Annotated in this window: 94 protein-coding genes and 1 tRNA gene (2 of these 95 running past the window's edge); 44 read left to right on the top strand and 51 right to left on the bottom strand. The window is 42.0% G+C overall.

Going from position 1 to position 115,343, the window contains the following annotated elements; translation table 11 throughout:
• Positions 1–267: the final stretch of a serine hydrolase gene (locus BLR84_RS24230; protein WP_090472840.1), read on the top strand. The gene continues 1,134 nt to the left of window position 1, outside the view; only the last 267 of its 1,401 coding nucleotides appear in the window; its start codon lies beyond the left edge, outside the window; its stop codon occupies positions 265–267.
• Here BLR84_RS24230 and BLR84_RS24225 read toward each other — a convergent pair.
• Together BLR84_RS24225 and BLR84_RS24220 are read right to left on the bottom strand one after the other, a co-directional pair.
• Complete coding sequence (locus BLR84_RS24225) at positions 256–945, bottom strand: ArsR/SmtB family transcription factor (RefSeq protein WP_090472839.1); 690 nt, start codon at positions 943–945, stop codon at positions 256–258. The genes BLR84_RS24230 and BLR84_RS24225 overlap by 12 nt on opposite strands.
• A 10-nt stretch (positions 946–955) precedes the next feature.
• On the bottom strand, positions 956–1,426 hold the full coding sequence (locus BLR84_RS24220) for a DinB family protein (RefSeq protein ID WP_090472838.1): 471 nt from the start codon (positions 1,424–1,426) through the stop codon (positions 956–958).
• A 328-nt stretch (positions 1,427–1,754) separates the two neighbouring features.
• Between BLR84_RS24220 and BLR84_RS24215 the strand changes: the two genes are divergently transcribed.
• A complete protein-coding gene (locus BLR84_RS24215; protein WP_090472837.1) occupies positions 1,755–2,648 on the top strand; it encodes a helix-turn-helix domain-containing protein in 894 nt (297 codons plus the stop codon).
• A 67-nt stretch (positions 2,649–2,715) separates the two neighbouring features.
• The gene (locus tag BLR84_RS24210; RefSeq protein WP_090472836.1) at positions 2,716–3,126 is read left to right on the top strand and encodes an ester cyclase; all 411 of its coding nucleotides are present in this window, start codon (positions 2,716–2,718) and stop codon (positions 3,124–3,126) included.
• Here the strand turns inward: BLR84_RS24210 and BLR84_RS24205 are convergent.
• From BLR84_RS24205 to treF, 10 genes are all read right to left on the bottom strand, one after another.
• Positions 3,123–3,608 carry a peptide deformylase gene (locus BLR84_RS24205; RefSeq protein WP_090472835.1) on the bottom strand — a complete coding sequence of 162 codons (486 nt, stop codon included), beginning with the start codon at positions 3,606–3,608 and terminating at the stop codon, positions 3,123–3,125. The genes BLR84_RS24210 and BLR84_RS24205 overlap by 4 nt on opposite strands.
• Before the next feature lies 1 nt (position 3,609).
• Entirely contained in the window at positions 3,610–4,782 is a 1,173-nt protein-coding gene (locus tag BLR84_RS24200; protein WP_090472834.1) for a glycoside hydrolase family 130 protein, read from the bottom strand.
• A gap of 176 nt (positions 4,783–4,958) precedes the next feature.
• Positions 4,959–6,344: a vanadium-dependent haloperoxidase gene (locus BLR84_RS24195; protein ID WP_143013987.1), complete on the bottom strand. Its 1,386-nt coding sequence runs from the start codon at positions 6,342–6,344 to the stop codon at positions 4,959–4,961.
• Positions 6,345–6,442: 98 nt separating this feature from the next.
• Positions 6,443–8,476: a glycosyl hydrolase family 95 catalytic domain-containing protein gene (locus tag BLR84_RS24190; RefSeq protein ID WP_176852145.1), complete on the bottom strand. Its 2,034-nt coding sequence runs from the start codon at positions 8,474–8,476 to the stop codon at positions 6,443–6,445.
• Position 8,477: 1 nt separating this feature from the next.
• On the bottom strand, positions 8,478–11,765 hold the full coding sequence (locus BLR84_RS24185; protein ID WP_090472833.1) for a VCBS repeat-containing protein: 3,288 nt from the start codon (positions 11,763–11,765) through the stop codon (positions 8,478–8,480).
• Positions 11,766–11,778: 13 nt separating this feature from the next.
• On the bottom strand, positions 11,779–12,708 hold the full coding sequence (locus BLR84_RS24180; RefSeq protein WP_090472832.1) for a GyrI-like domain-containing protein: 930 nt from the start codon (positions 12,706–12,708) through the stop codon (positions 11,779–11,781).
• Between the two features lie 131 nt (positions 12,709–12,839).
• A complete protein-coding gene (locus BLR84_RS24175) occupies positions 12,840–14,363 on the bottom strand; it encodes a RagB/SusD family nutrient uptake outer membrane protein (protein ID WP_090472831.1) in 1,524 nt (507 codons plus the stop codon).
• 29 nt (positions 14,364–14,392) lie between these two features.
• Complete coding sequence (locus tag BLR84_RS24170; RefSeq protein ID WP_090472830.1) at positions 14,393–17,362, bottom strand: SusC/RagA family TonB-linked outer membrane protein; 2,970 nt, start codon at positions 17,360–17,362, stop codon at positions 14,393–14,395.
• A gap of 601 nt (positions 17,363–17,963) precedes the next feature.
• Positions 17,964–19,589 carry a DUF6377 domain-containing protein gene (locus BLR84_RS24165; RefSeq protein WP_090472829.1) on the bottom strand — a complete coding sequence of 542 codons (1,626 nt, stop codon included), beginning with the start codon at positions 19,587–19,589 and terminating at the stop codon, positions 17,964–17,966.
• A 112-nt stretch (positions 19,590–19,701) separates the two neighbouring features.
• Positions 19,702–21,267 carry an alpha,alpha-trehalase TreF gene (gene treF / locus BLR84_RS24160; protein WP_090472828.1) on the bottom strand — a complete coding sequence of 522 codons (1,566 nt, stop codon included), beginning with the start codon at positions 21,265–21,267 and terminating at the stop codon, positions 19,702–19,704.
• A gap of 263 nt (positions 21,268–21,530) precedes the next feature.
• Between treF and BLR84_RS24155 the strand changes: the two genes are divergently transcribed.
• Complete coding sequence (locus BLR84_RS24155; RefSeq protein ID WP_218128474.1) at positions 21,531–22,007, top strand: YybH family protein; 477 nt, start codon at positions 21,531–21,533, stop codon at positions 22,005–22,007.
• 228 nt (positions 22,008–22,235) lie between these two features.
• Here BLR84_RS24155 and BLR84_RS24150 read toward each other — a convergent pair whose 3' ends face one another.
• The 5 genes from BLR84_RS24150 to BLR84_RS24130 form a co-directional block, all read right to left on the bottom strand.
• Positions 22,236–22,706 carry a carboxymuconolactone decarboxylase family protein gene (locus BLR84_RS24150; protein ID WP_090472827.1) on the bottom strand — a complete coding sequence of 157 codons (471 nt, stop codon included), beginning with the start codon at positions 22,704–22,706 and terminating at the stop codon, positions 22,236–22,238.
• Between the two features lie 107 nt (positions 22,707–22,813).
• On the bottom strand, positions 22,814–24,844 hold the full coding sequence (locus BLR84_RS24145; RefSeq protein WP_090472826.1) for a PAS domain S-box protein: 2,031 nt from the start codon (positions 24,842–24,844) through the stop codon (positions 22,814–22,816).
• A gap of 249 nt (positions 24,845–25,093) precedes the next feature.
• Complete coding sequence (locus BLR84_RS24140; protein ID WP_090472825.1) at positions 25,094–26,614, bottom strand: RagB/SusD family nutrient uptake outer membrane protein; 1,521 nt, start codon at positions 26,612–26,614, stop codon at positions 25,094–25,096.
• 10 nt (positions 26,615–26,624) lie between these two features.
• A complete protein-coding gene (locus BLR84_RS24135) occupies positions 26,625–29,972 on the bottom strand; it encodes a TonB-dependent receptor (protein ID WP_090472878.1) in 3,348 nt (1,115 codons plus the stop codon).
• A 205-nt stretch (positions 29,973–30,177) separates the two neighbouring features.
• Positions 30,178–31,341, bottom strand: coding sequence for a FecR family protein (locus tag BLR84_RS24130; RefSeq protein ID WP_090472824.1), 1,164 nt, complete (start codon positions 31,339–31,341; stop codon positions 30,178–30,180).
• 138 nt (positions 31,342–31,479) lie between these two features.
• Here BLR84_RS24130 and BLR84_RS24125 point away from each other — a divergent pair, with 138 nt between their 5' ends.
• From BLR84_RS24125 to BLR84_RS24095, 7 genes are all read left to right on the top strand, one after another.
• Positions 31,480–32,064, top strand: coding sequence for an RNA polymerase sigma factor (locus tag BLR84_RS24125; RefSeq protein WP_090472823.1), 585 nt, complete (start codon positions 31,480–31,482; stop codon positions 32,062–32,064).
• A gap of 668 nt (positions 32,065–32,732) precedes the next feature.
• Positions 32,733–33,737: a YncE family protein gene (locus tag BLR84_RS24120; RefSeq protein ID WP_090472822.1), complete on the top strand. Its 1,005-nt coding sequence runs from the start codon at positions 32,733–32,735 to the stop codon at positions 33,735–33,737.
• 127 nt (positions 33,738–33,864) lie between these two features.
• Positions 33,865–34,542 carry a response regulator transcription factor gene (locus tag BLR84_RS24115; RefSeq protein ID WP_090472821.1) on the top strand — a complete coding sequence of 226 codons (678 nt, stop codon included), beginning with the start codon at positions 33,865–33,867 and terminating at the stop codon, positions 34,540–34,542.
• Complete coding sequence (locus BLR84_RS24110) at positions 34,539–35,798, top strand: sensor histidine kinase (RefSeq protein ID WP_090472820.1); 1,260 nt, start codon at positions 34,539–34,541, stop codon at positions 35,796–35,798. Before BLR84_RS24115 ends, BLR84_RS24110 begins: the two co-directional genes overlap by 4 nt.
• 180 nt (positions 35,799–35,978) lie before the next feature.
• Positions 35,979–37,178 carry a TolC family protein gene (locus BLR84_RS24105; RefSeq protein WP_176852144.1) on the top strand — a complete coding sequence of 400 codons (1,200 nt, stop codon included), beginning with the start codon at positions 35,979–35,981 and terminating at the stop codon, positions 37,176–37,178.
• A gap of 1 nt (position 37,179) precedes the next feature.
• On the top strand, positions 37,180–38,127 hold the full coding sequence (locus tag BLR84_RS24100; protein WP_090472818.1) for an efflux RND transporter periplasmic adaptor subunit: 948 nt from the start codon (positions 37,180–37,182) through the stop codon (positions 38,125–38,127).
• The gene (locus tag BLR84_RS24095) at positions 38,124–41,180 is read left to right on the top strand and encodes an efflux RND transporter permease subunit (protein ID WP_176852143.1); all 3,057 of its coding nucleotides are present in this window, start codon (positions 38,124–38,126) and stop codon (positions 41,178–41,180) included. Before BLR84_RS24100 ends, BLR84_RS24095 begins: the two co-directional genes overlap by 4 nt.
• A 421-nt stretch (positions 41,181–41,601) precedes the next feature.
• On the opposite strand, the gene BLR84_RS24090 is transcribed toward BLR84_RS24095, so the two are convergent.
• Both BLR84_RS24090 and BLR84_RS24085 read right to left on the bottom strand, forming a co-directional pair.
• Complete coding sequence (locus BLR84_RS24090) at positions 41,602–42,906, bottom strand: HlyD family secretion protein (protein WP_090472817.1); 1,305 nt, start codon at positions 42,904–42,906, stop codon at positions 41,602–41,604.
• Positions 42,907–42,976: 70 nt separating this feature from the next.
• Positions 42,977–45,154, bottom strand: a complete 2,178-nt coding sequence (locus BLR84_RS24085) for a peptidase domain-containing ABC transporter (RefSeq protein ID WP_090472816.1) — start codon at positions 45,152–45,154, stop codon at positions 42,977–42,979.
• Positions 45,155–45,304: 150 nt separating this feature from the next.
• Here BLR84_RS24085 and BLR84_RS24080 point away from each other — a divergent pair, with 150 nt between their 5' ends.
• Both BLR84_RS24080 and BLR84_RS24075 read left to right on the top strand, forming a co-directional pair.
• Entirely contained in the window at positions 45,305–45,502 is a 198-nt protein-coding gene (locus BLR84_RS24080) for a hypothetical protein (RefSeq protein WP_090472815.1), read from the top strand.
• A 166-nt stretch (positions 45,503–45,668) separates the two neighbouring features.
• The gene (locus BLR84_RS24075) at positions 45,669–45,881 is read left to right on the top strand and encodes a hypothetical protein (protein ID WP_090472814.1); all 213 of its coding nucleotides are present in this window, start codon (positions 45,669–45,671) and stop codon (positions 45,879–45,881) included.
• Between the two features lie 27 nt (positions 45,882–45,908).
• Here the strand turns inward: BLR84_RS24075 and BLR84_RS24070 are convergent, their stop codons facing one another.
• The 9 genes from BLR84_RS24070 to gwsG (BLR84_RS24030) form a co-directional block, all read right to left on the bottom strand.
• Positions 45,909–46,922, bottom strand: a complete 1,014-nt coding sequence (locus BLR84_RS24070) for an FHA domain-containing protein (RefSeq protein ID WP_090472813.1) — start codon at positions 46,920–46,922, stop codon at positions 45,909–45,911.
• Between the two features lie 138 nt (positions 46,923–47,060).
• Positions 47,061–48,032 (bottom strand): grasp-with-spasm system ATP-grasp peptide maturase, encoded by a 972-nt coding sequence (gwsG, locus tag BLR84_RS24065; RefSeq protein WP_090472812.1) that lies wholly within the window; start codon positions 48,030–48,032, stop codon positions 47,061–47,063.
• 3 nt (positions 48,033–48,035) lie between these two features.
• Entirely contained in the window at positions 48,036–48,944 is a 909-nt protein-coding gene (locus tag BLR84_RS24060; RefSeq protein ID WP_143013985.1) for a DUF6624 domain-containing protein, read from the bottom strand.
• 86 nt (positions 48,945–49,030) lie between these two features.
• Positions 49,031–50,590 carry a vitamin K epoxide reductase family protein gene (locus BLR84_RS24055; RefSeq protein ID WP_090472810.1) on the bottom strand — a complete coding sequence of 520 codons (1,560 nt, stop codon included), beginning with the start codon at positions 50,588–50,590 and terminating at the stop codon, positions 49,031–49,033.
• A 27-nt stretch (positions 50,591–50,617) separates the two neighbouring features.
• The gene (locus BLR84_RS24050; RefSeq protein ID WP_090472809.1) at positions 50,618–51,376 is read right to left on the bottom strand and encodes a hypothetical protein; all 759 of its coding nucleotides are present in this window, start codon (positions 51,374–51,376) and stop codon (positions 50,618–50,620) included.
• A gap of 415 nt (positions 51,377–51,791) precedes the next feature.
• Complete coding sequence (gwsS, locus tag BLR84_RS24045) at positions 51,792–52,838, bottom strand: grasp-with-spasm system SPASM domain peptide maturase (RefSeq protein ID WP_090472808.1); 1,047 nt, start codon at positions 52,836–52,838, stop codon at positions 51,792–51,794.
• The gene (locus tag BLR84_RS30140) at positions 52,839–53,045 is read right to left on the bottom strand and encodes a hypothetical protein (protein ID WP_090472807.1); all 207 of its coding nucleotides are present in this window, start codon (positions 53,043–53,045) and stop codon (positions 52,839–52,841) included.
• A gap of 1 nt (position 53,046) precedes the next feature.
• The gene (locus tag BLR84_RS24035; RefSeq protein ID WP_090472806.1) at positions 53,047–53,238 is read right to left on the bottom strand and encodes a hypothetical protein; all 192 of its coding nucleotides are present in this window, start codon (positions 53,236–53,238) and stop codon (positions 53,047–53,049) included.
• A 53-nt stretch (positions 53,239–53,291) separates the two neighbouring features.
• A complete protein-coding gene (gene gwsG, locus BLR84_RS24030; RefSeq protein ID WP_090472805.1) occupies positions 53,292–54,290 on the bottom strand; it encodes a grasp-with-spasm system ATP-grasp peptide maturase in 999 nt (332 codons plus the stop codon).
• 220 nt (positions 54,291–54,510) lie between these two features.
• On the opposite strand from gwsG (BLR84_RS24030), the gene BLR84_RS24025 reads away from it, so the two are divergent.
• On the top strand, positions 54,511–55,449 hold the full coding sequence (locus tag BLR84_RS24025; protein ID WP_090472804.1) for a DUF6624 domain-containing protein: 939 nt from the start codon (positions 54,511–54,513) through the stop codon (positions 55,447–55,449).
• A gap of 854 nt (positions 55,450–56,303) precedes the next feature.
• Here BLR84_RS24025 and BLR84_RS24015 read toward each other — a convergent pair.
• The 5 genes from BLR84_RS24015 to BLR84_RS23995 all read right to left on the bottom strand — a co-directional run bounded on the left by BLR84_RS24015 (position 56,304) and on the right by BLR84_RS23995 (position 63,927).
• Positions 56,304–56,377: transfer RNA gene (locus BLR84_RS24015), tRNA-Asp, on the bottom strand.
• 209 nt (positions 56,378–56,586) lie between these two features.
• The gene (locus tag BLR84_RS24010; RefSeq protein WP_090472802.1) at positions 56,587–58,977 is read right to left on the bottom strand and encodes an FMP46 family protein; all 2,391 of its coding nucleotides are present in this window, start codon (positions 58,975–58,977) and stop codon (positions 56,587–56,589) included.
• A 50-nt stretch (positions 58,978–59,027) separates the two neighbouring features.
• Positions 59,028–60,197: a DUF4249 domain-containing protein gene (locus tag BLR84_RS24005; protein WP_176852142.1), complete on the bottom strand. Its 1,170-nt coding sequence runs from the start codon at positions 60,195–60,197 to the stop codon at positions 59,028–59,030.
• Positions 60,198–60,293: 96 nt separating this feature from the next.
• Complete coding sequence (locus BLR84_RS24000) at positions 60,294–63,089, bottom strand: TonB-dependent receptor (RefSeq protein WP_090472800.1); 2,796 nt, start codon at positions 63,087–63,089, stop codon at positions 60,294–60,296.
• 91 nt (positions 63,090–63,180) lie between these two features.
• Positions 63,181–63,927, bottom strand: coding sequence for a hypothetical protein (locus BLR84_RS23995; protein WP_090472799.1), 747 nt, complete (start codon positions 63,925–63,927; stop codon positions 63,181–63,183).
• A 313-nt stretch (positions 63,928–64,240) separates the two neighbouring features.
• Here BLR84_RS23995 and BLR84_RS30135 point away from each other — a divergent pair, with 313 nt between their 5' ends.
• Positions 64,241–64,378: a hypothetical protein gene (locus BLR84_RS30135; RefSeq protein WP_176852141.1), complete on the top strand. Its 138-nt coding sequence runs from the start codon at positions 64,241–64,243 to the stop codon at positions 64,376–64,378.
• Between the two features lie 56 nt (positions 64,379–64,434).
• On the opposite strand, the gene infB is transcribed toward BLR84_RS30135, so the two are convergent.
• The 5 genes from infB to BLR84_RS23970 form a co-directional block, all read right to left on the bottom strand.
• Complete coding sequence (gene infB / locus BLR84_RS23990) at positions 64,435–67,449, bottom strand: translation initiation factor IF-2 (RefSeq protein WP_090472798.1); 3,015 nt, start codon at positions 67,447–67,449, stop codon at positions 64,435–64,437.
• Between the two features lie 59 nt (positions 67,450–67,508).
• Entirely contained in the window at positions 67,509–68,744 is a 1,236-nt protein-coding gene (gene nusA / locus BLR84_RS23985; RefSeq protein WP_090472797.1) for a transcription termination factor NusA, read from the bottom strand.
• Positions 68,745–68,747: 3 nt separating this feature from the next.
• A complete protein-coding gene (rimP, locus tag BLR84_RS23980; RefSeq protein WP_090472796.1) occupies positions 68,748–69,212 on the bottom strand; it encodes a ribosome assembly cofactor RimP in 465 nt (154 codons plus the stop codon).
• A 133-nt stretch (positions 69,213–69,345) separates the two neighbouring features.
• On the bottom strand, positions 69,346–69,801 hold the full coding sequence (locus BLR84_RS23975) for a hypothetical protein (protein ID WP_090472795.1): 456 nt from the start codon (positions 69,799–69,801) through the stop codon (positions 69,346–69,348).
• Between the two features lie 92 nt (positions 69,802–69,893).
• A complete protein-coding gene (locus tag BLR84_RS23970) occupies positions 69,894–72,257 on the bottom strand; it encodes a S9 family peptidase (RefSeq protein WP_090472794.1) in 2,364 nt (787 codons plus the stop codon).
• 88 nt (positions 72,258–72,345) lie between these two features.
• On the opposite strand from BLR84_RS23970, the gene BLR84_RS23965 reads away from it, so the two are divergent.
• Positions 72,346–72,864 (top strand): GNAT family N-acetyltransferase, encoded by a 519-nt coding sequence (locus BLR84_RS23965; RefSeq protein WP_090472793.1) that lies wholly within the window; start codon positions 72,346–72,348, stop codon positions 72,862–72,864.
• A 352-nt stretch (positions 72,865–73,216) separates the two neighbouring features.
• Here BLR84_RS23965 and BLR84_RS23960 read toward each other — a convergent pair whose 3' ends face one another.
• On the bottom strand, positions 73,217–75,043 hold the full coding sequence (locus BLR84_RS23960) for an FAD-dependent oxidoreductase (protein ID WP_090472792.1): 1,827 nt from the start codon (positions 75,041–75,043) through the stop codon (positions 73,217–73,219).
• An 89-nt stretch (positions 75,044–75,132) separates the two neighbouring features.
• On the opposite strand from BLR84_RS23960, the gene BLR84_RS23955 reads away from it, so the two are divergent.
• The gene (locus tag BLR84_RS23955; RefSeq protein WP_090472791.1) at positions 75,133–75,678 is read left to right on the top strand and encodes a YfiT family bacillithiol transferase; all 546 of its coding nucleotides are present in this window, start codon (positions 75,133–75,135) and stop codon (positions 75,676–75,678) included.
• Between the two features lie 148 nt (positions 75,679–75,826).
• On the opposite strand, the gene BLR84_RS23950 is transcribed toward BLR84_RS23955, so the two are convergent.
• From BLR84_RS23950 to BLR84_RS23935, 4 genes are all read right to left on the bottom strand, one after another.
• Positions 75,827–79,558: an ATP-binding protein gene (locus BLR84_RS23950; protein WP_090472790.1), complete on the bottom strand. Its 3,732-nt coding sequence runs from the start codon at positions 79,556–79,558 to the stop codon at positions 75,827–75,829.
• Between the two features lie 120 nt (positions 79,559–79,678).
• Entirely contained in the window at positions 79,679–80,563 is an 885-nt protein-coding gene (gene fabD, locus BLR84_RS23945; RefSeq protein ID WP_090472789.1) for an ACP S-malonyltransferase, read from the bottom strand.
• 113 nt (positions 80,564–80,676) lie between these two features.
• The gene (folE, locus tag BLR84_RS23940; RefSeq protein WP_090472788.1) at positions 80,677–81,324 is read right to left on the bottom strand and encodes a GTP cyclohydrolase I FolE; all 648 of its coding nucleotides are present in this window, start codon (positions 81,322–81,324) and stop codon (positions 80,677–80,679) included.
• Between the two features lie 9 nt (positions 81,325–81,333).
• On the bottom strand, positions 81,334–81,750 hold the full coding sequence (locus tag BLR84_RS23935; RefSeq protein WP_076373999.1) for a 6-pyruvoyl trahydropterin synthase family protein: 417 nt from the start codon (positions 81,748–81,750) through the stop codon (positions 81,334–81,336).
• 75 nt (positions 81,751–81,825) lie between these two features.
• Here BLR84_RS23935 and mqnB point away from each other — a divergent pair, with 75 nt between their 5' ends.
• The 6 genes from mqnB to BLR84_RS23905 all read left to right on the top strand — a co-directional run bounded on the left by mqnB (position 81,826) and on the right by BLR84_RS23905 (position 86,898).
• Complete coding sequence (mqnB, locus tag BLR84_RS23930; protein WP_090472787.1) at positions 81,826–82,446, top strand: futalosine hydrolase; 621 nt, start codon at positions 81,826–81,828, stop codon at positions 82,444–82,446.
• A 101-nt stretch (positions 82,447–82,547) separates the two neighbouring features.
• Complete coding sequence (locus tag BLR84_RS23925; RefSeq protein WP_090472786.1) at positions 82,548–83,408, top strand: menaquinone biosynthesis family protein; 861 nt, start codon at positions 82,548–82,550, stop codon at positions 83,406–83,408.
• A 256-nt stretch (positions 83,409–83,664) separates the two neighbouring features.
• Positions 83,665–84,009 carry an ArsR/SmtB family transcription factor gene (locus tag BLR84_RS23920; RefSeq protein WP_090472785.1) on the top strand — a complete coding sequence of 115 codons (345 nt, stop codon included), beginning with the start codon at positions 83,665–83,667 and terminating at the stop codon, positions 84,007–84,009.
• Positions 84,010–84,035: 26 nt separating this feature from the next.
• Positions 84,036–84,530 carry an SRPBCC family protein gene (locus tag BLR84_RS23915; protein ID WP_090472784.1) on the top strand — a complete coding sequence of 165 codons (495 nt, stop codon included), beginning with the start codon at positions 84,036–84,038 and terminating at the stop codon, positions 84,528–84,530.
• Positions 84,531–84,733: 203 nt separating this feature from the next.
• Entirely contained in the window at positions 84,734–85,627 is an 894-nt protein-coding gene (locus BLR84_RS23910; protein WP_090472783.1) for an alpha/beta fold hydrolase, read from the top strand.
• An 83-nt stretch (positions 85,628–85,710) separates the two neighbouring features.
• Positions 85,711–86,898, top strand: coding sequence for a hypothetical protein (locus BLR84_RS23905; protein ID WP_090472782.1), 1,188 nt, complete (start codon positions 85,711–85,713; stop codon positions 86,896–86,898).
• Positions 86,899–87,061: 163 nt separating this feature from the next.
• Here the strand turns inward: BLR84_RS23905 and BLR84_RS23900 are convergent, their stop codons facing one another.
• Positions 87,062–87,607: a hypothetical protein gene (locus tag BLR84_RS23900; RefSeq protein WP_090472781.1), complete on the bottom strand. Its 546-nt coding sequence runs from the start codon at positions 87,605–87,607 to the stop codon at positions 87,062–87,064.
• Positions 87,608–87,639: 32 nt separating this feature from the next.
• Positions 87,640–88,824: a GTPase HflX gene (gene hflX / locus BLR84_RS23895; RefSeq protein WP_090472780.1), complete on the bottom strand. Its 1,185-nt coding sequence runs from the start codon at positions 88,822–88,824 to the stop codon at positions 87,640–87,642.
• 212 nt (positions 88,825–89,036) lie between these two features.
• On the opposite strand from hflX, the gene aat reads away from it, so the two are divergent.
• Together aat and ruvC are read left to right on the top strand one after the other, a co-directional pair.
• A complete protein-coding gene (gene aat, locus BLR84_RS23890) occupies positions 89,037–89,666 on the top strand; it encodes a leucyl/phenylalanyl-tRNA--protein transferase (RefSeq protein ID WP_090472779.1) in 630 nt (209 codons plus the stop codon).
• A gap of 55 nt (positions 89,667–89,721) precedes the next feature.
• Positions 89,722–90,300, top strand: a complete 579-nt coding sequence (gene ruvC / locus BLR84_RS23885; RefSeq protein WP_090472778.1) for a crossover junction endodeoxyribonuclease RuvC — start codon at positions 89,722–89,724, stop codon at positions 90,298–90,300.
• Positions 90,301–90,517: 217 nt separating this feature from the next.
• Here the strand turns inward: ruvC and BLR84_RS23880 are convergent, their stop codons facing one another.
• The 3 genes from BLR84_RS23880 to BLR84_RS23870 form a co-directional block, all read right to left on the bottom strand.
• Positions 90,518–90,916 carry an HIT family protein gene (locus tag BLR84_RS23880; protein WP_090472777.1) on the bottom strand — a complete coding sequence of 133 codons (399 nt, stop codon included), beginning with the start codon at positions 90,914–90,916 and terminating at the stop codon, positions 90,518–90,520.
• A 144-nt stretch (positions 90,917–91,060) separates the two neighbouring features.
• On the bottom strand, positions 91,061–91,534 hold the full coding sequence (greA, locus tag BLR84_RS23875; protein ID WP_090472776.1) for a transcription elongation factor GreA: 474 nt from the start codon (positions 91,532–91,534) through the stop codon (positions 91,061–91,063).
• 265 nt (positions 91,535–91,799) lie between these two features.
• Positions 91,800–92,726 (bottom strand): NAD(P)-dependent oxidoreductase, encoded by a 927-nt coding sequence (locus BLR84_RS23870; protein WP_090472775.1) that lies wholly within the window; start codon positions 92,724–92,726, stop codon positions 91,800–91,802.
• 401 nt (positions 92,727–93,127) lie between these two features.
• On the opposite strand from BLR84_RS23870, the gene BLR84_RS23865 reads away from it, so the two are divergent.
• On the top strand, positions 93,128–93,841 hold the full coding sequence (locus tag BLR84_RS23865; RefSeq protein WP_090472774.1) for a hypothetical protein: 714 nt from the start codon (positions 93,128–93,130) through the stop codon (positions 93,839–93,841).
• A 138-nt stretch (positions 93,842–93,979) separates the two neighbouring features.
• The gene (locus tag BLR84_RS23860; RefSeq protein WP_090472773.1) at positions 93,980–94,543 is read left to right on the top strand and encodes a hypothetical protein; all 564 of its coding nucleotides are present in this window, start codon (positions 93,980–93,982) and stop codon (positions 94,541–94,543) included.
• Between the two features lie 170 nt (positions 94,544–94,713).
• Here BLR84_RS23860 and BLR84_RS23855 read toward each other — a convergent pair whose 3' ends face one another.
• Positions 94,714–96,021: an alkaline phosphatase family protein gene (locus tag BLR84_RS23855; RefSeq protein ID WP_090472772.1), complete on the bottom strand. Its 1,308-nt coding sequence runs from the start codon at positions 96,019–96,021 to the stop codon at positions 94,714–94,716.
• A 469-nt stretch (positions 96,022–96,490) separates the two neighbouring features.
• Positions 96,491–97,279, bottom strand: coding sequence for a 16S rRNA (adenine(1518)-N(6)/adenine(1519)-N(6))-dimethyltransferase RsmA (gene rsmA, locus BLR84_RS23850; RefSeq protein ID WP_090472771.1), 789 nt, complete (start codon positions 97,277–97,279; stop codon positions 96,491–96,493).
• A 231-nt stretch (positions 97,280–97,510) separates the two neighbouring features.
• Between rsmA and pdxA the strand changes: the two genes are divergently transcribed.
• The 16 genes from pdxA (at position 97,511) to BLR84_RS23770 (ending at position 113,199) form a co-directional block, all read left to right on the top strand.
• Complete coding sequence (gene pdxA, locus BLR84_RS23845) at positions 97,511–98,566, top strand: 4-hydroxythreonine-4-phosphate dehydrogenase PdxA (protein ID WP_090472770.1); 1,056 nt, start codon at positions 97,511–97,513, stop codon at positions 98,564–98,566.
• Between the two features lie 144 nt (positions 98,567–98,710).
• On the top strand, positions 98,711–99,832 hold the full coding sequence (locus BLR84_RS23840) for a DUF5009 domain-containing protein (protein ID WP_369829203.1): 1,122 nt from the start codon (positions 98,711–98,713) through the stop codon (positions 99,830–99,832).
• 235 nt (positions 99,833–100,067) lie between these two features.
• The gene (locus BLR84_RS23835; RefSeq protein WP_090472768.1) at positions 100,068–100,592 is read left to right on the top strand and encodes a YceD family protein; all 525 of its coding nucleotides are present in this window, start codon (positions 100,068–100,070) and stop codon (positions 100,590–100,592) included.
• 14 nt (positions 100,593–100,606) lie between these two features.
• Positions 100,607–100,798, top strand: coding sequence for a 50S ribosomal protein L32 (rpmF, locus tag BLR84_RS23830; RefSeq protein WP_090472767.1), 192 nt, complete (start codon positions 100,607–100,609; stop codon positions 100,796–100,798).
• Between the two features lie 16 nt (positions 100,799–100,814).
• The gene (plsX, locus tag BLR84_RS23825; RefSeq protein ID WP_090472766.1) at positions 100,815–101,753 is read left to right on the top strand and encodes a phosphate acyltransferase PlsX; all 939 of its coding nucleotides are present in this window, start codon (positions 100,815–100,817) and stop codon (positions 101,751–101,753) included.
• Between the two features lie 11 nt (positions 101,754–101,764).
• A complete protein-coding gene (locus BLR84_RS23820) occupies positions 101,765–102,754 on the top strand; it encodes a beta-ketoacyl-ACP synthase III (protein WP_090472765.1) in 990 nt (329 codons plus the stop codon).
• Between the two features lie 173 nt (positions 102,755–102,927).
• Positions 102,928–103,401, top strand: coding sequence for an acetyl-CoA carboxylase biotin carboxyl carrier protein (gene accB, locus BLR84_RS23815; RefSeq protein ID WP_090472764.1), 474 nt, complete (start codon positions 102,928–102,930; stop codon positions 103,399–103,401).
• Between the two features lie 138 nt (positions 103,402–103,539).
• Positions 103,540–104,874 (top strand): acetyl-CoA carboxylase biotin carboxylase subunit, encoded by a 1,335-nt coding sequence (gene accC, locus BLR84_RS23810; protein ID WP_090472763.1) that lies wholly within the window; start codon positions 103,540–103,542, stop codon positions 104,872–104,874.
• Positions 104,875–104,946: 72 nt separating this feature from the next.
• The gene (tatC, locus tag BLR84_RS23805) at positions 104,947–105,810 is read left to right on the top strand and encodes a twin-arginine translocase subunit TatC (protein ID WP_090472762.1); all 864 of its coding nucleotides are present in this window, start codon (positions 104,947–104,949) and stop codon (positions 105,808–105,810) included.
• Positions 105,811–106,143: 333 nt separating this feature from the next.
• Complete coding sequence (rpiB, locus tag BLR84_RS23800) at positions 106,144–106,578, top strand: ribose 5-phosphate isomerase B (protein ID WP_090472761.1); 435 nt, start codon at positions 106,144–106,146, stop codon at positions 106,576–106,578.
• Between the two features lie 60 nt (positions 106,579–106,638).
• Positions 106,639–108,210, top strand: coding sequence for a M28 family peptidase (locus BLR84_RS23795; RefSeq protein WP_090472760.1), 1,572 nt, complete (start codon positions 106,639–106,641; stop codon positions 108,208–108,210).
• A 246-nt stretch (positions 108,211–108,456) separates the two neighbouring features.
• Positions 108,457–108,888 carry a DUF1801 domain-containing protein gene (locus BLR84_RS23790; protein ID WP_090472759.1) on the top strand — a complete coding sequence of 144 codons (432 nt, stop codon included), beginning with the start codon at positions 108,457–108,459 and terminating at the stop codon, positions 108,886–108,888.
• Between the two features lie 62 nt (positions 108,889–108,950).
• Positions 108,951–110,342 (top strand): LutB/LldF family L-lactate oxidation iron-sulfur protein, encoded by a 1,392-nt coding sequence (locus tag BLR84_RS23785; RefSeq protein ID WP_090472758.1) that lies wholly within the window; start codon positions 108,951–108,953, stop codon positions 110,340–110,342.
• 24 nt (positions 110,343–110,366) lie between these two features.
• Entirely contained in the window at positions 110,367–110,912 is a 546-nt protein-coding gene (locus tag BLR84_RS23780) for a dihydrofolate reductase family protein (RefSeq protein WP_090472757.1), read from the top strand.
• Between the two features lie 221 nt (positions 110,913–111,133).
• On the top strand, positions 111,134–112,117 hold the full coding sequence (locus BLR84_RS23775; protein ID WP_090472756.1) for a pyruvate dehydrogenase complex E1 component subunit beta: 984 nt from the start codon (positions 111,134–111,136) through the stop codon (positions 112,115–112,117).
• A 578-nt stretch (positions 112,118–112,695) separates the two neighbouring features.
• Complete coding sequence (locus tag BLR84_RS23770; RefSeq protein WP_090472755.1) at positions 112,696–113,199, top strand: hypothetical protein; 504 nt, start codon at positions 112,696–112,698, stop codon at positions 113,197–113,199.
• A gap of 104 nt (positions 113,200–113,303) precedes the next feature.
• Here BLR84_RS23770 and BLR84_RS23765 read toward each other — a convergent pair whose 3' ends face one another.
• Positions 113,304–113,957, bottom strand: coding sequence for a metal-dependent transcriptional regulator (locus tag BLR84_RS23765; protein ID WP_090472754.1), 654 nt, complete (start codon positions 113,955–113,957; stop codon positions 113,304–113,306).
• Positions 113,958–114,080: 123 nt separating this feature from the next.
• Between BLR84_RS23765 and BLR84_RS23760 the strand changes: the two genes are divergently transcribed.
• Positions 114,081–115,343 carry the 5' portion of a TonB-dependent receptor gene (locus tag BLR84_RS23760; RefSeq protein ID WP_090472753.1) on the top strand. 1,203 nt of this gene lie beyond the right edge of the window, so only the first 1,263 of its 2,466 coding nucleotides appear in the window; the start codon lies at positions 114,081–114,083; its stop codon lies beyond the right edge, outside the window.

The raw sequence follows: 115,343 nt of genomic DNA, 5'->3' as shown, positions 1-115,343 counted from the left end.
GCCTATAAGCTGCCCGAGGATGATTTAAATAGCCTGGGATATATGCTGATGTCCGATAACAAAAAAAAGGAAGCAGCAGAAGTGTTTAAACTAAATGTTAACTTATATCCAAACAGCGCCAATACTTACGACAGCCTGGCCGAAGCGTACGAGGCTTTAGACGAAAGAGAACTTGCCATTAAAAATTATAAACACTCACTGGAGCTAAACCCTAAAAATAACAATGCCGCGGAGCATATCAAAAAACTGGAACTACTACCCCTTTAAATCTATGTTCAATCGTTGCTTAAGTTCAAACTCGCCTTTGGAGGTGATCAGCAGGTTTCTTTTCTGATAAATTTTTCTGAACCAGCCTTCCTTCAGGAAATATTGCAGCATGGCCGCGCCAAGTCCTCCCGCCAGGTGCGGGGTTTTCTCGGTCCAGTCAATACATTTTAAGGCAAGCGGTCTTTTGGCAACAATTAACTGTGGAACTTCTATTTCCAATTCTTTAAACCAGCTGAGGCCCTGTGGGGTAACGCTAAACTCCTTGAGATGATCGGGATGATCGGTAATAAATCCCTTCTTCAACAACGCTTCGGTTACCAGCACCCCGGCCAGTCCCGCCAGGTGGTCATAACAACTACGCGCCGCCCGCACATCCCGCTGAGCAGAGTTAAGTTCTTTAGGGGCCGAAAAAATATTGGAAAGTGTTTCAACTGCTACCGCTATCTCAGGGTTGGCATATACAAAGTATTTATGTTTGCCTTGTTTCTGCATCTTCAATATCCCAGATTCTACCAGCTTTTTGAGATGGCTACTCGCCGACTGCGGTGTGATATTTGCAGCGATGGCTAAATCACCGGCAGATACAGGTTTGCCATCAAACAGCTCCCAGATCATGGCGGCGCGAGCCGGTTCGCCAAACAAAGCCGCCGCTTGTTTAAAACTACTCAGGTTGGTCATATCTTATCGGTTAATCCCAAATTTGGGGACGGTCAACATTCATTGTTCTTAAGTACGATAGCAGTTGGCCGGTGTGGATAGCTTCGTGATAGGCTATCCTTTGTAAATAATCGCCTAATTTCCGTTTCAGGTTTGCTTTGGGTCTTACGATCTCAATTTCCTCCAGCTGCGTTTCTGAAAAATGGCTAATCACTTCCATAAAAGCCGCATGATGCGGTGATGCAAATGCTATTTCGTCCTCAATGCTCATATATGGTTTATCCTGCCATGGCGTGATCAATTCTCCCAGGTCTCCCCGGTTAATAACGATCTGCTGATAAATATACTGGCTTTCGATGATATGACGGATAATTTCTATACAGGTCATTGCACCGGCATCGGGTTTCCAATCATATTTATCCTGGGGTATGCCGAGCCATACTTTGATACTCCGGCGTCTTATTTCATTAAAATTTAAACAGATAATTTCCTGGCTATTCATATGTGTATTATTATTTAATGCAATGTTACGATTGCTAAATAGCTTACACTTCGGGCTGGCTTTAACTGTACATAAAAAAGCAAGAGCCCAACCTTTTTAGGGGCCCGGCTACCTGCTCACACACAAATTAAAAAATTAAACCTTTTTATATACAACACGTGCAAGTGCTTTTACCCTTACTGTAGGGTGAAAATTATTGGGTGATAAAAGAACCGGATGTCATGCTGAGCGCCGTCGAAGCATGGTGGGCAGGCCTTTGCGCGCACCCATCGACGAGCTCAGGGTGACAGCCCTTTTTATGTTTCCTAAGTATTCTTTAATTTGCACTATGGCTTTATCTGCAAAAGATCATATCATACCTCAATACTCCTTTCAGGAAATGTTTCCCACGGGCAATGGCATGTTTGAGCTGGTTGAAGCCAAGGGCCAGTTTAACAAGCATAAAACGATGTTCCTGGCACCACACCGGCGCGATTATTACCAATTGGGACTGGTTGATGAAGGCGATGGACGGCATTGGGTCGATTCTACCCTGTACCAGCTTGATCCCAATTGTTTCTACTTTTCTACCCCGCAGCAGGTTCATATCAAGGAGCAGGCCAAACCTTTTATGGGTGTAAACATTTGTTTTACCCGCGAATTTATTGAGCTGGAAAATAATCGCCTGTTCAGGAACCTGCCCATTATTGCAAATCCACAAAACGTGCATGAGCTGAAACTTCAAGCCGCCGACCGTGATTTCATACGCCATATTATCAGCCTGATGCTGGACGAACAACATCGGCATCAAAGCTGGAAAAACGCTGCCTTGCAAGCTTACCTGCATACTCTGCTTATCTATCTTAGTCGCCTTTATGAGCAACAGTTTACCGCCACAGAACAAAATACTGACAGGCAACTGCTCCGTCAATTTACCACCTTAATAACGGAACATTACCTGCAACTGCATGAAGTAGCCGCCTATGCCCAATTGCTGCATATTTCCACAGGTCACTTAACAGCCATTGTGAAGGCCCAAAGCGGCAAAACGCCTATTCAGCATATCCATGAGCGCCTTGTTGTTGAAGCCAAGCGCCTGCTTTTTCATACCGGGCATTCTGTAAAAGAAATTGCCTTTGAGCTGGGCTTTGAAGATGATGCTTACTTTAACCGTTTCTTTAAGCGTTTTGAAAATTTAACTCCAATTGAGTATCGCAGAAGCATCCTCGAAATTTACCGTTAATGCATCGTTTTGTACCATACCCCCTAAGCTTTGCGGGATAATTTTGCCGCTACTTAAAAGATAAAACATGACAGAACAAGAATTAAACAAAGCGATAGTAACCCGTTTTAACCTCGAGGTTTTAGAGCAAGGAGATTTTAACGCTTACCAGGAAATTGTAAGTCCGGATTTTATAAACCACACCGCTCCTGCTGGCACCGACAATGGTTTCCAGGCTACTTTTGATTTTGTAGATAAGGTGGTTAGAAAAGCATTCCCGGATCTTCGGATGGAGATCAAAAACATGGTAGCCGAGGGCAATAAAGTATTTACCCATAAACTATTGCACGGCACACATATTGGCGAATTTATGGGGATAAAAGGCAGCGGCAAACAAGTGGTGATACCTACTATGGATATTATTTATTTAAAAGATGGTCTCTACACCGATCATTGGGCCATTAGGGATATACAGGATGTGCTGAAAAAGGCTAATTAAAGCCGCCATTTGAATGCCCGGGGATCAACGGCCCGGCTGATGCACAAGATACCTTCCAGATGATCATACTCATGCTGCAGCAGTTCGGCCAGGGCATCTTCCATGTGCCATTCCTGTGGTTGCCAGTTTTCATCAAGATAGTTGATGGTGAGTTTTTTGTGGCGCGCTACTTTTACCAGTAGATTAGGAAAACTCATGCAATCGTCCCAGAGCTCAAATTTTTCGTCGCTTAACCAGGTAAACTCAGGGTTAATGAAAACGGTTTGCTGATCAATATTCATATAGATCAGCCTTTTCATGATCCCTAATTGCGGAGCAGCTATCGCCCGTCCGAAATTATATTTAGCACGGATCTCCCGCATCACATTATCCATATCGGCTACCCAGTTGGTTACTAAAGATAGTTCGGTTTTCAAAACGGGTTTGCACTTTTCATATAACCTGGGGTCGCCCAGGAGTAAGAGGTCTGCTAATGTTTTCATACTATTTAACGGGGCTCACGGCCGCGGCTATTTTGGAATCGGCGGTGCCATAATACAGGTACCAATGATTGTCAAATATAGCCAAACCCTCCACAAAACAAACCTGGTTCACCTGCCCTGAGCGTTCGTATGGTTTTTCGGGTTTCATAAAATAACGATCCAGGCGTTTGATCAATTTGGTAGGATCGTTCTTGTCAAACAAAGCCTGCGATGCGGTATAAGTACCCTCGGCCAGTGTCTTATCGCCAAAGGATGGCACATTGCGGCTGTTGTAGATCAGCACAATACCTCTATCGGTCAGGATGGCCGGTGGACCAGATTCCACCAGGTCGCTGTCAAATTTACCTTCTCGTGTGGGCAGAGCTATCTTGAGTTCGGGCATATTAAGTGCTTGTGAGCGTAATTTTACCGGTGGCTTTTCGCCAGCCTGCATTTTTACAGGCGTCCAGTTGATCAGGTCGGTTGAAGTGGCTGCCCAGATCTGGGTATCGCCCCAATACATCCAGTACTTGCCATTAATTTTGGTGGCGATCACTTTACCACTTTTCTTATAGGTAGATACGATAGAACCAGATTTGCTCCATTTATCGGCATATTTACCACTATCTGCTTTGGCAAACACGCTGCCATGTTTTTTCCAGTTGATGAGATCGGTTGAAGTGGCTATGAGCAGGCGGGCGGTGGTGCCGTCAAAAGCGGTATAGGTCATGTAGTAAGTCCCGCGACCATCTTCTACAACCCGCGGATCTTCACAGCCGCCTTGCCATTCCAGTTTTTGATAATCGTCTTTATCAGGATACAATACCGGTGTTGGCTTGCGTACAAAATGCGTGGCATCGGTACTTACGGCCAAACCTATCCGCGAGGTACCCGCCGGCTTGCCAGTGCTATCCTGCGCCCGGTAAAGCATCCAGATCTTGCCGCCACGATTCACAATGGCCGGGTTAAACACATCCTTGACTTCCCACAAAACTTTAGTTTTTAATATCGGGTCGATAAAGTTGCCCCTGCCCGGACCTAAAACCGGATTAACACTATCCAGCTTGGTGAAGGGTAAAATAGCCCAGTTATCGGTAGTATCAACCTTAACCGCAACTTTCTTTTGGTTACTCTGACAGCCGCCTATTATTAAAGAAACAGCAATGGCAAAGGGAATAATAACGTTGAATTTCATAGATGATGTGCTCTTTATGCAGTCGCTCGGCTCCAGCCGAGTGACCGTTATTACCCGGCCTCCGGCCGATGCTAAAATATATAAAACCTGCCTCGCAGGCCAGAGGCCTGCGGATAATCGTCACTCGGCTGGAGCCGAGCGACTGCGCGAGTCAAGATAACAAACAAAAAGTCTAATCATAAAGTTCTTGATTTGATTAGTCTTTTTGTTATTAAAATTATTTGTCTTGATTCCTGACTCTCCTTTTTCATCACCAGTTTTATCGCCACAGAATCACCTACTATTTTACCATATTGGTTAGATACGATGCAGGAATTATGAAAATGGATGCCCCCATAAAACCGGGCCCAAACGTTTTCATTAGCCGCATCGCGGAATGATTTGTACGAGCGGCTTTTGATGCCGAACTCCAGTTCGGAGGTATCGGTATAAGCTACATTATCGCCCAGGGCGCTGGTCAATGCCTCGGCAGCGGCAGCGGATATGGTGCAATGCCCGCAGGTATATTCCGGAAAGGGCGGTGTTTGCAGGTGTGGCCGCCATTCATGATCAATGTATTTGTTGATCACCGTTTCGGGGCGTGCCGTGGCGTAGGTGTATTTGGCCGTCCATGATTCAATAAAGGCATCAAACAGGGCAATGGCGGTTTTAGCATAGGCATACACGGTTGTATTGAAATCGGCTTTTACCTGTTTGGCGCCGATGCCCACAATGCTGAGCCAATGCCCCGGCGGCGAAAATTTCTTGGTCACAAACATCACATGCCCGGTTACATTGAGCTTACCGGGATTGTCATCCCAAAAATCGGCCATATGCGCCTGGTCATGAGTTAAACTGTCGACCGCGTTTTTAATGTACATTACTTCGTGATAGTATTTGCTGCTTTTATCCGTTACGTCAAATGGAGGAGGTTGCGGTACACTGTATTCTTTGGCGTTGTGCATCACCATGGTACGGATCTCACCCCAATGCGGTTCAACGGCTTCGCCATATAGTGGTGGCGTAGGTGTCCACCTGCCGGGCACATTGTTAATGGCAAACTTGGGTGCGCTGCGGGTTTTCAGGTAATTATCCTTCTTGCTCCAGGGCATGATAGAGCCCACCACCGCTTTTGCAAAAGCCTCAGAATTGCTAACCATCTCTTGTGGCATACCATGCTGAACCGCCATGTTGTGCAGGCTATCGGTATAATATTTTAAACTCCCCTCGGGGAAAGTGACAGCCTCGCCTACTTTACAAAAGGCCAGCAGGGCGGCGTATTCATAATCAATAGTTTGGTTGGCGGGTGCTTTGGCTACGGTTTGCAGGCCATTCAACTGCCCAGCCAGCGAGCGATATTGCTGCGGACTGCCTGCGGCGATCACCTCATAGGCCGCCACCGTGGCATAGGCATAATTACGCGAAGCTACCACCGGCGTAAAGTTATTTCCCATCACCACCCGGTTCAGTTCATGCACCGTTCGACTAAACAATGCCGGATCATGCAAAACAGTTTTATAATCTGATTTTTTGCAGGAGGTAAATAATACGATGGCAGTTATAAAAATCAGTAGTAATTTCATAGAATATCTTTTAAAAGGCTGTCATGCTGAGCCTGTTGAAGCATGGTGTGCAGGCCTCTACGCTCACCCTTCGACGGGGCTCAGGATGACACCCATTTTTACTTTACAACATACGTTTTTTTATCAACACCTACACCAGTTATGGTTAACGATTTCCAGTTTTTGGGTAGTTTACTTTTGAGTTGCACAATACCTTCAGGGGTAATATCCAGTCCGCCAAACCCCATCAATAAACTTTGAATAATACCTCCTGCTCCAGTAGCGAAATAAGGATTGGTACCGCCTTTGGTTTCGGCAATAACCCGGAATGGCGGCAACAGGTTGGGCTCATAAGCATCTTTGAAAAAATGATACGCTTTATCACCGTTACCTAAACGGGCATACAGCAAAGTAAATATGCCTTGTGTCATGGCGGGCGTACCCTCGTTTGGCACACGGGTTTCGTAATACTCCAGGTCTTTTTTGATCTGCGCCGGATCGGTTATGGTTTTTAGCGGATAAGCCAGCAGGTTTACATCAGCCTGTTTAATGCCTTCGCCTTTATAGCTGGCAAACTCTTTGGTAACGCCATCCGGGAATTTCAGGATCGGGATATTTTGTTCTACCTGTTGCCAATCAGGGTCGGCTGTGATACCCAGTATTTTGGCAGCGGCTGTAGCAGCTTGCAGGTTGGCTTTGGCGACGGCATTGGTATAAGCGTTATTGTCTACATTTTCGGCCCATTCATCGGCAGCCACTACATCTTTAATATCATAATGGCCATCGCCGTTACGCTCTACCCGGCTCGCCCAGAAATCGGCGGTTGCTGATAATATTGGCCAGCCTTTTTCCTGCAACCATTGCTTATCCTGGGTAACACAATAGTAGTTCCAGGCAGCCAGGGCCACATCGGCGGTAATGTGGTGCTCAAACGGACCACTCAGCGCCCAAACCGGGGTTTCCTCTACGCCGCTGTCAGCACTTTCCCATGGGAACATCGCGCCTTTATATCCATGCGAAAAGGCATTTTGCTTTGCGGCAGCTAATCGCTGAAAACGATATTCGACTAATGATTTCGCGATATCCGGGTGCATCACCAACAAAGCGGGGTACATCCACAGATCAGCATCCCAAAAAACGTGACCATTATAGCCTAAACCCGATAAGCCCATGGGCGATGGCGAGTAGGCAGTCCCTGCCCGTGAAAAGGAATACAGATGATACAACATACTGTGCACATCCTGCTGGGCCTGCGCGTCGCCTTCAATTTTGATATCGCTTTTCCAGAGGTCATCCCAGGCTTGTTCATGGTATTTGACCAGTCTTTCCCGGCCTTCCAGTTTGGCAAACATGGTGAGGCGCTCGGCCTGGTTCAGCGGGTCGGCGTCATGTGCAGAGGTGATCGACGAGCCAGCCAAAGCGTACTGATACGTTTGCCCCGCTGCAATGGATTTGCTAAATTTCATCAGGTGCATATTGTTATCCCACATCTCGTGGATCACCCTTGGTTCCTGACCATGCTGCTCGTTAAATAAAAAGGTATTGGAAGCACAAAGCTGTAGTTTACCCGTTGGGCTTTTAGCGGTTGATGTGAGTAGACTAATGGTTACGTGTGGTCTGTCTATCTCGTTATAATAGTTCTGCACCTCTTTTAAAGCGTCAGGAGCTTCCATCACGCTGGCAGCAGTAACTTTGATGGCTTTTTTAGCCGTGATGCCGATATCCATCAACACGGTAAAAGGCAGCTGCCTTAAGGAGTAATAGGTGTATTTAACGGAGGCTGCATCGCCATAATCAAAGGTGGTGGTGAAGGCGGCATGCTGCATATCCAGCTCCTGTTTAAAGTTACTGATGTTTTTGGCATCGATGCGTTTGCCATCTACTTCCAGGTACATGCTGAGCAGGTTAAAACTGTTCAGGAAGTTACTCACCCTACCTCGGCCATACAGATCATAAGCGCCGGCAAGCACCACATTTTTCACCTTAAACGGCTCGGGCGACGACACAATACCGATCATCCCGTTAGCTACTGTTATGCCATAGTAGTTAGCGGGATCTATCTTATCGGCTTTTATTTTCCAGGCATCCTGGGCTTTTAATATCGATATACTAAAACAAAAAAGACCGATCAATAAAATATATATTTTGTTCATATCAATTATTCCATTTAAAAAACCGGAGTGGTTTATTGTTAATCGCAAAGGCATAAATTACACCCTTTGCCGTTTTTATAGCTTTAATATCACGTACCTCGCCCCGGAGCAATAGCCCGGATGATGCGGTAGAGTTCTTGATTAAATCCCGCTTATTATTCAGCAGCATCACATCGCCATAGTCGGCATCGTATTTACCTTCGTAAGGTAATACACCGCTAAAATTACCACCGGCCAGTACCCCTTTATTGTTTCCTGCCGAAAATACGGTAAGGCCAAAAAGCGGCGCTACTTGTGCCGATGCAGGGAAAGCTTTAAACTCAAAATGCCCTTCTCCCTTGTTATAAAAAACGCCTGATCGAAAAGAAGCGGTTTTTAATGGCTTGTTGTCATTAAGCGAATCGCCAAACAACTGTTCTACCGTTTTACCGGCAAAATTGTGGAAGTATAAAAACTTCTTTTTGATGAGCGGTACCTGTTTTTCAATATCGCCCTTGCCCAAAAAAGTATAGTATTTTTGATCGATACCGTAAGCTACAATAGGATCGACAGTACCGTTCTTGTCCAGGTCTGACAGATAGAGTTTCAGCGGATTATCAAGCGTAGGTTTCAGTTTGGAATTGCAGCCATAATTACCGGCGAGGATATCTATTTTCCCGTCGCCATCCACATCGGCCAGTACTACTTTTTGCCACCAGCCCGATAGTTGATCTGTTTCAGTTTGATGCTGTTGTACCAGTTTACCTTTTTTGTTGAGGTATATTTTTACAGGCATCCATTCACCGGCCACCACAAGGTCGGACCAGCCATCGTTATCCAGATCGGCAAAAGCCGCAGAGCGTAACATTCCGGCATATTTTAATTCGTCAGGAATAATTATCTGGTGATATACGCCATGTCCATCGTTCATTAACAGGTACGATTCCGGGATCTTGCCAAAGCCAAAACTATCTGGCGCGCCGCCCACAAAAATATCGGGATAGCCGTCATGGTTCACATCGGCTACGGCTACAGCTGCTTTATTTACTTTGACGGATGAAATATTGGCCGAGCGTGTAAAACTCCCCTTACCATCATTCATGTACAGCCTGTCGGCCAACTCCGGCGAGCCGGTTCGCAGTTCATTGCCGCCGCTGGCCACATACAGATCGGGGAAGCCATCGTCATTGGCATCCAGGAAAACAGCGTCCACATCCTCGCTTGCTGAATCCGTTACAAAAGCGGGTTGCGCTGAGGGTTTAAAATCACCTGTTGTGGTTTGGATAAATAAAGCGCCGGACTGGTTACCGGCCCCGCAAACATAAAAATCGTCCAGGCCATCATGGTTTACATCGGCAACCGCTATTCGCGGTCCTTCGGCCGAAAGCATATGTGGAATGAGTGGCTGCTGGTTAAAATCAACAAAATCATCTTCCCGGTGTTTCCAGTTGGTGTGAATGGTATTCGTAATTTCCTGCAACAATGGTTTTGGTAATGGAAAAAACTGTTTATAATCAAACTGGCCTGTCACGTTACGTTGGTCGATCGTTAATTGTTGATTAGCTTTTACATTTTTGAATAACTGGGTTGCCTGATTGGGCCAAACAATCAGCACACTATCCACAGTTTTGCTTTTACCTAAACCAAAGTGCAGTCTCGGTTCTACCGATGACTCAAAGCCCCGGGTAAGCATCAACTGCTCATATTGCATTTGTCCGCCACAAAAAACGTAGGCTTTTACACCGATACCGAAATCGTTATCGTACCTGCCAATGAATTTGAGACTGAGATAAGCTATTTGCGGTGAGTTATTTTTATAGATACCAGCCTCATGGTTTACGTTATTGGTCACCAGATCAAGCTTGCCATCGTTATCCAGATCGGCATATACCGCGCCATTGGCCAAACCGGGGTTTCCCATTCCCCAGTCGATGCTTTTATCGGTAAACTTTTCGTTGGTATTCCCTTTAAATAAATAACTGTGTACGGCACCTAATGGCATTTTATCCAGCACCGTACTATCAAAACCCCGGCCGCTGTTCAGCATACCCTGTACCTGGTCATTCGAAACATAGGTAACATAATCCATGTCCAGTGCGCGGCGTTTGATGCCGTTAGCGATAAATAAATCCTTGATCCCGTCGTTATCAAAATCGGCCAATAGTGGGCTCCAACTCCAGTCGGTAGCGTAAACACCATCCATCAGAGCCACGTCGCTAAAAGCTTCGCCATTGCCCATGTTTTTTTGCAGCGCGTTGCGTGAGTACTGATCCTGGAAACCATTGCGGGTGATCTTGAATTTATACTGATCATAGGATTCATCGCCGCCATAACTTTTCAGCACGGTTTCTTCGGATGGAAGCATATCGGCTGTGATAATATCCAGCTGACCATCATTATTAAAATCGGCCATATCATTACCCATACTGAAGCGGCTGTAATGATTAAAATGTTTGGCGCCCGATTCTGTAAAAGTTCCATTGTGGTTGTTGATGTAGTAATAATCATTCTCGTGAAAATCATTACCCACATAAATATCTTCCCAGCCATCATTGTTCAGATCACCAACCGCTACACCCAGGCCATAACCCAGCGCGCTGCTGTAAATGCCCGCCTTTTTGGTTACATCCGTAAAATGCTCGCCGGTGTTGAGATATAATTTGCTGCCCGCCAGTTTATTCTCCGTTTTGCGCGCGGCAGTATCTCCATAAACGGCTACGGAGTGGTCCGACTGGTTGAGCAGGTAGCAATCCAATTTGCCATCGTGGTTATAATCAAAAAATACAGCCTGTGTGGAGAAGCCCGAAAAATCAAGTCCATACTCCGCAGAGCGCTCTGTAAACGTACCGTTGTGGTTATTGATGTAGAGCAGGTTATGCCCTTTTAAACCCAGCTTCCCGGCTACCGCGCACACGTAAATATCCAGGTAGCCATCGTTATTAACATCGGCCATAGTAACACCAGTGCTCCAATCTGCAGAGCCTAAAATACCGGCTTTTTGGGTAATATCTTCAAACTTGAAATTACCTTTGTTCAGATATAGTTTATTGCCTCCTTTTTGATTGGCCGTAAAAAACAGATCGGGCAAGCCATCATTATTAATGTCGCCAACAGCGACACCCCCGCCGTTATAGTAATACAGGTAGTCCAGGATACCTGGCCGTTCATTATCGCTGATGCGGTTTACAAAATGGATATTAGTTTGAGCGGAGGATAACTGCTCAAGGAGTGGGGGTGCAACAGGTTTTTGTTTGCACGAAATCACTCCCAAAAGCAATAACGCTAAAAAATAAAGTGATCTGTACTGCATGGTATAAATTATGTTAAAGCACCGGGTAATTAACCTGCATGTTTATGATATCATCGTCGCTGGCAGGGGGTTTATTATCAAGATATCTTTCAAATGGCGCTATTTGTTTTAATAAAGCATGATCCTGCATATATTTTTCCATAGCATTATATAACTGTTGCCTGCCGCTGTATTTGCCTTTATAATCGCCCACTAACCATTTACCTCCAGGCATGTGCATAAAGGTAATGCCGCCGGTTGAATTTACCTGTTTATTTACAGGTATCCCGATCAATATCTGCAACGAATCTGTTTTTTTAGGGTAATAAGCTCCTGCTAAAGATTGCCGGACCTGTAAATTATTCTGCGCAATAAAATCACGTACATCTTTTGCTGCACGGGCTATTTCAGCGTATTTATTCCTGGTAAGTATCGTTTCCTTTTTAATAACCAGATAAGTTTCATCAACATTTTTTTCGTTGATATTAAACCCGTAATACTGTTTGGCATTTTCCATAAATCCCTTCAACGATCTAAGATCATCAAGTATGTTTCCGGACGAATCAAGCTTCGAAAGCAACCATTTACCTACATTATTTTTAACATCAACAGCTATAGTCGCATGGTTATTTGCCACATCCGGCATCACCGTATACTGATATAGGTGCTCCATATGATTTTGTGTTCTGGTAACATTAAAAGTATTAGCGCTCATGCTTTCCACTTTAAAAGACTGCCCCGGTATACTGATCAAAAATGCACTAGCATCTGCACTTAACTTATCCTGTTTAGCATTGGTCAACTCATTCCTGATATCGGGCTGCCAGCGTTTCCAGTTATCGGCCGATATCAATTGCTGGCTTACCTCAAAATAATTTGCCCTGATATTAATACTGGCATGTTGATGAAAAGGTATAAAGGCCGCAATGATGAGTAAAACGAGTACAGCAAATGTTATTTTCATGTTTTAGGAACCACACTGAAATTACAATATTATTTGGATCGGTCTGCAATCTTATTCAGCGCTTTTTATAAAAACAATGGAACAGTTTTAAGCTGTTCCATTGTTCTATTAGCATAAATCAAATGTATTAATTAATAACCCGGATTTTGTTTTAGCAATGGGTTAGTATTAATTTGTGGTTGAGGTATTGGATAAAGGAAGGTATGATTATCGGCTGCGTCCTGAACTTTACCTGGTACACGTGCGCCCGTAAAGTATTTTTTGCCAGTTGCCACCTCAAACCTGATCAGGTCATTCCTGCGCCAGCCTTCCCATGCAAACTCACGGCCACGTTCGGCCAGGAGATCATCAGCAGTTAAAGACGTTAAATTTGGCACGCCCGCTCTTTGTCTGATCTTGTTTACGTTAATCAACGCACCAGCCACATTACCCTGATTCAATTGAGCTTCGGCCACCATCATATAGGCGTCGGCCAACCGGAACCTAACCCCATCATTACTGGTGCCATCACTACCGGTGCCGGGTTGCGGCTGATATTTCACACTACGGGCTCCTGCGTATTTAAAGCTATCGGCAGGGTTGCTTAACTCATTAACATAAATACTTATCACCGTGCCGTTAATAGGAGCCCCGGCGGCGGTGAATTGCTGCCCGGTAAGCCACATTTTTTTACGAACATCGGCGGCTGTAAATGTACGATAGAATGCGGTTGGCGCGCAAAACCCATTATAAGGTTGACTGGTTAAATTAAATGTTTGGTTGTTGTTATAATTCAGGGTATACATTTGAATTACGTTACCTTTAATAAGCGGGTAGTTGAAGGGTATACAAAATATATTTTCAACAGAACCGCGATTTGTATAGGTAAAATTGTCTAAAAAGTTAGGTTGCAGGCTATATTTGTTTGAATCGATAACCGTTTGAGCAGCAGTTTGAGCTTTTGCCCATTGAGGTGTGCCTGTATAAACCTGTGCGTTCAAATACAACTTACTTAACAGCATATAACCTGTCCATTTATTAACGTGACCATAGATACCAGGATTTTTGGTAGCATTATCACCAGACAATAACGGAATATTTTTAAGCAGGTCGTTTTCCAGGTAAGCATAAATATCGGCTCTTTTTACCGGGGCTAAACTAGCGCTGGTACTATAAGAGGTTACCAAGGGTATGTTACCATAAAGGTCGGTCATTAAAAACAGGTAATAATCTCGCAGTACACTGATCTCTGCAATAAGAGCCGGAGCATTTGCCGGTTTAGCAGCTAAACCATTAATAATGCTGATAACAAAGTTACATTTAGTTATACCGGCACTTAAGTCTGCCCAACCACCATTAACGTTTGCGTTATCAACAGCAAAATTATGAGTCCACAGTTGTGTATGCACACCACCATCATACCAGTCATTACCACGGGTTGGGATAATCATTTCATCTGTCGATGCTTCATTAAGCTGAAACACATTTTCTGTTTGCAACGGTGTTAAAGCTGTATAGGCCGGAGCCAAACCGGCAGCTATTTGAGCCGGTGTTTGATAAAAATTATCAATAGGTATAACCGTATATGTTTGTTTGTCGAGCTTTTTACATGACTGCATAATTAAACTGCCTGCCGCCATCAATGCCACCAATTGTAATATTTTATTATTTTTCATCTTTTTAAATTTTGATTTACAAACAGTTATTATCTAAATGATACACTTGTACCGAATGTAAAAGTTCTTACTTTAGGGTAATAGGCATAACCGCCGTAATCAGCATCGATATAGGATTGATTGCCACTACCAGCAGTAGCGCCTGCTGTTGAAACCTCCGGATCAAGACCTCTATATTTAGTTATAACAAACAGGTTGTTAGCTGCTACATATACTCTTAATGAATTTAAGCCTTTAATTTGTTTAAAGGTATAACCTAATGAGGCGTTATCCAATCGTAAATATGATGCACCTTCCAGCCACCTGTCTGATTGTGTTGGATTGCTTGTTATACCATTGGTTAATGCAGCCTTTGTAGTATTGGTAGTTGGCAAGCGGGTTACGGTTTCATAATCTAACAGCGTATTGTTAAATATTTTCTGACCATAAACACCACGTATAAAGAAGCTAACGCTCCAATTTTTGTAATTAAAGCTGTTATTGAGGCCGTAGTTGAATTTAGGACTTGGATCAATGTAATGCTTTGGTGGGTTTTGACCTGGATATTCCGCAAGAGTTTTACCATCAAACAATTCTACCCCCTGGGCATTCACTCCTGTGCTATGCGGCAAGTAAAATACATAGGGCGCATAACCTGGTACAAACCGTGTAATAGCCGTTGAACTTAAACCCTGACCTTGTGCATAACCAACTTCAAAAAAACTGGTGTTTACCTTTGTACCATCAGCCAGTGTGCCTGATAAATTGGCTATCCTGGTTTTAACAAAGTTTATATTACCCGATGCTGTCCAGTTAAGGCCATCACCTTTTAAAATCTGACCGGTAAGCGCTATCTCCAAACCTTTATTGGTTAATGCACCTACGTTTGAAAATGTAGTAGGTACAAGATTTGGAGGAGTTGGTACCGTATTAGCAAAAAGCAGATCCTTGGTTTTATCATTATAGTAGTTAATATCTCCTGATAAACGATCATTGAACAAAGAGAAATCAAGCCCGATGTTGCGGCCTATCCTGGTTTCCCATTTCAGATACGGATTAGCGTTTTGGTTAGGGGCATAACTTGATGGGTAATACCCGGTTGTTCCATCATAAAATTTATTACCCGGCGCTACCAATGCCAAACTGCTGTAAGGGCCAATGCCATTAGCATTACCTACCTGACCATATCCGGCACGTATTTTCAAATCATTAATCCAGTCCACATTATTAACCAGATCGCGTTTTAAACGATATGCCAGGTCAAACGAAGGGAAATAACCTACTTGATAATTACTACCAAATTTACTTGACTGGTCACGACGCACAGAAGCTGTTACGTAAAAACGACTGTCATAATTATAGTTTACGCGGGCAAGTAATGATTTTAGCTCGTTATCATCTTTGTAAGAACCCGGAGGGGGGAATATTAAACCCGTACCTAAAGCATTATCCAAACTTGCTTCAGAAATTAACTGTTGTGACCCTGCAAAAAAGTAGTTTGTAGGGAAGGTGCTTTTTTCAGCTACAGCAGTTGCAGAAATATTATGTTTACCAAAGCTCTTATCATAGTTAAGGTGAATGTCACCTTTATAAGAATTAGTATTCAGGTTACTGTCAACAGCCATGCTGTTACTGTTTTGGGCAACAAAACGGGGCACAAAATAGTGCGTTTGCACATTGTTACGAGTAGTTGAACCTGTAACACCTATTTTAAGGCCAGGCGCCAATGTATAATTAATATTTACATTGATGTTGGTTAAATACTCGTTATGCTTGTTATAAGTTTTGGTTAAATACAATACCGGGTTGTATGCGTTATAGCCAGCCCCATAATCATTAAATGATCCATCGGCATTTCTGATAGGTATAGTTGGGAGTGCATTAAATACATAACCTATAGCGCTATAATTGGTTAGGCTACGGTTGGTATTAACGTTTGAAATACCTAATTGAATATCTAATTTATCATTTAATGCCTTTTGTTCTGCGTAAAAACGCAAACCAAGCTGTTCCTTATTACTATTAATAATAACACCTTGCTGGTTCTGATAGTTTAAAGAGGCACGGTAACTAAACCCGTTTGCACCTCCAGATATAGCAACGTTATTGCTATGCGTTAATGCTGTACGTGTAATAGCACGCTGCCAATCGGTATTAACATCATCAGATTCACCCTGCCCTTTTTGGGGATTGGCTTTTGCTTCTGGTGTGGCCAGGTATTCGGCGGTGTTTAACAAATCCCAGTACTTACTCTGTTTTGAAAAGCCCACGTAGCCGTTATAATCAACCTGGGTTTTGCCTGCAGTACCTCTTTTGGTGTTAACAATAATAACACCGTTTGCACCACGTGAACCATAAATAGCCGTAGCTGACGCGTCTTTCAGCACATCATAAGAAGCAATGTCGGCAGGTGCAATGTTTTGAAACTGGGTAGGATCATCAAGCGGGATACCATCAACCACAAATAATGGCGATTGGTTACCGGAGATTGATGTTTGCCCTCTTAAACGGATAGAGGCCGACTGGTTAGGGTCACCACCACCCTGGGTAATTACCAAACCAGCCACTTTACCCTGAACCTGATCTAGCGGATTGATAATGGCACCCTGGTTAAAATCTTTCGCCGAAATGTTTGATACGGCTCCGGTGAGGTCTTTTTTACGCGTTGAACCATAACCTACACTGATTACCTGAACCTCGCTTAACGCGGTAGCGCTACCCACCAGTTCAACAGTTATTGTTGTTTTGCCGGTTATATCAACTTCCTGTTTGGCATAACCGATAAATGATACCACAAGTGTATTATTTGAGGCCGGTAATGAGAGTTTAAAATCGCCATTGGGCCCTGTATTGGTACCAATGGTTGAGCCTTTGGCTACGATGGATACACCAGGCATCGGCGAACCATCGTGAGAGTCTGTAACCTTGCCGGTTATTACTTTGTTTTGCGCCATTACCGGCACAGCAAAGAAGCAAAAAATGGCAAGACAGCTTACTTTAAGTAAATTTTTTAGCTGCATAAATTTAGATTTAGTGTTTAATTGGTTTGTTATAAATGTAAACTATTAATTTATCAAATAAAATAATCATAAATGTTATTTTGTTATAATAAATATTAAGTAACTGGTGATTAATTTATTACGATCGTTACTGTTTCATAATTACGGAGGACTACAGGCATTAGTAAGCTTTATATTCATATTCAGGTTGGTTTTAAATCAAAAATTACGTCAAAGCCCAATGCCCAACAATCGGCAAAAGCATTTAACCCGTTTATTGCAAAAGATCAATATCCTTTGCTACGTTGGTAGCTTAAAAGCTACTCACATGAAAATTTAATTTATTATGGTTTATATTTTATTATCCAGGAAAGGATGATTTATCATGAAAATATTTAAATTATTTTACAGGATATTAAATCACCTCATACAAAGTAATATGCGACTGGGGGCATTACCTATTTTTTTTGTTAAAATATAAGAATATATGGCTTTTTTATAATTCAATAAATTGATAATGAGTCATTTAAAAAAACACAACCTTCAAAAAATATAAATAAAATTTAAGCGTTTTTAAGGTGATTTTATACCACATGTTATACTTAAATCAACCACTTATGGGTTAGGTTTTACTTAACACCTCTACTGCTTTAATTTCCATTATTTTTTGATCAAACTGATCGCCGGAAATTATTGCTTTTGCTTTGATACGCATTTTATATACGTATATGGTGTTTACAGAGTACTCCAAAATATTAGCAATAGTTTCATTATCGCTTATCCCCATCCGTATCAGCGCGAATATCCGGAGGTCGGTATTCAGCACTTCATGATCGCGGGGCCATATCTGGTCTTCCTGTTTAAATAATGAGTTAAAAACAGTAATAAAATTGGGGAATATTTTCAGAAAAATATGATCAAAAGTATAGAATAATAACTCGCGTTCTTTTTTAATATTTATTTCATTAACTGCCAGCTGTATATCATCATATTTTCTTGCCAACAGCTTTCTGTCGATGTTTCTTTTCAGTTTTTCGAGCTTGAGGATATAGCCCGATATCACATTAAAAAAATACCCGATGTACTCCTCTTTAATGTGCGTATCCTCAATCAGCTTGTCGTTGATGCTTTCCAGTTGCTGATTTTTTTCTTCGATGATCTTTTCTTTCACCTTTAAGCGCTTGAGCTGGTTAAATATGATGAAGGCCACCATGAGTACCAAAAGTGAAACAGCAGTAATAGATAAGAGGTATACCAGGAATTTATTTTTTTCCTTTTCCATTAAAACCAGCTTCTGGGCAGCTACAACAGGTAATACAGCCCCGATCTTTATTTTCCGGAGCCGGGCGCCATAGTATTCCGCATCATTCATAGCCTGATCCACAAAAGTATAGCCATCTATGATATTACCGGTCCGGTACAGTAAATTACCTAATTCAAAACTCGCCAGGGTTTCTTTTGTTGATGAGCGGATGTCGTTTATAACACCGATGATCAGCAGATTGGTGCGTTCTTCTACCTCTGAGGGAGCACGATAAAATTGCGAAAGCCCCGTAGCCATCATAGCCCGCTGATGGGTGGTTAAAGGATACTGATAAAGTAAGCGGGAGTAATATTCAGACGGCTTTTTTGTATCTCCCAGCCTTACCTGTTTATCACCCTGATGCCTTAACCACTCATATGAATTTGGCTTACAAAGTGCAATGGTGGAGTCGAGATATTTGATGGATAAGTTGTTATTATACTGACTATAAAATACATTGTCGTCATAATCGGCCAGGTCTGAGTGGGCACGGGCTTTTAGCGAATAATATTCAATCTTACTGTCATCACTTAGTAATTGAACGTTGATGCCGTTAAAGCAGTCAAACGCTTCTTTGAACATACCAGCAGAAAGCAGTATAAAACCTAACTTAATTTTACAATCATTTTGCTTGGGAGCGTCATGCAGTATATCGCTTATATCCTGCATTTTATGAATATATACGTAAGCCGAATCAAATTGATAAACTTTATACGCTTCATATATATTGCTGCATAGCCTGTATCTGGCATTCTGATCAGTTAAAGGAGTTGTTGATAATGCTGTTTTGAGTTTTTGTATATCGGCCTCTTTTTTGTCGTCGTAAATTTTTTTTCTTGTAAGTTCCCGCTTTAGCTCGGTCAAAAGGCTATCTGTTTTTGATGACGCGAAGGTGGCGGCAGATCCAAAAAGTACAAGAAATAAAATTAGTATATAAACTCTCATAGTAAATCGATTAACTGATATGGTGTACTGCAATAGCTTAAATTTGTCTTAAAAAAACTGGCGTTGTAATTTACCTACAACACCAAAAAAAATGATAATTGTTTAAAAACTGTTATAACTGATCAACCTGGTAATGATTTAACAAGTTAAGCAGCACGCCGTTAGTCCACCCAAAACCGTCCTGCAGCGGATATTCGCCACCACCGGCCTTTGATCCCGTATCCAGCACATTATACTTCTCCATCAACTTTCCCGTTGCATCAAAAACCCGCATATTGGTACGTATCCAGGCTTCGGCAATGGAGCGGGCCAGCTCGTTCTCACCATAATTCCTTAATCCATCTATAGCCATATATTGCAATGGCGCCCAGGCATTAGGGCTATCCCATTGCTGGCCCGACCGGTTAAAGGTGGTTACCAAACCGCCCGATTTAAAGAATTTTACCCGAAGCGCTTGAGCCACTATTTTTGCCTGCCGCTCGTCGGCTATCTTAAACTCAAGCGGAAATACACCAGCCAGGGTTTGATGGGGGGTGATCTTGTTCAATTGCCAGTTATAATCCATAAACCAGCCTGTGCTTTCGCTCCAGCTATATTTCTGTATCGCTTTTTTACGTTGCTGGGCCTTGGCTAAATAAATCCTGTATTGGCTGCCATTCCCTGCTAATTGATAGGATTGGGCGATGGAGAGCTCCAAATGATAAAGCAAGCAATTCAGATCAACCGGGATGATACTGGTGGTTTGAATGGTTGCCAGATTGCCTGTGGTATCAAACCACCGGGTACTGAAATCCCAGCCTGACTCGGCCGCAGCGCGGATATTACGATAAAAATCGCCTGGTTTTTGCATGGTGGTTTTGGCTGCTTCCACATCTTTTTTAAATGATTCCTCGCGCGGCTGGTCCGAATCGTCCCAGTAACGGTTCAGCAGTTCGCCACCCGGCATACGGACTACCATACGGTGAGCCTGGCCTGTTTTTAATTTTTCTCCGCCTTCCATCCAAAACGCGTATTCTTTTAAAAGTTCCGGCTGATATTTTACTAATACCTTCTCCCCCTTATCCTTTGCCAGCAAATTAAGCATCACCGAGAAAAATGGCGGTTGTGAGCGTGTTAAATAATAGGTACGGGTTCCGTTTGGAATAAAGCCATACTTATCTATCATATAAGCAAAATTGTCGATCATGTTTTCAATGATCTGTGTTTTATGGCTCTCCTGCAATCCAAGCATGGTAAAGTAGGAGTCCCAATAATAGGTTTCGCGGAAACGACCACCGGGAACTATAAAATCATGTGGCAAGGGCAGCAATGACGAATATTTAGAAACGGTATCATGCCTGCGGTACAACACCTGCCACAAAGTATCAATGTGTTTACGTATACCTGCGGTGATATCGCTTTTAAAAACATCGTTATGGGTGCCGGGGATAAAAAAATTATCGTTTACAAATTGCTTCAGATCAAAATCGGGTTTATTTTTTTGCGCCTCATAATCTTTCATGATCAGTTCGGGATTACGTTTGGGTGTGGCATCAACAAATATCTTATTATCAGGAAATATATCGGTAAGCTGTACAGCCTCAAACAAGCCCGGATATAATTGCCGGGGAGTACGACTTTGGGAATATGTTAGTAAAAAAACAAATAACAGTACTAATGTTAAAAGTGCTTTTCTCATGCTTCAGTTAATATAAATGGAAGTATGAAGGTAAATAAAAAGCTCAAAATATGTTAAAAGGCGTAAATAATTAACATTTTGGCATGTGATGGGTCAATTAACAACCTGCTTGTTTAAAAAGCGGCGGCAATTGCTGCAATTACGCTAAGGATTAAAATATTTACTCCAACCCTGCTTCTTCCGTTTTGTACAATTTATCCATGCTGGGGTACTCTATTTTTGAATCATATTATTTAACAGATCAATAAATTAATTCAAGAAAGATGAACCAGCTTTTAAGTGCGGTGCCCATATGGGCCATATTCATGATGTGTTTCAACATTCAAAGTCCAGAACTTGAAACCCAATCAAATTTAAGTGAGGCTAAAAAAGCCATCGCGGCAAGCAATCAAATTTATTTCCAGGCTTTTGTAAAAAACGATCCAATTATTTTTATTGACCGGTATGCGGATGATTGCGTGATCATGCCCCCCAACATGGAGCCGCTGCATGGAATGGCAGGTGCGCGTCAATTTTTCAAAATGGCGTATGATCAATTCGGATTACGCGATGGCCGGTTTATCACTACTGCCATTTATGGCGATGGCGGGACATTTGTTACTGAAGAGGGGATATGGCAGTCATTTGATGCGAAGCACCGGCTTTTTGATAATGGAAAATTCCTGGTACTTTGGAAAAAAACAGCAAAAGGATGGAAAATGTTCAGGGACTCATTTAGCAGCAACCGTAGGAGGAAATAAGGGGAATTACCTATAATGGAAAGTTCAAGTTTTATAAAAAGATGTCATTTCGATAGAGCAGGGGCGGGAAAAGCATAGGGGCGAAAGAGAAATCTTCTACAGCATACCACGGAAGCATATCGCAGAAGATTTCTCCTCGTACCTCGTTCGAAATGACAATGGATTTAAATATTTCCAACACCTTGTGGTCACCAACGATTACGAGTTGAAGGATAGATAGGTTTTTTCTTAAGCTTGTACCTTATAAGCTCCGGGCTGATACCCGCCAACAGGTGCCGGGAACGCGATATTAAGACGATTATAGCTATTGATGGTAATAATTGCCATAGTGAGATCAATCAGTTCCTGTTCAGAGAACTGGTTGCTTGCTTCTTTATAAATCTCGTCAGATACGGGACCTTCAGTAACTTTGGTCAAGGCTTCGGCCCAGGCCAGCGCGGCGCGTTCACGTTCGGTATAAAAAGGGGCCTCGCGCCAGGCGCTCAGCAGGTATAAACGCTGTTCGGTTTCACCTTCGGCGCGCAGGTCTTTGGAGTGCATATCCAGGCAAAAGGCGCATCCGTTAATTTGTGATACGCGGAATTCAATTAAATGTAAAAGTGATTCTTCAACCGGTGATTTTGCCAGGTAAATAGCTAAACCATATATAGCTTTCATTGCGGCCTGGCCTTTTTGATGTACATTAAGTCGTTGTTCCATTTTTTTGATCTCTAATGATTATTGAATATTTAATTTATACTCCAATGATGAATGAGATCTCAGAAACTGGACATTATTTGAAAAAAAAATTAAAATTTATTTTACCGCTATAGATTCAGTGGTATTTCGAAGAAAAATGTTGACCCTTTTTCCGGCTCGCTATCCAGCCAGAGTTTACCATGATGGCGCGTGATGATCTCTTTACTGATGTACAAGCCTATACCAAGCCCCGATATATGGGAGGCCAGTTCCTCTACGCGATAAAAACGCGAGAATATGCGCTCCTGATGTTCTTTCTGGATACCCATACCATAATCCTGTACGGCTACCTTAACTTTATCAGGCGTGGCAGAGATGGTTACATTAACCAATTTTTCCTTTGGAGAGTATTTAATAGCATTGGAAAGCAGGTTAACAATAACCTGTTCAATCCGTTGTTTGTCTGCCGAAATGATGATCTCCTGTTCCGGTTGTTGTAATATGATCTGGTGTGTTTTGGTCGAATACTGGATGAGTTCAATAGTTTCCTGTACAATTTGAGTGATGTTAAAATCACTGAACGAAAGGGGCAGCTGCCCGGTTTCTATTTTAGAAACATCCAGCAGATCGGAGATCAGTTCGGATAGCTTTTTAACCTGGAGCAGCGCTTTCTGTAAAAATGGTTTATTACGGTCTGTATCCGGAAGTGTACGATTCAATATTTGCAAATAACCACTCAAACTGGTTACCGGCGTTTTTAATTCATGACTGGCCAGGCCAATAAATTCTTCTTTTTTATCATTAAGCTTCCGTATCTCTTCATATAGCTTAGTGTTATCCAGCGCGATAGCAGCCTGTGTGGCAACCCCGAATATCAGTTGCTCATGCTCCCGGGTAAATTTACCCGGCTCGGGATGCCCATAAAACAATCCACCTATTACCGCGCCCGATTTGGAGATTACGGGTACAGCCAGGTAACTGGTTACCTGTAAATGCCCTTCGGGCATCCCAAAGAAGGGGCTATTCTTTCCGTATCTCGGATCTTTGGTTATATCGTCGGCACGTACAATGCCCTCCCCTGTAAATGTAGGATGAAAAAGGGCCGTGTTCCGGGGTATTCCAAACCGTTCAAAGGCTTCTCTTGGTGCGCCCGACAGTGCAAACAACATATAAGATTCACCGGCCTCGCTCACGTTATTATAAAAAAACGCCCCAAACGCCGCGCCGATCAACCGGGTGGTTGCATCCGTTACTTTTTGCAGAATATCGCTCACGTCCATCTTCTCTGAAATAACTTTCCCAAGCGCGTTCAATACCTCCAGGTTTTCTGCGTAGCGTAATAACCTTGCTTCTGTTTCTTTTTGATGGGCGTTATTCCGGATAATTTTGGCGGCGCCGATCACCTTGCCGGTAACATCCCTGATGGGAGAAACCGATATAGAAACGGGGATCTCTAAACCAGCCTTAGTTACCCGGAAGGTTACATAATGTTCCACCTTTTTATTACTCCGGACCCTTTCCAGGATAAGGTCCTCTTCATCTAAGCGATCCTCAGGGATAAGTATGGTAATATGTTTCCCGATAACATCTTTTTCTGTATAACCCAGTAAATGCTCTGCTGCCGGGTTCCAGCTGGTGATAATGCCATCCAGGGTTTTACCGATGATGGCGTCATCGGATGATTCTACAATGGCGGCCAGCTTGGCGCTTTTTTCTTCGGCCAGTTTGGTTTCGGTTTGGTCAACTATGGTACCTATAAAACGCTCTGGCTCCTGTAATTTATTAAAGTAAACTTTTCCCTGTGCCCTTAGCCATCTCACCTCCGGCTTATCAAAACGAATAATACGATAGGTCATATCATAGATATGGTCGCCAAGCGGGTCCATGGCCTTTTTCATGGCCTGCTCCAGTGCGTCCCTATCCGCAGGATAAATATGTTCGGTAAACAGTTCGAAATTTATTTCAGCCTCGGGTGCCAGGCCGTACAGGTGTTTGCATTCGTCAGACCAGGTAAGTTCGCCGGTTAATGGTTTATAATCCCATGTCCCTAAATTAGCAGAAGCGATGGCCATACGCAGCCGGGCTTCACTTTTTTCGAGCTCGGCCTCACGTTGTTGATATTGTGCAAGTTGCTGCTTTAAATCGGTAAGGTTTTCCATGGTATAGATACAAAACTAAGTTATTGAATTTTGATTCCTGCCAATAAAAACCATAAAAATCGATTATTTTATCATTTTTTAATAAGCTATTTACTTAATATGAAAAGGATAGGGCAAATTGTTTAATTAGTATGAAATACTCTTTGTATCGCAGCCTCCAGCAATTAACGAAATCCCCATTTCTTTATAACAAACAACCGGCAGCAAAAATTTGCTGCCGGCTTTTGTTCGTTAATAGTTAATTAGTGATTATTTATAATCCGGATTTTGGATCAACACCCCACCGCTCTTGTCAATTTCTGTTTGAGGCAGCGGCCATTTGTAAAACTTATCTTCAAAATGATAGTTGATGAGGGTGCTTTTTACCGCGTTAAGTACCGGCCCGGCAATGTGCCATCTCAGCAGATCATAATGACGCAAGCCCTCAAAAGCAAGCTCAACGCGGCGTTCATGCCTGATACGTTCGCGCATCTGATCTTTGGTGTAGCCAGCCGGGTATGGAGGCATACTCACACGTGCCCGCAGATCGGTCATCGCTTGATAAACGGTAGCGTCCGGACCAGCGATCTCATTCTGAGCTTCGGCATACATCAGCATCATTTCGCCCAAACGTAATACCACAGCATCCTGCTGACTTAGGGTCGAGAAGCCATACGGCATATTATTAGGTTCCAGGAATTTAATGGTACCATAACCGGTAGGCCGCAAGTTGGATGGGTGATACACCTTGCCCGGACCAAAGTTAACAGAATCGGCATATACGGTTTTCGCTAGCCTTGGATCGCGATTATTGAATTGGTTTTTGGTATCGGTTAATGGAGATGTGCCATAAGGCTGACCGTCGGTACATTCAAACGCATCAACCATATTTTGCAGCGGAGCACAAGCGTCCCAGTCGCCATAATACATATCCCAGGGAGTTGTATTATTAGGCGCTAGAAAGTTAATCGAGAAAATGATCTCGGTATTGTTTTTTTGCGTGGCATCCCGGAAGATATCCTCAAAATTGGTGCTCAGCTTATATTGTCCCATCAGGTCCTTGCACAGATCCCTTACCTGGGTGAGTATAGCTAGATCAGGAGTCCCGGTGTTACCGAAAGCGGCAAATAATAACACCCTTGCTTTTAAGGCTTTTGCCGAAGATGCCGCCGCGTGCCCGCCATTGGCATAGTATGCAGCAGTATTTAAATTGGCAATGCTGTAATCCAGGTCGGTGGTGATCTGGGTTAAAATTTGTGCAGCCGGCACTTTAGGTTGCTTTTGGTTGCTCAGGTTAAGCGGTTGCAACACCAGGGGCACATCACCATAAATGCTGTATAGCTGGAAGTAGAAAAAAGCACGGATGAACCTTACTTCGCCTTCGTACACTTTTCTTTGCGTATCAGAAATATCAGCCCCTTTGTAGTTAGCCAGGTTTTGCAGGAACAGATTTATACGGGTGATACCAGTATAACTGTCATTGTAAATACCAGTTTCGTAACCGCCGGTAGTAGGGTTAAAGTTACCCTGAACAAAATCCTTGGAACTGCCGGAATTAAACTGGTTGTACCCGTTATCGGTAAAGCAATCCCTGAAGCCTATACCTACGGCAAATTCCTCGGGTTGTAAAGCTGCATACACACCCGCAAGGGACTCATCAAAATCAGCTTTGGATTTATAGAAGGTAGCCGTCGCTATCTGATCCGAAGGGTTCAGATCCAACGCTTTTTTACACGCGCCTACAAACAGCGATGTAATTAATATGATGGTTATTATAATTCGATTTTTCATGTGGGGCTAATTAAAAAGTAATATTTAAACCAAAGGAGTATATTTTATTTTGCGGGTATTGTACCCCGTCGCCGCTGCCATAACGCTCAGGATCAAGACCCTTGAACTTGGTTATAGTAAATAAATTATCGCCGGCAAAATAAACCCTAACTCTGTTGATACCCACTTTTTTGGTGAGCTGTGCAGGAATGGTATACCCGAACACCAGGTTTTTAAGCCTTAAATAGGATGCATCCTGCAGGAAGAAGGTAGACCGGCGGCCGATCTTATCCGGCGCGCTCTGACCAAAATAAATGCGTGGCATGGTGGTTGACGGATGCTCAGGCGTCCAGGCATTTAACCAATCTGTAGTTGGCGCAGCACCCTGAACAAAGGGGATAGTTCCCCAGCCAGACACATATGATTTAACCCCGTAAACCCCCTGGAACATGCCCGACAGATCGAAACCTTTAAAACTTGCTCCAAGATTAAATGAATAATTCAATTTAGGAAAAACGCCGCCAATGATGGTTTTGTCATTCTGATCAATTTTACCATCGCCGTTTACGTCCTTATATTTCAGGTCGCCCGGCAGTGTTGAGTCAGAAAACTGCTTAGGAGAATTGGCCACCTCTGCCGCTGATTGGAAAATGCCGATCACCTGTAACATATAAAATGAATTTATCGGCTGCCCGGTTTGGTTAATAGTATAATCGCCGATCTCTGTTTGGCCAAATTTTACCAGCTTGTTCGTATTATGATCAACATTAACACCCACGTTATAAGCAAAGCCGCCTAAAGCGCCATCGCGTATAACATTATTGTATGATAAACCAAGCTCAATACCGCGGTTGTTCACTACACCATCATTAATAATAGGAGCGCTTAAGCCTACAACTCCGGTAACCTGGGCCTGTCTTAAAATATCAGATGTGGTTTTATTGTACCAATCGGCGGTTAAATTAAAGTTTCTCAAAAGCGTTATATCCAAACCTATATCGGTCATGGTGGTGGTTTCCCATCTGATAACCGGGTTGTTCAGGGCTTGCTGCGCTACACCTGTTGTTAGTGTTGAATTATCAAAAGAGTAGTTAAGGTTTGGATTTCCTCCCAAATTCAATAATGCCTGGAAAGGATAGTTACCAATATTTTGGTTACCTACCTTACCCCATGAGCCCCTGAGTTTAAAGTTATCCAGCCAGGTTAAATTCATGGCTTTTACAAAGGGCTCTTCAGTAGCCCGCCATCCGGCAGAAAACGAAGGAAATATCGCCCATTTATTAGCAGGCGGAAATCTTGAACTTCCGTCATCACGAATATTGCCTTCCAACAGATAACGGCCTTTATAATCATAATCCAAACGACCAAAGTATGACATTAACGCCCATTGATTAGAGGTGCCATATGCACTTTGTATATCTGCCCCTCCGGCGTTTAGTTCCTGCAGATCCAGGTCGGGAAAGTTCTTGCGATAGCCCTGCAGGTATTGATATTTACTTTGCTCAATACTGTAACCAACTTGTGCCTTAATATTATGCCCGTGAAAGTTATGCGCATAGTTTAAATAGCTATATAAATTGGTATAAACGGTTTGTTCGTCCTGGTCGGTTAAACCCTTGCCCAGGTCCAATTGAGTTTCCAGTTGATTGGTTTTGAAGTTGTATTCATCCAGGGTGGCTTTAAAATCCTTGTACTTATCCATATTAAAGTTCACCGCACCTTTGGTGTACCAGGAAAAATCCTTATTGAACTGCACTTCAACCCAACCTTGCGCGTTCACGGCGTAATCATTAGTAACCCTGGTAAAGTTTTGATCCAATACAGCTATCGGGTTCTTGTTGTTATACTCAAAGTCATAGGCTTTAAAGGTGTAATGTCCGCTGCCATCAGTCAGGTAGGGGCCATAAGTAGGCGCTTGTGACATAGCCGAAAGAAAAAGGTCCATGGAAGAACCGTCCCATTGGCTTGGTAATGAAGGATTGCCCGCCACCGCATCTCTGGTACCTGATTTTAGCAATACGTTGGTGCCGAATTTGATATGATCGTTGATCTTGGAGGCTAAATTGATACGGGCGCTGTATCGCTTATAATCAAAGCCGCGCTCAATACCATTTTGATTAATATAGCCCAGTGACACATTATAGGTAGTTTTATCATTGCCTCCGCTAAAAGTGAGGTTATGATTTTGGGTAGGCGCTGTTCTGAATATCAGGCTCAGCCAATCGGTATTAGGGTAGTGTAGCTTATCTGTACTATTACGATACAGGTCGATCTGATCCTGCGGATAAAGGGAGTTAGGGTCTGTTGTGCCGCTGTTGATACGGGCCTGGTTAAACATCTCCATGTACTGCGCCGAGTTGGTTACCAGTTTATACATGTTAGTAGGGCTGTAAAAACCCACGTTGCCATCATAACTTACCGACATTTGCCCGGCCTTACCTTGTTTGGTAGTGATCAGCACAACACCATTGGCTGCCCTTGATCCATATATAGCGGTCGAGGCAGCATCTTTTAATACAGATACGTTATCAATATCGGTTGGGTTAAGATCACTGAAATTGCCGGGTACACCGTCAATTAACACCAGAGGGTCTGTACCGGCGCCGCTAAAGGTACCAACACCACGAACCTTAATGGATACGCTTTCGTTACCTGGTTCACCAGAGCCGACATTTACCGCTACACCGGGAGCTAATCCCTGAAGCATGGAGGCAGGATTCACTACCGGGCGCTTGTTCAGCGTTTCGCCGCTAACAGACGAAACCGCCCCGGTGAGGTTCACTTTCTTTTGTGTGCCGTAACCCACCACCACAATTTCATTTAATGCCGATGGTTGCTCTTTAAGCATCACATCAATTTGGGTTTGGGTACCTACCGCGATCTCTCTTGACGCGAAACCCACAAAGCTGAAAACCAGTACAGCACTGCTATTGCTTACCGATACTTTATAACGGCCATCAATACCGGTTTGGGCGCCTACATCGGTACCTTTTACCTTAACGGTTACACCCGGTAGCGGTACGCCTTTATCGTCTGTTACCTGGCCGGTAACAACAATATCCTGGACAGCAGCGACCTCGGCTTGTTTGGGAGTAACCACAATGGTATTGTTATTCACCACGTAGCTAAATGGCTGATCCTGGAAGCATTGCTTTAAAACATCGCTCAGATCGGCATTTTGCAGGTGTACATTTACCGGCACCGCCTTTTTGAGCAGTTTGGCGTTATAAAATACACTGAAGCCGCTTTGCAGGTGAATTTCCTGCAGGGTTTCGGCCAGGGAAGCGTTATTTTTATCAAGACTGATCTTTTGTGCAAATGACGTTGCGGCGCTCACTTGCAGTATAGAAACCAGGCACAAAAAAAACGACAATTTCATAATCAGAAATAATTTAGATTTAAGGCAGGGCCATTCCCTGCATCTTATTGCAGCAGATTTTTTATACATTTGAATGTTAGGTTAAATAATTGGTTATGAGAAATATGATCATTGATTGATACCTGACAGCTATTCAAAGCTTTATACCAGGGGCGCTGCGAACGCTCCTGGTTATAAACAGGTAAATATTATGGGTAAGGAAAATTTACTTCATAATGATTACCCTCCTTCCCTCTATCTTATAGTGAATTGATCGGGTAAGCACCATCACCTCCAGCAACTCCGTTATATTTTTGTATTTGGATACAGTACCCCCAAATTCATTCTTCTTCACATCATCGTCACGGTATTCCACATCAACATCGTACCAGCGGCCCACTTGTTTCATCACCTCGGTAATATTCAGATCATGGAATATAAAGAGGCCATTTTTCCAGGCCATAGTTTGCTGTATATCGGCGGGGCTTACTTTGATGGTCGCGCCGTTAACAGCATCACCCTGCTGACCTGGCGCCAACATTACTGCCGAACTGCCGCTGCTCATGCGCACCGAGCCTTCCAGCAGCGTAGTAGTTATGTTATTGTTATCTCCATAAGCGTTTATATTAAAGTGGGTACCAAACACCTGCACTTTTGTGCCGTTTGCTTGTACAATAAAAGGTTTGGTTTTATTTTTAGCTACTTCAAAATAGGCTTCACCGGTTAACTCAACCTCGCGGGTTACGCCGATAAAGGCCTGCGGAAACCTGATGGATGAAGCCGCGTTGAGCCAAACCCTTGTACCATCTTCCAGCACAACCTGGTACTGCCCGCCCCTGGGTGTAGTAATGGTATTAAACTCGGGCGTTGTGGCAGCCGTGGTATTGTTTGAATTGGTAAAATGATATACCAGCATACCATTCCCGGTTTTACTTACAGTAACACCAGGCCTGGTTGCCAGCTTGCCGTTTTGGGCATCATCAAGCACAATGCGCGAGCCATTGGCCAAGGTTAAATATGCTTTGTTGCCGCCGGGTAATATGGGCGGCTGTACTTTATTTGTCAGCTTTACAGTACCAGTTTCTTGATTTTTTTTACGCTGCATAAAAAACAGCCCTGCAAACAACACCGCCACAAAAACCGCAGCTATTTGCAACCAACGGTATTTGGTAACCTTACGTAATGGTAGTTGAACTATTTTACGATTGTTGTTTAATCGCTGCCATATGCGGGTACGCACATCTTCTTCCTTCACCAGGTCATCATCCCAGCCCTCTTCGGCCAATATCATTTCATCGCGGTATGTATCCAGCAGCTTTTTTTCGTCGGCTGTACATTGTCCGCTCATGTACTTTTCGTACAAAGCAAGGAATTCTTCTTTGGTTATCATTAGGCTACGATAGCAGGTTTATACTTTGTTAGTGTAAATTTTATATAGACACACACATCAATTTTTAATTTTTTTTCGGTTAATCATTAATTGTAGAATTATTTGGCGGGCTTTTCCTAATTTTATCCAACCAGTTGTATGTACAATTCCCCGATTAATGACGCTGAGCTGTGGCTTGCCATCCGTAATGATGACGAACAGGCTTTTGCCGTGCTTTTTGATCGGTACTGGCTACGGCTGTATAAAACGGCTCTACGTTATTTAAAAGATCGCGAGGCCAGCGAAGAAGCTGTACATGATGTGTTCCTTAATATTTGGAACAGGAGGCAGCAACTCGAGATCGAATCATTCCCTAATTTTTTATTGACGGCTATCCGGTATCAGGTTTATAACCGGATGCGGGCGGTAAAATCGCCGGTTTTTTTAACCATTTCCGGTACGGAGATCAGCGAATTGCTGGTTCAGAATGACGGTGAAAGCCGGATCAAAGACCAGGAACTGCTGTATGAATTAGGACGGTACCTGGACCAATTACCCAAGCGCTGCCAGGAAATTTTCCAGATGAGCCGCATCGATCACCTTTCGAACCAGGAAATAGCCGGTCGCCTGGGTATCTCTAAGCGAACGGTCGAAAACCAGATCACCATGGCGCTTAAACATCTGCGGGGTTGCCTTAAACATGCCTCAGTTATTATTTCTTTGTGGTATATTCTTAAAAAATAGGATTGTCGCATAGCCGACTCACCCGACCATCGCTACGCTCGGTCACCCTCTCCCCGGCATCGCCGCAAAGAGGGTAAAGACATTTCTCCTTCCGCGCGTCATTGCGAGGCACGAAGCAATCCCCAATAGGCAAGTCCGCTCTGTATAGCATAGAGATGAGATTGCTTCGTACCTCGCAATGACGTTGTTTTTTTAAGCCCCCACTTTCCGCCGCAGGCGAAGAGAGGGGGGGGCTAGCCAAGCGCAGACGGGGTGAGTCGTCGCCTGCGTTCAGTCGGGCAAATTTCCACGCCTTCTCCACCTGGTGTTTCGATAATTTTTCGTATATTTATATACCAAACAGCCCGCTTGTCTTTTCTGAGATCAGCGGGCTGTTTGGTTAAGGAGAAAAAGGGTTAAAAACAGACCCATTTTTACTCAGATCATTGATTATCAATAAATTAATACTTTTTAAACCTTTCAAAACCCATCAAAAATTTGTTAAAAAGTGTTAAAACGGCGTTAAAACTTTGTTAAAGTGACCAAAAGACGAGCGTTTTTCCCTGTTTTTGACTAAAAAAGTGTTAAAATAATAGGTTTAAAAAGTTTTGGACAGCACATAGAACCAGCCGAGATCAGTACAAGTTTTCTACAGAATCAGAGTTGAACTTTAAATCAAAAAAGAACCCATGAAAAAATTTGTATCGGTCCTGGCTTTGATGATATCAGTTGGCCTGCTCCCTCAACTGTTGCATGCGCAAACCTATGAGCTGGATAAGTCGATCCCCCTGCCCGGCGATGGTGGTTATGATTACCTGTCGATCGATAAAGTAAATAACCGTTTATATGTATCGCACGGTACGGCTGTAAACGTGATCGATCTGAAAACAGAAAAACCTGCAGGCCTGATCGGCGATCTGAAAGGCATACATGGAATCGCTATCGACAATAAAGCTAATCGCGGCTTTATCAGCGATGGTAAAGCCAACGCCGTAGTAGCATTTGACCTGAAAACACTGAAAGTTATTGCCACCATAGCCTTAACAGACGCTAATGGCCCCGATGCTATTATGTACGATCCATATTCCGACCGCGTTTTCAGCTTTAATGGCGAAAGTAATAATTCATCGGTAATTGATCCTAATTCATTGAAACAGGTTGGCACGGTTGCATTGGGCGGCGCTCCCGAATTTGCCGTAGCCGATGGTAAAGGCAAAATTTACAACAACCTAGAAGATAAAAGCAGCCTGAACATTATAGACAGCAAAACCCTCAAGGTGATCAAAAACTATCCGCTTGCCCCATGTGGTGGCCCCACAGGCTTGGCTTTGGATGCTGTTAATCAACGGGTATTTACCGTTTGCCGCGAAAATAAAGGTGTAAGCGTGGTTAATATCAATACAGGCAAAGTAGTAACCACTTTACCTATAGGCGCAGGTGTTGATGCCGTGGTTTACGATCCCGAAACCAAGCTGATCTTTTGCTCATGCGGCGATGGCGTAACTACCATTATCAAACAACTATCGGCTGATGAGTATAAGGTGATCCAGACATTACAGACCGCTTATCGTGCTAGAACAATGGCCCTTGATCCTAAAACGCATAAAATTTATTTAAGCGTTGCTGAATTTGTAAAAGGGACACGAACTGCATTACCCAACACTTTCAAAGTACTGGTTTACAAACTAAAATAGGGCACCGGAACAGATAAACTAGCAGATCAGAGGCTCCTCCTAAGGGGGCTCAGGGGACTTAATTGATTTGCTATGTTTATTTTACAAAGTTTCTACTAAATTAAGTTCTAATTTTAAAGAAAAAAGCTTGAAGTTATTGATCATAGAAGATGAGGCGGGCCTGCGGGAAAGTATTGAAGCGTACTTTACCGAGGAGGGCAATATCTGCGAAACGGCACATGATTTTTCTTCGGCCATGTCCAAGGTTAATCTGTACCGGTATGATTGTATTGTGCTGGATATTACCCTCCCTCATGGTAATGGTCTGGATATTTTAAAACACCTGAAAGCCGGGCAACAAGCTGATGGTGTTTTGATCATTTCGGCCAAAAACTCCCTGGACGACCGCCTCACGGGGCTTGATCTTGGCGCCGATGATTACCTGACCAAGCCCTTCCATCTTTCGGAATTAAGGGCCCGGGTTGCGGCTATTGTTCGCCGCAAAGCGTTTAATGGCAACAATATCCTTACCCTGCATGAGATCTTTATCGACCTCACCGCGAAAGAGGTTAAAATCAACCAGGTCCCGGTTAAGTTTACCCGTAAAGAGTATAGCTTGCTTTTATACTTTATAGCCAATAAAGGCAAAGTGGTTTCAAAAAGTGCCATTGCAGAACATCTTTGGGGCGACAGTATCGACATTGCCGACAACTTTGATTTTATTTATTCGCACATCAAAAACATCCGCAAAAAAATGGTGGAAGCAGGTGGCAAGGATTATATCCAGGCCGCCTACGGTATGGGCTACAAGTTTACTGATGCATGAAGCTCCTTGACAAATACAACCGGATCAACATCAGCGTAACCGTAGTTATCATGCTGGTTACGGGTGTTATCTATTACTTTACTATCCATGCCATCCTTACACACCAGGTTGATAAGGCCTTACTGGTAGAGGAGCGTGAGGTATTTGATTACGTACAACTTAATCATCACCTGCCCCAGGTATTCCGCACCAATCACCAGGAAATTCTTTTTAAAGCAGTTGACGGCCCGGTTAAAAGAAAATTTATTGATACCTCCTACCGGGATACCAAGGAGCAGGACCTGGAACCTGCTCGTGCTATTATCACCTCGGTAACCGTAGGCACGCAATTGTACCAGATAACCGTTATACAATCAACCGTAGAAACAGAGGATCTTATAGGTGATGTTTTCCTGATCACCATTGTACTTATTTTTATTTTGGTAATAGCATTGTTCCTATCAAACCGACTGATATTAAGGCGCATGTGGCAGCCTTTTTACACCATATTGAATCAACTCAAAGTATTTAATCTGGCCGAAGATAAAACCGTGGCTTCCGTACCTTCAACCATTGATGAGTTTACGGAACTCGATCAGGCGGTAGGCATCATGGCCACTAAAGCTAAGGACGATTATCTTAACCTGAAAGCTTTTACAGAAAACGCTGCACATGAGCTGATGACCCCCATATCGGTCATCAATTCCAAACTGGATACACTGGTACAAACCGGGCAATTCACTGATCCGCAAAGTAAACTGCTTAATGATATTTATAACACGGTTGCCCGCTTAACCCGGCTTAACAAATCAATGCTGTTACTCACCAAAATTGAGAATGGGTTGATACATGATCAGCAAACCGTTAACCTGAAAGAATTACTCAGCACCAGTTTCTCCCAATATGAGGAACTCCTGGGCAGTTTAAACATCAAACTGATAACAGAGCTTGCCGATTGTGAAGTTATGGCCAGTTTGTTACTGATGGAGGTGCTGGTAAATAACCTGATCACCAATGCCATCAGGCACAACCGGCAGGGAGGCTCTATCAACGTTGTCCTTGATCAGCATCAACTTCGCATCAGCAATACCGGAAAAGATGGCGAAATAGATATTGAGCGGGTCTTTAAGCGCTTTCAAAAATCTTCCGCCTCTGAAGGTATCGGACTTGGCCTTACCATTTGCCGGCAGATCTGTAATAATTATGGGTTCGATCTGCAATATCAGTTTAACGAAAACATCCATCAATTCACAGTAAACTTTGACGTTCCAGAATAATTCCAGAATTGATATTTAGCTTAGTAACGTCGAAAAAATGGAATTATATTCAAACTTTTAAAGATAAATTATAAAGCTTAGCTTTAAGCTATCGGTCGCTAAGCTCAACCCCATCTGAGTAACCGGTATGGGCCATCTTAACTTATGAAACATCTGCTCGTATCACTCCTATGCTTAATAATGAGTTCTTTTTGCTTCGCGCAGCAAAAAACGCTCGACGATTACTTACAGATAGCTGTAAAGAACAGTCCGCTGCTTAAGGATCTCAACAACCAAATACTCTCGGCGCAACTGGATAGCGTTCGTATAAAAGCCGGTTTAAAGCCCCAGGTAAGCGCCGGGAGTGCTGGCTTATATGCACCCGTTATTCATGGTTATGGTTATTCGCAGGCTATTACTAATGGGCAAACGCTCGACGCTTTGCTATCGGTAAATAAATCCTTCATCAGCAACGGTTACCTGAAAGCGCAATATAACGGCATAGGCCTTCAGCGCGATTCTTTACGCAATAATATCAAACTCTCTGAGCAGGATCTGCGTCGTACTATTGCCGCGCAATACATAGCCGCTTACGGGAGCCTGCAACAAGTAAAATTTAATAGAGAAGTGGTAACCCTGCTGAGCGGCGAAGAGGACCTGCTTAAAAAACTAACCCGCAACAATGTGTACCACCAAAGCGATTATCTTACTTTCCTGGTTACCTTAAAACAGGCGCAGCTGCAACTTTCGCAAGCCACATTGCAGTATAAAACAGATTTTGCCACGTTGAATTACCTCACTGGGATTACGGATACCACAGTCATTGAGTTACAAAAACCCGAATTGCAAAGGGCCATCACTGCTGACAAAACCAACAGCATATTTTTCAGACAATATGCGCTTGACAGCCTACGCTTACTCAATACCCGCAAACTGATCGACTACAGCTACAAACCCCAGATAAAGGCCTTTGCCGATGGTGGTTATAACTCTGACCTTACCGCTCTTTACTATAAACATTTTGGCGCCAGTGTTGGCTTTAGCCTTACCGTACCTATTTACGATGGTGGGCAGCGCAAGCTATCATACAAAAAGCTTTCGCTGGAAGAAGAATCGCGCAAAAATTATAAGAGTTTTTTTGCTCAGCAGTACAGCCAACAGATCATCCAACTGAACCAGCAGATAGATGGGTATGATAACCTGATAGCTGACATTAATACCCAGTTCAAATACTCTGAAACCTTAATAAAGGTGGATACCAAGCTGCTGCAAACCGGCGATCTGCGAATGGCCGATCTGATACTGGCTATCAATAATTATCTCACTATCCGTAACCTGCTTACGCAAAACACCATTAGCAGATTGCTGCTTATTAACCAACTCAACTACTGGAACCGATAATATGAAGAATTTATCATCCCCATATTTTAAATTTTTAGCCTTCGCATGTGCCTGCCTGGTATTAACCATATCGGCATGTAATCATGATACCGCTACTACCGACGAAGACGCCGCAGTAAAGTCGCAAACGCCGGTTACGGTAACCTTCATCAGCAACGGTACAATGGCCGATTCCATTACGCTGAATGCAACTTCGTCATTTATGCAAAAGAACTATGTAAAGGCCAATGCCATAGGCTATATACAAAAGGTATACATAAAACCAGGGCAATATGTAAGTGCGGGCCAATTGCTGTTTACTATTAAAACAAAAGAGGCGCAAAGCATTGGCAATACCATCAATGTGCTGGATACCACATTTAAGTTTTCTGGTGTAAACCGGATTAAGGCTTCAAGCAGCGGTTATATTACCCAACTGCTACACCAGGTTGGCGACTATGTGCAGGATGGCGAGCAATTAGCTGCCGTAAGCGATAAGGAAAGCTTCGCCTTTGTGATGCAGCTGCCTTACGAGCTTCAAAGCACTTTACGCAATAACCAGGACATTACGCTCACCTTACCTGGTGGCCGCACACTCAGCGGTCGTGTAGCGTCGGTTTTACCTTCGGTAGATACTTTGTCGCAAACACAAGGCGTAGTGATCAGGGTAAATAGTGCCGATCCGATCCCTGAAAACCTGGTGGCCAGGGCGCATATCATTAAATCGGCAAAAAACAATGTGCCCTCATTGCCAAAATCAGCTGTATTAGCTAACGAAACACAAACTGATTTCTGGGTGATGAAACTCATTAATGATACCACAGCCATCAAAGTGACTGTGCAAAAGGGCATCGAAACCAGGAGCCAGGTAGAGATCCTTTCGCCAAAGTTCAGCCCGGCTGATAAAATTGTGGTTACCGGTAATTATGGATTGGCTGATACCGCCAAAGTGAAAATTGTGAAGCCATGAAAAACCTGAACAATTTTTTCATTACCCATAAAAAGCCCATCAGCCTGCTGTTGTTCATCATACTATTAGGCGGTGGTTTTGCCTATTCGCGTTTGCAAACCTCCTTGTTCCCAGAGATCACTTTCCCCAAGATCAAGATCATAGCCGATGCCGGTTTACAGCCGGTAAACAAAATGATGATCACGGTTACCAAACCATTGGAGAATGCCGTTAAGCAGGTACCTAACCTGCAATACGTACGCAGTACCACCAGTCGAGGAAGCTGCGAAATATCAGCCTTTATGAATTGGGACGCGGATATTGACCTGAGCCAGCAACAGATCCAATCACGTATAGACCAGATCAAAAATGATCTGCCGCCTGAGGTAAATATCAGTGTCGAAAAAATGAACCCCTCCATCCTGCCGGTAAGCGGTTACACGCTGGAGAGCCATAGCAAATCGCCCATTGAGCTAAAACAGCTGGCTACTTATACCGTAAAACCGTTCCTGTCGCAGGTTGATGGCGTATCCGAGATCAGGGTTATCGGCGGTAAAACTAAAGAGTACTGGCTGGTGTTGAACACACAAAAGATGGGCTCTCTGGGGCTTACACCAGACATCATCACCAATACCCTGGCCCAAACAGGCTTTATCAAATCAGAAGGCTATTTGTCTGATTATAAAATGCTGTATCTTACCGTTACCGATGCCTCTGTGAATACCAGCCAGCAATTGGAAAACCTGGTGATCAGCAATAACCGTAAACGGGTAATACAGCTCAAAGATATAGGCAGCATACAGATCAATCCCGGCATTGAGTATACCAAAGTAAATGCCAACGGTCACGAGGGCGTCCTGATCGCCGTGATCAAACAGCCCAACGCTAATCTGATAGATTTATCTGATGCGATGACCCAAAAGGTAGCTGATCTGCAAAAGATCCTCCCGGCTGGTGTAACCATCAAACCGTACTATGTTCAGGCCGATTTCGTAAACGCCTCTATAAAAAGCGTAGGAGACAGTTTATGGATCGGGTTGGCACTTGCTATTATTGTAGCCATTATTTTTTTATGGTCGATAAAGGCCAGCGCCACTATTCTGATCACCATTCCGGTTACGCTTTGTTTAACCCTGATTGTTCTGTACGCGTTGGGTTATACCTTTAATATCATGACGCTGGGCGCCATAGCCGCCGCCATAGGCCTCATTATTGATGATGCCATAGTTGTTGTGGAGCAAATCCACCGCACGCATGAGGAGCATCCCGAAGAACCCACCTTAACGCTGCTTCAACGGGCGGTTGATTATCTTTTCCCGGCAATGGTGGGTTCATCCATCAGCACCATTGTTATTTTTATTCCGTTTGTCATGATGACAGGTGTTGCCGGCGCCTATTTTAAGGTGATGACCAACACCATGATCATTACCCTGGTCTGCTCCTTTTTTGTAACCTGGATAGGCTTACCTGTCATATATCTGCTGCTTACCCGCAACTATCAAACCAACAGTGTGCAGGTTAAAGAAGCGCACGGTGTAAAAAGACAACGCTGGGTTTCCTTTTTCATCCTGCGCCCTTATTTGAGTATCATTATGATGCTGGCACTTGCCGCGGTAATTATTTTTATACCGGCGGGCTTAAAAACAGGCTTTTTGCCAGATATGGACGAGGGTAGCATTGTACTGGATTATACTTCGCCTCCAGGCACATCGCTCGAAGAAACGGATCGCATGCTACGCGACATCGAAAAGATCATCATCAAAGAACCTGAAGTTGCCGCCTATTCGCGCAGAACGGGTACGCAAATGGGCTTTTTTATAACCGAACCCAACACCGGCGATTACCTGATCCAGCTCAAGAAAGACCACGGTAAAACTACCGAAGAGGTGATCAGCGATCTGCGGCAGAAAATTGAATCAACCCAACCTGCCCTGCGGATAGATTTTGGACAGGTGATCGGTGATATGCTGGGCGACCTGATGACATCCACACAACCTATCGAGATCAAAGTTTTTGGCGATGACCAGGTTAAATTACAACAGCTATCCAAACAAATAGCCACCGCGGTAACCAATGTAAAAGGCACAGCCGACGTGTTTGACGGTATTGTGATTGCAGGGCCATCGGTAAATATTGTACCCGATTATACCATGCTGGCACAATACAACCTCACCCCTGCCAATCTGCAAACACAGATACAATCGGCGTTACAGGGCAATGTGATCGGTAGCTTGTTCGAGAAGGAACAGCAATCGCCTATCCGTATGGTGTATCCCGGCAACCGCTCTTTGGACGTGGCCAGTCTTAAAAAGCTAACCGTCTTTTTACCCAATGGCAAGCCCTTACCTATCAGTCAGCTGGCCAGTGTAGAATTAAGAACAGGCGACGCGGAAGTACAGCGCGAAAACCTGCAGGCTATGGGCGTTATCAGCGCCCGGTTGGATAATGTGGACCTGGGTTCTGTTATGTCGGCCATCAAGAAAAATATTAACGCCATCAATCTGCCCCCGGGCTACCACGTAGAATATGGAGGAGCTTATGCCGAGCAGCAACAATCGTTCAAGGAACTGTTGATCATCCTGATCACTTCAAGTCTGCTGGTTTTTGGTGTGATCCTTTTTCTGTTCAAACAATTCCGCATCGCGCTGCTCATCCTGGTGGTGGCCGTATTGGGCATTGGTGGCAGTTTCCTGGCCTTGTGGCTAACCAGTACCCCATTAAACGTGGGCAGCTATACTGGCTTGATCATGATTGTGGGTATCATTGGCGAAAACGCCATTTTTACCTTCTGGCAGTTTAGGGAGAGTACCAAACATAACAATATCAACGAGGCTATTATTTATTCTATCTCTACCCGTTTGCGTCCCAAATTAATGACGGCTCTTGGGGCCATTATCGCCTTGCTGCCATTGGCCCTAGGCATAGGTGCCGGCGCTCAATTGCATCAACCTTTGGCCATCGCGGTTATTGGTGGTTTTCTGGCAGCATTACCGTTATTGTTGATCGTGCTGCCCAGTATGTTATGGTTGCTCTATCGTAATCATACATTTGTTCATCCATCAACAACAAAATAACAGGGGTTACATTTTTAAAGTATGGAATGATGGTTACCCGAATAATTGATTTATCCGAGACCTTTTAAAGCATTGCTAAAATACAAAAGCCCTACTTTTCAGTAAGGCTTTTGTATTTACTTGGCGGAACGGTAGGGACCGCCGCGAACGCGACTAAATATTTACTACAGGAGCCATCAGATTTCCTATTGTGATAAGGCTTCCTCTAAAATCGAGTGCTCCAAATCCGCAACCCAAATGGGTACTTTAATTGGGCATCGTGGTTTCTGTAACAAAGCTTTCCTTGTAAGTATTACATCCCTAATTTTGCCCCTGCTTCTAAATATGAGTTCTCCTTCAATAATAAAGATACCCTATTCTATAAATCTTTATCAAAATATCGTTTGTTCTGTGTCAGAACGACAGACTGCTTCAAGATCGCTTATTTGCTGCTATTAGTCAATTTAAAAAAGCTACGGCTTATCCTTTGAATGATGGTGGCATCCTGTGTAATGATCTCCGCATCTGCCGCCATACCCTGTTTAAGGCGAATGGGCTCCTTCATATCAGATGTATTTCTTATTTTAAAATCAACTTTAGCAACAAAAATACTGTCCTTGTAAGGAACATCTGCAATATAACTGATCCTCCCCCTGATCATACCATATTCTTCAAAAGGATAACTTTTAAGCTTTAACAATACCTCCTGTCCTTCTTTAACTTTACCCATATTATCCTGAGGAATAGCCATTTGCCCAAAAAACGCATCATTTCCCGGATTTATGTAAAAAACCTCCTGACCAGAGTTGAGAACCTGATTTTCCTGAATAATACCAGCGTATGATAGTTTGCCAGATTGTGCTGCTGTTAAAATATACTTACTTTCCCAGTCTTCCCCCTGACTGATCAAACTGTTAAGCGCCTGCAGGAACTTAGCCTTTTCTTCCCTGATCTGATTATCCAGTTCCAATATATCTTTTTGTTTTGCGGTATAATTATTATTCGCAGTGATCAAGGCCGACTCCGTTTGTACCAATGGTGATTTCTGAGCAAGGTATTTACTTTCTTGCTGCCTAAGTTCCGCAGGGGTTTCCACTCTCTCTTTTTCTAGCTTTTTATGCATTTGGTAATCATCATCAGCAATTCGGAAACTGCGCCGCTGAATTTGTTTTTGCTGGTTTAACTGCTCTATTTGTTTAGTAACATCCAAAAGATCGTTTTGAAGGAATATTCGCTTTTTTAAAAAAAAACCATCATTCACGGCCGATTTATAATTTAAATACTCCTGGTAAAAAATCTGATAGGCCGACTGCAATTCTCCTAACCGAATATTGTCAGATTGCAAAAAAAGCCCTTGACTAGCCGACCTGTTTTCAACAACCTGGGATTGTAATTCCTTTAAATTCGACACCAAACTCTTGATTTTAGCATGATCGCCCGTACTTTCCATATAGGCTAAAGCCTGCCCGGCAACAACGTTGGCGTTTTCTTTTACTAATAGTCGAAGCAGTTTACCTGACACTTTGGAGACCACGGGCTTTGGGGAATTTGGCGACTCTATTTTAAGCTGTGCATTAACAATTTCCGGGTATTTTATAAAGGCTGACAAGGAAACCATCAGCAGTAAGATACCAAAAAAAAGGGTGATACCCCAACGCAATATCCAAGATGGTACAGTCGTAATAATATCCTGCATATCATCACTATGCCTGGCTTGGTCATTGTTATTTGCGTATGTGGTTGGCATATTTTTAATTTTTAGTATGGCATATTTTTAATTTACTACTCGGTTCCTTGATCAATAAACCAGGTTTTCACTAAGTCCCCAATTCCAATTGATTTTTAACTAACCTGTAATAATCTCCCCGCAAAGCTGTTAATTGATGATGAGTCCCTTGTTCAATGATACGCCCTTTATCCAAAACAATAATATTATCGGCATTACTTACGGTGCTTAACCTGTGCGCCACAATGATAACTGTACGTCCTTCAAAAAACTTATGCAGATTATCCATAATCACTCTTTCATTATTAGAATCTAATGCGTTAGTGGCTTCATCAAAAAATATATAGTGCGGATCTTTGTAAACAGCACGTGCAATCAGCATCCGTTGACGTTGTCCCTGACTAATACCGTTTCCTTCCGAACCTATTTTGGTATTCAAACCTAACGGAAGACTATCAATAAAATCCTGAATATTTGCTATTTCTATAGCATGCCTTAACTTAGCTTTATCCGGATAATCATCACCAACAGCAATATTACGTTCTATGGTATCAGAAAAAATAAAGCCGTCCTGCATAACTACACCACAACCGCTGCGCCATGTTTTAAAAGCAATATTATTTATTTGTTGCCCTCCAACTCTAATATCTCCGTTTTGAGGTTCATAAAAGCGAAGAAGCAGCTTTAGTATGGTTGTTTTTCCGCTTCCACTCATACCCACAATAGCTGTAGTTTTACCTTGAGGAATAAACATGTTTATGTTTTCTAACACAGGTTCATTTCCTGCGCCTGGATAACGGAACGTAAGATTACTGATAGATAAACTTTTGTTTTCGGGCAGGGAATGGTTCCACTCCTTGTCTATAGGTTCCTCGTCCTCCATCTGGTGAATTTCGTTCAACCGTTCCAGACTGATCTTGGCATCCTGAAAGCCCTGAATAAAACCCAACAACTGCTCAATGGGGCTACTTATCTGTCCCACAATGTATTGCACAGCAACCATAGCACCAAGGGTTAGGTTTCCATTAATTACCGCTTGAGCGCTTAAAAAAGTGATTAGTAAGTTTTTGCCTTCATTAATAAAAGTTGCCCCACCTTGCTGATATTGATTAAGCGCCAGTGTTTTTACGCTGAATTTAAATAGCCGGGCCTGGATATGCTCCCATTCCCAACGTTTCTGCTGCTCACAGTTGTTTAGTTTAATTTCCTGCATACCATTTATCAGCTGCACTATGCTGCTTTGGTTTTTGGCGGAAATTTCAAAACTTTTGTAATTAAGCGCTCTACGCCGCTTTAAAAAAATCACAATCCATGCAGTGTATATAAAGCTACTGGCAGCAAATACAAAAAATATACTTGCATTGTAATAAGCCAGTACTATCGAAAAAACAAGCAAATTAAACATGGAAAACAGCGTGCTTAAGGTAGATCCGGTTAAGAAACTTTCAATCCTTTTTTGGTCGCTCATCCGTTGCAGGATATCCCCCGTCATTTTGGTATCAAAAAAACTCATAGGTAGCTTCATGAGTTTGATCAAAAAATCGGTAAGTATAGAAACGTTAACCCGTGTACTGATATGCAGCAGTATCCAGGAACGAATAAAATCAACACTAACACGACCTATGATAAGGGCTGATTGCGCAAAAAGTATGATGTAAATAAAATTGAGGTTACGGGTGTTGATCCCTATATCAACAATAGATTGTGTTAAAAACGGAGTAACAAGCTGTAATAAACTGCCAATACCCAGGCCAAATAACAGCTGGATAACTAATTTGCGGTAAGTAATGAGATATCGCAGCAGGAATGACCACCGAACTTCACTGCCTTTTTCATCCTCCTGCTCATAAAATTGCGGTGTCGGTGCTAATAATAAAACAACACCCCTTGTTCGGTCTTCATTGTTGAGCCAATTACGGTTAAAATCAGTTTCATTAAGTATGATTAAGCCGTTTGCGGGATCGGCTATGTAATATTTATTCTTTTTTATTCTATAAAGTACCACGAAGTGATTTTGTTGCCAATGCAAAATACAGGGTAAATCAGCGCTTTTTAACTGTTCAATACTAAGCAAAACTCCGAGAGAACGAAATCCGATTTTTTCCGAAGCGTTGCTTATTCCCTGTAGGTTTACGCCATCCTTATTGATCTCACAAAGTTGCCTTAATGTTTGTATTTTATAGTTTCGACCAAAAAATTTGGCAATCATGCGTAAACAAGTTGGGCCGCAGTCCATTTGATCGGGCTGTTGATAAAAAGGGAATCTCATTTATTATTAACTTTCTGTAATAATTAATCACTTCACTGGTTAAAGGTATTGTATTAGTTTTTATTTTTTGCTTGAAAAATAAAAACTAATATACCGGCCTTAATTTAAATTATATATTGTATATATTTATCCTAAACCAAATATTATTTTATGAAAGTATTAGAACCACTTAATGACGAAAAATTTGCACAATTTGAAGAAAGCGCACTAAATGACATGAAACAGTTTACTGGAGGCTTAAAACCTGTATCAACCTATTCAACTTCTGGTTTAGGTTGTCCCTCCGATAGCCATGACCCGGCTACGGATACATCAACTTCAGTTGATTGGACAACCGGCTCTTGTTAAGTTAACATAAGTAAACGATTATAATCAGGTTAATAAGATTAAATATATTATTGCTACCTATGAATAGGTCACATTACGGGCAATCCTGAAAATAAAAAAATATTTTTGTTTTATTTTGAATTATATGCTGTATATAATATATTTACCATAAACCAAATATTATTTTATGAAAGTATTAGAATCACTGAATGACGAAAAATTTGCACAATTTGAAGAAAGTGCACTAAATGACATGAAACAGTTTGTTGGAGGCTTAAAAGCAGTAGCAACCTATGCTACTTCTGGTGCAGGATGCATTCCGTCAGGTACCGCTTCTGATAGTCATAACCCAGCTACAGATACATCAACTTCAGTTGATTGGACAAACGTGTCTTGCTAATTTATCTCCATTAAACAGGCACGATTTTTAAGATTGTGCCTGTTTACTTAAACAAATGCAACCAGATGAGTACCTGTAGTTATTGGCTGAATTTTCAAACATCGGTTCTCTCGGATCAAAACAGCAATAACGCATCTCACAATTCCTGCATCCTTCTATAAGATCTTTCCCTATCTTCCAAAAACTCATATAATCCGTTGTTGTAAACACTTCATTTAAGTCACATTGACCTAATACGCCATATGATTTTGAGTTATCAAGATTTTTTACAATATTACCGGTTGCATTTATTACTAATTTTTTATTGTAAAATAAATTAGCTTTTTGAGCTTCTAAAAAGGAGCTAATATTGACACTAAAATTTTGAAAATCTACCGTAGAAACAAGTAGCTCCTTATAGTTTAATTTACTGTAAATAACCCGGGCACCAGTAGTTTCGTGACTGAAGCTTTGATAATCCTGGGCTTCATAAACAACTAAATAATTTATCCTTTTTTGTTCGCTAAGAAAATTTTGCCAATATTCGGCAGTTACTACAGCAGCGTTTTTTGCAACTAGTTGAATTGACGTGATATGTGAGTTATTCCATATGTTTTTCAAATTATCCAGATCAGCAATTTCCAGTTCTTCAATTAATCTTACCTGCAAATTTTGACAGCCGACTTTTTCTAATTCAGACAAAATCACTTCCCAATTGGTGTTAATTCCCGCTTCAATAAGGCAATTAGATATCACCCTTGGGGTAATAAAACTACCAGACATATCTGTGAAATTATTTACTATTGCCTGGTCAACAAACATGATAATATCATGCTTTGTTAAAAACCGAAAATATTCATCAATGACATTCCATTGCGACGGGTCAAAGTCTTTTTTTACATGAGATATAGTAGATTTATTGTACTCGATTAATATATCACATAAACCGTTAGGAGCAAAGTGAATATCTCTTCTCTCCAAATCATAGATGGCGCCTCGGTGCGCCCCCTTAACAACCTTGCAGTTATTGAATAAAACAAAGGAGGGTTCTTTTTGATCCATTAACTTTCTTTTACTTTTAAAGGTGAAATGCACTTATAAAAAGGCACTACGTATTTTATACCGTTATAGTAGTTTCTCTGTTTTATAATGTTCAACGTTGTATTATTGGGCTGTACATGCAGCTCCCAGTAGATTTGATTAAACGGAAGTTTTTTTTTCATTCGTTATAATGTAATCTGCAATAACTTTTTCGATATCATAATTGGTATTTTTTGAGATTTGTCCAAATTGTCCAACAGGATTTATTTCTAAAAAAACATATCTGTTTGTTGGGGTTAAAATCATGTCAATTGAACCGCTTGTGAGTCTTAATTGCTGGTTTAACCATAACAGCTTATTTTTTATTATGTCTGGCAACTGGAATGTTGTAATCCTGTTAGGCTTTGCGTAGTTATAATTCCGATAATCTGTTGCTGTCTTTTCGTCAAGTTGAGATGCGATTGCAGCAGTATAAAACCGTTCTTTCAAAAAGAAAATCCTTAACTCCACAGCCTTCGGTTCATAACCTTGAAACAAGGTGTAAAAAAAATCCGGATCAGCAGCTGCTATTTCTTCGTCTTTAATTTTTGTAGCTAAAAAGGATGTTTGGTAATCGCCTTTATTCGAGCTGATATTATTATCAATGGATTTGGTTATCAGCTCCGCTGTTTGTTCCCGAAATAAGGTTAGTTGTAACTTATTTTCGGTTACCATGGTTTGAGGTATATCCAGCCCGGCTTCCGCTGCTTTATCCAGCACTATTAGCTTATTGATATTATTATCGTAAAAATTCCCTAAAGAGGGTATTTTGTGAACAAGATAATAATGGATGTATTCTTTAAGTTTTTGTTCTTCACTCTTGAGATAATCCATATAGTTAATATCCTTATCGAGCTGAATATTAATATCTCCCCGCCGGTACCAAAAAAAACTGACTGATCTTAAATTAAAGGTTGATTGAGTAGAATGATTATATAAAATAATATCCTGTTCATTGTTATTTATACTGAGGGATTTTATAACCAAGTGATCATTAGTATTAATTCTAAGATACTTTCTTTTATAAAATTTTAGCCAATCTATCACATGGTTGGTTGATTCATCAGCAATATCGGAACATATCAATATCATATTTTACTGTTTGAAATATTCCAGGGGAAGAACAAAACCAGCTTCAAGTGCCTTTAATGGGGGTAAATAAATTTCTCGTCGCCTCGAATCAACTTCTGAAATTTTATAAATAGGTGTAATCACCCGCTTTCCGTTAGTTGGGGTAAACTCCCAATAAGTGCCATAGGTTTGCAGTTTTGTTTTGGCAAACTGATACTTATCAATAAGTAACGCATAATAAATCGAAGAAAAATTATCTTTTAAAACTTGAGCTTTCATTAAGGGCCCGAGCAAAGCCATTTCATGATCATCATCTACCCCGTTAATTGTTAAATGTAATACGAGTAAAAAAAAATTAGCAACCCCATCAATACCAACTTCTTTATAGCCTGGCAAACCAATTCGTGAAATAATTACTTTTAACTCTGCGGCGTTCACTGAATCAACTCTGTTGATAATAGAATCAACCCGGGGCCTACTAATCGCCCCAACCAAGTCTCTGGCCACCTGGTCACGTTCAACCATTTGAGCTAACTCCAGTCTTTCATCCGGAAATAGCAAACGTGCATTATATATTCGTCTGTTTTTAACATACTTTGCCTGAAATTGGTGGCTGGCAAGATAGGCTTTAATAATGGTGTCTGCTGCCAACTGATCGCTATCTATTCCAGCTGAAATTGCCTGTTCCAGATAATTCTCTGCCATGCCAAAATCTTTGAGCTGTATGTGTATCCTGGCAAGATCTTTGGATGTATAAGCTTTTTCATTTAAAATACCCAATGCTAGTTTAAGACTGTCTTTGGCTTGCTGTAATTCGCCTTTTTTTATCAAATTATCGGCGGAGTATGTCAGCTTGTATCCCCTGTAAAAGCTTTGTCCATAGGTACAGTTGAACATCAAAACTGATAATACTAAACATAAAATATACTTCATAAAACTATTTATTACATACACAATAACAATATTTTTCTAATATCAATATTTTTAATGTGATATTTAAATCAATGCCAGGTAGCTAATTAAATAAGATATTTAGTATCCTCAAGTGAATATTCGTCTGGCAGCTTCCGGCCATTTAAAAATATAGCTGGGGTACGCTCGATGCCAGCCTCCTTAATCCACTGTTGTTGATATTTCAGTAACTCATTGATTCCATCCAACTGAGATGGTGATATTGAATCAGCTAACCTAAAATCTTTTATTTCGCCGCTTTTAAACCAAGCCAAAAGTGTTTCCAGGAAAACATCGACAGCAAGATTACGCCAAATCGCCATAAAATATTTAACAACCGGATCTTTAAGATCACCTGAAAAAATCAATGAAACTGTGGTGTCAGGATTTAATAATAGCCATTGCTTCAATTGTAAATATGATTTTTTACAGGGCTCACAATATAAATTGGTGACAATAAGCAAGTGATTTTTTGACTGTCCGTTTCCCCAATTAATACACTGGGTTACATCTGGAGTATTTACGAGCGGTTGACTTGCCATTAAAAATCCGAATACATCATGACGGTACTTCAATTTGGATAATTCAGCAATTGTTGATGATAATTTGTTGTCATTTTTCTTTTTTCGTTCTAAAAGTTCAAATAATATGATGAACATGATAACGAAAAAAAACAAAGGAAATATGTCCATAATTTGCATTCTCAATGAATAATGTCCATAACATAGTTCAATAAAAAACTCTGCCCAAAGAAGTAGTTGAATAGAAATACAAAGAATACATACTTTATTGATTATAAAAAATTGATATATAATTAAATAAAGGCTGACAGGGAGTGTTAGAATATTTAAAATTCTGATCAGATTCCATATTTCCGGATAATGAATACTGAAAAGTGTTAAGGCAATCGTAACCGCGTAATATCCCAACCCCCAGGTGGTTAATTTAATACTCAGAAATCTTGAGGCACTTGAATTTAATACGGCACTGCAATTGTCCTGATTATTTATTATACACCATTTGTTAATACGTGCAGATACGTTACGATCTGTCTGGAAAAGAGTGGTTATGAATAGCCCCACCAACTTGACAGTTAGTAGGCAGAAAAGAAAAGTCATGGTTGTTGTTGCGCCAGCGTTAATCAACATAAAAAGAATAGGGAAAAATAACGCAGCACACATAAAATAACGATCTTTGACTCCTGATATTAAATCTGCTAGTCTGAAACTTGCATCTTGTACCGAACCATCCAAGCTATGAAAGGCAATCAAAAGTCCAGTAAAATCTGCCTGTAACTCATTTAAGTCAACATTACTGAAAGAACCCAATCCGGTATAAATTTGGTAACCACCATCCGGCGATTTATCAACAATGACTATTCCTCCGGATGATTTTGCCGATAAAATTGCTGGTAAACCAACAGCTGATAAATCTTCGAAATCAATTTTATAGGAAACTGTTATTATTCCGAAGCTGCGTAAAAGGCGCTTTATCGTACTCAAGCGAAATGAAGCACCACCGCTTAAGGTAATATTTTCACGAAGTTCGTTAATTGCTAAGCTTCTCCCAACAAGTTTTCCATATTGCTGTAATAAACGCTCCAAAATTAAATCTGATGTTTCTAACATTTTTAAATTAAAAAAATGAGTACATTTTTAAGGGAATGTCGGACTTTTGGTGCGGTCATTCAACAGCAGTTCTTTATACTCTCTGTAACACTTACTTAAATAGCGGGGTAAATTGAACTCGGGCGACGAGAACTCCTCGATACCGGGTGAATAACGTAAGATAAACCCGCTAACCTCACCGCTTTTTAGAGGTAAATATTTTAATACCGTATCCCTACAAAATACTTTATCTATCTTTCTGGATACAGAATCCGTCTTCAATAATTGTTCTTTCTTTTTTCTTTTCCGCTCATCTTTTTTCCAATACCAAAATCTAAATATTACGCCTCCTTTATAATTACCTTTATCATCAAATTGCTTGGCAACTGTTTGATTGTGAAAGTCGGGGTCATAAAAATTAAAGCTACCAACAGAGCCTATACTATTAGCGTCTATTTTAACTTCTTTTAAAATGTGTTCCTGAGGCATCAAGTAAATTTCGTGGAAACTCATATCGGTTAACAAAAGAGTATCCGTTTTATATCCAAAGCCCGATATTATTAATAGATCATTGATTTTAGCTTGCATCTTAAAATTACCATTCTTATCTGTAAGTATAGTTTCAGTCGCTGTAGATACTTTTATCCTAATAGAACCCAATGAGATATGAGTGTTATTTTCATAAACCCGTCCTTTTAAGTACTGTGACAATGCTATTTCGGTATAACCACAAAAAATAAGAATTAACAATACCCTGGCTAATATTCCAGTTAATTGGAGATCGATTAAGTAGCTATAAGCTCTCACAATATTAAAATATTTTATGAGCGGTGTGTTTTGAAATATATTTTACAACGGGTTCAAGATATGATTTATTATTCTATCAGATTAGTAGATAATAAAGAATATTTCAATTTATTGTGATTTAACCTACCATAATATATTATAACCAGGCACCGGTCTTTAACAAAATAAATAAGATAAAACCAATGGTTCTATACCATTCAAGTGTTAGTAATATTAGTTGATGAGGGGGAAATTAAATAGGGAGATAAAATTGTCTGTATTATCGTAGACTTTAAATTATACCATCTTCATCTTAACCAGGGATTTATACACCGGGGTTGCTAAGTTTAAGCGCGGATGATTTAATAATTTTCCTGATTCTGTTAGTATTAGGGGCGAATCCCGCCTGTGTTTGGTCAGCTTATTAAAAATGAGATCAGGAGGAGATAAAAGGTGGAAAATTCGAAGTTTTTAACCAAGTTGAAGAATAGGGGTCATAATTACATTTAAGTGGTTTAGAATAAATGTCTGAAGGATTTTCGATAAATGCCCGGCAATCGGTACAAACAAACCTGAATTCGCAATCTTTACAGATTGATATAGATTGTTTATTGATTGTCCAATAGCGTTTAAAATCGTCCCTATCGATACAATCAATCAGCTTCGTAGTATTTATAAAACCATAGACCTCAGTGGTGCTGGGGCAGTTTTTTATTTCCCCGTTCGCAGAAATACTCACCTTCCGATTTAAACAGGTGTTGAACTTTTGACCTTCCATGAAGAGTTGCAAATTTGAAGTGAAATATGATGGATCGACAAGTCCGCAATGTTCATGATTATTTATCTTAAGAGGTGTAAAGGAGAATGCAATCAATGAATCATTAACTTCCTGGATATAATCTGAAATTTTATCCGGATTGCATGAAAAAAACTGTACAGAAGTTATTGGATACACTTTCTCGCTATTAACAAAGAAGCTTAATAACTCATCGGAAAACTCGATCACTAGTTCGATACACTCAAAGTCTCGATCGAGAGCGCTTTCTAATATGAATTGCACATTCTGAATGGTTTGTTCACTAAAAAAGCGAATCTGAACTGAGGTGCAATTAACCTCCTTTAATTCTGAAAATATTCTTTCATAATTATGCGAACTGAGCGCATCAACATCAACTATCGAATTCGAAATCAGCCCCGACCAATTGAAAATTGCTTCAAGCGGAGGAAATGAATTATTATTATTCTGTTCAGAGAAAAATCCAAATTCATTGTTCACCAGAAATTCGATATACTCAAGAATCGTTTCCTTATCGTCATCACAAAAATCTTCTAATAAGCTATTAAAAGGTTTGGATTTGAGTTCCTCAATAAAGTCCGTAAGCTCATTGGGAATTAGGTTGAATTTATTCCTCCCAAGATCGCATATTACCGAACGATTGTACCCCTTAACCGGAATACAATCAGCAAATAACTGAAAGTACAATTAGATAATTCTCGATATAGGTTTATAGAAATTTTTAACGAGCAAATTTTGGTTGTTAAGGGATGAAGATTTGCTTGATCTCAAAGTATCAAAACTATCAACCGAATAATCTCCAACAATTAGCAAATTGGGGGGAGCTTTATCAATATTTTTCTTTAATTCCTTGATAAAATCGTGCAAATCTTCATAGCCCTCTTCATTCTCCATTTTAGGTTCCTGAGCCATCGTTGTCCGTATCAACCCAACCTGAAGCTCCCGCGTGGGTTGCTGTCAAATTAGCAGCAACGTATGTAGCCTCAGCAGCATTGCCCCCCTTAAGGTTTTTCATTTTTTCCCCACTTAGTTTAATGGAATCATCGTTAAACAACGAATGATTAAGCTTTTTTAATTTTGCTTTCATAAATAATATTAGTTTAACCAAATATAAAAATTAAACTATAATAATACCTTTAACTATGAAATTAAATATTCAGCTATTTTTTTTTCTAAATAATAATTACAGGGAAATGAAACCATCCCAAACTGGCCAACGGGATTAACTTCTAAGAAAAAGAGTTCATCTTTATCTGAGCATATAAGGTCCAGAGAGCCTGTATTAAGATTCGCAATTTTCATAAATCGCTTGATTTTGTCAGTAGTTTCCGCATCGATAACATAGGGAACCATTCTGTTTGGGCGCTGGTAATTATAATGTCTAAAATCAACCACTGTTTGCGGATCATTTTGTGAAAATATAGCCATAGAAAACAATTCACCATTTAAATAAAATACTCGTATCTCATATTTCTTTTTTATTTGTTGCTGTAATAAAAAAGGAAAGAACTCTTTCTCAGCTTGCTCTATAATTTCATGATTTGCAATGCTTGTATACGTGCTAAAATATCTCCACATATCGCTTTTTCCCTTGATGCCAACGCTAAGACCGTCTCTTATTGCCTTAGTTATATTTGTGCGTCCGTGTATCCTTTCGCTTAAGTCCTGTTTATTGGCAACAATAATTGTATCAGGAATATTCAATCCGCAGAGTTTAGCCATTTCTAGGTGAATTAATTTATTATTCCTGGCATTCGAACGCCTTCCCAATGAAGTGGTCAGCTGCTCAAGCTGGAAATAAAAATACTCTTCCAACGTGGATATTTCCCCCTTCAGATGTTTATTGACAGCGCCTATAGCCCTTTCCAGTGCTAATTCATTCGACTTCAACTCATCCCATGCAAACCCTACATTTCCCCTTCTATACCAAAAACCAGTAATTTCAGACAAGCTAAACTCAACGCTGTTATGTCTAATCGTTATTTCTGTATTTCCCTTATCTATATTGATCTTCCGAACTTTAAGTACGTCTCCATGATTTACGCGAATATATGATGCACCATAATAATTCAGCCATTGCAGAACAATGTCGGTGCTTCGATCAAAATGTTGACTCATAATCAGTACTTTCTTCTTCATGTCATGAATTTTTAAACTATAAAACAGGCAGGGGATTCCAAAATCTTTATTCCTGGAGCGATAAAGTAAAAGTTTAAATATTATTATTGCTGAGTAAATAGTGCTTTCAAATATCAATATATCTTATTAAGCTGTTTTCTAAAAGAATCCATTTGCAGAATATAATATAGAAGACAATTATAATAATTATATTAGAATTGCATTATAAAATATATCTATCATGAAAAGAATGCTATTCAGTCTAATCCTTTTTGGATTTATTCAAACTGCTTTCGCTCAAAATTTCGAGTATTATAATACCCTTTCTAAAGCTGATTCGTTATATCAATCAAAAGACTACAAAGCCTCAGCCCTATGTTATTCAAGAGCGATTAATATTAATCATTCGAAAATTCCGGCCGAGGTAGGGTATAATGCGGCCTGCTCCTGGTCGTTGGCGGGCGTGGCAGACAGCGCTTTTTACTATCTGAAATTTATTGTTAGAACTAAAAAATATAGCAACTTAAAACATATTACTAATGACTCCGATTTAAATCTAATACACGATGATAAACGTTGGTTACTTTTGATTGATGAGGTTAAAACCAATTCTGCAATTGCTGATGCCAAGCTAAACAAACCTCTTGTAAATAGGTTAGATTCAATAAGAGAAAATGACCAGCGATACAGGATGAAGTATGACGAAACAGGTAAGCGTTTTGGCTTTGAATCAAAGCAATATAAAGCCTTGCTAAGCGAGACCAGCTTAGCCGACTCCATCAATCTTATCAAGGTAAAGGAAATTTTGAATAAATACGGATGGCTGGGGCCCGATATTATAGGCAATAATGGAAGTTTAACATTATTTCTTGTAATTCAGCATGCCGATCTAAAAAGTCAGATAAAATATCTTCCTATGATGGAGGCCGCAGTCAAAAATGAAAAAGCTTCGGCGGCTAATCTGGCATTACTACAGGACAGAATTCAAGTAATGCAGGGCAAAAAACAGATTTATGGTAGCCAGATTTATTCAGATCCAAAAACAGGCGAGCAAACAATTGGCCCTATTGATGATGAAGAAAATGTGGATAAGAGAAGGGCTTCTGTAGGACTACAGCCTCTGGAGCTTTATGCTAAAATTTTCGGCATTAAGTACACGCTTCCAGCCAAAAAAAAATAAACATCTGATCGATGGGCGTAGCTACCAATTTTCGGCTAAAAATTATTCCCCATAAATTTAGTGCATGCTTTGCAAGACATTATCTGACATCACTGGTTTTATTTGTGATTGTCTATGAACAAGAATGTAGTAATTGTTTTTATGTTTCATTAATTCCCCTGTGACACAAAATTCGCGACCAAGATAGTATTCCGATTTATTTTGCTGATTTATATTATTGGGTATGTTCATAAGAATCTTAACATTCTGCCCCAACGCGTCATTCTTAAGATATAGTACAGTCACCTCTGATGCAACTAATTTTACGTCATAGATTATCCCGCAAACTTTACCCGTATCGATAGAAGGTTTAGTTTGATCACAAAAATTGGTTTTGCTCAATACGCAAAACTTCAGTAAAACCAAATGACAAATCAATATTATTCTTCTTTTCATTGCGCCAATCTATACGTCGTAATTTATTTTCTAAAATAAAGAAATACTTAGGGGAAATTAATTCTATGGAAAATATTCTATATTAAATGTATACTGAGATTAATATCTGTACCATAAATTATTCCCATTTTCTGAAGGAGAAAAGCAAAGAGATTGTAGTTCTCATTACTTTTGATTAATTAAAAGTGAAACAAATTTGATTAATTAATCACATGAAATCAAGACGCACAGTTACTTAATGATCTGTTTATCAACACATTAATCTAAATTAAAGAAGTTCTAAATGCAAGTTTAAAATGACTCCCGAATTATTCGCATATCCGATGGGGAAAGCTGAATAATTTGGTATGCCCTGAAAATGAAAAACCCCTCAGATGATGTCATCTGAAGGGCCTTTACTGTTTTCATTATTGAATTAGCGGAATGGACGGGACTCGAACCCGCGACCCCATGCGTGACAGGCATGTATTCTAACCAGCTGAACTACCACTCCGTTTTTGGGTCTGCAAATATACGCAGCTTTTTGTATTACGCAAATGGTTTTTAAAAAAAACTCTCTTATTGTATTTATATTACTCCTTAAAGGAGTTATCAGGCATAATCAGCTCCTTTCTCCCACCTTTATAAACAACTCAATATCAGCCTAAACCAAGTACAATTTCTTCAATACTCCCCTTTTAATATCTTTTAAATTTTTTTTATTTATTTTACATCAAAGGTAAAATACTGACTACCGACGTCTCCATTTGGGGTCAATCCCTGTATTAATCCTATGAATTTCCCAGTTTGATCAGAGGTATAAAATGTCAATTGGCTCTTTCCTCCGGGGGTGATATTGACATTGGGTTGCCAAAATAAAAGACTCCGAAAATCAGGTATCCGGCTTTTGGCCGCCTCATCTGTATCATAAACCGGCGAATAAAACTCCCGCTGTAATTGCAGTCCTTCATAATCAAGCACCACCGCATGCGGATCCATTTCAACCCCACCCAAGTCGCCTTTATAGGTTGTATAGCTTAATATACCTTCCTGTACCGATGGGCCATAATAATATCTTTCTCTGATCACTTCTAATCGTTTCACCTTTAGCGGGTCAATAGCTATTACTTTATCGATATTAAACACCGGCACATCGTCAAGCATAACCAGGGGATCTCCATCTAAAAACCCTGTTTCACTCAATACTTTTATATGATATCTTTTATGTGACCGTACAACGTTCACCTCCCTTATATATTCGCGCAATACCTCTTCCATTGTGGTAAAACGGGTATAGTTATCTAAAAGATAAGTTTTATTTGGTTTCCCAAAAAAACCGGAACTATCAACTCCCGGGTCATAAAACTGTTTCATTTTATTGCCTGCATATATATTTTGTACCTGCATACCCAGGCTATGCTCTTCCAGGGCTCTTTGCATGGCTGGTGTTATATTGATTGAGGGCAAGCCATACTTTGTATACTGTTCAGAAAAAGGACTCAAAACATCTATACGGAAAGATGTATCCCGTTCTGAATTTGTTTGAGCGATGATCTCACCAGGGCCAAACAGTTGTTTGGTATTAAATACCAGCCGACCCAATGAATCACTTTTTGAAGCGTATAGCTGAACTCTTTTCCCTGGAACACTTAAGTATACCAATATATCCTCCGCAGGATGGCCTGTAACTGCATTAACCAACTTAGCGGTTATTAAATGATCATTATATTCGGGCAGAAAATTAAGTACCGCAGGCTTATTATTCAAAACATTGCTCCACTGAAATCTTCTCCAGCCCTGTGAAAGCATCAGGTTATCAAGGGCAGCATCCGTTTCTGCGTTAATGTTTTTAAAGTAATAACCTGGTGATTCAATATTTCCGCGCAAATCCGATTTCAGCCAAAGGTAATTCACAATATCGTCCCCATCCACATGCTGTAACGTATCGATCCGAAAAATCGATAGAGATAAATTAGCCGGCAATGGATTCCCTGCCGCGCTTTTAGCCGAAATATTGATATTAACCTTTTTGCGGATTGCATACTGTGGTTGATCGGCAGATGCTTCGATTAACAATTGTTTTTTAGGGCGTTTAAAATACAGCCGCTCGCAAACCGGTTGCTTAGCATTGTTAAATATGGTTATATGCGATATTCCTTCACCGAGTTTTGCTTTATCAATTATAAAATTGGCTATTCCGGAGTTAAGACTGGCACTTTCGGCTATTTTAACTATTTGCATGGTATGTGCAAAAAGATATACTTCTCCACTTCCTATGCTTGCGCCACTCACTGTGACCTCCAATTGCGGCCCACCACTATCCTTCAGCTGCATGGTGTAACCCTGGCTATTAATAGCTGGCAGCTCTTTAGAAATCACGCTCCCCACAGCTGTTTTAATAATAGCTTTATAAGTATTATTAACAACGGGGCTGAATATAAAACTACCTATCCCAAATTTCAATGGTTCAAACCGGGCTACTGTATCATTATGCCCATCAACAATAAAACCCTTATAGGTGTCTAATCCTGCGCCATTGGGCGTTGTTACCTTAAAAGCTATTTTACTGGTAATACCGCTGATCAGATTTCCGCCCTCAGGGAAAAACTGCACATCGTAGCCTGCCTGTGTTTGCCGGGCTACCGCATCAGGTGTTCTTAGCGGATTTACGATAAGAATGGTTTTATCAAAATAATAATCAGGACTGAAGTTTTTCATCCAGTTAGTGTAGCCTCTTAATCTGTAATTGCCGCTATTTAATGATACCGGGATATATAAAGAGCCGCTTCCTACTCCATTTTTCATGGCAATTTTTGCCTGTAATACAGCATTTTGCCCATGATCAAGTACATCAATGTACACAACTTTACTTAAACTGATAGGTTTATGAACACCGGCATCAACATTATAAATCTTAAACCAAATGATCTCACCAGGCAAATACGTGCTCTTATCGGTATGAACAAATATTTTTTCCTTTACAGACCCCTGCTCGTATTGATTAAAACTACTTTTAATTTGATCTAATACCTGTGCCGGGCAATTCGTATGCAGTTGCAATAATCCTCCAATCAATAAAGCTATAGTTTTAGCAGTTGCCTCAATTTTTTTCATAACCGGTACCTGGTATTTAGTTCTATTTTATATAGCAATATATTTATCTGTTAATTATCTATCCAAAATGCAGGCTTTTTCACCTTGCCACGTATAGTGCAGTCTGCACAGCCTTGGGATGAATAAGTGTATCCCAGGAGGCCAAAAGGACCATATATTGCATCTATCGGTATTCCCCCGCCCTGAATAATATAGTATAATACATCGTTGTATCCTGTTTTTGGATGAGAAAAGAAGGCCGAATCGGCCATACCACAGTCATAAGGATATTTTTCTATCCAATCATTAGGTAATTGTCCTTTGTTGATATATATTCTTTTTGATTGCACATTTGTAACACTCACATATCCAATAACAGGCTCTGTAAGATCACTTACATTATGGATATTTCCTTGTAGTTGAGTAGGCTGGGCATCAAATATACTTCCCAATTGTTCGGTATTTTTCTTCATGTTTTCCCAAAACTGGTAGCCATCCTTAGTTAGTGCATATTGTTTAAGTAAAATGGAATATCTCAATTCCATTTTTTCGGAATTACTGGCAATAGTATTAATCGGCGTCTGGAATATTACATCCTGAGTAAGTTTTTCTGATGAACCTAACACTATATTGCTGGATTTGTCACTCGCATAGCAATAATATATTGATTCATCTGCACGTCTGATCCTTACCGCACCGCCATCAACAATAAAACTTGATTGAAATTTAGTATGAAAGCGCCAGGTCTCCGAATAATCCCACCTATAATAACGGGTATTGTTAGTTGCGTCATGCGTATTTGCATATATCTGCAGGTAGTTACTTTTGGGGATAAAACCAATACTGTCAATAGATGGTGTTTGCTTTACTTCCACATAATCTGACACGTACTGCTTACCTTCGGGTGTTGTGATATGCAAGCGATACTTCTTTGAAGCATCAAGATGCATTGGGCCAATATCATATGTACCGTTCCCTTCCGACTGTAAGGTGTAACTATTGCCCTGTTCCGCTTCTACCACTACCGTGTAATTAGTCATTAGCTGTGTGCTCACACTTTCTGATAACTTCACCGTTCTGCTCAGGTTAATTATAGTAGAGTCATTGCCACTATTGATCACCCCTTCCACAACCAGGTAATGGTTATCGCTACTCACAATAGCTGGATTATATGGCTTCTTACAGCTTATCACCACTCCTATTACCACAAATAAGTACCATATATATTTACTTTTATTCATGTTGCTTTTCATTTTACTACCAATAGATTTTTGTTCAACTTTTGCAAAACTTTATATGCAGAATTCATATTGATATCGGAACCTTTATTCATATTGCTAAAACCTGATGTTATAATTGATAAATGGTATTGGCTTGGCAAATATGGAAAGCTTAAAACCACTAATTACCCCAGCCTGTTGGGTAAAATATGCGGAATAAGCATTTTGCCTTCCTGTAAGATTATATACCCCTAAAGTGAACGAATTATGTGTTCGCTGATGTACTTTATGATTCCCTTCGATGTTCATCGAAAAATCCGATCTGAAATAGTCTGGTATCCGGTACGTGTTCCTGTCAGAATAAAACACTCTTTCAGAACCGCCGTATTCATATTTGGCGATAGGCAGTGTAATTGGTCTGCCGGTACTATAAGTTACATTTAACGACACACTAAATCTGTGCGAAAACCGGTAATTGCCAATAAAATTAAAGTCATGCGGTTTATCAAAATTGGCCGGGTAATACGCTCCTCCGTTAATCAATTCACCTTCATTCGCGTTATCCTGTCTTAAAAACGTACGCGAATAGGTATAGCTTATCCATCCATTGGCTTTACCAGTGGTTTTTTTGATTAAAAACTCAATACCATAAGCTTTACCCTGGGTACCCAGTACATCATTTTCAATGTGATGGTTGAGCACCAGATTGGCACCGCTTCTGTAATCCAGGTAATCTCTTAATCGTTTATAATAAACCTCAACCGAGGTTTCAATGGTATTTTCTTTAAAATTACGATACAGGCCTAATGATACCTGATCGCCATATTGTGGTTTAATGTTAGGGTCGCTTAACTGCCATACATCAGTTGGGGCTATGGCTGTAGTATTTGAAAGCAGGTGTATATATTGCCTCAAAGTATTATATCCTGCTTTTACAGAAGTATTATCCCCCAAGTTATACCGGGCAGAAAGCCTAAACTCGGGCCCTGAATAGGTTTTGATCACTTTATTTTTGGAGTAGGTAGTACTATCCAAAAAGTTTGAACTTGTTTTTGGAAGATTCGGGGCATAATTATAAACTGTTTGCGGCCCAAAGTAATTGTAGAGCGAATACCTGATACCTGCGCTTAATGAGAGGTCATCTGTGATGTCATATTTATCGCCAACATAGGCAGCGCTTTCCAAAGCCTGCTGAGCCGGAGCTACATCAGGAGCCACTAATGATTTTACATCGTTAGGCTGCAGATTGCCGGGATGAAGTTTATAATAAATAGAGCTAACACCAAAGTCAACCGTATTTTTCCGATTAAGATAATAAGTAAAATCAGCTTTAAGATTGGTTTGATTGATATCAAAATTAAGCTTGTAGGCATTTACCGGGTTATCAAAACTTGCAATGTTATACTGATATCTGTCGACGCCGGTTGTTATGAGGCTAAAAAGCTTATCATTAAAGTTGTGCTTCCATTTGATGTTGATATTCCTATTGCTGTAGCTATAGGCTGTATCGCTATTGAGTTTAAATTTATCGTGGCTCAGGTAGCTTGTAAGATAAAGATTGTTTTTATCGTCTATCTGGTGGCTTATATCAAAATTAAGGTCGTAGAACGAAGCCTGGCTATGTTTATACTCCTCGGGCAATAGCTTGAGCAACCAATCTGAGTAAGTGATACGCCCACCAAATATAAATGAGGTTTTATCTTTAATAATTGGCCCCTCCACATTGAGCCTGCTGGTTATTAAGCCTATGCCGGCCGACCCGGCAAACTTCTTTTTATTGCCTTCCCGGTCGGTTATATCCAGTACCGACGACAGGCGTCCACCAAACTTTTCGGGTATACTGCTCTTATACAACTCAATATCTTTTACAATATCAGGGTTAAATGCCGAGAAGAAACCAAAAAAATGCGAGGGGTTATAAATAGTGGCATCATTAAGTAATATCAAATTCTGATCGGCAGATCCTCCCCGCACATTAAACCCTGTTGTGGCCTCACCTACCGACTGCACACCAGGTAATGTTAGCACTACCCGCAACACATCAGCTTCGCCAAATACTGTAGGTACCTGTTTGATGCTTTTAATATCGAGCCGATTTACCCCTAACTGTACATTACGAACATTGGCCACTTTTTCGGCAGATATTTTTACCTCCTTTAAGCTGGTTATCTGCTCCTGCATTTCAATGATCAGTTTACCATCAGCGTACAGCACTATCTGCCGCCGGGTATCGCGCATCCCTATACCTCTTATACTTAAAATTTGCCGTCCTTTTGGCAACACAATAGTAAAGTATCCAAACTGGTCAGTAGCTACACCTGTTTTGGTATTGGTAACATAAATGCTTGCGCCTACCACCGATTCGCCCGATTTACCGTCACGCACATACCCCGACAGGGTAGCTTTACCTGGTTGTATAGTATTTGTTCTGGTGCCTATTTCATACAATTTGTTTTCTGTTGTAGCCTCCGGCACCTTTTTTTCTTTCTCATCAGTAAAATCAGCCACCGTAGCGTTAGTTGTGACAGTTATAGGCTGATTTGTTACTGGTAGGGCAACTCCCGGTTTATTCCCAAAAAAACCCGCAGGCAATTTGGTTTGTATCTCGCGCCCGCGGGTAAGGAATATCTGGCGCTGCGCGGTGATGGCATAATGAAAATCAGTATTCTTAAAAGCTATATCCAACACAGTTTCAATCGGCTTATTATTTACCTCAACAGAAATTTTTAAACTATCAAATTGAATGGAGTTATAATAAAAATGATACCCCGTTTTTGCTTCCAGTTCTGTTACAAATTGGCCGATGGTGACCTGTTGAAAGTTTACACTTATTGGTACTGTTGTATTTTGCTGAGCAAAACCCAACTTAGCAAGTACCAAAAAACAGAAATTCAGAAAGTAAATTTTTTTCATCTGTTATTTTATTTTCTACCTGTATCGGTAAAATATTATATGACGACATTATCACCAGGATACTATTTTTGCCGGTTAAGTTTAAGGTATCCTACCTGGATAACTCATCATACCGGCCGACTATAGCAACCATAGCATCTTCCGGGGCTTTCCTATATTTGATCTTCCTGGTTTTAATGTATTGCTGCAGCTCTTTCCTTTTATCTTTTAAAATATCAAGTAGGGCCCCCTGTCCGCTAATACTGTAATAATTGTTCCCTTTCTTCAGGTAAAAACTTTTACGCTGTGAAAAATAGGTTTCGAGAGCATTTGAACCGGAGTTTGTTTGGATTGATTTTGAATACTTTGCCAGCACATCGACGTTACCATGATATAACTCATCATAAAAACCTGCATCTATTCCTGTATTCGTATGTAATGAGTCTGACATGATATTTACAAAATGATGATTGAGCAGATCAAAACGCTCAACCCGCTCATTTAGCAGGGTATACATAGAAAATTTATTATACAGGAGTACAACTACAACGTCTTTATTCAGATCATACATGATAGGCACATCCTTAAAAAATAAGCCGTCATAAGTAATTGTGCCGGAGGTAAATTTATTTATATCCTGGAAATAGGCATTTCCTTTTATGGCAGGGTTATACGGTTCGTATTCGGGTCCGTTATATAAGCGAGATTGTAGGCCAATTGCGGTATTGTAGGCATCTGAGATGCGCTCCATAGCAATGCGCTGTTCAGATGTATCTGCTGCTGAGGTTTGGCCCCGGGTTTGTTTCGTAATAAATGTGAGAAAGGCTACAATTACACCCAGCAATAGTTTTTTGATCATTTAGGCTTTTATAAAGGATGGAATTTACGTTACTTTAAGCTAAAAATCAAAGCGTTACATAAAATAGTTAAGCCCAAGCTTTCATTGTAGTAATCATGTTACAATGGCCAGGTTTATATATGTGTACAAATCACGCCTTTAATACATGGCTAAACCGTTAAAAAAGGACCCGCTGCTACATTATAAAGCTCACATAGCTGCCTGGCAAATAAATACAGTTGATCACAATGAAACGCTATTGTTACATCTGCATTGATTAAACCGGCAATCAAAACAGCTGTCTATCAGTTATAACAAACCAAATAAGAATTTTATGAAAGCTCTAAAAATATTAGCGGTTGTTTTATTTGCAACATTTGCCTACACCGCAGCCAACGCACAAACACATCACCGTGTGGTGCATCGTCATCACCATCATGTGGTACATCATCCACGTCATCACAAAATGTAAAATAAAAAAGGCCCTTTTAAGGGCCTTTTTTATTTTTGAATATAGGAAAGCTGTTATTACAACTTACGTTTCACTTCTACATTTTCATAAGCTTCAACAATGTCGCCTACTTCAATGTTATTAAAGTTCAGGATGTTCAAACCGCATTCGTAACCGGTTGATACTTCTTTAACATCATCTTTAAAGCGTTTTAATGAAGCCAATTCGCCAGTGTAAATTACCACACCATCGCGAATGATACGGATCTTGCTGTTACGGTTAATTTTACCATCCAATACCATACAGCCTGCAATAGTACCCACCTTGCTGATCTTAAAGGTTTCACGTATTTCCACATTGGCAACGATCTTCTCTTCAAACGTTGGTGCAAGCATACCTTCCATCGCGGCTTTGATCTCATTGATCGCATCGTAGATGATAGAGTATAATCTGATATCGATCTGCTCAGCCTCGGCCAGTTTACGGGCACTTCCTGACGGACGAACCTGGAAACCGATAATGATCGCGTCAGACGCGGAAGCCAGCAATACATCAGATTCAGAAATCTGACCAACTGCTTTAGATATGATATTAACCTGGATCTGTTCAGTTGATAGTTTCAGTAATGAATCGGACAATGCTTCGATAGATCCATCCACGTCACCTTTAACAATAATGTTCAGCTCCTTAAAGTTACCAACTGCCAAACGACGGCCGATCTCATCAAGGGTGATATGTTTCTGGGTACGTAAACCTTGCTCACGTTGCAATTGCAAACGCTTGTTGGCAATTTCACGGGCTTCAACTTCGCTCTCCAATACATTAAACTTATCACCTGCTGTAGGCGCGCCCTGCATACCTAGCACCTGTACCGGTGTTGATGGTCCTGCAGATTCAACCCTTTGGCCACGCTCGTTAGTTAAGGCCTTAACACGACCGCTGTAACAACCAGCCAGTATAGGATCGCCCACTTTTAAGCGACCAGCTTGTACAAGGATAGTGGTAACAATACCACGGCCTTTATCAAGAGCTGCTTCAATAACAGTACCTACGGCACGTTTATTCGGGTTGGCTTTCAATTCAAGTAATTCGGCCTCAAGCAATACTTTTTCTAAAAGCAGCTCTACATTTAAACCTGTTTTAGCTGATATTTCCTGAGTTTGGTATTTACCACCCCACTCTTCAACCAAAATGTTCATAGCCGAAAGCTGTTCACGTACCTTATCGGCATTAGCGCCCGGCTTATCAATTTTGTTGAAGGCGAAAATAATAGGTGCTCCAGCAGCCTGCGCGTGGTTTATAGCCTCGCGGGTTTGCGGCATCACGCTATCGTCTGCGGCAATTACTATAATTACTATATCCGTTACCTGTGCACCCCTTGCACGCATGGCGGTAAACGCCTCGTGACCCGGAGTATCCAGGAAGGTAATTTTGCCTTTGTCGCCTGGCAAGGTTACCTCATAAGCCCCAATGTGCTGGGTAATACCCCCGGCTTCGCCGCCTATTACGTTTGTTTTACGTATAAAGTCGAGCAGGGATGTTTTACCGTGGTCAACGTGTCCCATGATGGTCACAATCGGCGCACGTGGTATCAGATCTTCTGGTTCATCAACCTGGTCAAGGTTACCCTCTTCATCCTGCGGTTTTACAAACTCTATCTGGTAACCAAACTCGTCGGCAACAATGCTTAGGGTTTCGGCATCAAGCCTTTGGTTGATAGATACGAACAGTCCCAGGCTCATACAGGTAGATATGATCTGCGTTACAGATACATCCATCATCAAAGCCAGCTCGTTCGCGGTTACAAACTCGGTAACCTTTAATACTTTCGACTGTAACTCCTGCTCCAATGCCAGTTCTTCTGCAGTCGAGGCAACATCATCACGTTTTTGACGACGGAATTTGGCTCTTTGCGCAAATTTACCCGACTTACCAGCTCCGCTTAAACGGGCCAGTGTCGCTTTGATCTGGTCTTGTATATCTTTTTCAGATGGTTCCTCTTTAGGGGTATTGCTTTGAGGGGCATTACGATTGTTCCTGAAGTCAGGACGATTGCCGCCTCCCTGGTTAGGGCCACCTGCGTTTGGATTATTACCACGGTTCCTGAAATCAGGACGGTTTGGATTAATGGTTCCGCCTGCTGGAGGTGGGTTATTATGCCCCTGCTGCGGTTGCTGGTGATTGCCACCACCCTGCTGTCCACCGCCATGCTGCGGATTACCCTGGCTATCTTTACGTTTTCTTTTGCGTTTATGATCGGCATTGTTGGCATTTGATGATGATGCCACCGGATTACGCTTAGGCGCGTTAACCGGTAATTGTATTTTACCAATCACGTTAGGGCCTGTAAGTCTTTCGGCTTTTGCCCTGATCACATCAGGTTCCTGGTTCTCATCAGCAGCAGCCTCAACAACTGGTGCCTGCACAACCGGAGCTACTGGTGTTACCGGCGCTTTTGGTTCTTCGGCTTTTGAAGTTTCAACAACAGGTTGTTGCTTTGGCTCCTCTGCTTTTGGGGCCTCAGGGGCCTTTTCTACAGGCGCTTCGGCCTTTGGTTCCGGTTTGGGCTCAGGAGCCACAACTTCCGGCTGTTTAGCAACCTCTACAGGTTTTACAACCTCTGCCGGTTTTTCAGCCGCTGGCTGAGGTTTCGCGTTCAGATTATTAAGGTCAATTTTACCCACTACCTTAACACCCGGCAAAACGTCATTACGTTCGTCAGACTTTTCGGCAACAGGTTCAACCGGTTTTGGTTTTTCTGCCTGTGGCGAAGTATAGTTACCGGCGTTCTTGATCAGGATCTCTTCGTTCTCAAAATCCCGTGAACGGCGATTTTCAACCGGTTTTTCCGGAAACCCAGCAGGCTCTTCTTTTCTGATCTTTCCGATACTGATCTGCTTGGCTTCCTCCTTAATACTTTTGTCCACAGCAAACTCCTTCAACAATGCGGAGTACATGTCGCTATCCAGCTTTGCCATAGGTTGCTTTTCAACTTTATAGCCTTTTGTAGCCAAAAAATCGACAATGGTACTCATACCAATGTTGAGTTCTTTTACTGCTTTAATTAATTTTATTGATTTGTCTTCTGACATTTATTATAATTTCTCTGCTTATTATCGCAAAAATACGATTTTAATTTTGGTTTCTATGCTTATTCAAACTCAGCACTCAATATTGATAACACTTCTTTTACAGTTTCTTCTTCCAGATCTGTACGTTTTACCAATTCGCCTACTGTTAAAGCAAGTACCGATTTTGCGGTGTCTAAACCTATTCGTTTAAACTCATCGATGATCCAGCTATCAATTTCATCTGAAAACTCTTCGATGTCCACATCCTCGTCATGCTCATCTGCTTCGCGGTAAACATCTATCTCATAGCCGGTTAATTTACCAGCCAGTTTAATGTTATGACCGCCACGGCCAATGGCCAGTGATACCTGATCGGGCTTTAAATATACCGCCGCTGTTTTCTTATCGTCGTCCAGCTTAATAGAAGTTATTTTGGCTGGCGATAATGCACGCTGAATATATAACTGAACATTGTTGGTGAAATTAATCACATCAATATTCTCATTTTTTAATTCGCGAACGATACCGTGTATACGTGATCCTTTCATGCCCACACAGGCACCTACCGGATCAATACGATCATCATATGATTCAACAGCCACTTTAGCTCTTTCGCCTGGTTCACGTACAATCTTTTTGATCGTGATCAGTCCGTCAAAGATCTCCGGTACTTCCAGTTCAAACAAACGTTGTAAAAACTCAGGAGCGGTACGTGAAATGATGATCTTAGGATTGCTGTTCAGCATGTCTACCTTATGAACAACCGCTTTTACACTGTCGCCCTTTTTAAAGTAATCGGCCGGGATCTGCTCGGCTTTTGGCAGCAATAGTTCATTGCCTTCATCGTCAAGCACCAGGGTTTCTTTTTTCCAAACCTGGTAAACCTCGCCGGTAACAATTTCACCAACACGATCTTTATATTTTTTGAAGATCTCGTCTTTTTCCAGTTCCAAAATTTTGGAAACCAGTGTTTGGCGGGCGGCTAAAATAGCACGGCGACCAAAGCTTTCCAGCGTGATCTGCTCAATGTAATCATCCCCTACTTCCAGGTCAGCGTCAATCCGTTGTGCTTCGGCTAATTCTATTTCCAGGTCGTCATCCTCACTAAATCCATCTTCCATCACCTTACGGGTACGCCAGATCTCTAAGTCACCGTTGTCCGTGTTTACAATTACGTCGCAATTTTCATCTGTGCCATACTTTTTTCTGATCATGCTTCTGAAAACGTCTTCCAGAACGCTCATCATGGTTGGGCGGTCAATGTTCTTGAAATCTTTAAATTCCTGAAAAGAATCAATTAAATTAATATTGCTCATTTTCTACTTGAATGATATTAAAACTTTTGTCTCTGTTATTTTATCAATAGGGATAACGCTCTCAACAGTTTCGGCTTTTTTCCCTTTTTCTTTTACTTTTTCTTCAATGATAACGGCATCCTCTGTTATGGCTGTCAATTTGCCTTCCCTTTTGGTTCCGTCGGTCATTTTGATACCCAAATTACGCCCTATATTTTTGGCGTATTGCCTGGTTGACGATAGCGGGAAATCAATTCCCGGCGATGATACTTCCAGGTTGTATGCTGTTTCGATCACATTCTCCTCTTCCAGGTGGAAACCAACGTGCCTGCTTATCTGCACACAATCATCAATTCCCAGGCCGTTATCACCATCTACCAGCACAATCAGCTTTCCGTTCGAGTGCATTTTGATATCCACTATAAACAAATTCGGCTTATCGGCTATCTTCTCCTCAACCAGCTCTCTTACTCTTTTTTCAATATTCATTACCCTCCGGTATTTTGATTGATAATTTGATTGATAAAATAAAAGAGGGGACAAATCGCCCCCTCTTTTATTAATTAGGTGCAAATATACACAATATTATTTGATTTTCAAGCAATTCACGGCAGTTTATTACTTAAAATGTTAAATCAATGTAGTGTAAACTACCTGGGCGATTATGCCCCCCGACAAAATCCGTTAGTTTGTTACCGGTATCAAATTTATAATACCTGATAAAATAAGTTTGGTGACTTACGAACGGCGTATCCGGCGTAAAAATAACGGCTCCATCAGCTATATGGTATGTACCCGGTTGTACGGGCTGATAATTTTTCATCTCCGTATCAGTCGGCATTTTATACACCGGTATCAGCCCTTGCCAGTTTGCCCCCGAGGAATCGCGGGTAATGTCCTGGATAATAGCCGCATCTAAACCACTTATTTTGACAGAACGTTCCTGATCAATCTTACCGATATGAATTACGGGCGACTTAGGCGTATTGCTACAGCCTATGCAGGAAAAAACCAAAAAGCTCAAAAACACTTTTACCCCATTTTTTAATAACGGGTCATGTTGAACTTGTTTCAGCATCCCACATGTAAGGTAAACGCGTTGCCAAATGCTCACTTTGCATGTGGGATCCCGAAATAAATTCGGGATGACATTATGTTTTAGAAAACTCCTCACTTTTTCAGCGTTTGTTCAAATAATTTAAATATGCGTTTGTACTCATCCGTCCAGCTGCTGGCTTGTTCAAAGCCGTGATCTTCTACCGGGTACGATGCCAGTTCCCAGTTCTCCTTATGCAGCTCAATCAATTTTTGGGTAAGGCGGATGATATCCTGGTAATTCACATTCTGATCTATCATGCCATGCAGCATCAGCAGGTTGCCTTTTAAGCCGTTGGCAAAATAAATAGGCGAACTTTTACGGTAAGCCTGCTCATCGGTAAAGGGCTCATTTAAAATATTAGAGGTGTACCCGTGGTTGTAATGCGCCCAATCGGTTACCGATCTGATAGCCCCGCCAGCCGCAAAAACATCGGGCTCGGTAAACATACCCATCAAGGTAATAAAACCACCGTATGAACCGCCGTACAAACCCACATGCTTAGGGTTAACACCAAATTTTTCAACCAGGTATTGTACTCCATCCACCTGATCGGTCAGGTCCTTGCCACCCATGTGACGGTAGATCCCTGTACGCCAGTCGCGGCCATAGCCGGCACTGGCTATATAATCAATATCCAGCACGGTATAGCCATTATCGGCCAGCATATTATTGAACATAAACTCGCGGAAGTAGTAACTCCAGGAATAAGTAACCTCCTGTAGATAACCGGCACCGTGCACAAAAATAACCGCGGGTTTAGCCGGATCGGCCTTTTTAGGCAGGTACTGGCGTGCGTAAACATCATTGCCATACCGGTTTTTAAAGGTAATGATCTCCGGATCGCGCCATGGGTAGGAGGTATATTCCTGACTTATAGAATGTGTTACCTGCACCGCCTTCGCACCGGGTTTATTAGGTTGCAGATACAATTCCCAGGGCTTATTGGAATAAGAATAACGGATAGCCAGCCATTTTTCATCGGGCGACAGGGTTACGTCGTTACCGCCTTTCATCCCGGTAATTTTAACCGGATTGCCGCCACTTACCGGGATGCTGTAAAAATGCGTGATACCCGGGTGCTCTATATTGGCGGTAAAGTAAAATGTTTTTTTATCGTTTGATAATTGCAGGGTTTGCACCTCCCACTTACCGCTGGTGAGTTGTTTTTTTGCGCCGCTGACCACATCAACCAGGTAAATATGCGAATAGCCGCTGGCCTCGCTCTGGAAATAAAAGTGAGTATCATCTGTAAATCCAACATTACCAGCTGCACCGGTTTCAATACCCGGCCCACCGATCCAGGCTTCATCACGCTGACGGTCGAGCAGGCTTAGTTTACCTGTTACCGGGTCAAGGCGCATGATCCACCTGTCTTTATTATCCTGCGCGCTGATCACCACAACGGCGTTTTTGCCGTCCGCGCTCCAGAATGGACCTTCTATATCTACCTGTCTGTCTGCATTTGTTTTTTTACGTTCGGCAAGTTCCGCAGGATAGTCCTTCAGGTAATCGGGCAGATCTTTAATACCGGGGATATCCTGGGTAAGTACCGGGTAAAAGGACTGGCGACGGGTATCAAACACCAGCATTTTTGAGGTAGATGACGGCCTGCCGACTTTGGAGCGATTCGGGATATCCTCCGTAAAGCCCGAAGCCGTTACATAATTCGGCACAATAGCATTTTTTACGCCATCGGCAGCTTTGGTTAACCGATAGGTAACGTACTTACCATCCGGACTTATTTTTACCAAACCAACTCTATCACCAGCGGTAACCAATTCTTTTAATTGCTGGGGTTCCAGGGCTGCGGTTTGGGTGGAATCCAGTTTATCCTCTTTCGCCTCTTTTTTAATGATATCAAAAAGTTCCAGTTGTTGTTTTTTGAGCCACGATTGCTCATCGTTCAGCTTTTCGGCATCTTTTTTATCCGTTGGTGAACGCACAAAATTGGTAAGCTGTTTTAACTGCCCGCCGTTGAGTTTCAGGGCAAAAAGGTTATTGTTTTGTTTAAATATAATCTCATGTTCATCACCGCTGAAAATGGGGTCGTCCTCGCGCTGTTCGGTATTGGTTAATTGAATGACCTTGCCACTTTTAATATCAGCCAAAAACAGATCGCCGTTTTTTTCAAAAATCTTTTGCGTATGACTTTTATTCCATTCGCCATCAGCCGTTAAACCGCGCTGCTCGCCTATACTTACTTTTTGCGGACTGGTGTTACCGGTAGTGATGGCGTATAATACATCCGCGTCATCATGACCTGGGTTCCATTTAAAATAGATCTTTTTACTGTCGTCGCTCCAGCGGATATTGGATGGTGATACACCGATCCATTTGGGGTCGCGCATGATCTTTTCAATGGTCAATGTATCCAGTTTCTGAGCGAACGCGCCGGCAGTATTAGCTATAAGTAGTAGAGTAATGAGTTTCTTCATGTGATCAGTATGGCAAAATGCCTTAAAATGTCTGCAATTTAGCAGTTTCGGTTATCATTGTTATTTTTAAACATTTTATTGTTACAAAATGGAAATACAGGGTTCGGCATTTACTTTAAGGGGATGGTTTGATGGTGATGAAGCATCATTGCAAAAACATGCGGATAACCCCAATGTATCCGCTTTTTTACTGGATCGCTTTCCCTACCCTTATACCCTGAATGATGCTTTTATCTGGGTGGCCTTTATGAAGAAACAAGAGCGCCAGACTAATTTCGCGATAGCTATTGACGGCCAGGTTTGCGGCGGTATTGCCGTAGATTTAAAGGTTGATGCCAACCACAAGGAGGCCGAAATAGGTTACTGGCTTGCCGAACCTTATTGGGGCCGCGGCATCATCACAGAAGCGGTACAGTTGCTTACCAGTTATGCCTTTGAAAACCTGGGCATCATCCGTATACAGGCCGGTGTGTTCAGCAAAAATACCGCATCTATGCGGGTGCTGGAAAAGGCAGGTTATATTAAAGAGGGTATTATGCGCAACGCGCTGATCAAAAAAGGCGAAGTGATGGATAAGCACCTATACGCCATTTTGAAACCCGAATGATTTAACGCTTCCTAAAACCTTATTTAATGAAATGGAATAATTTGCCATATAGTGGGTTTACATATAAATCCACTATATGGTGATAAATAACACATAATTATTTGATTATCAATTAAATATAACAATGTCAACCATAAAATATGTAAACCATGTAAACCCACTTTTATAACAAAATGGCCTGCCTGTTCAGCGTAATAGCCCATCACTGAAAGGCTGTCATGCTGAGCTCCGTCGAAGCATGGTGGGCAGGCCTCTGCGCTCTACCCTTCGACGGAGCTCAGGGTGACAGGCCTTTTTTAACATTATAGACTACTTTCAGGAGACCCGGAGGGGACAAAAATACAATGCCATACTAATTCACCATTCGCCCGGAAAGATCAACCGTACGGGCAAAGGGGTTTAAAAACTTATTGGCCAAAACAGCAAATTCCCGACGGGTTACCGGTCGGTTCAGGTCAAAATCAGAGCTGAATTTATACTGCGTTTTCCAGGCTTTTTGCAGGCTTATCTGCAAGGTTTTAGGCTCCGTCAAAGTGATCTCGCTAATGAACGACAGCAGGTTACCCTGTGTAAACTTTTCACCTGGTTTTTCTTTATTAAACCATAAAAAAGCACGGGCATATATCTCCTTAAAAAAAGGCTCTACTTCGGCGGTGCTTACTACAGAATCGGGCATAAACAGTAGCTGCGCACTGTTGCCGTTTACCTTTTGAATCCCTTTAAGTAAACCCGTAGCTCCAATTTGCTGCATCGACCTCAAATAAGGGTCGTTTGGCTTGATATCTGAAAAAGGCAATAGCCAGGCTTTAAAATCAAGCAATTCGCCTTGTATTATCCGCACATTTAGTTTTTTGGTGGTTGTTTTAAAGAAAGCGCAAAAAGCGGCCGTTGCCCCCGCACCCTGCCCCACGGACATTTGAACAGAAGGATACATACTGCTGGCATTTACCAAATGTGATACCGACAGCGCTTTTTCTGTAACCAGTAAATTATCAAGATCTTTAAGCACGATAGAACCTAGCGGGATGCTGTAAGCCATAAATGGCGGATAGTTTGTTTTTGGTGCGGTACCCTCTCCATAATGTTGCCCCGGTGAGGCATCGCCCACTGCTATGGCGGTACGGTACAGTTTTACCGGGCGATCATAAGGTTGATAAAGGTCATCCAGTGTCATACGAACCAATCCTTTGGCGCGGCCGGCCTCCCTGATGTAGGGAAGGTAAGGCAGGTGATCGGGCGTTGGGTATTCATCATCCAGCCCAAGGTTTTTAAATCCCAGTTCTGTTTGCAGGTAATATATCAAGCCCAGCGTATGTAAACGTGCTTTAGCATAAAAAGCATCGCGGTTGGCCGGTTTCAGGTCATCGGCAGTGGTGGGGTATTGATTACCACATCCTGCCCATTTGATCATGTATTTATCGTTAGGCAATCTGGCTTCAGCCAGCATTTTGCTGATATTTTTTCCTTTTAAACAGCCGTACTCCGCAGCATCATAACCTTGTGGTTTGGCCATAGTTTTATCGGCAGTTTTCCCAAAGTCTTTCACAATGGCTATCCAGGTAATATCCTGTATACGGGGCAAAGCTGTGGCCGGGGCTAAACTTTCGCCGGTATCCTGCGAACTGTCAAAACCCGATATGAGTACCTCACCTGCTTTAGCTGCCACATCGCCAGTTTCGGTAGCATCAATCACTACTTTGGCTTTTATGGTGGTGGTTCTGTTATTTTCGGTAATGCTCATCTGCCAGCCTGTACCATCTTTTTCAATGGCGGTAAATGGGGTGTTCAATTTTACGGTGAGATTTTTAACGGTATCGGTCATTTTTTTGAGGATGGCCGCACCGGTGTAGGGTTCAAAACGCAGGGTGGCATTATAGGTGGTATCATAACCCAGTCTGCTTTTGTAAAAATCGCGCACATGCCTACGGAATTCGCCCCAGATACCTGTTGGTAAATTCCTGTTGCCTTCCACTACGCACATACCCACGGCGGTCATACTGCCACCCAGCCAGGGACCGGGCTCAACCAGTATGGTTTTCAGCTTGCTGCGCGCACCCTGTATAGCTGCCGCGGTTCCGGCAGCTCCGCCGCCTATCACCAGTATATCGGTTTTGATGGTTTGTGCATATAAAAATGAGGTATTTAAAAGCAGGACTACTAACAATATCTTTTTAACCATCGGTTTATTAAATAGGTACAAAACGCTAAATTAGGGCAAAAGCTTGCGGTAGTTTTAAATTATACCTAAATTAATTTTTTTTACAGCCCATGACAGATGAACAAATGAAATTCCCGATAGGGAAATTTACGCCGCCGGCGTCATATACCAACGAAGATATCCGCGAATGGATAGACGATATCAGGACCCTGCCCGGTAAATTAAGACATGCTATTGCCGGCCTAAACTACCAGGAACTGGATACGCCTTACCGCACTGGGGGCTGGACATTACGACAAGTGATACACCATTTGGCCGATAGCCACATGAACTCCATTACCCGCTTTAAGCTGGCTTTAACCGAACACAACCCGGTGATAAAACCATACGAAGAGGCCGACTGGGCCCTGCTGCCAGATTATCGTCTGCCGGTTGAGCCATCCTTAAAAATTCTTGAAGGTATACACCAGCATTTTGTTGCCCTGTTTGAAAGTTTTACAGAAAATGAATGGTCGCGCACCTTTGTTCACCCGGCTTCGGGCGATACCGTTTCGCTCATCAGGGGACTTGGACTTTACGCCTGGCACAGCAATCACCACCTGGCCCATGTTACCGAAACAGTGAAAAAATTCAAGAAGGAAGAGGTAAAAGGTTAAAGGCTAAATATTTTAATATCGAACACTGAATATTGAATTTAGAATGATGAAGTACTAAAATAAAGGAAGTTTAAATTCCCGAATTTCTTGCGTCACCACACTTCGATGTTCGAAATTCAACATTCAATATTCGTTATTTACTTCTCACTTAAACAGCGGCCGGAAAGCTCAAGTAAAAAGAGGTACCACTGCCGATAGTTGTTTCGAACCAGATTTTGCCATTGGCATTTTCGATGGAGTTTTTAACAAATGCCAGTCCCAAACCGGTGCCCGAGCTTTTGGTGGTAAAATTGGGCTCAAATATTTTTTCGCGCATATTCTCGGGGATCCCGTTACCATTATCCTTGATCGTGAGCAGTACGTTTTTACTGGTTATCAGATAATTGATGTCGATAACCCCCTGCCTGTCTGGCGGGGTTGCTTCAATGGCATTTTTGAGCAGGTTATTAAAACAACGCAGTAGCTGGTCACGGTCGGCATTGATCATAAATGGCGTTTCGGGCGGCTGATAGGCAATAAGGATATTATCCATCTGCTTAAAAATGGTGACGGCCTGGCCCAGCATGTCAAAAATATTGATCTGCTCAATACGGGTATCCGGCATTTTGGCAAAGGCCGAAAACTCCGACGCGATAGACGAAAGACTTTCGATCTGTTCCACAAACGACCTGCTAAAACGCTCAAACTTCTGATCAAATTTAGGATCTTTATCTTTCCATGATTTATCCAACAGCTGTAAGCCCAGTTTTAACGGGGTTAGCGGATTTTTAATTTCATGGGCTACCTGTTTGGCCATTTCGCGCCAGGCACTTTCCCGCTCGGACTGGGCCAGACGGTGCGCGCTGTTCTCCAGTGCTGATATCATTTTATTATACTCAGATATCAACGCACCGATCTCGTCATTACGCGCCCATTTAATGTGTTCATTCTTTTTACCGTATATGGTTTTACTTAAGCTTTCCTGTATAAAGTTTAGGGGCGCTGTAATTTGCCGGGCAATAATAACCGCGAACAACCCGATAGCCAAAAACACCACCGCGTACACATTGATCATCACATTTAACAGAGCGCTGATACGCTCCCGGTAATCTGCCTCGTTCGAAAAATAAGGCAGCTGGATATACGCTATCGTTTTATTTGAACTGATGATGGGTGCATAAGCTGCTTTATAACTCAATCCGCCTATTTTTTCCTCATTCACAAACTCCGATTTTTGAAGCCTGCTCAGGTAAATAAAAGCTTTGGCATTCATCCTTTTGGCTGTTAAGCCATACTCATAAATTTTGGGCTGGGTAGTTACCAGCGGTACCCCGTTGGTATCAAATAAAGTAAGGTCGGTTGAATAATTATTGGCCAGCTCGTTAAAACTCACCTGGCTTTCTTCATTAACATTGTATATATATTTATTGAACTGGCCACTTTCAAAAGCTGTAACTATACGGGTTATCTTATCGCGGATCATTTTATCCTGCTGGGTGTGGTATTGGGTGCTGATGGATACAAATGTGATAAAGCCCACCATCAGGAGGGTGATCATTACGGCAAATACCATCGAAAATTGGATACGCGTTCGATATAGTATCCTGTCGAAATTTATTTTGAAGCCCCATTTTAAATCATGATCGTTGATGCTCCATATTTTAACACGCATCCGTAACCAGCGGATGGTTAAAATAACCGAGCTAAAAATTAATAGTACCACAAAAAAGAAGGTAACCGAGGTGATCCCGTTATACAGGGGGTTCTCTTCTTTACTCACCACTATCAAATTACGGTTACTGGGCTTATATATTAAATGGCTGTAAGTAGTAAAGCTATCATACCACTCAGCGTTAGTACTACGTGTGGTTTTGATGATGTACTTTTTAATAACCCCTTGAAATTCGGTATTATTAAGGGTATAAACATAATTACCCTTTTGGCTCAGGAGTTTATTGTCGATATAAAACGCGTAGGAGTAATCTTTAAATTCATCTTCAGGCTTGATGTGCCCATCAACCAGCAGCTCCGGAAAGGTACCTGATGGTTGCAATGGCTTTGATTTTAATTCAATGACCAGGGTACCCAATTGTTTGCCGCCATGATTAACAGGTAAAATGGCAAAGTAGTTCTGAAACCCGAACGATTCATTTTCACGGTAGAAATAATCCGATACCTTAAATGAACTGTACAATACCAGATCTTTAAATACATTCAGCGTATAATTATCATCTGTTAGTGGTTGCTCCTGCTCGTTATACTCATGTACTTTAAATTCGTATTTCGACAAATAGCCATCAAAATATAATTTCTGGAAACGGGTTTTCAGGAAATCTTTATTGTGAACAGCATTCGGGGTGAAGTATCCGATAATGGCTGTATCGGCAATGATCTGCCCCTCTATTTTTTTGAAAATATAATCGGCAGTCGCATCATCCGGAACCTCCAGTTTTTGAACAAGCGCTTTACGTGTTTCCCGCTCCTTTACGTTTTCAAACTGATTAAGCTTGATGGCCGAAATAAGGGCACATATTAGTATTATGCCCAGAAGCGTTGTGCCATTAAGCCGCCCCTTATGATATAAATGCCCATAAGCCCTGATAATAACGAGGATGCACCATAAAAGATAAAACGATGTATACTCCCGGTACAGGGCAAAAACTATTGTTGTTATAACCACACCCAGCAGTAGCAGGAATAGCTGATGTGAGCGAGGCACTAATAGTCTGAGACAAATAGAAAGGATGATCTCATCAATAATATAAAATACCAGGAAGCTGAAACACAGCATGAATACGCCAAGCAAACTAAAGCCCGAAAGGCTCAATACATTATTGACATTGAAGCTTATTTTTGAATTGATGATCAAACCATAAAATAAGTTTAACAGCAGGGTTGAGCTGGCAATGAGCATCAATATACTGGCTATAACAATAAAGTAGCCAGCCGTTTTACCGGGCACAACTGTAAACAACCTGCGCCGCTGCAGATACATAAAGGTAACAAACCAGCATATGCAGAGGATATTGATACAAAAATCGCCCAGGGAGGGATATACTACGCTGGAGGCATAATATATGGGATTAAATACCGACAGTGTATAAGCAAAATCTGGCAGGTTAAAGTGCAGGTTAATATATCTGAACAATACTATAAACGCCGCTAATAGTACGATGGATAATACCGCATGGCCTTTTAAAGCAACATAACTGCATACCCTATGCATTAAAATGCACAACACCATTACAGTTAATATCCAGAAAGTCAGTTCATAATAAACAAAGGCGTAATTAATGCTGTTGGGCTTTAACTTTATGGAGAATAAATAGCTGTGATTGCTGCTGTGTACCTCATAAACGTTATTGTCTGCAAACTCGGCTATTTCAACGTTGTTATATTTAACCAGGTCCTTATCAAACGTGTTTTGCAGATACTGGTTTTCAAACGCGTAGTTGAGCTTTATCGGAATAAAAAAGATAACGGAAAAGTCGCCTTTGGTTTTTCTTATTGTTTCGTAGTAACCATTGGGTTGCCTGGTAAAAGAGTAACCTTCTTTTATAGCCCCCAAATTGTCAGGAATAACCCTTATCCCGCTCCAAAACCGTAGATTATTGTTTTGCAGCGTAATAAACAATATACGATTATTAACCGTGATGTCATTAATATCATTAAGGGCATCCTGCTCATTATCGGGCAGATATTTTAACAACCTGAAGCTTAGCTTATTGTTGATCAGCTCATTTACATAAGCCTCTTTTTTATGCAGGTTTTCTTCCAGCGTGGTACCGGCTTTTACCAGGTTATTTACAGGAGAATACGCTTTTTGAACAATAATGGCCGTAATTAATAAACTAAGGCCTATTAAGGTAAGCAACAAGCGTATTTTTCCTGCGGTAGTCAAATTTCCTGTATGTTTTAGTTAGTATCAAATAATTAGTATCAAGTATCAAGACCTCTTAAATACGGATTTAGAATTGGTAAAAAAGTCTTGATACTTGATACTAACTACTTGATACTGGATTTATTGTAAAACCGCGCTACTGGTGGGCACCGCCATATCTACCTTTTTTACCAGTCCTTGCAGCACTTTGCCCGGCCCTACTTCGGTAAATGATGTTGCTCCATCTTCCAGCATATGTTTTACAGTTTGTGTCCATCTCACCGGACCGGTAAGCTGGGCTATTAAATTTTGTTTGATAGATGCCGTATCTGTATAAGGTTTGGCATCAATATTTTGGTATACCGGGCAAACAGGTTCTTTGATCTCGGTAGCAACAATGGCTGCTTCGAGCTCAACCCTTGCCGATTCCATCAGGGGAGAATGGAACGCGCCGCCTACCTTAAGCTTCAGCGCTCTTTTAGCGCCGGCCGCCAGCAGCTTTTCGCAGGCTTCGTCAATACCTTCTATACTACCAGAAATAACCAGTTGTCCGGGACAGTTATAATTAGCAGTCACCACTACAGCGGTTGCCCGTTGGCAAACGTCCTCTACCGTAAAATCATCCAGACCTAAAATGGCCGCCATAGTTGATGGCTGTAGCTCACAGGCTTTTTGCATGGCGTTAGCACGTGCGGCTACTAAACGCAAACCATCTTCAAATGATAATGCACCTGCCGATACTAGTGCCGAAAACTCACCCAGCGAATGCCCCGCAACCATTTCCGGTTTAAAATCATCGCCCAAAACGGCAGCTAAAATAACCGAGTGTAAAAAAATGGCTGGCTGGGTAACATTGGTTTGCACCAGGTCTTCGGCTGTGCCATCAAACATTACATCGGTGATACGGAAACCCAATATCCCGTTAGCTTTTTCAAATAACTCACGGGCCTTATCTGATTGTTCATACAGATCTTTACCCATACCTGGAAACTGGGAGCCCTGCCCCGGAAAAATATATGCTTTCATTTTTTATTTCGGATGTCGGATGCTCGATTTCGGATTTATTTTACCTTATATCGATCTCCTTTTTTATCTTCTCTTGGTTCTTGATTCTTATCTCTTGCTTCTCGCCCGCGGGCTTAACCCAGTTTAGCTGATATCAAATTTAAAAATTCTGTACGGGTTTTCTCTTTTAAAAACTCGCCGGTAAATGCCGATGTGGTTGTTACCGAGTTTTGTTTTTGTACACCGCGCATGCTCATGCACAAATGACGGCATTCAATAACAACCCCTACACCAATAGGATTCAGGGTTTCCTGTATACAATCACGTATCTCATTGGTTAAACGTTCCTGTACCTGCAGGCGGCGGGCAAAAACATCAACAATACGCGGTATTTTGCTCAGGCCAACCACATAGCCGTTAGGGATGTAAGCGATATGCGCTTTGCCAAAAAACGGCAGCATATGATGCTCGCACATAGAGTATACTTCAATATCCTTTACGATCACCATCTGGCTGTATTCTTCCTTAAACATGGCCGAGTTCATGATCTCTTTAGCATCAAGATCGTATCCGTGCGTCAAATACAACATGGCTTTGGCCATACGCTCGGGGGTTTTTAGCAAGCCCTCACGCTCAGGGTTTTCGCCAATTTGTTTTAAAACATCATGGTAGTTTGCTGATAGGTTGGTGATCAGTTCGGTATTATACCTGTCAACCTTGGTGTAACCATACGCGTCATCATCGTCGTCATCGCGGACTGGTGGAATGTGGTCGTTGTTCATCTTATCAAATTATCCGCCAAAGTATTCGGCAGAGTTGTTTTCGGTTTCATACAATTTAACCGAGTGTAAAAAAACACCCTCGTAAGCTTCAATAGGCGCTTTAAGCTGGTTAAATATCTCAATGCACAATAACTCTGTCGACGCCATTTTACCTTCCATAAAAGGCACATCCTTATTGATGTTCTTATGGTCGAGCTTTTCGATCACGTAATCGTTAATGATGGTTTTGAGTTCTTTCAGATCTATCAGGTAACCTGTAGCGTGTGTAACTTCGCCTTTAACGGTTACAAACAGGTTGTAATTATGCCCATGCCAGTTGGGGTTGGCGCATTTGCCAAATACCTCAAAGTTTTTTTCAGCGCTCCATTCCTCACGGTACATCCGGTGAGCGGCATTAAAATGTTCCTTGCGCGTAATATGTATCATCATAATATTTGTGGGTGCAAATATACAAAACAAAAATAGCTGAGTTGTTTTATCTTAGCAGTCAAAAAAACCTATATGCTCATATTAATTGTAGCAGCCACATCCTTTGAGGTTGAACCTTTAGTAAACAGTTTTGGAAATAAGCTTGATGTACTGATAACCGGCGCCGGCATGGTACCCACTGCCTTTGCCCTGGGCCGTCAGTTTAATATGCACAAATACGATCTGGTGATTAACCTGGGTATTGCCGGCAGCTTTGATCGCAGCATTACCCCTGGCTATGTAGTTGAGATTACCGAGGATACCTTTGCCGAAACAGGCGCCGAAGACGACCAGGAATTTATACCTATTACCACCCTTGGTTTTGGCGAAAACACGTTTAAGCCAACTACCACACTGGAACAGGTTTGCAGTAGTCTTTACCTGGCCAAAGCAAAGGCCATTACGGTAAATACCGTGCATGGCAACGAGGAATCCATTCAAAAAATACAGCGAAGATTGAACCCGCAGATAGAGACCATGGAAGGCGCTGCCTTTTTTTATGCCTGCCGCCAGTTTAATACACCCTGCCTGCAGATCAGATCAGTGTCAAATTATGTAGAAAAACGTAACCGCGACAACTGGGATATACAGCTTGCCATTAAAAATCTGAATAACTTTGCCATTGATCTGGTTAACCAGATCATTAATAATTAAGGCTTTTGGGGAACAAGGATGAGGAGAGCAAGGAACAAGGATTAAAAAAAGATCCTTGCTCTTTGTTCCAAAAATCTTTGCTCCAATAAAAAACTACAACGATGAAACTAACACTCGGCTTTTCGCCCTGCCCTAACGATACTTTTATTTTCGATGCCCTGATTCACCATAAAATTGATACCGAAGGCCTGGAGTTTGAGGTTTTTTATGATGATGTGGAAACCTTGAACCAAAAAGCCTTTCGCGGTGAACTGGATGTGACCAAACTGAGCTACCATGCTTTTGCCTACGTGGCCGATAAATATGTATTGCTCGACTCGGGCAGTGCCTTAGGTTACGGCGTTGGGCCGATGTTAATATGCAAGGAAAATGAGGATGAATTGCACGCGCAACTCGCATCCGGCAACCCACAACTCAAAATCGGTATCCCCGGTAAATACACCACGGCCAACTTTTTGTTAGGTTACGCATTTCCCAATGCTACCAATAAGGTGGAACTGGTGTTTTCGGACATTGAAAATGCGGTGCTGGAAGGTCGTGTTGATGTGGGTTTGATCATCCATGAAAACCGCTTCACTTACCAGGATAAAGGTTTAAAAAAGATCCTGGACCTGGGCGGTTACTGGGAAAAACAAACCGGCTGCGCCATACCTTTGGGCGGCATTGTAGCCAACCGTAATTTACCTGTTGATGTACAACATAAATTAAACAGAGTATTGCGCAAATCGGTAGAGTTTGCCTTCGCCAATCCAAAATCCGGACTGGAGTTTATCCGCTCGCATGCCCAGGAAATGAGCGAAGAAGTGATGTACAAACACATTGATCTCTACGTAAACAAATACTCCATTGACCTGGGCGAAGAGGGCCGTAAAGCCATCAACCTGCTTTTTGATACCGCACTGAAAAACAATACCATTCCGGCTATAAAAGAAGAGTTATTTTTAACTTCTCTTGCCCACTAAAGGTAGCTTTAACGATATATTAAAGCCATATGTACCCACGCGTCATTGCGAGGAACGAAGCAATCCCCGATTTGCAGAGTCGCTCTGTATAGTATAGAGATTGCTTCGTTCCTCGCAATGACGCTTTTTTTATCGCTTATACCCCCTATATCCCTCCTTTCGATAGCCATTCATCTTTCACTCAAAAAAAATTTCAAAAAAATTTGCGTAAGTAAATGCTTACATATATATTTGAGTAAGCAAACGCTTACACATTATGACAAGCACCAGAAGAGACGTATTCCAGGCCATAGCCGACCCTACCCGCCGCCAGATCATTAACCTGATCGCGCAGCAGCCCCTGAACCTGAATGCCATTGCCGATAACTTTGAGGTAAGCAGGCCGGCCATATCGCAACATATCAAGATCCTGATAGAGTGCGGTTTGATAGATGTTAAAAAAAACGGGCGGGAACGCTATTGCGAAGTGAGACTTGAACCATTGAACGAGGTGGCCCAATGGATAGAGCCATACCGCAGGAGTATAGAAGAACGCTTTACTAAAATGGATGATCTGCTGGCGCGTATGCAAAAGGAAAATGGATCAAATGATAAAAAATAAAGAGGCACCAATTAAAAATTAAAAAAATGGAAAAGAATCAAACAACCATCGCCGCCGTACCCGGCAAACAGGAAATTTTCATCACCCGGGAATTTGATGCTCCACGCGAGCTCGTTTTTAAAGCATATACCGACCCTGAATTACTATTACAATGGTTGGGCGGCCAATGCGACCTCACCATGCGGATAGAAAAATTTGAAGCCAGGGCAGGCGGATCCTATCGCTATATCCATACAGACCCGGCCGGTAATGAGTATGGTTTTCATGGGGTTTGTCATGAAAGCACCGCTCCCGAACGTATCATCCAAACATTTGAATTTGAAGGCTTACCAGAAGCAGGTCATGTAGCAATGGAAACTACAAAATTTGAAGCCCTACCCAATAACAGGACAAGGGTAGTTACACAATCCGTATTTCAATCCGTTGCTGATCGCGACGGCATGTTGCAATCCGGCATGGAGCAAGGCGTTCTTGACTCGCACGCGCGACTGGAAGAATTGCTTGCAACCGTTACAGCTTAATTAATTTGATATTTCGACGGGCGCGGCCTGTCATCCTGAGCCCGTCGAAGGATCGTGCGGAGAGGCCCTACCCACTATGCTTCGACGGGCTCAGCATGACAGGCTTAATAAAAAGCATCTGTTAAATAAAGTTAAATCCTTCTTTATGATTGCTTTATCAACAAAAACAATGGTATGTTGCAGTGATTAATCTATCACTGCATATGAAGCCATTATTCTACCTGTTAGCCGGCATCGTTTTGTCGGCAACCGTGATCTCCTGCAACAACAGCTCTAAAAACTCAGGATCAAATACTATTGATAAAATAGTCGTTCATGATAATGGCGTCAATATAGCTTATACAGATACGGGTAAAAATGATACCACTTTACTTTTTGTACATGGCTGGTGCATCAACAAATCGTACTGGGCCGATCAGGTAACTTATTTTGGCAAAAAATACCGGGTGGTAGCTATTGATCTGCCCGGCTTTGGCGAGTCGGGCAAAAACCGCAATCAGTGGAACACGCTGGCATTTAGCCACGATGTTGATTCGGTGATCAAACAGTTGGATCTGAAAAAGGTGATCCTGGTAGGTCATTCCATGTCGGGCGATGTGGTATTACAGGCTGCCGTCGATAATCCCCAAAAGGTAATTGGCCTGGTGGTGGTCGATATTTTTAAAAATGTTGGAAAGAACCAGGTGCAAACCGCACAAGCAAAAAAAGAATATGCCACTGCTATAGATTCACTAAAACATCATTTCAAACAAATAGCTTTTGAATACTTCAATCAGTCTCTCTTTTATACCACAACTACCGCGGCAGTTAAAAAAAGAGTACTTAACGATGTTGCCCATGTGGATACTGCAATTGCCGCCGCCTGCATGGAAGACAATAACGACTTTAACGAGATAGCCGGGCTGAAAGCAGCGAAAACGAAGTTATACCTCATCAACAGTGATGTAGAACCTACCGACACCACTCATTTAGCCGCTAATAAGATCCCCTTTAAATTATTATACATTCACGCTACCGGGCATTTTCCGATGATTGAAAAACCACAGGAGTTTAATACTCTTTTAGATAAGGCAATTACAGATATTAAAACTCGCTAACGGTGAGCTTCTGGTTTATTTTCTATTTCTAACAGAGCAGAATAATGTATCTTGTAAGTGCATAGAAAACTCAATCAAAATAAATGAAATACCTTCTTTTCTTAATCCTGTGTTTATGGATTCATGCAGGATCTGCGCAATCAAAACTGCCGGTTATCAAAGCCACCTCAAAAAGTGCGGATATCAATGACGGAGGTTATTTAGATAAAAACGCCTGGACACTTTCGCCAAAGATCAGGCCGGATGTTTTTACCGCCGAAAGATCAAGAAAAGCCAAATGGGTTACTTTTTATACCGATATCGACTCCATCAGGGTAAAAGTAAAACCAGGGACTAAGTTTAATTTTGTTGTATTGTTAAATGGTAAAGATTCCTGCTATACGCAAATTGCAAGCGCTATACCACCCGAAGATAAATCACAAAACAATATTGCCACGCATGATACTATCCCGTTTACGTTAACTGCCAATAATGCCATCTGTGTAAAAACCATCATTAACAATACCGATACTTTAAACCTTGATTTTGATAGCGGCTCCTGGGATTTTAGGTTAACCAGGGATGCTATCCTCAAAAAAACAAAGCTACTATCCAACCAGCCCGATGCTTTGGCCGGTAAAGCAAAGCCTAATTACAATAATTTAATTAAGGTTTTTAAATTACAAATGGGGAAATCCGTTTGGACCGATCCCGAAGTAGTGGCTACAGGATTAACCGCGTACGATATGGACGGGCGTTTTGGCTGGAACCTGTTTGAGAGTAAAACTTTGGAGATCAACTATGATCAAAATTTGTTGATCATCCATTCCAAACCCTTAAAAATCCCCAAAGGTTATGTGCGATCAAAGCTGAAGATCATCCGCTCTTTTGTTACCGCCAAAGGGACTTTTGAAATAGAAAATAAAAAATATACCGGCAGTTTTTTATTTGATACAGGCTCGGAACAGGCTGTAGTTGTAGATAGTACCTGGGTAAGCCAGCAAAATTTCCCCAGGAATTTAAAGCTGCTCAAATCATCCATAATTCATGACCCAAGAGGAGTTGGATATGAAACTAAAATAGTGCTTGCTCCTGCATTAAAGATCAATGGTTTTAAACTGACCAATATCCCAACCCTTATTTTAGGCGGTAAAAACCCTGTGGGCTTTATGATCAACTATTTGGGCGATGATGTTTTGAAGAGATTTAATATGATAATGGATTTCAAAAACGATTATCTCTATCTGAAACCTAATAAATTAACAAATTTAAAATATCGGGAAAGCTCCTGATAATTTCCCTTTTATCCTATTCTCCACAGTCATCCTGAACTTGTTTCAGGATCCCACAGAAGAAGTGACAGTCATGCGTACAATCTGCTATGTGAGATACCGAAATAAATTCGGCATGACTTCAGTTTTATCCCCCTTTGGTACCTATGGACCCGTAAAGCAACTATCTTCTGAAATTGAAATTATAAGCTACTCTTAAACCAGCCACTGGCACGGTAGTACTGCCGCTTGTCCTGCTCCACTTTAAAATGCTGCCACTCAAGTTGAACTCTACATTGTTTTGGTTATCAAGCGGTACCTGGTACCCAAGAGCAAGCGTGCCGCCGCTGCTGGACCTGTCGGCATTAATAATTCCTACAATTCCAGCACTCGCAAACCATTGTTTATCAAAATAGTATTTGCCGCTAAATGCAAGGCTAACTCCCCCCAGATCGCCCCGGGTATAGGTACTATAACCCTGAGGGCCCTCATGAATAATCGCGTTGTCGCCTTTTATTTGCTTAACACCTATTGCAGGTACCAGTGCAAAGGCATCGCTAAGACGTATATTACCCTGAACATTGACATCAACTCCGGGGCTGTAACCTGATGCAAATGGGATATTGGCACCCAAACCAAGGCCTATTCCGCTGCGTGCCTGCGCATGAACAGTGGCATACATCAGCACCATTATAACCGTTAATATTGCTGATGTAAAAACTTTATTCATAGTTATCTTCTAAAATATTCGTATTTCAGGTCTCAATACAACAACTGATCATACGGATACCTTTCGGTATGTATGGCCTTTACTTCGTTGTAAAGCAGATCCCTGAATTCATCTACGTTTTCTTTTTTAGTAGCTGATATAAATATCGCAGGACTGTTATTCTTAGCCATCCAGCTATGTTTAAAATCATCCAAAGTAAGTGGCTCTGCCTGTGGTTCCAACTGGTGCTCCTCTGGTTTAAAAGCATCTATCTTGTTAAATACCGTGATCATTTTTTTATCAATGGCTCCAATGTCTTTCAGCGTTTCGTTTACCGTGCGTATCTGGTCTTCAAAATTAGGATGCGATACATCCACCACATGCACCAGGATATCGGCTTCGCGCACCTCATCAAGGGTCGATTTAAAACACTCTACCAAATGGTGAGGCAGTTTACGGATAAATCCAACCGTATCTGACAGCAGGAAGGGTACATTCTCAATTACCACTTTCCGAACGGTAGTATCCAGCGTAGCAAACAGTTTGTTCTCGGCAAACACCTCCGATTTGGATATCATGTTCATGATGGTTGATTTACCCACGTTGGTATACCCCACCAAAGCGGCACGCACCATTTGGTTACGGTTTTTGCGCTGTGTTTCGTTCTGCTTATCTATCTGCTTTAGTTTTTCTTTCAGCAGCGATATTTTATTCAGGATCAAACGCCTGTCCGTTTCAATTTGCGACTCACCCGGACCACGCATACCGATACCACCCTTCTGACGCTCCAAGTGAGTCCATAAACGGGTAAGGCGAGGTAACAGGTATTGCAGCTGGGCCAGCTCCACCTGGGTTTTGGCCTGGGCGGTTTGTGCCCGGTTAGCAAAAATATCCAGTATCAGGTTATTACGGTCAAGTATCTTTACCTGTAGTTCGTTCTCGATATTACGTAGTTGCGATGGCGACAGCTCGTCGTCAAAAACTACCATATCAATCTCTTCTTCTATTACAAAGGCTTTAATATCTTCCAGCTTACCGGAACCTACAAAAGTTGCCCTATCCGGGCGTTGTAGTTTTTGGGTAAAGCTCTTTACGGTTTCGCCACCGGCTGTGGCTACTAAAAATTCCAGCTCCTCTAAATACTCCTTCTCCTGCTCATCGGTTACGTGCGGTGTCATTACACCAACCAAAACAGCTTTTTCCTGCTTCACAGCAGTATCATAAAATTTTTGTTTCATTAATTACAGTATATCAATCCAGATGCCAGTTCAACAAATGGCATACATTTAAGCACAACCTTTATTTTGCTGATGCCAAAATTACAGTAAAGCAATATATAAATTATATTCTTATTTACTATACGCGCCAGCCTTTCAAATAATTACAGGCAAATTTCCCAAATACGGATACCAACATTAATAGAAACGATAAAAGCTTAAATTTGCGCCTGATGATATTCAGGCTCGATAAACGTTTACTATTTCCCGAGCCCGATCTGGCCGAGCCAGACGGGCTCCTGGCTGTAGGCGGCGATCTGTCGACCCTGCGGCTGCTGCTGGCCTATCAAAACGGCATCTTCCCCTGGTACAGTGATGAAACGCCTATCCTGTGGTATTCGCCGCATGAACGTTTTGTGCTTTATCCGCAGGAACTCAACATATCCGGTTCCATGCGCCGGGTACTCAACTCGGGCAGGTTTAGCGTTACTGCCGATACCTGTTTTAACGAGGTCATCACAGCCTGCTCCACCGTTCCGCGCGAAGGACAGGACGGTACCTGGATCACCGATGATATGAAAGCAGCCTATAACCAGCTGCATGCCGAAGGCCATGCCCATTCGTTTGAGGTTTGGCAAAATAACGAGCTTGTTGGCGGTATTTACGGCGTGCAGGTAGGCGATGTTTTTTGCGGCGAAAGCATGTTCAGCAAAGTAAGCAACGCCTCCAAAACAGCGCTCATCCACGTATGCCAAAGCGGTCTTTACAAGCTGATAGATTGCCAGGTACACACCGGCCACATGGAATCGATGGGTGCTCGCATGATCAGCCGGGAACAGTATATGGCGATCTTAAAAGAATAAAAGCTTTCGGCTTTCCGCCTTCCGCTTTTAGCTTCGTTATAACTACCTTTGAAACGTGCAGCAAGCAAACACTAAAGAACGCATTATTTTAGGCATCGACCCCGGCACCGCCGTGATGGGCTATGGCCTGGTTAAAGAAACCGGACCTAAAATTGAGCTCATAGCCCTGGGCGTAGTGAAGATGGACAAGATGGACGATCATATGCTCAAACTGCAGCGCATATTCGAAAAAACCGTAGCCCTTATTGATAATTACAAGCCCGATTGCCTGGCCATTGAAGCCCCTTTCTATGGCAAAAACATACAGGTAATGCTTAAGCTGGGCCGTGCGCAGGGCGTGGCTATGGCCGCAGCGTTGTCGCGCAGTATCGATATTACGGAATATGCCCCCCGTAAAATAAAACAATCCATCACGGGAAATGGTAACGCTACAAAAGAACAAGTAGCCGCCATGTTGCAAAACCTGCTCAGCTTTAAAGAAACCCCTGATTTTCTGGATGCTACCGACGGACTGGCCGTTGCCGTTTGCCATTCCTTTCAACGCATATCCACAGGCAGCAAAACCGGCAGTAAAAAATCATACTCCGGCTGGGATACTTTTGTAAAGGATAACGTGAAGAGGATAGTGAAGTAAGATGTGGGGATGATGGATGTGCAGATTTCAAATGTGCGGATGTGCAGATGAAAAACAATAAAAAACCACGTCATTGCGAGGTACGAAGCAATCTCTACACAAGCAGGTCAATCATAAAAGTTCGCTCTGCACAGCATAGAGATTGCTTCGTACCTCGCAATGACGCGCGGGTATATTATCTGCACATCCGCACATTTGAAATCCGCACATCTGCACCTCAATCCCGCAGCGCGGCCTTGATCTTTTCTTTAGTGGCGCTAAGCTCTTCCTGGGTAAAACTTAGTTTGGGACGGGCAAAGTTCATGTCGTCAACCCGGTTCATGGGTATCAGGTGAATGTGTGCATGGGGCACTTCTAAACCGATCACGGCAACGCCAACCTTTTTACAAGGAATAGCTTTTTTTAGCGCTGTTGCCACAATTTTCGCGAAAATGTGCAGCCCGGTATAGGTTTCATCATCCAGGTCAAATATATAATCAACCTCTTTTTTAGGTATCACCAGCACATGCCCTTCGGCCAACGGACTAATATCCAAAAAAGCCAAAAACTCATTACTTTCAGCTACTACATGCGCAGGGATCTCCCCTGCTATTATCTTTGAAAAAATGCTCATGATTGGTGAGTGGTTTATTAAGTTGATTCGGTGAATAGATGGAATCGTTAATTAAGCTTTAGCAGTTAAAGAAATCCTGATAATTCCCTAATCAGAAAAATCAAGGTTCAGACACACTACTCACTCAATCAACCATTCACCAAAAACTTATCTGCTAATTTCCAGTATCTCGAATTCAATAACACCGGCAGGCACGGTGATTTCGGCGGTTTCACCAACTTTTTTGCCCAGTAAGCCTTTGGCAATGGGTGATGTTACCGATATTTTACCGGCTTTCATATCAGCTTCGCTTTCTGATACCAACTGGTAGCTCATGGTAGCGCCGTTTTTAACGTTCTTGATCTTTACAACAGATAAAGCCAATACTTTTGATACATCCAGTTTGGATTCATCAAGCAAACGGGCGTTGGCCAGGGTTTCCTGCATCTGTGATATTTTAGCCTCATGCAAACCCTGCGCTTCTTTTGCCGCATCGTATTCCGCGTTCTCAGAAAGGTCACCCTTATCCCGGGCCTCAGCTATCGCTTTTGATATATCCGAGCGTCCGGTAGTTTTTAATCGCTGTAACTCTTCTTTTAATTTTTCTAAACCCTCTTTGGTAAAGTATGATACCTCTGCCATAACAATAAATTATTAAATGTTTATTCTGTTGGTCATCCAAAAAAAACCGCCCCCCTTGTTTTAAGAAGGACGCAATGACTCTAAAAACAAACAAGACTACATGGGCCTGAGCCTACATAGTCTTGCTTTTGTATTTAACGAAGATAAGTTATTTAAATTTTAATATCCAAATTTATTTGATGTGCAGGTGTGCAGATTTCAAATGTGCAGATGATTATATAATGTTATTTTTCATTTGCACATTTGCACATCTGAAATCTGCACATTATCTGATCGCCACCAGCTTCTCGGCCATTACCTCGCTTATTTTGCGGTACGAATCAAACGTCCAGCCGGCCACGTGGGGGCTCAGCAGTACCCTGCCGCTTTGGCGTAGTTCATCAAACCATACCTGCTCGGCCAGTGCGGGGAATTTTTCAACCTCCAGCACATCTAAACCGGCGCCCAGTATTTTGCCCTGTTTAGTAGCATTCAGCACAGCGCTCACTTTAGCGGTTTTACCGCGCGATGTATTGATAAAAAATATAGGCTTTTTAAAGTGGAACAGATATTCATCGTCCACCAGTCCGTTTGTTTCGGGGGTAAGCGGGATGTGCAGGCTCAGCACGTCGCTATGTTTCACAATGTCTTCCATACTCACTTCGCGGGCATAGCGGTCGCTGAAGCCGGTTTTATACTTATCATAAGCGATTACATCCACCTGGAAGCCCGACAGCTTACGAGCAAAGCTATGCCCCATGTGGCCATAACCAATAATGCCCACAGTTTTACCTTTAAGTTCAAAACCACGGTTGGCTTCGCGCTGCCAGCTGCCACCGCGTATCTCGGCATCGCCTTTATTTAAATTGTTCATTAAGGATAGCAGCAGACCTATGGCATGTTCACCAACGGCATCAGAATTACCTTCGGGTGCGTTGATGAGGCTGATACCCTTTTCCGCGGCATAGGCCTCGTCAATATTATCCATACCGGCGCCTGCACGAGCCACAAAGTGCAGGTTAGCTCCGGCATCTATCACCTGTTTATCAACCCTGAATTTGGAGCGGATCACCAGGCCGGCATAGTCGCCAATGATCTGCAGGGCCTCATCGGCTTTGATCAGTGGTTTGTAGTCGCATTGGTAACCTTTGGCGACGGCCATCTCCATAAATATGGGATGCACATCGTCGACAATAAGAATGTTATTTTTCAATTTCAAAATATTAGGAAAGGGCAAATCTACAAAACCTCATGTGATTAGCCATCAGCTATTTATTGTATCCCTGATTTTTACAGTTTGAATATAATTGTGATTTAACGTGGATAAATAAAAATCATGTCATTGCGAGGAGGTACGACGAAGACAACCGACCAAAGGGAGCTCATTAATACCATTAAAAACAAACACCACATTAATAATCTCGTAGCTATACATGTTCGCGTGCGAGGAGATTGCCACGCTGCGCTCGCAATGACATGATGAGATAGGCATACGCGCATTCCCTCCAACCCTCTTTCCGCCGCAGGCGAAGAGAGGGTGCTCGAGCAAAGCGCAGATCGGGGGAGTCGTTTCACTCCCATTTAAATATATTTGTTCAGCAACAAATCTCAATTATGGAAAACTTACAGAAACAGGTTAAGGCATTAAAAATATACGCCGGCGTTTTAACCGTGGTGCTACTGGTGTTTATGGTTATCGTACTTAAACAGGTAAACGCTGCCGGTCATTTTAAACAGATCACAGCCGAACGTATTGACATTGTGGATGCCAACGGCCAGATCCGCATGGCTATCAGTAACCGCGAGCGCCAGCACCCGGGAACCATCGGCGGAAAAGAATTGCCTAAACGCGACCGCCCTGCAGGTATGATATTTTTTAATGATGATGGCGACGAATGCGGCGGACTGGTTTACGACGGCAATAAAAAGAGCGCCAGCATGACCTACTCTATCGATCAGTATCAGAACGACCAGATTATGCAGATCCAATACAGCCAGGACAAAGATGAAGGCAGCCTACAGCGTAGTTATGGGTTAAAACTATGGGACAAGTACGACAGTTTTCCTACGGTAAAAGTGGTAGCCTATGTCGACTCACTGAAGAACCTGAAGGATAGCGCAGCCTACAATGCCGGCATCAAAAAACTACAGCAACCGGGCGTAATAACCGCCGAGCGGCTTTTTGTAGGCAAGAACAACAAAGGCGAAGTGGGTTTATTTTTGCGGGACGATAAAGGCAAACCGCGCTTAAAAATTTATATCAACTCCCAAAATCAGCCGGTTATTGAAACTCTTGATGACAAAGGCGAGGTACTCGCATCCAAATAATTGACTGCCATTTTGCTGGCCTTTATAAATTGGCACGGGAATAGCTCTATAAGTCTGGAGTTCTGAGTATTAGGTCCGGAGTCTTTTTTACTTACCACTTAGAACTCAAGACTCACAAATAGAACTAATTACAGATACATGAAATTTATCAAAATAAAAAAACTGGGCACTGATATTAAACACCAGGCTGGTAAATTAGCCGATAGTGGTTTCAGGCAAATATTTGTCCATATAGACCAACTCAAGATCAAAAAAGGGGTGGATACCATGGGGCTGGATAAGTTTATAAACCAATGCGCGCTCATGGCAGCCGGTTCGGGAGTTATATCGGGCAGCGGTGGTATGGTCACGCTGATAGCAGGCATGCCTCTTGATTTTGCCAACCTCATTACCCAGCAATTCCGGGTAACTATGGCCGTTATGTACTATAACAAGGGCAGTTACCAAATTGAATTTAATGACTTTATGGGTCTGGTAGCCACTTCGCTAAGGGTGGAAGCTGGTGTGGCTATATCCAAAACCATGATGGAGGGTATTGCCGAAAAACTACTGATGGTACTGGGCACCCGCACCGCCGAAAGAATGGTACCCATAGTAGGCGCCGTGATTGGCGGTACTGCCAACTACCTGTTCATTAAACGCATGGGCGAAATGGTAAAAAAAATGCAGGACACGCCGGTAGTGATCCCGATAGCCCCCTAACCCCCTGAAGGGAAATAGCCTATGAAAAGAATAATGTGAAGCGGGGTGTCACCCTGAGCTCCGTCGAAGGGTAGAGCGCAGAGGCCTACCCACCATGCTTCGACAGAGCTCAGCATGACACCCTTTTTTAGAAATGTCTACTCATGGGCTTACTATAAACAGATAGCCAATTATTCCAATAACCCCGCCGGTATTTTTCCATCCACTTTTGAAAATGGAATGCCAAGCAGTTTTACCATAATGGGCGTCATATCGCGCAGGTTCATTTCTTCGATTATTGCGCCTTTGCGAATGCCCGGGCCATGGGCAATCAGGCCGGTACGGATATTTTTGGTGTCGGGGAAATGCCCGTGTGTACCGCCTTTGCCGGGTTTTACAGCATTGCCGGTGCTGGCTGCGCTGAATGCAGCGTCATGCTCGCCGGTAATTGCGAAAGCGACGTTCGGATTATAGCCGCCCTTGTCCAATTGTTGCCTGCTGATGATGCGGTAATATTGTTTCACGCTGTCGGGCTGTGCTTCCAATAGTGCTTTTACTTTACTGGCGGTAGCTTTATCGGCAGGATCTTTCAGGTACAGGTAGGCAGATCCGCCAGATGCATTGAATTGCGCTTTCCAGTCGCCGGTTTTTAAATCGTTGATCAAGCCGGCTTCTTTTAGCCATACATTGGGCGATATCGTCTTTTTTACATCGTAAAACCCGTGATCGCCGCCAATAAGTAATACCGTGTTTTCCCATATACCCGCTTCTTTCAAAGCATCTACGATAATGCCTACGGCAGCATCTGCATCAGCTACCGCTTCTTGTACATCTGTTCCGTAACGCCCCTCGACATGTTCTGCATGGTCGACAGAAAATACGTGAATAGTCATCAGCCCGGGCTTACTTTTTTTGATCACATACGCGGCTATTTGAGCTATGTTCTGATTTTTCCCGGCATCTATCTTATCCACGCCACCAAACACTTCTTTTTTTACCTCGGCATAAAAACCCTGCGGTAAGGAATATTGCGCGCGAACCTCATCGCCCAGACCGCCTATGTCGGGAATGTTGTAATCTACCGGAGCATTGGCAGATACCGGCCAGTAGAGCGAAGCTACAGTCATGCCTTTTTCTTTGGCGGCTTTCCAGATAGTGGGTGCATGTATGGAACTATCCTGCCAGTAAGGCTCTTGCGGCGCTCCATCGGGGGTAAATATATTGTTATAAAATATGCCGTGTTTTGCGGGCTGCACACCCGTAACTATGGTAGTATGCGAAGGATAGGTCATGGAAGGGAACACGCTATTTACGCCCTTGGCATAAGCCCCATCTTTCATCAGCGCGCGCAGGTTAGGTGTTTGCCATTCGCTGTCGAGGTAAAAATCGGGCCGGAACCCATCAATGGTAATAAAGATAACGTGCTTGGCGGTTTGTGCCATAAGCTGCCCTGTTATCATAAACAAGGCCAGTAGTGCTATTGATAATTGTTTTTTCATATTAATCCGGTCAGGGTTTTGCGGGAGTAGGGGGAATCCACGAACAGGTAAAAAGAACAGCGCAAAGGTGTTTGTAATTCTGTTAACTTTTTATGATGTTATGATTATTTAATTTGCCTGAAGCACCTCATGATTTATGCCCGAGGATGGATACGCTTGGAAGCATAATTGCCGGAGTCAAAAAAAATGAGTATCTTTATAGATATACAACAGGCCTGCTTTCTTTTTTAAAGGGAGCAGGCCTGTTTAGTTAAGGGATAAAGGCCCAAAAAACAACTCATTTTTAACACATATATTTGATAAACAATCACTTAATACTTTTTAAAGTTTTAAAAACACATCAAAACCGTGTTAAAATTTGTTAAAAAGTGTTAAAATCGATTTTTCTCGAGCGTTTTTGAGCCGTTTTTACCCGTTTTCGACGCGAAATTTGTTAAAATTTAAGGTTTAAAAAGTTTTTGTTAAGCTTTTATTGAGCGTTCCGGCCGGCCGCCACTTCGTTAGTAAGTTTTACAAAATCGGCAACAGTGAGTCGCTCGGCCCGCAGATCGAGGGTGGCATTACCGGTCATCTGTTCTTTGTTGATCAATGATGATATGGCATTGCGCAGCGTTTTGCGGCGCTGGTTAAAACCGGCCTTTACAATCTGCCAGAACAGCTTCTCGTCGCAATCCAGGGCCTCAGCGCTATTGCGTGTAAGTCTGATCACCGCCGAAAGCACTTTGGGTGGCGGGTTAAACACACCGGCCTTTACGGTAAACAGGTACTCTACCTTGTAATAGGCCTGTAAAAACACGCTCAGGATACCGTATTCCTTGCTACCGGCTTTGGCACTACAACGTTCGGCTACTTCCTTCTGGAACATGCCAACCACTTCAACTACCTGCTCGCGGTTGTCGAGCACTTTAAACAGTATCTGGGAGGATATATTATAGGGGAAATTACCGATAATAGCCAGCGGACCGTTGAATACCGCTTTAAAATCCATCTCCAGAAAGTCGGCATTGATGAGGCGGCTGCCCAATTGGGGGTATTTTTTTTGCAGGTACTGGTATGATTCCTCGTCAATATCGATCAGGGATACCTCATACTCCGGTTTCTGCAATAAAAAGTCGGACAGGATACCCATACCCGGGCCAACTTCCAGCACATGGTTATAACGGCCATCAGGTTTCAAACTGTCCACAATTTTGGCAGCGATATTTTTATCAGTAAGAAAGTGTTGCCCTAAATGTTTTTTTGCCCTTACCAACGTCATTATTAATCAAATATTTGAGCAAATTAAGGCATATTTGTGCTTTATTCAGGAACTATAAGCTTAAAATCTTTTATTTGCAGTAAAAAAACGAGGTAAAAGCTGAAAGGCTAAGGGCAAAAGGTAATACCCAAGCCTCGAATTATTAATAAAAACAATCGCAGATCAAAATCAGTGAAATCACTTCATAATCGGTGAAATCCTGTAATAATCAGTGTAATCATACATAATAACATGAGCGAAAAAATTAAAGTAGGGATAAGCATAGGTGATGTAAATGGCATTGGACTAGAAATAATTATTAAAACCCTGGCCGATGCCCGCATTTACGATTATTGTACACCCATTGTTTACGGGCATACCAAGGTAGCCTCGTTTCACCGCCGTGCAACCCAGGTTAGTGAACTTAATTTTCATGTTATTAATGATCCGTCGCAATCGCAACCTAAAAAACCCAACATGATCAACTGCTGGGAAGAGGATGTAAAAATTGAAATGGGTCAGGTTACGGAGGCCGGAGGCAAATACGCCTTCATCTCTTTAGAACGCGCTACTTTTGATCTGAAAGAGGGTTATATCGATGCTCTGATCACAGCTCCTATCAATAAAGATAATATACAAAGCGAGCAGTTTAATTTTCCGGGTCACACCGAATATTTACAGCAACGCGATGGTGCTGCCGAATCGCTGATGTTTTTGGTGAGCGATACCCTGCGGGTTGGCGTTGTAACCGGGCACATCCCTATTAGTAAAGTATCCGAAAGCATTACCGGCGAAAAAATACTGGCCAAGCTTAAGCTGATGAACCACAGCCTGCAAAATGATTTCTGGATACGCAAACCCAAAATCGCGGTGCTGGGCCTTAACCCGCATGCCAGCGATAACGGACTGATTGGCAATGAGGAAAAAGAAGTGATCATACCGGCTATTGAAGAAGCCCGCAACAATGATATCATGGCCTTTGGCCCATACTCTGCCGATGGTTTTTTTGCCAACGGAACCTATTTGCAATTTGATGCCGTACTGGCCATGTATCACGACCAGGGACTTATTCCTTTTAAGCAAATAGCATTTGAATCGGGAGTTAATTTTACCGCGGGTTTAAATTTTGTACGCACCTCGCCAGATCATGGTACCGCTTACGACATAGCCGGTAAAAACCAGGCTTCGGAAATATCATTCCGTGAGGCGCTGTTCACGGCTATACATATTGTGAAGCATCGCCGCGAAACCCTGGAGCTGAATGAAAATCCGTTGGTATTTACCAAACTGAGCCGCGACAGGGACTAAAATCCGGTCTGTAATAATAATGTTTCAATTTAATTAACGTTAGATTAAAACATTTGCTTAGTTATCGCATTTACCACTTTAATGAATGATTTTTTTAGTCGAGTCCGATCCATTGATGCTTTCCGCGCTGTAACAATGTTCCTGATGATATTTGTGAATGACCTCGACGGCATTCCAAATACACCAAACTGGCTCAAACATGCTGGAGAAAATGTTGATGCCTTAGGGATGGCTGATACTATTTTCCCTGCGTTTTTATTTATTGTTGGTTTATCGATACCGTTCGCTTTCCAAAACAGGTTGAAGAGTGGCAACTATAAATTGCTGTCGCGCATCGTCAGTCGTTCATTTGCCCTGGTATTTATTGGCTTTTATCATGCCAATATGGAAACCTATAACGAGGTTACAACGCTGCTACCCAAGCCCGTTTGGGAAAGCCTGGTTACGTTTAGCTTCTTCTTTATATTTTTAGATTACGGCAAAGATACCTCCAACCTTAAACGATATATATTACAAGGATTTGGCATAGCCTTGCTCCTGGCCATGTCCATCCTCTATAAAACCAGCGATCCGGGACATACCTGGCTGCATTTTACCTGGTGGGGCATCCTGGGACTGATAGGTTGGGCATACCTGCTTTGCGCGCTTATCTATTATTACTCGGGTGGTTATTTATGGATCCAGGCGGCGGCATGGATATTCTTCATGTTCTTTAACATCGATTTTCACTTCGGTTTTTTGGATTTCCTGGCTCCACTGCAAAAATATGTGTGGATAGCCGGCAACGGAGCCATGCAGGCCTTTACTATGGCCGGGGTATTTGTATCGGTATTATATATGCGGCTTAAGGCCAACAACGAACTTAAATTATTATGGGCCGCCCTGATCATGATCGCCATTATCATGTTTAACATGGGCTTCATAGTACGCTACTTTAGCGGTGGCATTTCCAAAGCGCGCGATACCCCTTCATGGGTGCTTATTTGCACGGGCATTAGTTTGGTGATGTATGCCATTTTTATTTATGTGGTCGATTTTAAACATAAATACAACTGGTTCAAGATCATTGAGCCGGCCGGTACCAATACGTTTACCTGTTATATTGTGCCGTTCCTGTTTTACCCCATGTATGAAATGAGCAACCTGGGCTATCCCGAATACCTGAGCCAGGGAACCGGCGGATTGATCAAATGTGTCATATTCGCTTTTGTAATGGTTTGGCTAACCGGCTTGCTGGATAAGATCAATATCAGGCTGAAAATTTAATCAATCTAAAAAGCGTCAAAAACGACGCGTTTAAACTAAAATATGGCCCATTGAATTTCAAATACCGAAATGGTATTCGGTTTATATAATGCCCTGTTTTTGATAATTAGCGTTGTATATTAAAGTATTATCTTTACCTTTAACCGTTAGCGTATAACCGGGCTTACAACCAAATTAAAAAAACAGTTTCCAGTTATGGTATTTTTCCCTACATTTGCGGGCTAATTGTTGCTCATTGAAATCGCTTAGAACATATTCGATTCCTTTTACAGGGCTTAAACTGGGGAAACACCAGTTTGAATACGCTGTTGACGACGCTTTTTTTGACGAGTTTGATTACTCGCTTGTAAAAAAGGCGAACCTGCAGTGCCAGGTAGAGTTGGACAAACAGGAAACAATGCTGATACTGAATTTTCATATCAGCGGAACCGTTAATACCGCCTGCGACAGGTGTTTGGCCCAATATCCGCAACCGCTGGATATAACCGAACAGCAGATCGCTAAGTTTAGCGACGAGGTGATTGACGAAGATGATGAGATCATCACCCTGAGTAAAAATGATCACGAGATCAATATAGCGGGGTTAATATATGAATACATAAATGTTGCCATGCCATTTATATCGGTATGCGGCGACGAGGGTAACACCTCTTATTGTGATAAAGAGATGCTCGAAAAGTTAAACAACCTTTCGGGAACTGACGGACAAAATGAGCAGACAGACCCACGGTGGGATGTACTCAGGAAAATAAATAAATAACAAATAACAGGATCATGCCACATCCAAAACGTAAAATATCCAAATCAAGAAGAGATAAGCGTAGAACACACTACAAAGCTGAAGCTCCAACTTTAACTACCTGCCAAACTACCGGTGCTATTCACTTACCGCACAGAGCTTATACTGTTGATGGTAACGTTTACTACAACGGTAAATTACTGATAGAGAAAGCAGCAGTAGCATAAGTTTAATTTTCTGAAAATGAAGATTGGCTTAGATATTATGGGCGGTGATTTTGCTCCCAAAGCAGCCGTTTTAGGGGCAATCGAAGCTTATAAGGCTTTATCTGCCGACCAAAAACTGGTGCTTATTGGTGATAAAGAAATTGCTGCCACTATTCTTCAGGAAAACAATGTGAGCCCCGATCACTTTGAGTTTGTACACACAACCGAAGTGATAGGTATGGGCGAACACCCTACAAAAGCCATTGTTCAAAAACCGGACTCAAGTATTTCGGTTGGTTTTCAATTGCTTAAAGAGGGCCAAATACAAGCTTTTTCTTCGGCTGGTAATACCGGTGCCATGCTTGTTGGTGCCATGTTCAGCGTAAAAACCATTCCCGGCGTTATTCGTCCGGCAATGACCACTATTGTACCCAAACTTAAAGGAGGTTTGGGTATTTTGTTGGATGTAGGTGCCAATGCCGATTGCAAGCCAGATGTTATGGTGCAGTTTGGCGTATTGGGCAGCTTACTCGCACAGTCAGTATATGATATTACCAATCCGCGTGTGGCATTGATGAACATTGGCGAAGAAGAAGAAAAAGGTAATATACTAAGCCAAGCCACCTACCCTTTAATGAAAGAAACACCTCTGTTTAACTTTGTAGGTAACGTTGAAGGACGCGACCTGTTCAGTGAAACTGCCGATGTTTATGTATGTGATGGCTTTACCGGTAATGTAATATTAAAGCTTGCCGAATCGTTTTATGTAATAACACGAAAGAAACAGCTTAATGACGAGTTTTTTGACCGGTTCAATTATGAGCAATACGGTGGCAGCCCTATCCTGGGTGTAAACGCCCCGGTAATTGTAGGCCATGGCATTTCGAGTCCCGAAGCTATCAAAAACATGATCCTTTTATCAAAAAACATGATTGAGAGCAAACTGGTGGACAAAATTAAACAAGCTTTTCAGTAAAAAAATAAAAGATGAGTAAAATTCATGCTGCTATTACTGCTGTACATGGTTACGTTCCCGACTATATCCTAACCAACCAGGAGCTTGAAACTCTGGTTGATACCAATGATGAGTGGATTGTAAGCCGTACAGGCATTAAAGAGCGCCGTATACTTAAAGGCGAAGGCTTGGGTACATCTGATCTGGCAGTTCCCGCGGTTAATGGCTTGTTAAAAAAACGAGGTATAAGCGCCGAAGAAATTGACCTTATTATTTTTTGCACAACTACGCCCGATATGCCATTCCCGGCAACAGCGAACATCCTGGCCAACAAAATTGGCGCGGTGAACGCGTGGGGGTTCGATCTGCAGGCTGCCTGTTCCGGCTTTATATTTGGCCTTACCACAGGTGCCCAGTTTATCGAAAACGGTAAACATAAAAAAGTACTGGTAATAGGCGGCGATAAAATGTCGTCGATAGTAAATTACCAGGATCGTGCTACCTGCATTATTTTTGGTGATGGCTGCGGTGCAGTGCTACTTGAGCCTAATACCGAAGGCTATGGCATTATAGATTCTATCCTGAAAAGCGATGGTGCCGGTGCTCAGTATTTACACCAAAAAGCCGGAGGCTCTGTAAAACCGGCAACTCATGAAACTGTGGAAGCCCGTGAACATTTTGCTTACCAGGAAGGCCCCGCAGTATTTAAATTCGCGGTAACCAATATGGCCGATGTAGCCCATGAAGTAATGGAGCGCAATGGCCTTGGTGCTGATGATGTTGCCTGGTTGGTACCTCATCAGGCCAATAAACGCATCATTGATGCTACAGCCAGTCGTACCGGTTTAAGTGCCGATAAAGTGATCATCAATATTGAACGTTATGGCAACACTACTAATGGAACCATACCATTATGTTTGTGGGAGTGGGAGAGCAAGTTCAAAAAAGGTGATAATCTTATTCTAGCGGCATTCGGCGGTGGATTTACCTGGGGCTCCGTTTATTTAAAATGGGCCTATTAAGTGTACATACAGAAAAATAAAACATCTGTTCATTTTAATATGTTACTTAATTTATAGCCAAATCATAAAAAACATTTGCACATTTGCAGTCTGCATATTTGCATATTGCCAGTTTGCACATTATCATATAACTTAGATAATAAACTTTATCCAAAACCACTCAATCCCAAAGTATGGATATTAAACAAATTCAGGACCTTATTCGTTTTGTTTCAAAATCAGGCGTAAACGAAGTGTCAATTGAGCAAAAAGATTTTAAGATCACCATAAAAACCAACGAGGTTCAGCCGCAGGTTATTCATGCAAGCATTCCGGCGCAAACCGCCCCTGTTGCATTACCGGTTGCCCCTGTTGCGTCGGCAGAGCCGGCGGTTCCGGTTGCTCCGGCAGCGGCCGATACCTCCAAGTATCTTACTATCAAATCTCCAATGATCGGCACTTTTTACCGTTCAGCCAGTCCAGATAAACCATTATTTGTAAACGTTGGCGATGAAATAAAAACAGGCACTGTTGTTTGCATCATCGAAGCCATGAAACTTTTCAACGAGATCGAGTCTGAAATTTCAGGTCGTATCGTCAAAGTATTGGTTGACAATGCTTCGCCGGTTGAGTACGATCAGCCTTTATTTTTAGTAGAACCTATTTAGTAGATTGCAGATGTGCGGATTTCAGATGTGCAGATGATCGGTTTTAATTCATCTGCACATTTATAATTTGCACATCTGCATATCTGTAATTTATCATCTGCATATTTGCACATTTGTAATCTGCACATTTAAAAAAAGATGTTTAAAAAAATATTAATAGCTAACCGGGGTGAGATTGCCTTACGTATTATCCGTACTTGTAAAGAGATGGGTATAAAAACCGTAGCTGTATATTCAACTGCCGACCGTGATAGCCTTCATGTGCGTTTTGCTGATGAGGCTGTTTGCATAGGTCCGCCACCAAGTCGCGATTCTTACTTAAGTATTCCTAATATCATTTCGGCTGCCGAACTTACCAATGCCGATGCCATACATCCTGGCTACGGCTTTTTGTCTGAAAATGCTAAATTTTCGTCTATTTGTGCCGATTACGGTATCAAATTTATTGGAGCCACGGCCGATCAGATCAATAAAATGGGTGATAAGGCATCAGCAAAGGAAACCATGAAAAAAGCCGGTGTACCTATTGTACCCGGATCAGAAGGTTTGCTTACCGATGTAAAACAAGGTATCGCCATTTCAAATAAAATAGGCTATCCTGTTATATTAAAAGCTACTGCCGGTGGCGGTGGCCGCGGTATGCGTATTGTTTGGAAAGATGAAGAGTTTGAGAATGCCTGGGATTCGGCCCGTGCTGAATCGGGTGCTGCTTTTGGCAACGACGGCCTTTATCTGGAAAAATATGTACAGGATCCACGCCACATCGAGATACAGGTAGTCGGCGATCAATATGGTAAAGTGTGCCACCTTTCTGAGCGCGATTGTTCTATTCAGCGTCGTCACCAGAAATTGGTGGAAGAATCACCTTCTCCGTTCATGACCGAAAAGCTTCGTAAAAAAATGGGCGATGCGGCTATAAAAGGAGCTAAAGCCGTTAAATACGAAGGTGCCGGTACGGTAGAGTTTTTGGTTGATAAAGACCGTAACTTCTACTTTATGGAAATGAATACCCGTATCCAGGTAGAACACCCGGTTACCGAAGAGGTGATCAACTTTGACCTGATTAAGGAGCAAATAAAAGTTGCCGCTGGTATCCCTATTTCCGGTAAAAACTACGAGCCAACTATGCATGCCATCGAGTGCCGTATCAATGCCGAAGATCCGTTTAACGGTTTCCGTCCCTCACCAGGTAAAATAACCAATTTCCATTCACCGGGTGGTCATGGCGTGCGTATAGATACGCATGTGTACACAGGTTACGTGATCCCGCCAAACTATGATTCGATGATAGCCAAGGTGATCTGCGTAGCGCAAACCCGTGATGAAGCATTGAGTACCATGGAAAGAGCTTTAAGTGAATTTGTGATAGAAGGTGTAAAAACAACTATACCATTCCATCTTAAATTATTGCAGGATCCTAACTTCCGTGCCGGTAATTTCACCACCAAGTTTATGGAAACCTTTGAATTTTAATATAAATTCAAACTATCTTCATATAATTAAACGTACTTAGCACAATAGCGTTTTTACAGCGGTATTTAAACCATGAGCGATAACAAGTTAATTAAAGCCATCAAAGACAAAGGCAAAACGATGGAGGCAGAAATGTCTTTCTTCGATCATTTGGAAGCGCTGAGGTGGCATTTGGTAAGGGCATCAATAGCCATTGTAATATTTACCGCTGTTGTATTTTACTTTTACGACTGGATTTTTGCTAATGTGATCATGGGGCCGGCCAAGACAACCTTCTGGACCTATCGTATGCTTTGTGAAATCGGAGCAGCTTTGCATCGCTCTGGGTTTTGCATTGATAAGATCAATATTCAACTGATCAATACCGAAATGGCCGGGCAGTTTACGCTCCAGATCAATTCAGCACTCCTGATAGGTATTACATTGGGTATCCCCTACCTCATCTGGGAGATATGGCGCTTTATAAAACCAGCCCTTCACGAAAAAGAACGTAAAGCCGCTACCGGATTTGTTTTTTATGCCTGCATGCTGTTTTTCCTGGGTGTGATGTTTGGGTACTACGTCATTACCCCCATGTCCATTAACTTTTTATCAAGCTATACGGTAAGTGATCAAATTAAGAATTTATTCTCTATTGATTCCTATATATCATCAGTTGCTACCTTAACATTGGCAACCGGTGTGGTTTTTCAATTGCCGATATTGGTTTACATATTATCAAACCTGGGTATTTTAACACCCAAATTCATGCGTGAAACACGCAGATATGCCATCGTGATCATCCTGATTATCGCGGCTGTGGTAACACCAACACCCGATATGTTAACCATGACGGTAGTAAGTATCCCACTGTTTGTATTGTATGAAGTAAGTATCGTAGTAGCTGGTTTGGTTGAAAAAAGAAAACTCAAACGCCACGAAGAAGTGATGTCATAAATAAGATATACGTACAATAAATAAAAAAAGCGGTCACTAAGTAGCCGCTTTTTTTATTTAAAATCATGGTTTACACTGTAAACCGTTTTTTTATAGCAAAAAAATTATAACTAATTGATTATGAATGATATAAAAACGAATTAACCCAAAAAAGTGTAAACCATGTAAACCCACTTTTTAAGCAAATGGCTTGCTTGTGTAGTCAAAATTTATTCCCCTTTCGGCGAGCGTTTGAGCGGAACTTATTTTGAAAATCTTACTATGTGAAATTGGCATATTCGCACATCTAAATAATTTGCACATTTGTACATTAACTTAACACTTATATAACTGATGAAAGAAGGGCTAAAGATTGCCATTGGCGCCGACCATGCCGGCTTTGATTACAAACAGGCTTTGTTGGAAACCGTACCAGCAGCAGAACTAAAAGATTTCGGCACCTACTCAAACGCCTCGGTAGATTATCCCGACTTTGCCCATCCCGTTGCCTCAGCCGTTGAAAGTGGTGAATTTGATCTGGGCATACTGGTTTGCGGTAGTGCCAACGGTGTAGCCATTACAGCCAATAAACATCAGGGTATCCGCGCAGCCATTTGCTGGACAGTTGAACTGGCCGAGCTGGCCCGTAAACATAATAATGCCAATATTGTATGTATCCCTGCCCGCTTTATCAGCATTGAGGAGGCCGAAAAAATTGTAGCTGCTTTTCTAAGTACAGAATTCGAAGGCGGTCGCCATGCCACACGCGTGGGCAAAATTGCCTGCTGAGAAAACTTAAGGCAGAAACCTCTGAATAAAACATTCTATGAACATAATTAATCTACAAACATGAAAAAAATATACCTGTGGACTATTTCATCGGCATTTGCTTTAAATGCCTGCGCCCAGCAAAATCCAACCATTATAAAATACGCCAAGCTGATCACTGCTGATGACGCCAAAAAACACCTGAGTATAATAGCATCAGACGCATTTGAGGGTCGCGAAACCGGGAAACCCGGCGCCGAGAAAGCGGCAAATTATATCGCGGCTGAATTTAAACGGTTAGGCTTGCAAGCGCCTGTAAATGGATCGTACTTTTTGGATGTTCCGCTTACACAAAATCTGTTGCAGGTAACCGATTTTACAGTAAACGGAAAAGTATTCTCTTATGGAAAAGACTTCTACCTTACCGGAACCTATCCCGATAAAAACTTAACTGCCAATACAGTCGTATTCGTGGGTTATGGAACCGAAGCTGAAATAAGCGCTATCGATTTGACCGGGAAAATACTGCTTTGGATAAATGAGGACAAATCAGAAGCCGGCTCTACCCCCAACACAAGCTACCGCATGACGGCCGCCCGTACCAAAATTGTTAAAAACCTGCAAAGCAAAAAACCTTTAGCCATACTTGCAGCTAACCCGGGCATTGCTGCTGCATTGAGTCGCTTCGGTAACAGCATAGCAAGTGCGCGTTTAACCATCAAGAAGGACGACGCTGTATCATCAAACCCAAATGCACCGGTATTCAATATCACTAGCAGTCTGGCAGATGAGCTGTTAAAAACTACCGGTATAACCTATGAACGGTTAAAGGTACAGTCGGCCGCTAAGACTACTCCAGCGATAGCTGCGAATACCGATATCGTATTAAATTATCATACCGAAAAGAAAGATGTAAAAGCAGTTGATGTACTGGGCTACATGCCGGGTACCGATCTTAAAGATGAAGTACTTGTATTTTCGGCACACTATGATCACATCGGTTTAAACCCGGATCAAAATGCAAAGGATAAAGTAAATAACGGTGCCGATGATGACGGCTCCGGCACTACCGGGATACTCGAGATTGCCCGTGCATTTTCACAAGCCAAAAAAGATGGGCACGGCCCACGCCGCAGTATCCTGTTTTTAGGTAATGTGGGTGAAGAAAAAGGCTTACTGGGATCCGAGTACTATTCTGAACACCCGGTTTTTCCACTGGCTAACACTATAGCCGACCTCAACATTGATATGATCGGTCGTGTGGGTGAAGAGTATATAGGCAAGCCTGATTCAGCTAATTATGTTTATGCCATAGGATCATCTATGTTGAGTAAAGAACTGCATGAAGTTGGGGAGAATGCCAATAATACTTACACCAAGCTGCATTTAGATTATAAATATGATGATCCTAATGATCCAAACCGGTTTTACTATCGCAGTGATCATTATAACTTTGCCAAACATGGCGTACCTATTATTTTTTACTTTAACGGCGTACATGCAGATTATCATCAGCCTGGCGATGAAGTAAGCAAGATCAATTTCCCGCTGCTGGCTAAACGTGCACAACTGGTATTTTACACAGGCTGGGAACTGGCCAACCGAGATAAAAGACCTTTTGTAGACGGCAAGACATCCGAAGAGACCAGGTAAGCCTTTTTCAAAAATAGGCTATACAAAATTTTAAATGTAGAGACGCATATTTGCGTCTCTTTTTGTTTCCGGCAAATATTCAGAAGACGCAAATATGGGTAGTGTCTCCCTTTGAAACTTGAATAAAGAACCAAAGAAAAGGGGATAGTACTTACGCAGGAAAGTAAAAGAACTGAATTAGTGTATGACTAAAAATAATGCGAAATTTGAAAAGGCAATTGAACAACCCATAATTCAATATTTCATATGGACGTACAAGAACAAATCAAAGAGTATATTACCGGCCAACCTGAACCCAAACGTAGCGATATGCAAGAGTTGCACCGGTTCATACTTCAGGTATTACCGGGATGTAAATTATGGTTCCTTGATGGTAAAAACAGCGAAAATAAAACTGTTAGTAACCCCAATATAGGATATGGATTTTACACCATTAAATATGCTGATGGAAAAACCAGGGAGTTTTATCAAATTGGTTTGAGCGCGAACAAAACCGGAATCTCTATTTATATCCTTGGGATCGAGGATAAGACATACCTGGCCCAAACGTTCGGAAAAGAACTCGGCAAGGCGAACGTGACCGGGTATTGCATTAGGTTCAATCATCTAAAAGATATAAATACTAATATACTTGAAGCGGCAATACGATATGGAGTTGAGGTTACAAGTGAAAATTAAATTTCAAACTGAGACACTGCACTAATATACGTCTCTACAAAAAAAACCTTATTTTCGCATATATGGGAAGCACTGCGGAAGAGTTTTTGGTAGCCTCTGAAGAGAAGGCCTTTGATGTTGATCACCGCCGTATTATCAATAATAACATTGATAAATACAGCACTGCTGTTGAGCGCGGCCTTTCCCGCATTACTAACCTTGACAATGCCAAACGCAAAGGGCATGTGATCAAATGGAAAGTAATGGAAAACCTGGATAAGTTTTTACCTGAGTTTGAGGCTAATTTCCAAAAACGTGGCGGCAAAGTGATCTGGGCCAATGATGCCGAAGAAGCCAATCGCGAGATACTGAGCATTATCCGTAAAGCCAACGCCAAAACGGTCGTAAAATCAAAATCAATGGTTACCGAGGAAATTCATTTAAATGAGTTCCTGGAAAGTAACCAGGTAGAATCATTAGAGACCGACCTTGGCGAATACATTGTACAGCTCCTGGGGCAAAAGCCATACCATATAGTTACCCCGGCTATGCACCTCAGCAAGGAGGATATAGCCAAACTGTTTCATGAACGTTTCGGCACCCCTATTGATACCACTCCGGAGCAGCTTACCCTTAAAGCACGTGAATTACTCCGCGACAAATATCTGCAAGCGGATATCGGCATTACTGGCGCCAATTTTCTACTGGCTGATACAGGTAGCATAGCTATTAGTGAGAACGAGGGAAATGCGCGCTTATGTACCACATTCCCTAAAATTCACATCGCCATTGTGGGTATCGAAAAACTGATACCATCTATTACCGATCTCGACCTGTTCTGGCCCATGCTATCCACTCATGGCACCGGGCAAAACCTCACGGTTTATAATACCATTTTAAGCGGCCCCCGCCAACCCAATGAAACCGATGGGCCCGACGAAATGTATGTGATACTACTGGATAACGGTCGCACTAATCTGTTAGCTCAGAAAGAGCAGCGCCAGGGTTTATACTGCATCCGCTGCGGTGCCTGCTTAAACGTTTGCCCTATTTACAAAAACATAGGTGGCCATACTTATAATACAACCTATAGCGGCCCCATTGGCTCTATTATTACGCCACATACCAGGGGGATGGGTGAGTTTAAGCACTTAAGCTACGCTTCCAGCTTATGCGGCAGGTGTACCGAGGTTTGCCCAGTTAAGATCGACATTCATAAAATGTTACTCCTTAACCGTCGCGATGCCGTAAAAGAACACCTGGTTACCTCTAAAGAGCGCTGGGGCTGGAGCATCTGGACAAAAGGTATGCTCAAACGTAAACTCATGGACTTTTTTGGCGGTAAAATGAAGAACTACCTCCTTAAAACTTTCTTTAAAAAGACATGGGGGCACCTACGGGATATGCCAAATGTGGCCGAAAAATCATTCAGCAAACAGTGGCAGGAAAAAAACCGCGTTCAAGAAGAAGAATAGATCTGTAATACATTCAAAACTACCATGCGAAAAATAATTTTAAACCTGGCTGTTAGTCTTGACGGCTACATTGAAGGCCCCAATGGCGAATACGATTGGTGCTTCGCCGATCAGGACTATGGCATGACTGCATTTTTAGGCGGTACCGATGCCATATTTCTTGGACGCAAAAGTTATGAGATGCTCATGCGCGATAGTCCGGAGGTATTTGCGGCAATTAAAATGTACGTTTTCTCCAATACCCTGACAAAAGTTGAAGGTAACACGGAAATTATTACTGAAGCCGATTTTAAAACGCGTATAGAAGAGATCAGGCATCAACCCGGCGCCAATATATGGTTGTTTGGCGGAGCGGAACTGGTATCGGCATTTATAACCCATAATATGATCAACGAATTGTTGATCTCCGTACATCCGGTAATTTTAGGTGCCGGCAAACCACTTTTTACCAATATAAAAGAACGAACAGAACTCACATTGATTGATAGTGAACAATTCAGCAGTGGGTTGGTACAATTGAAATATGCGCTCAAACCAAAGTTTGATATGGGTATGTTGGATAATTTGTAAAGACCAAAATTTCAAAGGGATAACGCTTTATGGTTTCAAGAGCGCCATCGGCAAGGCTTTTTAATGATGGAAATTTCATTGGTACAAGGTTTATTTATCCAATGTACTGATTTTTGTAAAATATATGCGGTAAAAGCTTATCTGCACGGGCTTAGGGATTGCATTTTACACATTAGTGTTTATATTTGCGGTCGCAAAAAACATCATTTTATATAAATATAATGAGAGAAATACAGTTCAGAGAAGCGCTAAGAGAGGCCATGGTCGAAGAAATGCGCAACGACGATAAAATATACCTGATGGGTGAAGAGGTTGCCGAATATAATGGCGCCTATAAAGTAAGCCAGGGTATGCTGGATGAATTTGGTGCAAAACGCGTTATTGATACGCCCATCTCTGAATTAGGCTTTGCCGGTATAGGCATTGGCTCTGCCATGAATGGATTGCGCCCGATCATCGAGTTCATGACCTTTAACTTTTCGTTAGTGGCTATTGACCAGATCATCAATGGTGCAGCCAAGATCATGTCTATGAGTGGTGGCCAGTTCTCGGTTCCGATCGTTTTCCGCGGCCCAACCGGTAACGCAGGTATGCTAAGCTCACAACACAGTCAGTGTTTCGAAAACTGGTATGCCAACTGTCCTGGTTTAAAAGTGGTGGTACCATCAAACCCTTACGATGCTAAAGGTTTATTAAAATCAGCTATTATTGATCCGGATCCGGTTATTTTCATGGAATCTGAATTAATGTATGGCGATAAAGGCGAAGTTCCTGAAGAAACTTATTATATACCATTAGGTAAAGCAAAGGTTGTTAAAGAAGGCTCTGATGTTACTTTAGTAGGCTTTGGCAAGATCATGAAAGTGGTTATAGCTGCAGCTGCCGAACTGGAAAAAGAAGGTATCCATGCCGAAGTGATCGACCTGCGTACTGTACGTCCTATTGATTATGCTACAGTGATTGAGTCGGTTAAAAAAACAAACCGCTTAGTGATCATTGAAGAAAGCTGGCCTTTAGGTTCAATTGCTACTGAAGTTGCCTTTAAAGTACAAAAAGACGCGTTTGATTATCTTGATGCACCTATATTACGCATTATGGGTGGCGACGTTCCTTTGCCTTATGCACCAACCCTGATCCAGGAATACCTGCCAAATCCGGAGCGTGTTATTAAAGCGGTTAAAGAGGTAATGTACGTTACTAAATAATAACGTTATAATGATATGGTTTAAAGCCCCGACCGATTGGTCGGGGCTTTTTTATTTAATGTGAGTTGAGATAGTTCTACCATTGAATATTTTATTAAAATTGGGTTTACATGGTTTACACTTTTTACGGTTTACACTTGCTTAATTGATTGATAATCAATTAATTATTTTTTATTTTGCCATAAAAAACGGTTTACAGTGTAAACCATGATTTTGGCTAAATTTTAGTACCCCCTTCGAGAAATCCCGAGGGGACTAAAATTTTCATAAAAAGCGTGGCTGTCACCCTGAGCTTCGTCGAAGGGTCGAGCGCAGAGGCCCCACCCACCATGCTTCGACGGTGCTCAGCATGACACCACTTTGAGGATAGCTGCCAATGATTGGCTATTACTCTCCTGAAAGGGGCCCCCGTAGTTCTGTAAAAGCCAGCGTAGCTCGAATACTCACCCGGTTGATTATCAATGTAATGTTCGCCAAACCTATTTTGTGATATCTCCTAACAATAAATTTACCATCATTTTACCATCAGGAAGGGTTGATATTATTTAATTACTTATTTTAGCTAATAAATCATCAGTATGCAATACTTCAATCCTAAAGCATTAAGGTCAATATTCCTATTAGCCATAGCTTTTGTTATTTGTAACAGCGCTTATGCGCAAACACCAGCGGCTACAACCGCCCTTACCAAAGCGCCTACCGCCACTGTCACCGGCGCGACAGCTTACATTGATAAATTTTTTAAAACGTATGAAAAAGATGGCACTTCAAGGGCGATCATCAACATTTTTAAAACCAATCCATTGGTTGATTCAACCAGTCTGCGTGGATTGATAGCCAAAATTGATACCACCCGCGCCTTGATCGGCCTGTATATCGGTAAGGAGCTCATTGTTCAGCGTAAAGCATCAAACAGCCTGATCTTGTATAGTTACCTGGTAAAACACCAGAACCAACCGGTACGCTTTACCTTTATGTTTTATAAACCGAAAAATGATTGGGTGATATACCGCTTGTATTTTGACGACCAGGTTGATAACGAACTGGAAGAATCGGCCAAGATAAACGGGAAAACACCATAAGCAAGCTTAAAGCAGAAAGCTAAAGGCCCAAAGCATCTTCAGTTTTGAGCCTTTTTTATTATTTCTCATTAGCTTTAAGCTTTGCGCCTTGAGTTTTCTGCTCCTCAGTCCACCAGAATATTCTCTCCAAATTTTTGCGATACTGTAGTACTTTCTTTGCCGCTGATACTGATCACCAGCGAATTATCGTAAGGTATTTTTTCCAGCAGTTTGATGTTGGTACCTATGCCAATATCCAATTTTTGCAGGTACTGCAAAAACGAGCTGCTGGTATCTTTTACAGCAGCCACCCGGCAGGTATCTCCTGTTTTCAGATCGGCCAGGGTTACCGAATAAGGCTTGGGGACTTTGCCATTGGCTTTTGGTATCGGGTCGCCATGAGGGTCATATTCCGGGAAACCCAGAAATTTATCCAGCCTGTCGGCCAGTGAAGCATCACTGATGTGTTCCAGCTCTTCGGCAATATCATGTATCTCATCCCAATGATACCCCAGTTTTTCTAACAAAAACACCTCCCAAAGCCTGTGACGGCGTACTATCAGCACCGCGTCTTTTAAACCAACCGGGGTTAATTTTACGCCTTTTTTCTTGTCGTACTCTATCAACTGCTTGTCGGTCAGTTTGCGTATCATATCCACTACCGATGCCGGGTTGTTCTTCAACGATTCGGCAATGGCTGTTGGCGTGATCTTAAAATTAGGTTGCTGGCTAAGCCTGTAAATTGATTTTAGGTAATTCTCCTCTGATAATGTGTACATCCACCTTTATGATTACCCACAAACATAAAAAAACATAACGTTAATACACAAAATTAGTCTTATCTAATTTTATATATTTTATTAATCAAATAATTTAAATATGTTTGTATAAATTTTAACTATATGCGAACACTATTTTTACTTTTTATATTATTGATAACTAATCAGCTTTTTGCTCAAACCGGCGTTTTAAAGGGGCATGTCACTGCCAATAATGAACCCTTGTCATACGCTTCGGTCAATATTAAAGGGCTCGGGAAAGGCGTAAGTACCAATACGAAGGGCTATTTCGAGATCAAAAACATCCCTCCGGGCACCTACGGTATCACTATTACCAGCATCGGTTATGAAGCCGACACCATCCGCATCACCATTAACGATAATGAACCAGTTATAAAAAACGTAAGCCTGAAAGAAAAACCATCCAAACTAAACGAGGTAGTGGTAACCGGGGTGTCACGGGCTACCCAGCTGCGCAGCAACCCTGTGCCCATAACGGTAATGAGCAAAAAGGAGATTGAGCAGCATGTAAATAACAACATCATTGATGCTATTGTTAAAGGTGTCCCGGGCGTAAGCGCGGTTACCACAGGGCCTAATATCTCCAAACCTTTTATCCGCGGACTGGGTTACAATCGTGTTTTAACTTTGTATGATGGTATACGCCAGGAAGGGCAGCAATGGGGCGACGAACATGGTATCGAAATAGATCAATACGGTATTGGTCGCGCCGAAGTGGTGAAAGGTCCTGCCAGTTTAACCTATGGTTCTGATGCGCTGGCTGGTGTTATCAATCTGATCCCCTACATCCCCAATGGCGACGATGGCAAGCTTAATGGTGATGTCATAACCGATTATCATACCAACAACGGTATGATCGGCACCTCCGTAGGCTTATCCTACAAGCAGAACAATTGGAAATATGCTTTCCGTGCTACGGCCAAAACAGCCCATGATTATCAGAATAAGATCGACGGATTTGTTTATAATACCGGTTTCCGCGAGTTTAACCTGTCGGGCATTGCCCGGGTCGACAAATCATGGGGCTATTCACAAATTGGCGCTACACTATATGATAACCGGCAGGAGATCCCCGATGGCAGCCGCGATTCGCTCAGTCGCCGTTTTACCCAACAGATCTATGAGGCCGGACAAGACAATATCAAAAACCGCCCTATAGTTTCTAACGACGAGTTACGTTCTTATGCCATTACCACCTTACACCAGCGTATACAGCACTACAGGGTATACAACACCAACTCCTTTAAAACAGGCGAGGGCAGTATCAATACCTCACTAGGCTTTCAGCAAAGCATCCGCAGGGAATACAACCACCCTACTGTTCCCGAGCAAGCGGGCCTTTACGTGGTACTGAATACGATCAAT

The sequence above is a fragment of the Mucilaginibacter sp. OK268 genome (assembly GCF_900103125.1).
Taxonomy (GTDB): domain Bacteria; phylum Bacteroidota; class Bacteroidia; order Sphingobacteriales; family Sphingobacteriaceae; genus Mucilaginibacter.
Note: the sequence above shows the minus strand (reverse complement) of the source record. Positions and strands in the feature narration are given on the sequence as shown.

Coding starts and splice junctions, on each gene's coding strand:
- BLR84_RS24010 (WP_090472802.1), bottom strand. CDS start 58,977: ATGAAAAAAATTGAGGCAACTGCTAAAACTATAGCTTTATTGATTGGA.
- BLR84_RS23965 (WP_090472793.1), top strand. CDS start 72,346: ATGGAAATACAGGGTTCGGCATTTACTTTAAGGGGATGGTTTGATGGT.
- BLR84_RS24185 (WP_090472833.1), bottom strand. CDS start 11,765: ATGCAGTACAGATCACTTTATTTTTTAGCGTTATTGCTTTTGGGAGTG.
- BLR84_RS24145 (WP_090472826.1), bottom strand. CDS start 24,844: ATGGAAAACCTTACCGATTTAAAGCAGCAACTTGCACAATATCAACAA.
- BLR84_RS24070 (WP_090472813.1), bottom strand. CDS start 46,922: ATGGATCAAAAAGAACCCTCCTTTGTTTTATTCAATAACTGCAAGGTT.
- BLR84_RS23910 (WP_090472783.1), top strand. CDS start 84,734: ATGAAGCCATTATTCTACCTGTTAGCCGGCATCGTTTTGTCGGCAACC.
- rsmA (WP_090472771.1), bottom strand. CDS start 97,279: ATGACGTTGGTAAGGGCAAAAAAACATTTAGGGCAACACTTTCTTACT.
- gwsG (WP_090472805.1), bottom strand. CDS start 54,290: ATGAAGAAGAAAGTACTGATTATGAGTCAACATTTTGATCGAAGCACC.
- BLR84_RS24100 (WP_090472818.1), top strand. CDS start 37,180: ATGAAGAATTTATCATCCCCATATTTTAAATTTTTAGCCTTCGCATGT.
- BLR84_RS24155 (WP_218128474.1), top strand. CDS start 21,531: ATGAACCAGCTTTTAAGTGCGGTGCCCATATGGGCCATATTCATGATG.
- BLR84_RS24150 (WP_090472827.1), bottom strand. CDS start 22,706: ATGGAACAACGACTTAATGTACATCAAAAAGGCCAGGCCGCAATGAAA.
- BLR84_RS23765 (WP_090472754.1), bottom strand. CDS start 113,957: ATGTACACATTATCAGAGGAGAATTACCTAAAATCAATTTACAGGCTT.
- BLR84_RS24035 (WP_090472806.1), bottom strand. CDS start 53,238: ATGAAAGCAAAATTAAAAAAGCTTAATCATTCGTTGTTTAACGATGAT.
- BLR84_RS24085 (WP_090472816.1), bottom strand. CDS start 45,154: ATGAGATTCCCTTTTTATCAACAGCCCGATCAAATGGACTGCGGCCCA.
- BLR84_RS24075 (WP_090472814.1), top strand. CDS start 45,669: ATGAAAGTATTAGAATCACTGAATGACGAAAAATTTGCACAATTTGAA.
- BLR84_RS23860 (WP_090472773.1), top strand. CDS start 93,980: ATGAAATTTATCAAAATAAAAAAACTGGGCACTGATATTAAACACCAG.
- BLR84_RS24215 (WP_090472837.1), top strand. CDS start 1,755: ATGGCTTTATCTGCAAAAGATCATATCATACCTCAATACTCCTTTCAG.
- BLR84_RS24025 (WP_090472804.1), top strand. CDS start 54,511: ATGAAAAGAATGCTATTCAGTCTAATCCTTTTTGGATTTATTCAAACT.
- BLR84_RS23975 (WP_090472795.1), bottom strand. CDS start 69,801: ATGCTGAAACAAGTTCAACATGACCCGTTATTAAAAAATGGGGTAAAA.
- BLR84_RS23915 (WP_090472784.1), top strand. CDS start 84,036: ATGGAAAAGAATCAAACAACCATCGCCGCCGTACCCGGCAAACAGGAA.
- BLR84_RS24140 (WP_090472825.1), bottom strand. CDS start 26,614: ATGAAAAATCGAATTATAATAACCATCATATTAATTACATCGCTGTTT.
- BLR84_RS23785 (WP_090472758.1), top strand. CDS start 108,951: ATGGGAAGCACTGCGGAAGAGTTTTTGGTAGCCTCTGAAGAGAAGGCC.
- BLR84_RS23960 (WP_090472792.1), bottom strand. CDS start 75,043: ATGGTTAAAAAGATATTGTTAGTAGTCCTGCTTTTAAATACCTCATTT.
- BLR84_RS24095 (WP_176852143.1), top strand. CDS start 38,124: ATGAAAAACCTGAACAATTTTTTCATTACCCATAAAAAGCCCATCAGC.
- BLR84_RS24170 (WP_090472830.1), bottom strand. CDS start 17,362: ATGCAGCTAAAAAATTTACTTAAAGTAAGCTGTCTTGCCATTTTTTGC.
- accC (WP_090472763.1), top strand. CDS start 103,540: ATGTTTAAAAAAATATTAATAGCTAACCGGGGTGAGATTGCCTTACGT.
- BLR84_RS24055 (WP_090472810.1), bottom strand. CDS start 50,590: ATGTTAGAAACATCAGATTTAATTTTGGAGCGTTTATTACAGCAATAT.
- BLR84_RS24090 (WP_090472817.1), bottom strand. CDS start 42,906: ATGCCAACCACATACGCAAATAACAATGACCAAGCCAGGCATAGTGAT.
- tatC (WP_090472762.1), top strand. CDS start 104,947: ATGAGCGATAACAAGTTAATTAAAGCCATCAAAGACAAAGGCAAAACG.
- BLR84_RS23955 (WP_090472791.1), top strand. CDS start 75,133: ATGACAGATGAACAAATGAAATTCCCGATAGGGAAATTTACGCCGCCG.
- BLR84_RS24195 (WP_143013987.1), bottom strand. CDS start 6,344: ATGAAATTACTACTGATTTTTATAACTGCCATCGTATTATTTACCTCC.
- BLR84_RS24120 (WP_090472822.1), top strand. CDS start 32,733: ATGAAAAAATTTGTATCGGTCCTGGCTTTGATGATATCAGTTGGCCTG.
- infB (WP_090472798.1), bottom strand. CDS start 67,449: ATGTCAGAAGACAAATCAATAAAATTAATTAAAGCAGTAAAAGAACTC.
- BLR84_RS24220 (WP_090472838.1), bottom strand. CDS start 1,426: ATGAATAGCCAGGAAATTATCTGTTTAAATTTTAATGAAATAAGACGC.
- BLR84_RS24000 (WP_090472800.1), bottom strand. CDS start 63,089: ATGAAAAAAATTTACTTTCTGAATTTCTGTTTTTTGGTACTTGCTAAG.
- BLR84_RS23905 (WP_090472782.1), top strand. CDS start 85,711: ATGAAATACCTTCTTTTCTTAATCCTGTGTTTATGGATTCATGCAGGA.
- BLR84_RS24005 (WP_176852142.1), bottom strand. CDS start 60,197: ATGAATAAAAGTAAATATATATGGTACTTATTTGTGGTAATAGGAGTG.
- mqnB (WP_090472787.1), top strand. CDS start 81,826: ATGCTCATATTAATTGTAGCAGCCACATCCTTTGAGGTTGAACCTTTA.
- BLR84_RS24130 (WP_090472824.1), bottom strand. CDS start 31,341: ATGATAACCAAAGAAGAATTCCTTGCTTTGTACGAAAAGTACATGAGC.
- BLR84_RS23900 (WP_090472781.1), bottom strand. CDS start 87,607: ATGAATAAAGTTTTTACATCAGCAATATTAACGGTTATAATGGTGCTG.
- nusA (WP_090472797.1), bottom strand. CDS start 68,744: ATGAGCAATATTAATTTAATTGATTCTTTTCAGGAATTTAAAGATTTC.
- BLR84_RS23770 (WP_090472755.1), top strand. CDS start 112,696: ATGCAATACTTCAATCCTAAAGCATTAAGGTCAATATTCCTATTAGCC.
- greA (WP_090472776.1), bottom strand. CDS start 91,534: ATGGCAGAGGTATCATACTTTACCAAAGAGGGTTTAGAAAAATTAAAA.
- hflX (WP_090472780.1), bottom strand. CDS start 88,824: ATGAAACAAAAATTTTATGATACTGCTGTGAAGCAGGAAAAAGCTGTT.
- BLR84_RS23865 (WP_090472774.1), top strand. CDS start 93,128: ATGGAAAACTTACAGAAACAGGTTAAGGCATTAAAAATATACGCCGGC.
- BLR84_RS23920 (WP_090472785.1), top strand. CDS start 83,665: ATGACAAGCACCAGAAGAGACGTATTCCAGGCCATAGCCGACCCTACC.
- aat (WP_090472779.1), top strand. CDS start 89,037: ATGATATTCAGGCTCGATAAACGTTTACTATTTCCCGAGCCCGATCTG.
- BLR84_RS23935 (WP_076373999.1), bottom strand. CDS start 81,750: ATGATACATATTACGCGCAAGGAACATTTTAATGCCGCTCACCGGATG.
- gwsG (WP_090472812.1), bottom strand. CDS start 48,032: ATGATATTGATATGTTCCGATATTGCTGATGAATCAACCAACCATGTG.
- BLR84_RS23775 (WP_090472756.1), top strand. CDS start 111,134: ATGAGAGAAATACAGTTCAGAGAAGCGCTAAGAGAGGCCATGGTCGAA.
- BLR84_RS24110 (WP_090472820.1), top strand. CDS start 34,539: ATGAAGCTCCTTGACAAATACAACCGGATCAACATCAGCGTAACCGTA.
- BLR84_RS23780 (WP_090472757.1), top strand. CDS start 110,367: ATGCGAAAAATAATTTTAAACCTGGCTGTTAGTCTTGACGGCTACATT.
- BLR84_RS24175 (WP_090472831.1), bottom strand. CDS start 14,363: ATGAAAAATAATAAAATATTACAATTGGTGGCATTGATGGCGGCAGGC.
- BLR84_RS24205 (WP_090472835.1), bottom strand. CDS start 3,608: ATGAAAACATTAGCAGACCTCTTACTCCTGGGCGACCCCAGGTTATAT.
- BLR84_RS24210 (WP_090472836.1), top strand. CDS start 2,716: ATGACAGAACAAGAATTAAACAAAGCGATAGTAACCCGTTTTAACCTC.
- BLR84_RS24190 (WP_176852145.1), bottom strand. CDS start 8,476: ATGAACAAAATATATATTTTATTGATCGGTCTTTTTTGTTTTAGTATA.
- pdxA (WP_090472770.1), top strand. CDS start 97,511: ATGAGCGAAAAAATTAAAGTAGGGATAAGCATAGGTGATGTAAATGGC.
- BLR84_RS24200 (WP_090472834.1), bottom strand. CDS start 4,782: ATGAAATTCAACGTTATTATTCCCTTTGCCATTGCTGTTTCTTTAATA.
- BLR84_RS23840 (WP_369829203.1), top strand. CDS start 98,711: ATGATATTTGTGAATGACCTCGACGGCATTCCAAATACACCAAACTGG.
- rpmF (WP_090472767.1), top strand. CDS start 100,607: ATGCCACATCCAAAACGTAAAATATCCAAATCAAGAAGAGATAAGCGT.
- BLR84_RS23995 (WP_090472799.1), bottom strand. CDS start 63,927: ATGATCAAAAAACTATTGCTGGGTGTAATTGTAGCCTTTCTCACATTT.
- folE (WP_090472788.1), bottom strand. CDS start 81,324: ATGAACAACGACCACATTCCACCAGTCCGCGATGACGACGATGATGAC.
- BLR84_RS24105 (WP_176852144.1), top strand. CDS start 35,979: ATGAGTTCTTTTTGCTTCGCGCAGCAAAAAACGCTCGACGATTACTTA.
- treF (WP_090472828.1), bottom strand. CDS start 21,267: ATGAGAAAAGCACTTTTAACATTAGTACTGTTATTTGTTTTTTTACTA.
- BLR84_RS30135 (WP_176852141.1), top strand. CDS start 64,241: ATGAAAGCTCTAAAAATATTAGCGGTTGTTTTATTTGCAACATTTGCC.
- rpiB (WP_090472761.1), top strand. CDS start 106,144: ATGAAAGAAGGGCTAAAGATTGCCATTGGCGCCGACCATGCCGGCTTT.
- BLR84_RS24165 (WP_090472829.1), bottom strand. CDS start 19,589: ATGAGAGTTTATATACTAATTTTATTTCTTGTACTTTTTGGATCTGCC.
- rimP (WP_090472796.1), bottom strand. CDS start 69,212: ATGAATATTGAAAAAAGAGTAAGAGAGCTGGTTGAGGAGAAGATAGCC.
- accB (WP_090472764.1), top strand. CDS start 102,928: ATGGATATTAAACAAATTCAGGACCTTATTCGTTTTGTTTCAAAATCA.
- BLR84_RS24060 (WP_143013985.1), bottom strand. CDS start 48,944: ATGAAGTATATTTTATGTTTAGTATTATCAGTTTTGATGTTCAACTGT.
- BLR84_RS24080 (WP_090472815.1), top strand. CDS start 45,305: ATGAAAGTATTAGAACCACTTAATGACGAAAAATTTGCACAATTTGAA.
- BLR84_RS23855 (WP_090472772.1), bottom strand. CDS start 96,021: ATGAAAAAACAATTATCAATAGCACTACTGGCCTTGTTTATGATAACA.
- BLR84_RS24125 (WP_090472823.1), top strand. CDS start 31,480: ATGTACAATTCCCCGATTAATGACGCTGAGCTGTGGCTTGCCATCCGT.
- BLR84_RS23820 (WP_090472765.1), top strand. CDS start 101,765: ATGAGTAAAATTCATGCTGCTATTACTGCTGTACATGGTTACGTTCCC.
- plsX (WP_090472766.1), top strand. CDS start 100,815: ATGAAGATTGGCTTAGATATTATGGGCGGTGATTTTGCTCCCAAAGCA.
- BLR84_RS23790 (WP_090472759.1), top strand. CDS start 108,457: ATGGACGTACAAGAACAAATCAAAGAGTATATTACCGGCCAACCTGAA.
- BLR84_RS24135 (WP_090472878.1), bottom strand. CDS start 29,972: ATGAAATTGTCGTTTTTTTTGTGCCTGGTTTCTATACTGCAAGTGAGC.
- fabD (WP_090472789.1), bottom strand. CDS start 80,563: ATGAAAGCATATATTTTTCCGGGGCAGGGCTCCCAGTTTCCAGGTATG.
- BLR84_RS23795 (WP_090472760.1), top strand. CDS start 106,639: ATGAAAAAAATATACCTGTGGACTATTTCATCGGCATTTGCTTTAAAT.
- BLR84_RS23970 (WP_090472794.1), bottom strand. CDS start 72,257: ATGAAGAAACTCATTACTCTACTACTTATAGCTAATACTGCCGGCGCG.
- BLR84_RS24180 (WP_090472832.1), bottom strand. CDS start 12,708: ATGAAAATAACATTTGCTGTACTCGTTTTACTCATCATTGCGGCCTTT.
- BLR84_RS30140 (WP_090472807.1), bottom strand. CDS start 53,045: ATGGAGAATGAAGAGGGCTATGAAGATTTGCACGATTTTATCAAGGAA.
- BLR84_RS23925 (WP_090472786.1), top strand. CDS start 82,548: ATGAAACTAACACTCGGCTTTTCGCCCTGCCCTAACGATACTTTTATT.
- BLR84_RS24225 (WP_090472839.1), bottom strand. CDS start 945: ATGACCAACCTGAGTAGTTTTAAACAAGCGGCGGCTTTGTTTGGCGAA.